The sequence below is a fragment of the Streptomyces sp. NPDC019890 genome, assembly GCF_044903445.1.
Lineage (GTDB): Bacteria > Actinomycetota > Actinomycetes > Streptomycetales > Streptomycetaceae > Streptomyces.
Genome location: NZ_JBJDQK010000008.1, coordinates 230,686 through 341,409, shown reverse-complemented (window position 1 = coordinate 341,409; position 110,724 = coordinate 230,686). Strand labels below are relative to the sequence as shown.

Sequence of the window (110,724 nt, the reverse complement as noted above, 5' to 3'; positions counted from 1 at the left end):
TGGGTGGCATAGGCCACCGAGGACAGCGGGTCGGAAGCGAAGATCGGCAGGGCGAGCCGCTTGGGCAGCAGCGTCTCGCCCAGCTCCTCGCTGCGTCTGGCACGGCCGATGACCAGCCGTTTGAGTATCCCGGTCACATTGAGCACGGCGCGAGCGTAAGCCGCCCCACCAGTCCGAAAGCACTGTGAGGGGAGCCTGAGGCCATCAAGAACTCGTTAGGATTCCCCGCAGGCTCGTATATATGGCGCAATGTGCGCCATACCTCCTACGCCGGGCGGCCCGAGTGCAGGCTCTCCAGCCGCCGTTGCAGCACCTGAAGGGCTCCGCGCTGTCGCCCCGGAACGCTGCGCCGCAGCCTGACGAGCACCGGAGCGAGCGCCCGCGCCCGCTCCGGATCCCGGATCTGCTCCCACTGGTGGTGGGCGCGGTCGACGGCGCCCTCGACGTCGGGATGGTCGGACGACTGCTGACGGGTCAGCCGGGCCTCGGCGGCGGCCATCCACAACTCGCAGCTGAATCCGGGATCGCGGGCCAGCCGGGCGAGATCGGCCCGCACTTCCAGCCAGTGAATGGCCTGCACGGAACCAGGCCCGTGGACCCGCAACTCCTGCTCCTCCCAGGCACCGGCCGCGGCGGCGGCCTCGGCATGCCGCCCGGCCTGCGCGGCGGCGAGAATCGCGGGGTGGGGGTCGTCGGCGGGGGGAGCGGCTTGCGCGGCGGTGGCGAACTGCGGCGGGGTGGCCGCGCTTTGCCGGGCCGCGGGCGCGGCTTGTGCCACGGGGGCCTGGGCATGGGTGGTGGCCTGAGCCTGCGCGGAAGCCTGAGTCTGTACGGGGGCGGGCGCCGCGTGCCCCGCCATGGGCGGCGAGACCCGCGCCGCGCCAGGCGCGTCGATCGCCAGTAGCAGCGATTCCTCCGCGCCCGCCCGAGCCGACGCCTGTTCGTGCAGCGTCGCCAGGGCCGGCCGTGCGCCGCTGCGCCAGATTGTCGCGTATGCCTTGAGATAGTCGGGACTCGCCGCGTCCCGCCGCTGCGGGACGGGGGCGACACGCCCGTAGACCCGGACGCCGGGCCCGAGCGCAAGTCCCTTCGATGCGACGTACTGCCATGCCTCGGCATCGGCCACCAGATCGACGACCACCGTCGTCGTGCCGGGATGCCGGATCGCCACTTCGGCGGCGACCCAGTGCCAGGGCAGCGCCGTATAGCGCATGGTCGCCGGCGTGGTCCGGGCGAGTGCGAGGTGCAACAGGCGCTGTTTGCGGTCCAGTTGGAGCTGACCCGCGATGTACAGGAACAGCGGTCCCTCCGCCGCCGCGGCCGCCCGGATGCGGGTAAGGACGGTCTGCGGATCGAGGGGATCGGCAAGCTCGACCACCGTCGCCGCCGGTGTGCCGGTCAGTGCGCTGGGCGGGACCGCGGCGAGCGCGGGCAGCACGGAACTCGCGTCGACGAGACGCCCCTTGCCGACCGGCGCGGCCGCAATCAGCAGCGCGGTCCCCGGCGCCGCTGAGTTCCCTCCCGTGATCACCACACCCAGCACCGTAGCCGACTCCACCGACTGCCCCTGCCCGAAGGCCTCTTCACGCGTGCGTGGCCGTGTCGAACTCCATGCGGTCGCCGCCGACGAACGCTCCGGCGCCGTCTTCAAGGGCGGCACCTGCGACAGGAACGACCCCTGGACCGGCACCGGGCCGCTCAAGCCCGCCGGTGTCCGGGTCCGCGACCGGACCAGGACCCCGGACGACTTCCCGACCGGCTGCCCCCGACCGGCTGGCCATGCCCGGCTGCTCGCCCGGATTCGTTCGTTGCCGGGCTCCGTACGCCCTCCCCGTCCGCCCATGTGATCCCATGGGCGGACGGGGACGCACAGAACAGGAGCAGCAGTGACCAGCTACCGCCAGCCGGGAATCGTTCTCACCGACCGGCGCTTCACCGTCCCGCTCGACCACGCCGACCCGGCGGGGGAGCAGATCGAGCTGTACGGCCGCGAGATCGTCGCGAGCGAACGGGCCGGCGCCGAGCTGCCCTGGCTGGTCTATCTGGAGGGCGGACCCGGCTTCGGCGCCCGCCGTTTCCACGGCAAGCAGGCCTGGCTGGGACGCGCCGTGCAGGAGTACCGCGTACTCCTCCTCGACCAGCGCGGCACCGGTCGCTCGACCCCGCAGAACCGCCAGACCCTGCCCCAGCGGGGCGGACCGCAGGCACAGTCCGAGCACCTCGCCCACTTCCGGGCCGACAGCATCGTGCGCGACTGCGAGACCATCAGGCCGCAGCTCACCGGGGGCGCGCCCTGGACCGTACTGGGTCAGAGCTTCGGCGGATTCTGCGCCACCCACTATCTCTCCACCGCCCCCGAAGGCCTGCGCACGGTGATCATCACCGGCGGTCTGCCCGCCCTCGACGGCCACGCGGACGACGTCTACCGGGCCGCGTATCCCCGCATGCAGCGCAAGGTCGAGGCGCACTACGACCGCTATCCGCAGGATGTGCGACGGGCGCGCCGCATCGCCGCGCACCTCGCCGAGCACAAGACCGTGCTGCCCGGCGACTACACCCTCACCCCCGAAGCCTTCCAGTCCCTCGGCATCCTGCTCGGCGGCGGGGACGGCAGCCACCAGCTGCACTATCTCCTCGAGAACGCCTTCGTACGCACGGGGGGAGGGCATGAACTCTCCGACGCCTTCCAGGAGTCCGTGCGCGCCACGCTCTCGTACGCGGCACATCCGCTCTATGCCGTCCTGCACGAGGCGATCTACGCCCAGGGCGCCGAGCCGACCGCATGGGCGGCCGAGCGGGTCCGGGCCGAGTTCCCGCAGTTCGACGCCGCCACGACGCTGAACGGTGCCGAGCCGCTGCTGTTCACCGGCGAGACCGTCCACCCCTGGCACTTCGACGTGGACCCCGCCCTGCGCCCGCTGCAGGAGGCCGCCGACATCCTCGCCTCCCGCACCGACTGGACCCCGCTGTACGACCCCGCGCGGCTCGCCGCCAACGGGGTGCCCGTCGCCGCCGCCGTCTACCACGACGACATGTACGTCGACACGCAGCACTCGCTCGACACCGCGCGGGCCATCCGCGGACTGCGCACCTGGATCACCGACGAGTACGAGCACGACGGGGTGCGCACGGGCGGTCCGCGGGTGCTCGACCGGCTGTTCTCCCTCGCTCGCGGGGAGGCCTGACGCTCAGTCACCGCTCTATCCTGACCGGATGACCGAGCAGCTTCAGCCCATGCCCGACGACTGGGAGCGCGCGCTTGCCGTCGTCGCCCACCCCGACGACCTCGAGTACGGCTGCGCCGCGGCCGTCGCAGGATGGACCGACGGCGGCCGGGAGGTCTCGTACCTCCTCGCCACCCGCGGTGAGGCAGGCATCGACACCATCGAACCGGCCACCTGCGCCGCGCTGCGCGAGCGGGAGCAGCGGGCGAGTGCGGCGGTCGTCGGCGTGTCGACGGTGGAGTTCCTCGACCACAAGGACGGCGTGGTCGAGTACGGCACCGGGCTGCGCCGGGACATCGCCGCGGCGATCCGCCGGTACCGCCCCGAGCTGGTGATCACGCTCAACCACCGTGACACCTGGGGCGGTACCGCCTGGAACACCCCGGACCACCGGGCCGTCGGCCGCGCGACGCTGGACGCGGCCGCGGACGCCGGAAACCGCTGGATCTTTCCCGAGCTCATCTCCGAGCAGGGTCTTCAGCCGTGGAACGGGGTGCGCTGGGTGGCGGTCGCGGGCTCCACCACGCCCACCCACGCGGTCGACGCGACGGCAGGCCTCGAGCGTTCCATCAGCTCGCTGCTGGAGCACCGCAGCTATATCGAGGCGCTGACGGACCAGGACCCGGAGAGGTACTGCCGGAGCTTCCTCACCGGATACGCCCAGGCCGCCGCCGAGCGCTTCGGTGGCCGGCCCGCCGTCACCTTCGAGCTGTTCGGCCGCTGACGTCGACGGGACGCGCCCCGCCCGGGATCCGATGGGCCGTCATCATCCGCTGAGCGCGGCGGCCGCCCTGTCCAGATCGGTCATGACGAGCTCGTTGTTGATGGTCGCCCCGGCCCGGTAGCCGGCGCTTGCGGCATTGACCACCTGCTCGGCCGGGCCGACCGCGTTGCCCGCCGCCCACACCCCGGGCACGCTGGTCCGCCCGGTCGCGTCGACCGAGACATACGGGCCGAAGGGCGTCTCGTACGTCTCGGCGCCGAGCACGGTCAGCAACCCGTCCCTGGGAGTGAAGCGCGGCGCAACGAAGAGCACGGACCGCTCGATGATCCGTCCGTCGGCCATCCGGACACCCGTGAGGCGGTCCGCCTCGACCGCCAACCCGGCCACCTCCCCCGTCACGACCGCGATGTTCGCCGCGGCCAGCCGCCGCGCGTCCTCGTCCGACAGGGTCTGAACTGTGTGCAGGAAGAGCGTGACGTCCTTGGACCAGTGCGACAAGAGCAGTGCCTGGTGCGCGCCCGCGACCGGCGAAGCGATCACCCCGAACGGGCGGTCCCGGACCTCCCAGCCGTCGCAGTACGGGCAGTGCAGCACATCCCGTCCCCAGCGCTCGGCGACGCCCGCGATGTCCGGCAGCTCGTCGACGAGCCCGGTCGTCACGACCAGCCGCCGCGCCTGGACGGTGCGCCCGCCCGCGAGCGGCACATGGAATCCGTCCGCGCCGTCCGGGACCGCGCCCGTCACCCGGTCCCCGGCCAACTCCACTCCGTACGAAGCGACTTCGCGCCGTCCGGCCTCCAGGAACGTGGCCGGGCTCATCCCGTCCCGGGACAGATAGCCGTGCATGTGCGCGGCCGGGGCGTTGCGGGGCTCGCCCGCGTCGACCACCAGGGTCCGCCGCCTGGAGCGGCCGAGGATCAGGGCGGCGCTGAGCCCGGCCGTACCGCCGCCGACCACGACTACGTCGTATGCGTTCTTGTCCATGCCCGGACTCTCGCCCCGGCCTCGCGTGATTGACAAACTTCCTTGCCGTTTCTGCAATGGATGTATGGATGAGCACGCACGGCTCGATGCCGTACTGAACGAGGTGGGACCGCGGCTGCGCAGGATCCGACGGGAGCGCGGGGCCACGCTCGGCCAGCTCTCGGAGGTGACCGGGATCTCCGTGAGCACCCTGTCCCGGCTGGAGTCGGGCGGCCGGAAGCCCAGTCTTGAGCTGCTGCTGCCCATCGCCCGGGCCCATCAGGTGCCGCTCGACGAGCTGGTTGGCGCGCCGCCCGTCGGCGATCCGCGGGTGCGGGCGAAGCCGATCGTCCGCCACGGCAGGACGATGCTGCCGCTCACCCGCCAGCCGGGCGGCCTCCAGGCGTACAAGGTGGTGGAGCAGCCGGGCGGCGGCGAGCTCGAGCAGCGGACGCACGAGGGGTACGAGTGGCTGTATGTGCTGTCCGGACGGCTGCGGCTGCTGCTCGGCGATCACGACGTGGTGCTGGGTGCCGGGGAGGCGGCGGAGTTCGACACCCGCGTCCCGCACGGGTTCGGCCCCGCCGGCGAAGAGCCGGTGGAGTTTCTGAGCCTGTTCGGCCCGCAGGGCGAGCGGATGCATGTGCGGGCCAGGCCCAAGCGTGGCTGAGAGGGGTCTTCCCGATAAGCAAGCGACCGCTTAGTATGCGTCGCAGCGTGGTACTGCCTACGGTTTGTGGAGGCCCTGAAATGCAGGCATGGCGAGTGCACCGGAACGGCGAGCCGGGCGAGGTGATGCGGCTCGAAGAGGTGGACCGGCCCACGCCCGGCGAGGGTCAGCTGCTGCTGAAGGTCCGAGCCGCGAACATCAACTTCCCCGACGCGCTGCTCTGCCGCGGCCAGTACCAGGTGCGACCCCCGCTGCCGTTCACGCCGGGCGTGGAGATCTGCGGCGAGACCGAGGACGGCCGCCGGGTGATCACCAACCCCGCGCTGCCGAACGGCGGACTCGCCGACTACGTCGTCGCCGACGCCGCAGCGGTGCTGCCCGCGCCGGACGCCCTTGACGACGCCGAGGCGGCCGCCCTGCACATCGGCTACCAGACGGGCTGGTTCGGGCTGCACCGTCGTGCGCACCTCCAGGCGGGCGAGACGCTGCTCGTGCACGCGGCGGCGGGCGGCGTCGGCAGCGCGGCCGTCCAGCTCGGCAAGGCGGCCGGCGCACGCGTCATCGGCGTCGTCGGCGGCGCGGACAAGGCGCGCACCGCACGGGAGCTCGGCTGCGACGTCGTCATCGACCGCCGCGAGGACGACATCGTCGCCGCGGTCAAGGAGGCCACCGGCGGCCGCGGCGCGGACGTCGTCTACGACCCGGTCGGCGGCGACGCCTACGCCAAGTCCGTGAAGTGCATCGCCTTCGAGGGCCGGATCGTGATCGTCGGCTTCGCCAGCGGCACCATCCCCAGCCCGGGCCTCAACCACGCCCTGGTGAAGAACTACTCGATCGTGGGGCTCCACTGGGGGCTCTACAACCAGATGGATCCGGCGGCGATCCTCGGCTGCCACGAAGAGCTGACCAGGCTCGCCACCGAAGGCTCCATCAAGCCGCTGATCAGCGGACGCGTCGCCATGAAGGACGCGGCCGACGCCGTCCAGCGGGTCGCCGACGGCACCACCACCGGCCGCCTGGTCGTCATTCCGGAAGGAGAGAGCCGATGACGGACGCCGCCGAACTGCGCCGCCGTACCAAGGAGTTGCTGGCCGCGCACCCCCCGGCCGACACGGACCGTACCGATTTCCTCAAGGCGCGCTTCGATGCCGGGCTCGCCTGGGTGCACTACCCGAAGGGCCTGGGCGGCCTCGACGTCCCGCGCACACTGCAGGCCGTCGTGGACGCGGAGCTGACGGCCGCGGGCGCGCCCGACAACGACCCGGGCCGTATCGGTATCGGCCTCGGCATGGCCGCCCCGACGATCCTCAAGTACGGCTCCGAAGAGGTGAAGCAGCGCTTCCTGCGGCCGCTGTGGGTCGGCGAGGAGGTGTGGTGCCAGCTGTTCAGCGAACCGGGCGCGGGCTCGGACCTCGCCGCGCTCGGCACCCGCGCCGTCAGGGACGGCGACGACTGGGTCATCAACGGGCAGAAGGTGTGGACGTCCAGCGCCCATGTGGCCCGCTGGGCGATCCTCATCGCCCGCACCGACCCTGATCTGCCCAAGCACCGCGGCATCACGTACTTCATCTGCGACATGACCGACCCCGGCGTCGAGGTGCGGCCGCTGCGCCAGATCACCGGCGAGGCGGAGTTCAACGAGGTCTTCCTCACCGATGTGCGCATCCCCGACACACACCGGCTCGGCGACATCGGCGAGGGCTGGAAGGTCGCCCAGACCACCTTGATGAACGAGCGTGTCTCCATCGGCGGCAGCCGGCTGCCGCGCGAGGGCGGCATGATCGGCCCGATCTCGGCGACCTGGCGCGAACGCCCCGAGGTGCGCACCCACGACCTGCACCAGCGGCTGCTGACGCTGTGGGTGGAGGCGGAGGTCTCGCGCCTCGCCGGGGAACGACTGCGCCAGCAGCTCGCCGCGGGCCAGCCCGGTCCCGAGGGCAGCGGCATGAAGCTTGCCTTCGCCCGCCTCAACCAGGAGATCAGCGGCCTGGAGGTGGAACTCCTGGGCGAGGAAGGCCTGTTGTACAGCGACTGGACCATGAGCCGCCCCGAATTCGTCGACTTCACCGGGCGTGACGCCGGCTACCGCTATCTGCGCTCCAAGGGCAATTCGATCGAGGGCGGTACGAGCGAAGTGCTGCTGAACATCGTCGCGGAACGCGTACTCGGACTGCCCTCCGAGCCGCGCAACGACAAGGACGTCGCCTGGAAGGATCTCGCGCGATGACTGACCTGCTGTACTCCGAGGCCGAGGACGACCTCCGCGCCGCCGTACGCTCCCTGCTCACCGACCGCAGCGACACGACGTCCGTGCTCGTGCGCGCCGAGGACGGCGCGCCGTACGACGCCGAGCTGTGGAAGGCGCTCGCCTCCGACATGGGCGCCGCCGGTCTGCTCGTACCCGAGAAGCTCGGCGGCCAGGGTGCGAGCCACCGCGAGGCGGCGGTGGTGCTGGAGGAACTCGGCCGCGCGGTCGCCCCCGCGCCGTACCTCACCAGCTCGGTGATCGCGACGGAGACGCTGCTGGCTCTCGACACCGCGCCGGAGGTCGCCGAGCTGCTGACCGCGCTCGCGACCGGCCGCAAGGCCGCCGTGCTCGCTGTGCCGCTGTCCGCATCGCCGAACGGCCCGCTTCCCGTCGACGCATCCACCATCACTGGGGTGGCGGACGCTGCCGTCGCCGATGTGCTGCTGGTGCTGAAGTCGGACGGGCTGTACGCGGTCGAGACGGCAAGTGTCACCGTCGAGGCCCAGACCCCGCTCGATCTGACCCGCCCGCTCTCCGCCGTCACCCTCGGTGACACGGCGGCCGCCACCCGCCTGGCGGATGCGGGGGCCGCCGAGCGGGCCGTACGCCGCGGACTGCTCGCCGGTGCGGGGCTCCTCGCCTCCGAGCAACTGGGACTCGCCGAGTGGTGCCTGGAGGAGACCGTCCGGCACACCCGCGGGCGCCACCAGTTCAACCGGCCGATCGGCTCCTTCCAGGCGCTGAAGCACCGTATGGCGCAGCTGTGGCTGGAGGTCGTCTCGGCCCGCGCCGCGGCCCGCAACGCGGCCGACGCCCTGGCCACGGACAGCCCGGAGGCCGCTCTCGCGGTGGCCGTCGCGCAGGCGTACACCTCCCGGGTCGCCGTGCACGCTGCCGAGGAGTGCGTCCAGCTGCACGCCGGCATCGGCATGACCTGGGAACACCCCGCGCATCTGTACCTCAAGCGCGCCAAGTCCGACGAGATCGCGCTCGGCACGCCCGGCCACCACAAGGATGCCCTGGCCGAACTGGTCGACCTGCAGGCTCCTTAGGCTTCACTGGCCGAGCACCCGGCCGCCGCGCCAGCACCGGCGCGGCGGCCGTTGCATGTCATGCACGCTGACGGTCCGTCACGACTGAGTGCCAGGTGACGGATGGCCGAACTCTTCGCGCTGCTCTGCCCATTGGGCTGACCGGGACGCATACTCACCGATGTCCCTCCCGACCCGCAGAGCCCGGAGGCACCATCGTGCTGACCACCCGTCGCAGAGCCGTCACCACCATCGCCGCCGCACTGGCCGGCAGTGTCGCCGTGCCCGCCTACGCGCGGGCCGCCGAGAAGAACGGCGGGCGCAGCGGCCCACGACCGTTGCGCCGGGCCCACGCCCACAACGACTATCTGCATGAACGGCCCCTGCACGACGCCCTGTCGCACGGCTTCACCAGCGTGGAGGCCGACATCTTCCTCGTCGACGGGGAACTGCTCGTCGCCCATGAACCGGCGGACCTCGACCCGGCCCGCACCCTGCGCTCGCTCTACCTCGACCCGCTGCTCACCCGGGTGAAGGCCAACCACGGCTCCGTCTACCGCGGTTACCACCGGCCGGTCCAGTTGCTGATCGACATCAAGACGGACGGCGTCGCCGCGTATCTCGAACTCGACCGCCGGCTGCGGCACTACCGGCGGATGCTGAGCAGCTACGCGTACGGCCGTGTCCACCTCGGCGCCGTCACCCCGGTCATCTCCGGCGACCGGGCCGCCCGCGTACCCATGGAGGCGCAGCGGGTGCGGTACGCGTTCTACGACGGCCGCCTCGAAGATCTCGGAACCGCCGCCCCCGCCTCGTTCATCCCGTTGATCTCCAGCAACTGGACGCAGAGCTTCAGCTGGCTCGGTACCGGCCAATTCCCGGCCGCCGAGCGGGAGAAGCTGCACGCGATCGTCGACGAGGCCCACGGCAACGGTCAGCGTGTCCGCTTCTGGGCCACGCCCGACGTGGCCGGTCCCGACCGCGACGCCATGTGGAGCGAGTTGCTCGCCGCCCGCGTCGACCACATCAACACCGATGATCTCGTCGGCCTCGAGCGCTTCCTCCGCTCCCGCGGCCACTAGCCAAACCCGGGCAGAGAGCACCCGTACGGCGGACACGCCAGTCGGCCGTACGGGGCCTCGGCTGCGCCAGACTGACCGCCGAATGCCGCAATCCCGGCGCGGCGGAGGAGGTTGGTGATGGCCATTTCGATCTCGGTGGTGCTCCTGCTCACGGTTCTCGCAGTGATCTTTCTGCGGAACGGTGGACTGAAGCTCTCCCACGCGGTGGTCTGCGCCCTGCTCGGGTTCTATCTCGCGAGCACGAGCATGGCGCCGACCATCCAGGAGGGAATCGCTGCCACCGCCAACGTGGTCGGCAGCCTCAGGCCGTGACGTCTGCGGGCAGCTCGAAATAGCTGCCGCAGTCGTCGTCCACGTGCACCACATGCCTGCCGACGCGGACGATCTGAGCCGTCCCCGCCCGCCACGATCCGCAGGCACCTTCGCTGTCCGGCAGCGGCGTCCACACTTCGCGGAACGTACTGCCGTCCGGGTTCACACCCGTCTCGATCATCCCGGCACCCGAGGGCTCGAGTCTTCCCACGTCCTCGCCGGGCTCCCCGACGTCATGGTGGAAGCGCACCTCGCTGCCTTCGTACGTCGTGACGCCGGCGAAGCCGCGGCTGTCCGCGTAATAGGCGTCGATCTGAAGCCAGACCACGTGCTCGTTCTCCAGCAGTGGTCCGCCGTTCCGGCTGATTCCGGCGCGCAGCCAAGCGCCGCGGGTGGGGGCGTTCACGCACACCAGGATGTCAGGCACGCTCGACACCCACGGACCGAGGTGATCAGCCGTCGGCCATATGGGACCGGATCAGGAATCGCACGCCCTCCGGCGCCTCCAGCGAGAAGCCGCTGCCCCGGCCCTCGACGACATCGACGACGAGCCGGGTGTGGCTCCACAACTCGTACTGGCTCCTGGACATCCAGAACGAGACCGCCTCGTCGACGCCCGCCACCCGCAGGCTCTCGAGCAGGACGTCGGACTGGCCCGTACGGAACTCCCCGTCCGGGTAGCACATGGGCGCGCTGCCGTCGCAGCAGCCGCCCGACTGGTGGAACATCAAAGGACCATGGGCGGCCCGCAGCCGCCGCAACAGTTCAGCGGCCGCCTCGGTCAGCTCCACGCGCGGGGACTGTGTCATCCGGTCAGCAGAGCACCGGCGAGGTTGCAATGCCGTTGCAGCCCCCGCGCGGAAGATTCTTCTACCGATGTGTCGATGGGGCCCGATCCCGTTCGACATACCTGTGAAGGCGCCCGCGGGGGCGCACCGCGCACCAGGAGGAACGGCCATGCGAAAGCTCATTCACTGGGTCCACACCTCGCTCGACGGACACATCGACGGTCCCGGCGGAGCCTTTGACTGGCCGGTGCTGGGACCCGAGCTCGCTGCGTACGGCGACGCCCTCCATGAGCGCGTCGACACCTTCCTCTACGGGCGCGTGGTCTGGGACATGATGTCCGGCTTCTGGCCCAACGCCGAAGCGATCTCGGACGATCCGCACGACCTCGCCTTCGCACCCGTCTGGCGGAGCACACCGAAGATCGTCTTCTCCAGGTCGCTGCCGCAGCCCGAAGGGGACGTCCGGGTGATCCGCGACAACCTCGCCGAAGAAGTCGCGGCCCTCAAGCAGAGCCCGGGCAAGGAGCTGCTGCTCAGCGGCGGCTCGATCCTGCCGGCCGCCCTCACGGAGCTCGGCCTGATCGACGAGTACCACATCGTCGTGCACCCGGTGGTCCTCGGCGGCGGCAGGCGGCTGTTCCAGGAGTCCATGGATCGACTGACCTTCGAGCTCGTCGAGTCCCGGACCTTCGACTCGCGGACGGTGCTTCTGCGCTATCAGCGCCCGGCGGGATGATTGCCCGGCCCCAGTGCGTTGCAGGGGGACAAGCGTCTTCGACGACGAGTGATCGACGAAGGGACGGCAGGAAACCATGCCTCTCGAGGGTGAGTACGAGCCGAGTCCGGCGAAGTGGGTACGTGACCAGGTCGAGCTGTACGAGAGCTCCGGCGGCACCAAGGGGACGACGCTGCGGGGCATGCCCGTCATCGTTCTGACCACCAAGGGCGCAAGGAGTGGCAAGATCCGCAAGTCGCCGCTGATGCGCGTGGAGCACGACGGCGCGTACGCGGCGGTCGCCTCGCTGGGCGGCGCGCCCAAGCACCCTGTCTGGTACCACAACGTGGTCGCCGACCCGCACGTCGAACTGCAGGACGGCCCGGTCCGCCAGGACATGACGGCCCGTGAGGTGACCGGGGACGAGAAGGCCGTGTGGTGGAAGCGCGCGGTCGAGGCGTACCCCGACTACGCCGCGTACCAGAAGAAGACGGAGCGCGAGATCCCCGTGTTCGTCCTGGAGCCGGCGGCACAGTAGCCCGGAGCGCGGACGGGCCTTGGACCGGCACGCCGGTCCAAGGCCTTTGGTCTGCCCACCGCGCGGGTCAGTGGCTGGCCGAGATCGCCGCCACTATGGCGTTGGTGAGCCGGCTGACGTACGCGTCGTCGGTCTGCCCACCCACGGCCAGCATGCGGAAGTACAAAGGAGCGCCGAACAGGTCGATGGCGAGGCTCTCGTCGATGTCGGGCGGCAGTTCGCCACGGTCCGCCGCCCGGCGCAGGAGCATCGAGACCGCGGCGCGGCGGGGTGCGAGGACCGTCAGATGGAGCGCCTCGTGCAGAGCTTCGTTGCGAGCCGATTCGGCCAGCAGATCAGGGATGATCCTGCTCGCAAGGGGATGCCGCAGAGAGCCCATGGTCTCTTTGACGAACCTCTCGACATCGCCGCTCAGTGAGCCTGTGTCCGTGGTCGTGGGGATGTGTTCGGCAGCCGCCTCGGACACCAGGCCCACCACCATCGCCTCCTTGGAGGGCCAGCGGCGGTAGAGCGCGGCCTTGCCGACGCCCGCGCGGCGCGTCACGGCCTCCATGGACATACGGGCGTACCCGGCCTCCGCCAGCTCGTCGAACATCGCCTGACGGATGGTCATGGTGACGGACTCCCGCAGGAGGGCGGCGCCGGTGCGGGGGCGACCGAGATCGCTGTCGCTGCTCGTGTCCATGATCAGAGATTAACACGGAACGGAACGGTTGCGTTCCGCCATGCCCAGGTGTACGTTCCGGCCAACGAGGCGGAACGGTTCCGTTCCGTTCTGGGGAGAGGGGGGTCCGTGGTGAAGTTCCTTTTCGACGACAAGGCTTTCTCCTTCCAGGCCCTGCGGACGGCGGGTCATGCCGCATACGGGGGCGCCGATCTCGGCGAGGTGCTGGTCACATGTCAGAACATCGCCGAGGGAGACGAGGCGGCCTGGTGCCGTGAGTGGGCGGCCACCGCGGAACGGCTGCACCGGATCGGCGTCGAAGCCCTCAACGCCGGCCACAGGGTGAGCGCGCGCGAAGCCCTGCTGCGTGCGTCGAACTACTACCGGACCGCCGACTTCTTCCGCGTGGCGGACCGGGACAACGATCCCGAGTCGGCTCGCCTCGCCCGGCAGTCACGCACGACCTTCGCCCGGGCCGCCGAACTGCTCGACATCCCGGCGCAGCGCCAGGAGATCCCGTACGAGGGCACCACCCTGCCCGGATATCTGTTCCTCTGCGGACCTTCGGGCGAGCCCCGGCCCACCCTGATCCACCACGGCGGGTACGACTCCACACTGGAGGAGCTCTACTTCATGGTCGGCGCGGGCGCACTGCGCCGGGGGTACAACGTGCTCGCCTTCGAAGGGCCCGGCCAGCAGTCGGTACGACGCGAACAGGGACTGATCTTCCGGCCCGACTGGGAGAAGGTGGTCACGCCGGTGGTGGACCACGCGCTGACCCTGCCCGAGGTGGATCCCGCGCAGCTGGTGCTCTTCGGCACGAGCCTGGGCGGACTTCTCGCCGCCCGGGCCGCCGCCTTCGAACAGCGCTTCGCCGCCTGCGTTCTGCACAACGGGATGTACGACTTCTACGAACTCCTCGTGAAGGCCTTGCCGCCGTTCCTCGGCGAATGGATCGCTGACGGCCGCGACGACGTGGCCGGGCCCTCTCTCCAGCTCACCATGGCCCAGAGCACTCAGACCCGGTGGTTTCTGCAGCACGGTATGTGGGTCTTCGGCGCCAAGTCGCCGGCCGAAGCCCTGCGCGCCTGCGCCCCGTACCAACTCGACGGTGTAGCCGAGCGCATCGCCTGCCCGACGCTCGTGCTCGACGCCGAGAACGACCTCGTCTGCCAGGGCGAAGCCGAACGGGTCCATGGCGCACTGCGCGCGCGGAAGGAGCTCATCCGCTTCTCCGCGGCCGAGGGCGCCGGGGAGCACTGCCAGGAAGGCGCGGCCCTGCGCTTCCATCAACAGGTCTTCGACTGGCTGGACGAGCGACTGGGCGCCGGATGACACTCGAAGCCGATACGCGCCCGGACGGCGCGGCCGTCGCCACCCGTCGGCGCGCCCGTACCGTCCTGGTCGTCCTGGCACTCTTCATCGTGATCAACGCGGCGGACAAGGCAGTCCTCGGCCTCACCGCGGACCCGGTCAGGGACGATCTCGGCCTCACCGCCACCGAGTTCGGGGCCGTCGCCAGTAGCTTCTACCTGCTGTTCAGCCTCTCGGCCGTCGCGGTCGGCTTCCTCGGCGACCGGATCCGCACCCGGCCGCTGCTTGCCGCGCTCGCGCTGGTCTGGGCCGCGGCGCAGCTGCCGATTCTGCTCCCCGCAGCGGGCTTCGGCGCCCTCGTCGCCACCCGTGTGGTGCTCGGCGCGGGCGAGGGACCGGGCTATCCCCTGGCCAACTACACGGCGTTCACCTGGTTTCCGGAGAAAGAGCGTTCGCTGCCCTCTGCCGTGGTGGTCGCCGGGGGCGCGGGCGGCACCGTGGTGGCAGCCCCGCTCGTCATCCTGGTCAGCAACACCCTGGGGTGGCGCGCCGCATTCGGTCTGCTCGGCGGAATCGGGATCGTGTGGGTGATCGTCTGGCTGCGGCTCGGCGGAAGCGGGCCCTACGCCGCTCGCCTCGACGGCGCCGCCCCCGTCGAGGCCGCCCCGGTCGACGATGCCCTGTTGGGGGCCGAACCGCGCGTGGCCGCCGGCGAGACGCCGTTCCGGCGCATCGTCACCAGCGGGACCTGGCTCGGAGCCACGTTCTCCGCCTTCACCGTGATGTGGACCCTGGCCCTCGGCTTCGCCTGGCTGCCGCTGTTCCTGGAGGAACAGGCGGGGTTCAGCGATGCGGAGATCAGCGGGATTGTCGGGTTGCCCGCCCTGTCGATGGCTGTTCTCGTCCTCGCGGCCGGGGCCTTCGCCCAGCGGCTGCTGCGCCGAGGCAGCACCGCACGCCTCGCACAGGGCCTGGTGGGCGCGGTGCTGCCGCTGCTCGCCGGGGCCTGTCTGCTGCTGACCACCCGGGTGGGACCTGCCGCGCTCCTGCTGCCGCTGCTGGTGGTGGCGTTCTCCGCCGGCAACGGGCAGACGCCGCTGACCAACTCGGCCATCGCGGACATCTGTCCGCCCGGACGACGCAGCGCCGCCCTCGGCCTGTCCTACGCACTCGCCGCCCTTTCCAGTCTGCTCGCGCCGTACGTCACCGGCCGGATCATCGACGCGGCGCCGACCGAGGCGCTCGGCTACGGGCGGGCGTTCGACCTCGCGGCCCTGCTGCTGATCGCCGGCGGTGTGGTCTCGATGCTGCTCATCCGGCCCGACCGGGATGCCCTCTTGATACGTGCCACAGCGAAGGAGTGAGATCTGATGCTGCCCGACATCGCCGTCGTCCAGGGAGCTCGTACGCCCGTGGGGCGGTACAAGGGCGCGCTGCGTTCCGTCCCCGCCCACCAGCTCGGCGCCCTGGTGATCCAGGAGGCGATCCTTCGCGCGCGCGTCGAGCTGGGCGCCGTCGACGAAGTGGTCCTGGGCTGCGTGGGACAAGTGGGGCCGGACGCGTTCAACGCCCGGCGCGCCGCGCTCGCGGCCGGGCTGCCGGTCCAGGTCCGTGCCTACAACGTCAACCGGCTGTGCGGGTCCGGCCTTCAGGCCGTCTGGTCGGCCGCGCAGACGCTCGCCCTCGGCGAGGCCGACACCATGGTGGCCGGCGGCAACGAGTCGATGACCCGCCAGCCAATGCTCGACTACAGCGAGCGGGCGGCCGACGAACTCCTCGGGCAGCCCCGGATCGACGGCACCTTCTCGCTCGTCACCGACCCGTTCAGCCACGGCCCGATGGGCCTGACCGGGGAATGCGTCGCCGGGCGGTTCGCCATCTCCCGGCACCGCCAGGACCGATGGGCCGCCGAGAGTCAGCGCCGGGCCGCCGTGGCTCTCGCCGAGGGGCGGTTCGCCGGCCAGATCGTGCCCATCATCACTCCGGACGGCGCGGTCGAGCAGGACGAACACCCGCGCCCCGGCACGACGGCCGTGACCCTCGCGGCGCTCGCTCCCGCGTTCGCCGAGGACGGCACGGTCACCGCGGGGAACTCGGCCGGGCTCAACGACGGTGCCGCCGCCGTGGTCCTGAGGCGCGGCGCCGATCTCGCCCCCGGCACAGTCCCGCTGTGCTGGCTGCGTGACACGGTCGTCACGGCCCTGGAACCGGAGATCATGGGATTCGCGCCTGCCGGAGCCATCGGGAAGTTGCTGCAGCGCGCCGGTCTCACCCTCGACGACATCTCGGTGATCGAGCTCAACGAGGCTTTCGCCGCCCAGGTCCTCGCCGTGATGGACGACCTCAAACTCGACCCCGACCGGGTGAACCCGAACGGCGGCGCGATCGCGCTCGGTCATCCGATCGGCGCCACGGGCACCATTCTGCTGCTCAAGGCCGCGCATGAACTGCGCCGAACCGGCGGGCAGTTCGGCGTGATCGCCCTGTGCATCGGCGGCGGTCAGGGCATCGCCGCCCTGATCGAGAACCCGGCAGGTGCCTGATGGCCGAGTATGTCTGGTCCCCGAGCCGCGAGTTGACCGAACACAGCAATGTCGCCGCGTTCTGCCGCGCCCACGGCATCGACGGCTACCGCGAACTGCACGCCCGTTCTGTCGCCGATCCGGAGTGGTACTGGTCCCGGGCCGCCCGTGACATCGGCATCGTCTGGCACACCCGCCCCCAGCGCACCTGCGACGACCGTGGCGGCATCGCCACCACACGCTGGTTCCCGGGCGGGCGCACCAACCTCGTCGACTCCTGCCTCGAACGCCATGTGCGGCAAGGGCGCGCCGACGCCGTCGCACTGCGCTGGGAGCGCGAGGACGGGACCGGGGGCCGACTCGGCTACGGCGAGACGGCGCAGCTCAGCGCCCGGATCGCCGCCGGACTGCGCGGCCTCGGCGTGGGGGAAGGGGACCGGGTGGCGGGCTTTCTGCCACCCGGTCCCGAAGCGTTTGTGCTGCTCTTCGCCTGCGCCCGGATCGGAGCCGTACTGGTGCCGATGTTCTCCGGCTTCGGCTCCGAGGCGCTTGCCGTACGGCTCGCCGACGCCGAGGCGCGGGTGCTGGTCACGGCTGCCGCCACGACACGGCGCGGCGCCCGGTACGACATGGAGGCCGTCGCCCGTACCGCGGCGGAGAAGGTACCGGCCGTACGCCACCTCGTCGTCACAGGAGAGTTGGCCGACGATTCGGTCGAAGGGATGTCTTCGGCCCGTCCGGCGACCACGACCTGGAACCGGCTGGCCGCCTCGGAGCCCGCCGCGATGCTCTCGCTCCCCGGCAGCGCTCCGTTCCTCCTCATGCACACGTCCGGCACCACGGGACGGCCCAAGGGCGCGGTCCACACCCACGGCGGCTTTCCGTTGCAGGTCGGCTCGGAGGTCCGCTACAACCTCGACGTCCGGCCGGACGATGTGGCCTTCTGGGTCACCGACCCCGGCTGGATCATGTTTCCGCTCGTCGCCATCGGCTGCACCCTGGCGGGCGCAACCGTCCTGACGTACGAAGGCGCGATCGACCATCCCGACCCCGCCCGGCTGTGGCGGCTGCTCGACGAGCAGCGGGTCACGGTCTTCGGCAGTTCGCCCAGTCTGTCGCGGACGATGATGGCGCGCGGCATGGTCCCGGCCGCCCTCTCCCGGCTGAGGATCCTGGGCTCCACGGGTGAGCCCTGGACCGAGGACGCGTGGCAGTGGTACTTCGCCGAACTCGGCGGCCGGCGCTGCCCCGTGATCAACATCAGCGGCGGCACGGAGGTCGGCGGCTCACTGCTCGGCTCCTCGCCCACGGTGCCGCAGTCGCCCTGCAGCTTCGCCGGCCCCTGCCTGGGCATCGATGCCGCCGTCGTGGACGCGGACGGAGAGGAGGTCGCCGAGGGAGAGCTGGGGGAGCTCGTGGTCCGGCACGCCTGGCCGGGGATGACCCGCGGGTTGTGGCGGGCACCGGAGCGTTTCGCCCGTACGTACTTCAGCCGCCGGCCGGGCAGCTGGTCCCACGGTGATCTCGCCTCCCGTGTCGGCGACGAGTGGTTCCTGCACGGCCGGTTGGACGACATCATCAAGGTGGCAGGCAAGCGGCTCGGACCCGCCGAGGTCGAAGAGGCCGTCCTCGGGGACCCGGCAGTGGCCGAGGCCGCGGCCGTCGGGGTCCCGCACCGCATCAAGGGGGAAGTCGTCTGGTGCTTCGTGGTGCCCGCGCACGGGGCGCTGGATGCGGCCGATGCCGAACGCATCCGCGAGCGCGTGGCCGACGCGCTCGGGCACGCCTTCCGGCCCGGTCGCGTGGTCGCGCTGCCCGAACTGCCCAGGACTCGCACCGGAAAGGTGATGCGGCGGCTGATCCGCGACTGTGTCACCGGCCTTCCGCCCGGAGATCTGTCCACCCTCGTGAATCCCGGGAGCCTCGAAGCGCTCCGCGCCGCCGTACCCGGCGCGGAGGACCACTGACCTCGCCAGCGACACAGCGGGCGCACACCCCGACACCAGCCAGCGACAAGGGAGTTCCATGCCGACGATCGACATTCTCCTGCCCGGCTTCGCCATCGACACCGACCAGGGCTATCCCGCCTTCTGCGGAGTGTTCCTGGTCCGGGGGACCGACGCCGCGGGACGGGTCCGCAACATCCTCGTCGACGCCGCGCACGTCGGGCGGCGTCCCCACCTCTGGGACGCGCTCGCCGCCCGGCAGCTCACGGCGGCGGACATCGACACCGTGGTGCTCACACACGCCCACTGGGACCACGTGCAGAACATCGATCTGTTCCCGCACGCGACCCTGCTGATCCACGCCGACGAACGCCGCTACGCCCACACGCCGCACACCAACGACTGGGCGACCCCCGCATGGACCGGACTGCTGCTCGAACAGCTCCCCGTCCGCGAGATCGCGGACGGGGAGGAGATCATCCCCGGCGTCACCGCCATCGGTCTGCCGGGGCATTCGCCCGGCAGCATCGGGGTGCTCGTGGACACCGACGCCGGGCGCAGTGCCATCACCGGCGACGCACTGCACTTCGCCTATGTCGCCCAGACCCGCCACAACCCCCTGGTCTTCTGGGACGCCGAGCTGGCAACCCGCAGCATCGAACGGGTCGTCGAGCTGGCCGATGTCATCTACCCCGGCCACGACCGCCCCTTCCGGCTCACCGCCGGAAACGAGATCGACTACCTCGAACCGTTCGCGCTGACGCTGACGGGGCTGCGGCCCGACACCGACGGCCTCGCCTTCGCGGACGGTTCGGCACGCCCGCTGTGGGTCATGCCCGGTATTCGGGACCAGCGCACGATGTACGAGAAGAACGCCGAGGAGATCGACCGACGGATCACTCGGGTCCCGCGCGTCGTCCGCCCGGCTCCGTGATCAGTTCCACCAGGGAGCGGTTGAGTACGTCGAAGAACGGCGCGGGCTGCTCGCGCGGAAAGAAATGTCCGCCCGGCACCGTGGACATCCGAAAGCGCCGGGCGTACCGCTCCCAGGACCGCACGGCCTCCGGGTCCACCAGCGGATCGTCCTGACCCGCGAAGGCATGGATGTCGAGCGGGAGCCGAGCCCCCTCGTCGTCCGGATCCGGCAGCCCCGCCCGCCGATGGCTGGCACAGATGCGCAAGTCGTCCCGGACGATGGGCAGCAGGGCCCTCAGCCAGTCGTCCCGGCCGAGGAACTGCGGGTTCAGACCTCCGACGTCCACCAGGAAACGGGCGAGGTCCGCGTCCGCGTACCGGTCGGCCGGCGGCAGCGGGGGAGTCAGATGCGGGGCGCCGTAGGCGCCGACGTACAGCGTCCGCGGTGCCCGGCCGCCGCCCCGCATCCGGGCCGCCACCAGCGCGAAGGCCACGAGGGCGCCCATGCTGTGTCCGTAGACGGCGTACGGCCGGTCCAGCCACGGGGCGAGTTCGCGCTCCAGAGACTCGGCCAGCCGCCCGGCGTCGCGGAAGCGGCGTTCCCGGAAGCGGGACTCGCGACCGGGCAACTGCACGGGTACGACGTCCACTTCGGGTGGCACCCGGTCGCGCCACGAGGCGAAGAACGAGGCGCCCCCGCCCGCGTGGTGGAAGCAGAACAGCCGCAGCGGGATGCCCTCACGGGGTGCCCGGACGAGGCAGCTCGGCATCGCGGTGACCGTTGTCATGTGCGGGCCACCACGTCGTACATCTGCCGGAAGGTGGCGGCCTCCAGCAGTTCGGCCACCGGGATGCGCCGGCGGGTGACACTCTCCAGGACAGTGACCAGGCGCAGCAGATGCACCGAGTCCCATTCGGGTACATCGTCCAACGGACGGTCGAGATCCTCGGGCGTGATGTGGAAGCCGAGTTCCTCCCCCAGGAGCGTGCAGAACTGAACGGGGTCGGCGATAGCGGTGGTCATGTGCACTCTCCTACGAGGGCGGTGTGCAGTCGCAGATGGGCGGGGGCGGGGGCGACGTCGCCCAGGTCGTGCCGGAAGAACGCGCCCTCGGGGTCGTACGGGTCAGGACCGGCGGGGACGAAGCCGTGATCGGCGTAGAAGGAGGCGAAGGCGGCGTTCCTGGGCGTGGGCAGATAGCGGCCGGCCGCGCTGCCGGCGCCGGTGGCACGGGCGTGTTCGAGCACCGCGCTCAGGCATGCGCTCTCGATGCCCCGCGAGAAAACCCGGCAGCTCAGTACGTAGTTGTCGATGCGCAGTTCCTCGCCCTCGCGGCGCAGAAACACCGCACCGACCAGGCCGTGGTCGCCGAACCGGTCGCGGGCGGAGACCACGAGCACGTCGGCGCCGGGCTGTTCGGCCCACGCCTGCACCTGCGGCACCTGCAGGCGCTCGGTGGCGAGGTGGAACTGGTTGGTGCGCAGGGTGAGTTGGGAGACGCGCGGGATTTCCGCCGGGGAAACCGGCCGTACGGTGACCTCGATGCCGAGGCCGTCCAGATAGTCCTGGTAGGAGCCGACGTCCTCGCGGAACTCCTGCCGCCGGGTTTCCGTACGGTAGCGGCCCGCCCGCTCGCGGTCCTCCTCGGTGAGCCGGTGCAGATTGAACCAGCCGTCGGCGAGCAGCGCGGTCGGGTGCAGGGCGGGCTCCTCGTCGACGCGGATCACCGCGACCTCGGGCAGCTGCTCCCTGACCAGGCCGCATTCGAAGAGGCTGTCGTCGACGAAGACGAAGCTGTCCAGGCCGAGGCCCAGCCGCTCGGCGATGTCGCGCAGATTGTCGTGCTTGGCCGACCAGTTGGCGTTCACGCAGACGAAGTCCTCCTCGCGCAGCCGCATGGCGGGGTGGTCGCGCAGCGCCTCGCGCACCGCGTCCGCGTTGTTCTTGCTACTGACCGCAAGCAGCACGCCCTGCGAGCCCAGCTGGGCGAGCACCCGCTGGAAGTCCAGGAACGCCTCCCCGCGGAATCCGGTGCCGAGCTCGATGCCGTCCGGGCCCTCCTCGCCGAGCACTCCGCCCCACAGCGTGCCGTCCAGATCCAGTACCAGGCATTTACGGGTTCTGCCCAGGCGCCCCAGGACGAGATGGCCGACCTCGCGGGCGTAGTCGGCGAGCAGCCCCTCGGACAGCCTGGCCCTGGCGTACAGGCCGGTGCGTGGTTCGTACGCGGCTGTGCCCAGGCTCACCAGGGGGTCGAGGTCGATGACGGCCAGCCCGGGATGCTCGTGGGCGAGGGCGAGCAACCCGCTGTTGAACTCGCGCCACACGGCGCCGAGCCGGGCCCGCGAGCGCAGGTCGACCAGCTGGTGCGCATGGCGGTGCAGCAGCGGCACGGTGTTGAGTACCAAGGGCCCCCGCCCGCTGTCCTGGTGGGTGCGCACGGCCTCGGCCAGGAGCGCCAGTCTGCGCCGGGCCGCTGCCTCGACGTCCTCGACCGTCCAGGGGACGGACACCTCCTCGAAGACCGTGTGCGGGTCGAGGATGCACAGCGTGAGCGCGGGCTGCCCGGCACTGTCGCCCGGCGCCGCGGGACTCAGCAGGTCGTGCAGATACGAGCCGTAGGGAGATACCACCGGGTCCAGCACCAGTCCGTGCCGGGCGAGTTCGGCGGTGAGCGGGGCGACGAGCGGGGCGACGGTGGACTGGCCGGTGACGGTGACGGTGACGACCGGCAGATCGGGGCCGTGCCGGCGGATCGCCTCGAGGTCGAGGCGGGCCAGCAGCTGGCCCGCCGCCGGCAGATCGCCCTGGGGCATACGGGCGAGCAGGGCGCGGACGGATCCGTACTCCGCCTCCAGCCGGCCCTCTGCGGACAGGCCGCGCAATGTGCGCAGCGCCGCGGGATCCTGCCAGGCACCGCTGTCGCCCGCGGCGGCGACAGCGGCGGTGGCGGCGGTGGCGGCGACAGCGGTCGTCGTGGCGAGAGCGGTGTGTTCCGTCGTGGTCATGTGCGCTCCAAGGCGATGCCGGACTTGATCCACTTGCTCGATTCGATGGCGACCGTGACGGCGCGCCCGGGCCCCTGCCACTGCTCGGTGAGCTCGGCGAGCTGGAGGAACGGGAGGGCATTGCCGTTGTTGCCGACGGTGCGTACGACATTGATGCGCCGGGCGCCGGGGGCGGGCATCCCCTCGGAGATCCGGTCGCTCATCCGGCCGGAGAGCTGGGGCGGGAGCAGGTAGTTCACCTGGTCGGGCGTCCAGCCCAGGTCGGCGAGGAGTTCCCAGAACATCTGCGACGCCAGGGCCGGCACCGCCGCTTCGATGGCCTTGTAGTCCTCGGAGACCACCGTCCGGTCCGTGTGCCGGTCGGCGAGGCCGAACCAGTCGATGACCTGTCCCGGCTTCTTGCCGAGGCCCACCAGCCGGTTGAGCACCTGGCGGATCTCGATGCGCTGGCCGAAGGACTCGGTACTGAGCACGGCGGCGCCGGCGCCGTCGCCGAAGAGGACATAGTTGACGAGTTCGGCGGAGCTGCGGGAGCCGGGGTCGAAGTCGGTCTCCAGATGTTTGGCACACACATCGCCGCCGATCACCAGCACGGTCGCACAGCGTCCGGCGAGCAGCAGAGTGCGGGCCACGTCGAGTGCCTGAATGGCCCCCGCGCAGCCGGACTGGAGCTGATAGGTGGGGACGTTGTCGATGCCGAGACGGTCCGCGACGAGGTTCACGGTGGCGGGCATCAGCTGGTCCGGGGTGGCGGTGCCCATGACGATGCAGTCGATGTCGCCGGGGTCCAGGCCCGCCTGCGCAAGGGCCCGGTCCGCGGCGGTCGTGGCGATGTCGGTGAGGCTGTGCCGCACGTGGCCGGTCGCCAGATCGACGGCGAAATACCTGCTGGTGTTGCCGATGAGCATCTCGGCCCACTGCTCGTCGACGCCGACGAGCTTGGCCAGTGTCGCGTTGTCGACGGGTTCTCCCGGCAGACAGGTACCGACCGAAGCCAGGTGCGCCGTGGGTACGGTCATGAGCGCGTTCCTTCCGGTGCGGACGGCGTCAGGAGGCGGTCGCGCAGATAGCCGGTGAGGTCGCCCACCGTCTCCAGGCTCGCGAGCAACTCCTCGATCGGGAGAGTGCCTACCTGCGGGAGTTCGTTCTCGATGCGGGTCTTGAGCTCCATCACCTGGATCGAGTCGAAGCCCAGGTCCTCGTGCAGGCGTGAACGGCTGTGTACGTCGGACGGTTCGTGCCCGCCGACCCGGCAGACCAGACGGTGCGTCACCTCAGCCACGAGGTGCGGGGGGTCACCGGGGCGGGCCGGCGGGCACGATTCTCCGCGATCCGCCGTGGGCGGTACCGCGGCTGCCGCGTCCAGTGAGAGGGGTGTGGACACGGGCAGTTCGGGGGCGTCGGCGGTGCGCCAGGCGCGGAAAGTGGTGTCGAAGACATACGGCGGCAGACGGCGCGGCACCCGGGCTGTCTCCTGGTACAGCGCGTCCCAGTCGGGGGTGAGTCCGGCGCACCACAGCTCGCCGATGAGCTGGTGCACCGGGTGCTGCGGCGCGCGGCGTCCCGGGTGAGCGGCGTGGCAGCTCACCGGGTGACCGGTGGCCGGCTTCAGCCGGGCGAGCAGCGGGGTGAGGGCGGCGCGCGGGCCGATTTCCACGATGTGGGTGGCTCCGGCGGCGAACAACCCGGCTGCCGCGTCGGCGAACCGCACCGGCGCGGTGATCTGCTGCGCCCAGTAGTCCGCGTCCATGACCTCGTCGTCGGCCAGCCGACGTCCGTGCACGGTTGAGAAGAAGGGCACGGTGGGCCGGTGCACCGGCATGTCGGCCTCGCGGCGGAAGTCCTCCACGACGGGCTGCATGAGCGGCGAGTGGAAGGCGTGCGAGACGGTCAGCGGGCGCGAGGCAATGCTCCGCTCGGTCAATGTGGCCCGCAGCGCCTCCAGTTCGGTGAGATCGCCGGCGACGACCGTGCTGTCGGGCCCGTTGACCGCGGCAATGCACAGCTGTGCACGCTCAGCCAGCAGCGTCTCCACTGCGGGTGGGCCGAGAGGCACGGTGAGCATGCCGCCGCCGTCGGGGAGCGCCTCCATCAGGGCACCTCGGCGCGCGACCAGCCTGGCGGCGTCCGCGGCATCGAGCGCACCGGCCGTGCATGCGGCCGCGAACTCGCCGATGCTGTGGCCGATGACGAACGAGGGCTTGATGCCGGCCTCGACGAGGGTGCCCGCCATCGCGTATTCCACGGCGAACAGAGCCGGCTGTGCCAGGCCCGTACGGTCGATGCCCGGGTCGCCGTCCAGCACCGCGTCGCGCACCGAGAGCCCGAGGTGGGCGGCGAGCATCTTGTCGATCTCGTCGAACAGCCGCGCGTAGACGGGGGACGAGGCATACCAGGAAGCGGCCATACGGGGATGCTGCGCGCCCTGGCCGGTGAAGGCGAACGCCACCGCGGGTGCCCCCCGCCGGGCGCTGCCGGCCGGCCCGTCGTCGGCGCGCTCCGCCGCCTTGCGCAGCCCGGCCACCAGCTCGGGCAGTCCCGCGGCGGCGACGGCCACGCGGTGCGGCAGCCGGGACTTGACCCGGTTGCTGGTCCAGCACAGCTGCGGCAGCCGGTCCTCGGGCACCCGGGCCAGCGCCTCGGCCTGAGCCAGCAGGTTGGGGCGCAGCTGTCGCGCGGAGCGGGCGGACACGGTGAACACCCCCGGCGCCCCGCCACCCGACGGGTGTGCCGAGCGAGGCGCGGAGGACAGGACCGCGTGCGCGTTGGTGCCGCCCATGCCGAAGCTGCTGACGGCGGCGTGCACAGTGCCGGACGGAAGCCGCAGCGGGGACTTGAGCAGCGACAGCCGTCGCTCGGCCAGTTGGAGCTTCGGGTTCTCGTTCTCGGCGAATCGGCTGGGCGGCACCGTCCGGTGCTGCAGGGCGAGCACCGACTTGACGATCCCGGCGATCCCGGCCGCTCCCTCCGCGTGGCCGAAGTTGCTCTTGACCGAGCCCAGAGCGATGCTCCCGCCGCTGCGGCCGGTGGTCAGGTGACCGAGCGCCTGCGCCTCCATCATGTCGCCGAGGAGGGTGCCGGTGCCGTGCGCCTCGATGAAGTGGATGTCGTCCGCGGTGACATCGGCCGACTGCCAGACTCTCTCGATGAGTTGCTGCTGGGCCCACCGGTTGGGGGCGGTGATCCCATTGCTGCGACCGTCCTGGTTGACCCCGCTGCCGCGCAGCACGGCGTACACGGGTTGGTGGTCGGCCAGGGCGTCACTGAGGCGGCGCAGTACGAGGACCGCGACGCCCTCGGCCCGTCCGATGCCGTCGGCCGCGGCGCTGAAGGGCTTGCACCGTCCGTCGGGCGCGGAGAGGCCCGCCTGGGAGTAGAAGATGTTGATGACGGGCGTCATGATCAGATTGGTGCCCGCAGCGAGCGCGTAGTCGCAGTCGCCCGCCCGCAGCGCGCCGGCCGCGAGATGGACGGCGACGAGTGAGGACGAGCAGGCCGTGTCCACCGCCAGGCTGGGGCCTTTGAGGTCGAGGTGGTACGAGACCCGGTTGGCGCCCATGAAGTAGCCGTTGCCGGAGCCGTAGCGGGCGGTGATCCTGTCGTAGTCCGACAGCTGCAGATACGCCCACTCGTTGGCCATCACTCCGACGAACACTCCGGTGTTGGTGCCGGCCAGGTCCTCGGGCGGGACCGTCGCGTCCTCGATGGCGCGCCAGGAGCACTGCAGCAGCAGCCGCTGCTGCGGGTCCATGGCGGCCGCCTCCCGCGGGGCGATGCCGAAGAACTGGGGGTCGAAGGAGTCGGGATCGTCGAGGAAGCCGCCGCGCACGGTATTGCTGCGGCCGGGCGGCCGGGCCTCGGACGTACCGGTGGGACCGGTCGGGGGCGCCGTGTAGTAACGGTCCGCGTCCCAGCGCTGTTCCGGGATGCGAAGGGTGCCGTCCCGGCCTTCCATGAGGAGTTCCCAGAACTCCTTGGCGTCGCGGGCACCGGGGAAGCGGCAGTCGAGGCCGACGACCGCGACCGGTTCGCGCTCGGTCATGACGCCGCTCCGGCTTCGCCGTTGAGGCGTTCGGCGAGGTGCGTACTGATGGCACGTACCGTCGGGAAGTCGTAGGCGATCGTCGCGGAGACCGAAAGCTGATGGCGTGCCTCGATCTCACCGCAGATGCCGATGGCCGCTACCGAGTCGATGCCGTAGTCGGCGAGCGGCGTGTCCGGATCGATCTCTTCGGCGGGCCGGTGCAGATGGAAGGCCACGCGATCGGTGAGCCACTGCTCGAGCTCCGAAGCGGTCAGGTCCGGCAGTACGAGGTCCAGCTTCTCGGCACGGGTTTCGGGGGCGATGGGCATGGCGTACCTCTCCCTTGAGGGGTTCGGGTCTCAGCGACCGGGGGCGGCGAGCGAGGCGGACTCGGGGCTGCCGTCGGCGCCGCCGTCGATCAGGGCCGCGACCGGTCGTTCCAGGCGTTGGTGCAGGGCGGGCAGAGCGCCGTCGAGGAAGAGCTGCCGCATCAGGGTGCGCTGTGTCTTGCCGCTGGTCGTCTTGCGGATCACGCCGGGGCGCACCAGGACCACGTTCGCGGCCGGCAGCTGGAACTGGCGGCTCACCAACTCCCGTACCGACACGGCGAGTCCCGGCAGGTCAGGCTCGTCGTAGGCGTGTGGGCGGATTTCCTGCACCACGACCACGTGGTCGCGTTCGGCCTCGCTGCCGGCGACGGTGAACACGGCGCCACCGCCCTTGCGGAAGGCGGGTCCCGAGTCCTGCACGGCATGCTCGATGTCCTGCGGATAGAGGTTGCGGCCGTGGTGGATGAGCATCTCCTTGATCCGCCCGGTGACATACAACTCCCCGCCGAGCAGGGCGCCGAGGTCGCCGGTGCGGAAGTACCCGGTGCGCCCGTCCGCTGTCGACGCCTGGAAGGACTCGGCGGTCTCCTCGGGTCGGTTCCAGTAGCCAGCGGCCACCGACGTGCCGCGCAGCCATATCTCGCCGACCCGGGCTTCCGGCAGGACCTCGAGGGTCATCGGGTCCACGAGGAGTACTTCGGTGCCCACGGGGCGGCCGCAGCCGATGAGCGTCCTGGTCGCCCGACCGTCTCGTGCGGGCTGCAGCTCGTCCTGCTCCAGGCAGTGGGCGTCTACCGTCAGTTCGACATGCTGCCTGGCGGTGTCGCCTCCGGAGACCAGCAGTGTGTTCTCGGCCAGGCCGTAGCAGGGCAGCATGGCCTCGGGACGCAGCCCGTTGGCCGCGAAACGGGCGGTGAAGGCCCGGAGCGTGTCGGCGCGAACCGGCTCCGCTCCGTTGAGGGCCACTCGCAGGCTGGACAGGTCGAGCCCGGCGGACTGTTCCTCGGTCGTCCGGCGCGTGCACAGCTCGTAGCCGAAGTTGGGGGACGCGGTGCCCTCGACCTGGTAGTCGTGAATCATGCGCAGCCAGCGGTGCGGCTGTTTGATGAAGGAGATGGGTGACATCTGGACACTCGTGCCGCCCATCCACAGAGGGTGCAGGGTCATCCCGATCAAGCCCATGTCGTGGTAGAGCGGCAGCCAGCTGCCTGCGACGACGCCCTGTTGGGTGTTCATCGCCCGCCGGATGGCTTCCTGATTGGCAACCAGATTGGCGTGCGTGACCATGACTCCCTTGGGCGTGCTCGTGGAGCCCGAGCTGTACTGAAGGAAGGCCACTTCCTGGTCGCGGACCTGCGGCGGGAACCAGACGTCGGGGTCCCCGGCGAAGTCACCACCGGCCTCGAGACATGCCACTTCCTGTTCTCCGGAGGCGGCCAGCCATGCGGAGAGAGCCTGACGGTGCTCGGGAAGCGTCAGCACCGCGCCCGCCGAGGCATCGCGCAGAATGCCGCTCACGCGGGCGAGCCGCTCGCCCGGTTCATCGGGCAGTGGCGCGGGGATCGCCGTGCGCCCAGCGTAGAAGCAGCCGAGGAACGCGGTGACGAAGTCCAGTGTGGGCGGGTAGAGCAGCAGTACCGGGCTTGTGTCGCCCTTCTTCGACGCCTCGCGCAGACGGGTGGCCACGAGGCGGGCGCGGCGGTCCAGTTCCGCATAGGTGAGCCGCTCGGGCCGCATGATCCGGTCGTCTTCGTGCAGATACACGAACGCGAGGCGCTCGGGGTACTGCTCCACGCCGGCGCGTACGGCGTCCGTCAAGGTCCTGCGCATCTCATCCCCTGTCGATCGCTGTCGGTTGCTCCGCGGTACGGGATACGGGCTCGCACGGCACCAAGTGCCATCCGTTGCGCCCATCTTTGGAGAGCGGTGAAAAGGAGGCGTAAAGCCGTGCTTGATGCGCACGTCGCAGGTCCGGCGTTTCCCGTACGGCGTCGCTCAAAGGCGCTAGAACAGTGGGTGCGCGCTTGAGTACGCCACGTGTTGGCACGCGGTGCCGCTCGGGTGTGACGCGGTGTAGGCACAACCCACGGAGAACGAAGGGAGGGTGGCGATGGTGGAACCAGGCTCGGTGCCCATCTCTGCCGGTCCACTCCTGCCCGATTCCGGGAACTGGGCTGCCGTCCGCGCGAGCGTGCGGCGCCATGGGTACGCGGTGTGTCACGGCCGACTGGCCGACTGGGCGTCCGTCCCGTGCACGCCCTCGCCTGAACTACTGGGCGCGGACTGGCCGAGGTATCGGGCGACGCGTGAACCCGTGTCGAGGGCGCGGCTGTTCGGCTCCCGGCTGCTGTTGCGCCATGCCGTCGCCGCCGCGGGTGGCACCGACCCGGCGAACGTGATGCTGGAGCGGGGCGCACGCGGGCGCCCCGGCGTACGCGAGCCGGCCGGCTTCGACGGAGGCATCAGCCACACAGCCGGTCTGCTGCTGGTGGGAGTCGCCCGAGGGCGCCGGATCGGCGTGGATGTGGAGGAGTGCGACCGGTCGCTGCTCACTCCTGGACTTGCGGAGAAGGTCTGCCACCCGCAGGAGCTCGCCGCGCTGCGCTTGCTTCCATACGCCGATCGCAATCGCATGCTCGTACGTCTGTGGACGCTCAAGGAGGCGTATGCGAAGGCTCTGGGCATCGGGCTGGGACTGGACTTCTCGGGTGTGTCCTTCCAGCCGCGGTCGGTGGGCCGGGGCACGTCCCTCTGGCGCTGTCCGGCCGCACCGGGCTGGCACTTCCAAAGCGGCACCGTCGGGGGCCACTTCGTTGTCGCGTGCGCCGTGGGGCCGCGGTCCGGGTCCTGATGGCGAGATGCGAGCCAAGGTTGTTTCGATTCAAGGATGTTTCGATACACCATTGACTCGGTTGTGAGTCGGGCCTAGCGTCGAAGTGCACGGCATCAGACGGCAGTTCACGCAGCACCCTCTTCTTCCGAGGAGCGGAATCCGTGACGACGCAACCCCAACTCCGTACCGTCGAGCCGCCCATCGCCTACGACACCCGCCGCTGGTGGGTACTGGGCGTGCTGCTCGTCAGCCTCCTGCTCGTGGTCCTCGACACCTCCATACTGAGCGTGGCGCTGAAGACGCTCGCTCAGTCCGAACCCGTCGGCCTGGGCGCCTCGCAGAGCGCGCTGCAGTGGTCGGTCGACTCCTACACGCTCGTCTTTGCCGCGCTGCTGTTCACCACCGGTGTGCTCGCCGACCGCTGGGGACGCAAGCGCACGCTGCTTGCCGGGCTCGTCGTCTTCGGCGGCTGCTCGCTGTGGTCCGCCTACGCGGGCAGTGCCGACGAGCTGATCGTCGCCCGCGCCGGTCTCGGGGTCGGCGGTGCGCTGGTGATGCCCGCGACTCTGGCGATCATCATGGACGTCTTCCCGCCCGCCGAGCACGCCAAGGCCATCGGCATCTGGGCCGGTGCGGCCGGCCTCGCCGTCGCCGTCGGACCCATCGCCGGCGGTGCGCTGCTCGAACACTTCTGGTGGGGCTCCGTCTTCCTGATCAACATCCCGATCGTGGTGGTGGGAACCGTCGCCGCCGTCGCCGTCGTACCGGAGTCCAAAGACCCACGGCGCGGCGGCTTCGACCCGGTCGGTGTCGCCCTGTCCGTCGTCGGTCTGACTCTGCTGGTGTTCGGAGTCATCAAGGGCGGTGAATCGGACGACTGGGCGGAAGCCCAGGTGTGGGGACCCGTGCTGGGCGGGCTCGCCGTGCTGGCCGCATTCGTCGCGTGGGAGCGGCGAAGCCGCCGTCCCGCCCTGGACATCGCCCTCTTCCGCATCCCCCGCTTCTCGGCGGCCGTGACCGTCATCGGCCTGGTGTTCTTCGCGCTGCTCGGTGGGACCTTCTTCCTCGTCTTCTATCTGCAGAGCGTGCGCGGATGGACACCGCTTGAGGCCGGGTACTGCCTGCTTCCCCTGGCCGTGGCCCAGTTGGCCTTCTCCCCGCCGGCCACTCTCGCGGCCAAACGGATCGGGGTCCGCCCCGTGTGCGTCACCGGCACGCTGCTGACCACGCTCGCGTTTCTCGCCGTGGGCACCGTCGATGAGCACACCGAGGTATGGGTCCTCGAAGCCATCCTGTTCGTCCTGGGCGTCGGCATCGCATGTGTGATGCCACCGGCCACGACCGCTGTCATGTCCGCCCTGCCGCGGGAGAGGGCGGGCACCGGCTCTGCCGTCAACACCACGTTCCGCCAGGTCGGCGGCGCTCTCGGCGTCGCCGTGCTGGGCTCGGTCCTGTCCACGGCCTATCGCTCCAGCGTGACGGACCGGCTGGCGGCCCTGCCCCGCGGAGTCCGGGACACGGCGGAGGACTCGGTCGAGAGCACGCTCGCCGTCGCCGCCTCGCTCGGCCCGCGCGGCTCCGGAATGGCGGCCGCGGCCGTCGACTCCTACGTGTCCGCCATGCATGTTGCCGCTCTTGTCGCTGCCGGGGTCACGTTTCTCGGCGCCCTCGTCAGCCTGCTGCTCCTGCCTGCCCGTACGAGCGAAGCCCGTCCGGACAGGGAGGCAGTGGGAAGAACCAGTCACACCACGGAGGTATGAATGCCACCACACGTTGAGCCGGAGGCCGAGGGCGGTTTGCCCGACGGCCTCCGGCCCATGTCCGTATCCGGGTCCGGGGACCGGTCCCGCTCCGGGGGCCGGTCCGGGACGACGGCCGCTCGGGGGCGCACCGCCCGGGGCGGCCGCCAGCGTGATCCCGCTGCCGACCGGGCGATCCTGGAGAGCACCCTCGGCCTGCTCGGCGACGGGTGCAGCTTCAGCGCCCTGTCCATGGACCTGGTGGCGCAACGGGCCGGGGTCGCCCGCGCCACCATCTACCGCCGCTGGCGCAACAAGGAGGAGCTGGTACTCGCTGCCCTGGGCAGCCTCGACCTTCCCGTTCCTCCGCTGGGCGAACTCCCGCTGCGGGACAGGCTGGTGACCCTTGTCGACCAGATCCGGCACCGTGGTCAGGACACCAACCTGCACCGCCTGCTCGCCGGACTGCTCGGCGAGGCAGCGCGCCGCCCGCAACTGGTGGAACGGTTCGAGGACTCGGTGGTCGCCGCCCGGCGGGACGCGCTGCGCCAGGCGCTGCGCGCAGGCATGGCCGACGGAGAGCTGCGCCCTGGCCTGGATGTGGACGAGGCCATCGAACTGCTCACCGGACCGATGCTCTCCAGGCTGATCCTGAGGCAGCGGCCACTGGAGTCGGCCGCGTTCGCCGAGTCGATCGTCGACACCTTCCTCAACGGCACGAGGACGCACCCCGAACCGCGGTAGGCGTCCCGTGCGGCACGAGCAGCCGCAGCCGCACCAGCCACCGCACCCGCACGTGCACCTGCACCCGCTCGACGTACGGCCCTGTACCACCCCCTCACTCTCAGGAGCCGCAACCATGAAATTCCTCTTCGACGATCCAGCCTTCGACTACGAGGCGCTGCGCGCCGCCGGATACGCCGACTTCGGCGGCGCACAGCTCGGCGAGGTCATCGCCGTCGCCTCGCGCATCCCGAACGGCGACACCGATGCCTGGCGGCGCGAGTGGACCGCCCTGGCCGAGCGCGTACACCGGCTGGGCACGGTGGCACTCGGCGAGAAGCGGACCGTCGACGCCCGTGCCGCGCTGCTGCGCGCGCACAACTACTACCGGACCGCCGAGTTCTTCCTGCGCGACGACCCGGCACACGACCCCGAGGCCGGCCGACTGATACGGCTCTCCCAGGACACTTTCGGGCAGGCCGCCGAACTGATGGAACGCCCGCCGCAGCCCGTCAGCATCCCGTACGAGAACGGATCGCTTCCGGGCTACTTCTACCAAGCGGACGACTCCGCAGGGCCACGACCCACCATCGTCCACCACGGCGGGATCGACTCCACACTCGAAGAGGGCTACTTCTTCGTCGCGGCCGCCGCGCTGGCGCGGGGGTACAACTGCCTCTGCTTCGAGGGCCCCGGTCAGGGCTCGGTGCTGCGCGAGCAAGGGCTCACCTTCAGGCCCGACTGGGAGAAAGTGGTCACGCCGGCGGTGGACTTCGCCCTGGCGCAGCCGGGGGTCGACCCTGAACGCCTCGTTCTGGTCGGCACCAGCCTCGGCGGCCTGCTGGCCGTACGAGCCGCGGCATTCGAGCACCGGCTGGCCGGATGCGTGGCCCACGACGCCGTGTGGCAGCTCGGTGATGTGGTGGCACTGCCGCCGTTCGTGCTGGAGTGGGTCGAGCAGGGATGCGACGAGTTCGCCAATCCCGTCATGTACGGGATCGCCATGCAGCAGACCTTCACCCGCTGGCTGCTGCGGCAGGCGCTCTGGACGTTCGGCGTACAGACCCCCGCCGAACTGCTGCGTCGCATGCCCGCTTTCAGCCTCTCCGAGGTCGTGGGGGACGTGCGCTGTCCCGTGCTCGTGCTCGACGCCGAGGAGGACATGTTCTTCGCCGGTCTTGAACACGCGAAGAAGGTGTACACGGGGCTGAACAGCGCCAAGTCACTGCACGTCTTCACCGCCGACGAAGGCGGGGGCGCGCACTGCCACTCCGGCGCCATGACCCTGTACCACGAGCGGTTGTTCTCGTGGCTGGCCGAGATCCTCGCACCTGAGCAGGTGTCCGTCGCCTGATGTGACGCACCGGCCCGACGAGAGGCGGCCCGCGCGGGGGGAATCCCCGAGCCGGCCGCCTCTTACCGCTCTGCCGCCAACATTTCAACAATTCAATTCCGGCTGATTCAATGGCCGGAATTAGACATTCGGGCCCCGCTGCGGCTGTTATCTTCCATTTAATGACCACGTAACTACCGCAGGGCTATGGTGTTTATAGAAAAGCGTGCTCCGTCAGGTATCCGAGGTTAAACGGGGGATTTCGAACTAGTTGAATGCGTCGCGCGCATTCAGGGGGTTTCTGTGTCCCTGCACTTCGCACAATCCGGCCAACCGCTGCGCTATCAGGTGCTCGGCCGGCTGAGGGTGACCCGCGGCGATGTCGACCTGACGCCTGCGCCACCGAAGATCGCCAAATTGCTTGCACTGCTGACCGTCCGAGCGGGGGAGGCCGTACCGGGAGACAAACTGGTCGCCGAGTTGTGGGAGCAGCGACCGCCGCGCTCCGCGACCGCGAGCCTGCGCGTATATGTTTCGCAATTGCGAAAACTTCTCGGTGAACCCGGAAGCGGGCCGCCGCCGATCATGACGGTATCGCCCGGCTACATTCTGGATGTGGGGAGGGCTCAACTCGACGTACGGCTGTTCGACGAGCTCTACGAGAACGGCAGAGTCCGGTACTTCGCCGCCGACTACCTCGGCGCCTCGGAGCATCTTGGACAGGCCCTCGCTCTCTGGCGGGGGCCTGTTCTCGACGGCATTGCGGGTTCTCTGGAGATCAACTCGTTCGCGGCCGTCGAGGAGGAAAAACGGCTCAACTGCATCGAGCTGAATATCGAGTCCGCCCTGGCGCTCGGCCGCCACTACGCCGCGATCGAGGAACTCAAGGGCCTGGTGGTCCAGCATCCGTTGCGGGAGCCCTTCTACCGGCAGTTGATGGCCGCCCTGTACCGGGTGGGCCGGCAGGGCGACGCACTGGGCGTGTACCGCAGGGCGCGCAAGATCATCAGGGATGAGCTGGGGATCGAACCGGGCCCGCCGCTACGGCTCGCGCAGGAAGCCATCCTCCGGGCCGATCCGGCCGGACTCGTGGCCGGAGGCATGACGCATTCCCTCCGCTGAGGGTGCGGGCAGGGGGAGAGACCGGTGCGGCGGTCAGTGGTCGGTGAGCATTCCGGTCCGGAGCTTTTTCAGGGTGCGGGCGAGGAGGCGGGAGACATGCATCTGGGAGATGCCGAGTTCCTCGCCGATCTGGGACTGGGTCTTTTCCTGGCCGAAGCGCAACTCGATGATGTGGCGTTCGCGGTCGTCGAGCCGGTCGAGGAGCGGGGCGAGGGCTTGGAGGTCTTCGACGAGTTCGATCGCGGGGTCGCTGTCGCCGAGGATCTCGGCGTAGGCGGGGGCGTTGCCGTCCCCGTCGTCGGTGGAGCCGCTCGGCGTGTCGAGGGAGCCGGCGGCGTAGCCGTTGGAGGCGATGAGGCCTTCGACGACTTCGTCCTCGCCGAGACCGAGATGCTCCGCCAATTCCGTCACGCTGGGCCGGCGGTCCAGGCGTGTGGTGAGGTCTTCCTTGGCCTTGGTCAGGTCGATATGCAGTTCCTGGAGGCGACGGGGTACGTGGACGGCCCAGCTGGTGTCGCGGAAGAACCGCTTGATCTCCCCGACGATGCAGGGGATGGCGAAGGAGGTGAACTCGACTTCGCGAGACACATCGAAGCGGTCGATGGCCTTGATCAGGCCGATGGTGCCGACCTGGATGATGTCCTCCATCTCACCGTTGCCCCGGTTGCGGAAGCGGCGGGCGGCGAACCGGACCAGGGACAGGTTCATCTCGATGAGGGTGTTGCGCGCGTACTGGTACTCGTGGGTGCCTTCCTCGAGGACCTGCAGTCGAGCGAAGAACAGCTTCGACAGCTCGCGCGCGTCCTGCGGGGCGATCTTCTCCGTGTCCTCGATCCACGGCAGTTCACCGACCCTGCCCTGGAAGCCGACCAGGGGCTGCGACTCCGTGTTGATGCGTCGTGTGGACGGTGTGGCTGTCCTCGACATGCGTCGTCCTTTCCAGAGTGAAGGTCCCGTGTGAACGCGCGTTCCCCGACCGCGCACGAGCATTCCCGCCGGCCGGCCGCAACATCGCAGCGCACCATCACTCCCGCACCATCACTCCACCCGGAGGCCGACGACGCATGTGTCGTCATCCGTGTCTGCCCGGCTGTGCGTCAGCAGCCGGTCCAGTTGTTGTTCCAGGGACTGGGTGGCCACGCTCGCGGTGGCGATCAGATGCTCAAGAGAGTCGTGGATGGAGGAGTCCCTCCGCTCGACCAGTCCGTCGGTGTACATCAGCAACGTGTCGCCCACCTCGAGCCGTACTTCACCTTCCTCGTAATCCGCCTGTGCGACGGCGCCGAGCAGTATGCCGCGGATGAGCGGCAGTTTCGTGGTCTGCTGCTCGGTCACCAGGACGGGCGGCAGATGACCGGCACGGGCCCAGCGCAGGGTGCGGCGGCCGGGATCGTAAAGACCGCAGACCGCAGTGGCGGTGACCGGGTCGGTCAGGTGATGAGTCACCAGGTTGAGCCAGGTCAGCAGCTGTGCCGGGCCCGCGCCGGTCACAGCGAGGCCACGCAGGGCGTTACGGAGGACGATCATGCTGGTCGCCGCCTCGATGCCGTGGCCCGCGATGTCACCGACGCATACGAGGACCTGCCCGGACGGCAGAACGAACGCGTCGTACCAGTCGCCGCCGACCAGGTGCTGGGTCTCCGCGGGCCGGTAGCGCACTCCGATGCTGAGCCCGGGCGCGTCGATCGGACCCCGGGTGGGCGGCATGATTGCCTGCTGGAGTTGCAGAGCAAGGCGGTTGCGCTCGGCCGACTCCTGCTCCGTGTGCGCGAGTTGGTCACGTGTCGCTGCCAGCGCCACCTCGGTCCAGTGCTGCGACGAGATGTCCTGGAAGGCACCTCGGACAGCGAGCAGCCGATCGTCCGCGTCGAGGACCGGCTCAGCGACGACGCGGACGTGCCGCGTGACGCCGTCGGGACGCTGCAGGCGAAAGGCAGTGGAAGCGGCCCGCTGGTGCTGCAACAAGGTACGCAGGAAGCGGCCGATGGCGACTGCGTCGTCGGGGTGGGCGTGCGCGGGCAGTTGCTCCAGGGGGATGGGTGCAGCGGTGGGCGGCAGACCGTGGAGGCTGTGCAGTTGTTGGTTCCAGGTGATCTTGCCGGTTGCGGTGTTCTCCTCGAATCCGCCAATGCGGCCCAGGCGCTGGGCGTGCTGCAACAGGCTGGCCAGTCGCCCGGCTTCGTCTTCTATCCGCCAGATGAGCAGTACAGCAGCGCCATGCCTGCTGATGCTGATGTCGGCGACGGCTTCGAGCGGCACCTGATCGACCAGCGCGGTGAGAGTCATCCGCTCGGCGTAGAAGGGTTCACCGGTGGCATGCACCCGCTCCACCTTCTCGAACAGTTCACTGTCGACGGCGGCCATGGGGTAGGCCTCCAGAAGCATCGCTCCGCTGACGGCGCTGCGCGGTCGCCCGGCGGGATCGACGAAGTGCCGGTTTGTGTGATGGATGCGGAAGTCGCTCAGGTGCCCGTCGGCCTCGAGGTGAGGCAGCAGCACCAGCGCGGGGTCATAGAGGCCGTCAACGAGGTCGACCAGTTCGGCGAGGTCCTGTTTCAGCGCGTTGGGTGCGTCCGGGAATCCGACGACTGCGGCTGTGTGTGTTTCCAGCGTGTGGGCACACAGTTCAGCGAGGGCTTCCACTTGACGCTGGATCTGAGGTGGTTGCGGCGCAAGACGGTGCGGCCAGCAGATTTCCAGGACTCCGATGATCCGGCCGCCGGCGCCGGCCGGCACGGCCACCCGGCCGCCACCGGTTGCCTGATGATCGCTGATCGATGGAAGGCCCGCTTCCGCGAGTGCCTGGAACCACACGGTCCGGCGCTCGGTCAGCGCCCGGCGGGCCACGGTCTCCACACCGGGCGGCACATAACGCCATCGCCCGGCTTCCTCCGCAGCGAACCCGGCGTTGCCGGCAAGGGTGAGAGACGCGTCATGTCCTGCCGCCCAGATGGCGACCGCAGTGGCACCCAGCGGGGCGAGCGCATGGTGCAGCACGGACTCGGCCACGGCCTGCGTGTCGTCTGCGGCCAGTGCGCCGCTCTCGGCTGCGCGCAGCCGCACCGCCACGGATCCGCCCGTCCCGTCGGACGTCTCGCCGGCACCGTTGGTCCGGGAAATGAAGTCGCGAGCCGCCTCGGTGAAACTGTCACGTGCGGACTGGTTGATGATGTCGGCGGCCAGCTCAAGCTGTGACATGCCCGCTTGCTCCGCCAGCCCGGCGAGGTGCCCGGCTGCCTCGGTGGGGCCGCAGTGGAACCGCTCGATCAGGACGCCTTTGGCCAGCTCGATCAGGGCACGGCCATCGGCGGCGGCATGGGCTGCCTGGACTTCACGGCGAAGTCGTTCCACCGTCGCGGCCAGCCGGCCGACCGCCGACGCGCCGCCGGCCGGGTCGGTGCCGACCTCGGCCTGGGCGTCCTTCACGACGGCGGAGAGCCCGGAGCCCTCGTCGTTGCTGCCCTCTTCCGACCGGGGCGGGGGCACGTTGTTGACGCGCGCGTACTGGCGATCGGAAGCAGCTCCCAGCGGCCCGTCATCCCGGACGGGCTCTTCGGGTGGCTGGGGGGTATTCACCGTAGTGCTGCTCCTGACGGGATGGTCGACGCGCGAGAGTGGCTGGCAGGGGGCCCCGGCTACGTGTTCACCCAGCGGCGGACGCACGCGATGAGTTCATCGGCGTCCAGCGGTTTGGTGACGTAGTCGCTGGCTCCTGCGGCCAGGCACTTCTCGCGGTCACCGGGCATGGCCTTGGCCGTCACGGCGATGATGGGCAGAGCGCTGTGGGCCGGCCTCCGCCGGATCTCGGCGGTGGCGGTATAGCCGTCCATCTCAGGCATCATCACGTCCATCAGAATCAGGTCGATGGCGGGGTTCTCGGAGAGAGTGTCGATGCCCCTACGGCCGTTCTCGGCATGCAGAACGTTGACGCCGTGGAGTTCCAGGATGCCGCTGAGGGCGTACAGGTTACGGGCATCGTCATCGACGACGAGGACGGTACGCCCGGCCAGGGTCTCGTCGGTGTCCTGGGGCGATGCGTGTGCGGCTTCCTCGGGGCGCATGAGTGGCAGTACGTCGCCCGGCTGCTCGGCGGAGAGGTGCAGAGTGATGCGTTCCCGCAGCTCGTCCAGGCTGGAGAGCAGCTCCAGTGGTTGGGTCTCGACACGCGACTGCAGTTTCCGTTCCTGTGCCCGATCCAGCCGACGGTTGTTGTGGGCCAGGACGGGCACGCTGCGGATACCCGCGTCGCCGTCCATGGCGTCAAGGAACCGGAGGGCCTCGCCGTCGGACATGTCAAGGTCCAGTACGACGCAGTGGCAGGATTCCGCGGCGAGCGCGGCGGCCGCTTCCTGGGCTCCCAGGGCACTGACGACCTCCACTGCGGCACGCGGGTCGGTCAGGTCGCGGCGGTCGGTGAACTCGGCGACGGTGCTTTCGGCGACCAGCGTCATGAGGCCACGCGGCCGTTCCTCGATCACCAGAAGGCGTCGTTGCCGCGGGGACGCCTGAAGGGCGGGGGGCGCGGCGGGACGAAGGGTGTCGTCGGGTGCCGTTTCACCGCCGCCGATTTGAGCGCTCTGCGCCGGTGCGGCGCGGTGTTCGAAGTCCGGGCGGCACGCGGGCAGATAGAGGGTGAAGGTGCTTCCCTGGCCCAGTGTGCTCTCAGCGTCGACCGCGCCTCCGAGCAGATGGGCGATCTCCCTGCTGATGGACAGACCCAGCCCGGTTCCGCCGTAATTCCGGCTCGTGGTGCCGTCTGCCTGCTGGAAGGCGCCGAAGATGGAGTCCAGCTGCCGCTCGGCGATGCCGATGCCGGAATCCTTGACGCGGAATGCCACGGTGGGCCCGAACCGGCGCATGGTCGGCGGCAGTTCGCTTTCCGCGGCCGGCTCAATCCGGAGTTCGACACTGCCGCGTTCGGTGAACTTGACCGCGTTGGACAGCAGATTGCGCAGTACCTGACGCAGCCGCGCATCGTCGGTGAGCAGGTCGGCCGGCACTCCAGGGGCTGTGGTGATCGTGAAGCCCAGGCTTTTCTGAACGGTGAGCGGCTGGAAGGTGGCTTCGACGTACTCCAGGAGCCGGCGCAGCGGGACTCGCTCGGGATGGATGTCCATCTTGCCGGCCTCGACCTTCGACAGGTCCAGGATGTCGTTGATCAGTTGCAGCAGATCGGAACCGGCCGAGTGGATGATGCCCGCGTACTCGACCTGCTTGGGCGTGAGGTTTCGCGTGGGGTTCTGCGACAGCAGCTGCGCGAGGATGAGGAGACTGTTCAACGGAGTCCTCAGCTCGTGGCTCATATTGGCCAAGAACTCCGACTTGTACTTCGAAGCGAGGGACAGCTGCTGAGCGCGGGCTTCCAACTCGCCGCGGGCCTGTTCGATCTCCAGGTTCTTGGCCTCGATGTCGCTGTTCTGCGCGGCCAGCAGCGCTGCCTTCTCCTCCAGCTCGGCGTTGGACCTCTGCAACTCCTCCTGCTGCACCTGCATTTCCTCCGAGCGCGCCCGGAGCTCGCTCGCCAGGCGCTGCGACTCGCCGAGGAGTTCATCGGTACGGGCGTTGGCCACGATGGTGCTGACGTTGACGCCCACGGTGCCCATGAGCCGCTCGAGGAAGTCGCGGTGGACGGGCGCGAAGGAAGTGAAGGACGCGAGCTCAATGACACCGAGGACCTGGTCCTCGACGAGAATCGGCAGCACGATCAAGCTGCCCGGGGTGGTGCGGCCAAGGCCGGACGACAGGGTGACGTAGTCGCCCGGAACCTTGTCCGTGGCGATGACGCGGCGGCTGCGCGCAGCTTGGCCGACCAGGGATTCGCCCAGCCTGAACCGTGTGTCCGGGTCGGATCCCGCGGGGCGGCCGTAGGAGCCGACAAGCGTCAGTTCCACGCCCTGCTCGCCCTCCACGGCGAGATAGAAGGCACCGTACTGAGCCTCCACCAGAGGGGTCAGCTCATCCATGATGTTCTCAGCCACCACAGCCAGGTCACGATGGCCCTGCATCAACGCGGAGAGGCGCGCCAGATTTGTCTTCAGCCAGTCCTGCTCCTGATTGGCCCGGGTCGTCTCGCGCAGCGACCCCACCATCGAGTTGATGTTGTCCTTGAGTTCGGCGACCTCGCCGGAAGCGTCCACGGTGATGGAGCGGGTCAGATCGCCCTCGGCAACAGCGCTGGTCACCTCGGCGATGGCCCGTACCTGCCGGGTCAGATTGCCTGCCAACTCGTTGACGTTCTCGGTGAGACGCTTCCACATACCCGAAACGCCCTCGACCTCCGCCTGGCCGCCGAGTCTCCCCTCGCTGCCGACCTCCCGGGCGACCCGCGTGACCTCGGCCGCGAAGGACGACAGCTGGTCGACCATCGTGTTGATGGTGGTCTTGAGCTCCAGGATCTCGCCGCGGGCGTCGACGTCGATCTTCTTCGACAGATCGCCCTTGGCGACGGCGGTGGTCACGAGGGCGATGTTGCGTACCTGACCGGTCAGGTTGTTCGCCATCGAGTTGACGTTGTCCGTCAGGTCCTTCCAGGTCCCGGCCACGTTGGGGACGTGCGCCTGGCCACCGAGGATGCCTTCGGTACCGACCTCACGCGCCACGCGCGTGACCTCGTCCGCGAACGCCGACAACGTGTCGACCATGGTGTTGATCACCCCGGCGAGCGCGGCCACCTCGCCCTTGGCCTCAACGGTGATCTTCTGCGACAGGTCGCCACGCGCCACGGCGGTCGCCACCTGGGCGATGGACCGCACCTGGCCCGTCAGGTTGGAGGCCATGACGTTGACGTTGTCGGTGAGATCCTTCCAGGTGCCCGACACACCGCGCACGGTCGCCTGGCCGCCCAGATTGCCCTCCGTGCCGACCTCGCGTGCGACGCGGGTCACCTCGTCGGCGAATGCGGAGAGTTGGTCGACCATCGTGTTGATGGTGTCCTTCAGTTCGAGGATCTCGCCCCGCGCGGTGACGGTGATCTTCTGGGACAGGTCGCCCTTGGCTACCGCGGTGGCCACTTGCGCGATCGACCGCACCTGAGCGGTGAGGTTGTCGGCCATGAAGTTCACCGAGTCGGTCAGGTCCCGCCAGGTGCCGGAGACTCCCTTGACGTCCGCCTGCCCGCCGAGCCGACCCTCGGTGCCGACCTCGCGTGCCATGCGCGTGACTTCGTCGGCGAATGCGGAGAGTTGGTCGACCATGGTGTTGATCGTGTTCTTGAGTTCGAGGATCTCGCCCCGGGCGTCGACGTCGATCTTCTGGGACAGGTCGCCCTTGGCCACCGCCGTGGCCACCTGCGCAATGTCACGTACCTGCGTGGTGAGGTTGCCGGCCATGGCGTTCACCGAGTCGGTGAGATCTGCCCAGGTGCCGGACACGCCGGGTACCTCGGCCTGGCCGCCCAGGGTTCCTTCGGTGCCCACCTCGCGGGCCACGCGGGTCACCTCGGAGGTGAACAAGGAGAGTTGGTCGACCATGCCGTTGAAGACGGTGGCGATCTCACCGAGCAGGCCGTCGGCCTCACTGGGCAGGCGGGTGCCGAAATCACCGTCGCGGACGGCGGTCAGCCCGGCAAGCAACTGCCGCAATTCCAGCTCACCGACCTTGGCGCCGCCGTGTGCAGCCGTGCTGCCCACCGCAGGCCGTGATCCGGTCGTGTCAGCCATGTCTACCTCACTCGAATTCGGCCGCTACGAGAGCAGTACACGGAGTTGCGAAGTGCCCACCAAATTCGCCAAAGACTAGCCCACGAGCTGCGATGCCGACAAAGATCGGCGGAAGCGCACATTCCGTCGGTGATGGGGTGTATGTCCCCTGCGGGGGAGCGAGGCGCCAGATCTGGTTGGAGGGTGCGCGTTCTGCCCAACCGGATGGGCGCCGAAACGTCGTCGGAGTCTCTCATCAACCATGCCGGGGCGGCGGCCGGTAGACCAACTCGATCTCGTGGCTGCTGTTCGAAGAGACGCGTGCCGGGTATTTGTAAAACTTGCCGGAAATGGAGAAGTGCCCGGGGAATGCAACCTTCGCCGGAATGAACGCCGCGCAGGGCGGCCCCGGACATGGATGTCCGGGGCCGCCCTGCGAATTCGGGTCGGGCCGCTACCAGCGGTACCAGCGGCCGCGACTGCCTCCTGTTCCGGCGGATCGCATGACGAAGCCGAGCAGCCACACCGCGAGCACGATCACCGCTACGATCCACAGTGCCTTCAATGCGAATCCGGCACCAAAGAGGATCAGGGCGAGCAAGAGAACGAGGAGTAGGGGAACCATAGTTATCAACCTCCAGGAACTCGTGTGCCCAGGGATTGGCCCTCCATGCGCGCGTTTTCCGATGGTTCGCCTTTCGCCCGTCACGTATTCCTTACTGCGTCAGAACTTCGTGCGCCGTCCCTGATACCGACTTATCGGCAGTACGGGACTGATGCGCTGCGTCCGGGCCGTCCGGGCTGGGCCGGGGCGCGCCTTTGACGGGAGGATCAGGGCAGGCAGCAGCCGGTGCTCCATCGCGAACACCGCCGCACCGGCCCGGCTGCGTCCGGTGGCGAGCACCGCGGCGGCGGCTCGGGACGCTCTCGGCCTCGCGGCGCCGTCGTGGTCACCCGAGCGCGGATGCCCTGATCACCTAGACTCGGCGGATGGCGAAGTATTTCGACGTGCACCCGGAGAATCCTCAGCGGCGCACCATCAGCAATGTGGCTGACAGTATCCGGTCCGGTGCGCTCGTCGCGTACCCGACGGACTCCTGTTACGCACTGGGATGCCGGCTGGGCAGTCGTGACGGCATCGGCCGGATCCGGTCCATCCGGAACCTCGACGATCGTCACCACTTCACCCTTGTGTGCCAGAACTTCGCGCAGCTGGGTCAGTTCGTGCACGTCGACAATGACGTGTTCCGCGCGATCAAGGCAGCGACGCCCGGCAGTTACACCTTCATCCTCCCCGCGACGAAGGAGGTGCCGCGCCAGCTGCTGCACCCGAAGAAGAAGACCGTCGGAGTCAGGATTCCCGACCACGCCGTCGCGCAGGCCCTGCTCGCGGAACTCGGTGAGCCGCTGGTTTCCAGCACCCTGCTCCTGCCCGACGAGGAAGAGCCGATGACACAGGGCTGGGAGATCAAGGAACGGCTCGACCACGTGGTGGACGCCGTGCTCGACTCGGGCGACTGTGGCACCGAGCCGACCACGGTCATCGACTTCTCCGGCGGCGAACTCGAGATCGTACGCAGAGGGGCGGGCGACACCGCGCGGTTCGAGTAGCCGCCTCGATGGCGTCACCACCAGCCCGGCCCGCCTGAGCTCACGCGGTTACGGGCACGGGTGCTCCTTGCCCTTCGGCCCCCACGTCGTGCGTTCATCACCGCGCGCCACCGTGCCGCACAGCAGCTCGGTCGCCGGCTCGTCGCTGCTGCCCCGCAGTACCGCAAGCAGTTTGTCCTCCGTCAGCCGTCCTCCGCCCGCCGCGCCGTGCGCGTCGATACGGCCGGTGGCGCCGTCGAAGCCCCCGCCGCCCAGGCCCTGGTAGAGCACGCCTTGCAGCAGCCCGCGGTCGAGGCGGTCGTCATGTCCGCCGGTGGTGCGCCAGGCCTGGTCGATGCCCTCGGCGAGATAGCGCAACGCGTCCCAGGCGAGCGCGACATGGCCGTCCTCGCGCATGGCCTTCGTCCTGGCGCTGTGGTCGCCGCCGTACGCACGGTCGTACGCGGCGAGGAAGGCCGCGGCCTCCGGGCTCCGTGCCGCCAGCGTGGGGGCGTAGCCGTGCGAGACGTAGAAAAGGGTGAGGCCCTTGAAGTCGTCCCAGGGGCGCCGCTCTTCCGTCAGCGTGTTGGTGACGTCGTCGCCGCCGAGCACGCTGATCTTAGGGCAGTCGCCTGAGATACGGGCGATCTCGGCCAGGAACAGCTGGAACTGGCTGGCCCGCGCCGACCACACCACCGCCGTCCGCGGCTCCTCACTCACCGCACGGCAGACCTCGCGGGCCAGGTCCTCCACGGTGGGCACGGGCCGCCCGCCGAGCGCACCCGGCACCGGTCCCGGTTCCGGTGCGTCGGTGGGGGTGTAGAGGAGTACGTCGGTGCGCCCCGGCCCGTACGAGGCACGGAAGGACGCGGCAAGGCTGTTGCTGTAGGCGTCGGTGGCGTCGGCAACGAGACTCACCCGGCGAGCCTTCTGCCCGCCCGCGGTCATCCCGGCGCTCGAAGCGAACGCCGCCATCAGCTCGGCGGCCCGCGCATCGGTGGGGGCTGTCTGGTAGTAGTGCTCGCCCTGGCGCAGGAGTTCATCGGCGGTGCCCGAGGTGCCGACCATCGGGATGCCGGCCTTGTCGAGGGTGCGCATCGCGTTGTACGTATTGCGGCGGCTCTGCCCGAAACCGACGACGCCCGCGATGGACGGATCGCTCGCGGCGAGCTCCACGATCCGGTCGGCGACCGCGGGTGCGTCCTTGAAGCGGTCACCCGCGTTGGCGGCGAGCACCCGCAGCGGGACGCGCTCGCCGGAACGCAGCGCCTGGGCGTTGATGTGCTGCTGCGCCAGCGCGATGCCGCGCAGCTCCGCCAAGGTGCCGCCGCGCACCGGGTCTTCGGCGTCCTTGCCGCCGGTGAGCGGGCCGAAGTAGACGACGGTGCGGCGACCGGGGCGCGGGTCGTTGCCGGGCCGGCCCGCGAGCTCCTTGTCGACCTCCTCGTTCTGCCGCTCGATCTGCTGGAGCACGGCCCGTACGGCCTGCTCGCTGGGCTCCTTGCCGAAGCCGGCCGCGCCTTCGGCAACGCCGACGCAATGCCCGTCCGTACCGAGGAAGGTGGAGCCCTGGCAGGGGTCGTCCTTCTCGCGGCCCCCGATGTCCGGTACGAGGACGAGGCCGGCGGCGAGCGCGAGCGCAAGCCCTCCGACGCCGAGCACTCCGGCCACCTCGGCGCCGGGACCCCAGCGCGGCGACGGCGTCACCAGCGTGGGCCAGCGGCCGAGCCAGTACACCGCGGCCTGGTCGTCCTCGGGTCCCTCGGCAACCGGCACTACGATGCCGGTCGGCTGACCCGGCGTCATCCCGCGCCGCTCGATGTTGATCAGCTCGGCGCCGGCGTGGGCGAGGCCCGACGCGTCGATGTCGGGGATGCGCGAGGCCAGCGAGCGTACACCGCCCGCCACCGCGCACACCGAGGTGCAGCGCAAGTCCTCCATGGCGGAGCGGAGTTCACGAAGGAAGCGCTGTACGCGCGAGTCGGCGGGCCCCGCCTCGTCGAAGAGAAGCACGAAGCGGGAGGCGCGGCGTCGCCGCCAGGGGTTGAAGAGACGCGTCCGGCACGCCTGGTCGAGGTCGGCGAGCAGGGCGTGCATGAGCACCCGGTCCATACGCTCCGGCTCATTGGCAGCGTCGCCGTGTACGAGGTCGAGCGCGGAGCGGAAGAAGTCGGTGGGCGGGCTGCCGTGCTGACGGCGCACCCACTCCGCGTACCAGCTGCGGCTGCGGGCACGCCCGAGCATGCGGCGGTTGGCGCGCCAGCCGTACCAGGCACGCGGCAGCCGCTGGAAGAGCGGGCCCGCGACGAAGTTCCACAGCAGCTCGAGCAGCGTGCCGCCGCTGGCCTGGTCGCGGCCGCCGAGCCACCACAGGGTCTGGGCGGTACGGGACCAGTTGCGGTACTCCGCGTAGCAGTGGTTGCGCAGCTCGGCGTGGCGGCGCTCCATGAGCCCCTCGACGGCGGGCGCGGTAACGACGGAGCGCAACAACCGGTAGCTGTGCAGGCGTAGTTCACCCGTGCCGGGCGGCATGGTCTCGGCGAGCTGAAGGGTCAGATGCTCGAAGAGTTCGAGCGGCGGCGGCTCGGCCCCGTCCGGGATCTGCGGGATGTACGCGTGCGGGGCGAGGACCTCGCTGCGGCCGCGCATCCGCGAGCGGAGCCCCGTGACGATCCGGCGTCCCGCATTGCCGCCGTCCGGCTCACTGAGCAGGACGACGGGCACCCTGCTGCGGCTGCGCCGGGGCTGTACCACCAGTTTGTCGAAGGCGTCGATGAAGCGCTCGACGCCCGGATAGGCCGGAATACGGCTCTGTGGATCCCCCGCGGTCATGAGCAGGCCCCCCTTGTTTCCCCCTGAGAAGTAGGAGCTATTCCCCCTACCGGCCCTAACCAAGCGCGGAGTTGGATCACAGGGCAAGCACAGTTCTGCCGCGGGCGGTGATGGTCGGCACAGGGCCTGCCACTCACTCATGTCCGGACGCCGTCCTCGGCCACGGCCTTGACGAACCGACACCGACACTTAACCAGTCTTTGGTCGCACTCCTGAAAGCTCCCGCGGGGGATTGCTGGCCCACAACTCCTCGATGAGCATCGATATGGTGACCGTGTGGTTGGCGTGAAGCAGCAACATCGCGAGCGTGCGATGGAGCATCGGGGCAGACGGCGTGATGTCCGCTTCTACGTCACGGACTGTCAACGACCCCAAGATGGCGAAGCGCATCATTGTCCTCATGTCTGTGATCGGGGGCGCGGAACTGCTGAAGCCGTTCGACCTGGAGGGGGTTCCGCGCAGCCCTGGCCGGGAAGCAGCCGTGCCGTATCCCCTCGAGGGGCACGGAACCTCCCGACCGCATCCTCGACAGCCGCCCGCAACGCCCGCACGTCGGTGATCAGTCGATCGCCGGTGGGACAGATCCGCCAGTGCGGGCCCGGCCCCCGAACGCGGTGCAGGGGCGGCACAACCAGATGCTGTGTCATGCCGAGGGGACGGGTCTCCGGGACGTCCCACCCGGCTGTCGAACCCTTGCGAACGAACCAGTAGACGGCGGGCTCGCGGGGGTCCTCGATCACGGCGCCGCTGCGGTGCCCCAGGATTTCCAGCACATGTATGCCGATGCTGCGCGGCACGCGGACGGCGTCCCAGTCGAAGCCGGCGGCCTGCAACTGGCAGTCCGCCGTGGTTGGCAGGGCGGACGGCCGGGACGGCTCAGAGCTCATGGGTCATCGGCTCCTCGCCGTCCCCCGACCGGTGCCGCAGCAGGGCCGGGACCGACGGGCCACAACGGCGCGCGCCGCCCGCCGCGGGAAGGAGCACCGCGACGACTACTGACGCGATGGCGCGCGGTCCGCTCCTCAACTGGGGTCGTCGTCGCACGGTCACCTCTCCCTTCACGGCCGTCCGGCTACAGCTACCGGGCGTCCCGTCAGATGGTCAGCCTTCGGGCCGTCCCTCCGCAGCCCCAATCAGGGCGGTTCTTGGGGCAGTCGGGCCGCACGAAAGTGCTCCCGCTTGCCGGCCGCCGGGGCGCCCGCACTGACCTGCGACCGATCCGAGCCGCCCGGGGCCGCTCACGCAACCCCGCCCAGATAGGCCTGGACGACGCGGGGGTCGGCGGACAGGTCGGCCGCTGTGCCCTCCAACACCGTCTCCCCGTTCTCGATCACATATCCCCGGTGCGCGATCTTCAGCGCAGCCGTGGCGTTCTGTTCGACGAGAAGCACCGCCGTGCCGCCGAGGTTGACGTCCTTGATCACCTCCATCACCGCGGCGACCATGAGCGGGGCCAGGCCCATTGACGGTTCGTCCAGCATCAGCAGGCCGGGGCGGGCGACGAGGGCCCGGCCGATGGCGAGCATCTGCTGCTCCCCACCGGACAGCGTCCCGCCGTGCTGAGACCGCCGTTCGGCCAGCCGGGGCAGCAGCTCGTAGACCTCCTCGACCCGCCGCGCGAGTTCGGCGCCGTCGCGCAGCAAATAGCCGCCCAGCAGCAGGTTTTCATGCACGGTCAGTGTGCTGAAGATCCGCCGTCCCTCGGGGACGTGCACCACTCCTCGCGCGACGATCCTCGACGGAGCGGTCCTCGTGATGTCTTCACCCGCGTGCACGATCCGGCCCGCGGCGGGTCGGACCAGCCCGGACACCGCCGACAGAGTGGTGGTCTTGCCCGCGCCGTTGTTGCCGAGCAGGGCGACGGTCTCCCCTTCGGCAACGCTGAGGTCGAGCCCCCGCAGTGCCTGTACTCCTCCGTAACGGACGTCGAGGCCGTAGATCTCAAGCATGGTGTGCCCCCTCCCCGTCGAATCCGGCGCGAGCGGCATGGACTTCGTCGTCGTCGGCCGCCCGGCCGAGGTAAGCCTCGATGACGGCCGGGTCCTGCCGTACCTCCTCCGGCGAACCGTCGGCGATCTCCTTTCCGAAGTTCAGCACCACCACTCGCCCGGACACCTCCATGACCAGGCCCATGTCGTGCTCGATGAGCGCGATCGCCATGCCCAGCTCTTGGATCCGCCGGATGAGGGCGAGCAACTCGGCCTTCTCGCCGTGGTTGAGCCCGGCTGCCGGCTCGTCGAGCAGCAGCAGCTTCGGCCGTCTGGCGAGGGCGCGGGCGATCTCCACCCGGCGCTGCTCGCCGTACGGGAGGTGACGCACAAGACCGGCCCGGTCCCCGCGGAGTCCGACGAAGTCCAGCCATGTGTGGGCCTCGTCGGTGCTCTCGCGCTCGCTGCGCCGGTAACGGGGGGTGTGCAGCACCGCGTCGAGGGTGCTCTGCCGCAGCCACAGATGGGTGCCCGCCCGTACGTTGTCCAGCACCGACAGCTCACCGAACAGCCGCAGGTTCTGGAAGGTGCGGGCGAGGCCGCGGGCGGCGACCGCCGACGGACGCAGGCCCGTCACATCCTCTCCCGCCAGCCGGACAACGCCCCCGGTCGGCTGGTAGAACCCGCTCACGCAATTGAACGCGGAGGTTTTTCCCGCGCCGTTGGGGCCGATGATCGAGACGATCTCGCCCTCACCGACCGAGAAGGTGAGGCCGTCGACGGCACGGACTCCGCCGAAAGCCAGCCGCAGATCCCTTACTTCGAGAATCACTCTTCCTCCTTTGCCGGTGCGCCGGGTGCGCCGGGCGTGCTCCGCGCCGCCGTGTGGCCGGGCTCGCGCGAACGGTGCGGCCAAAGGCCCTGCGGGCGGAGCAGCATCACGACGATGAGCAGCACGCCGAACACGAAATAGCGGTAGTCGGCCAGGCCCCGCAGCAGCTCGGGCAGCAGACTGATCACCACGGCGCCGACCACGACGCCGGGGGTGGAGCCCATACCGCCGAGCACGACCGCCATCAGGACAAGGGCGGACTGCAGGAAGGTGAAGCTGGCCGGGGAGATCGCCGAGAGCTGGCCGGCGAACAGCACGCCCGCGAGTCCGCCCCAGACTGCACCCGCGACATAGGCCGCCAACTTGACCCGGTAGGTATGGATTCCGCTGGCCTCGGCAGCGTCCTCGTCCTCCCTGACGAATCGCCAGGCGCGGCCTATACGGGAGCGACCGAGCCGCGCGGCGAACAGCACCGCGACCGAGACGATCAGTACGGCGGTGTAGTAGAAGACGACCGGGTCGGAGAGCGTGTCACCGAACAGCCCGGGGATGCCGTAGATCCCTGAGGGACCTCCGGTGATGTCCAGGTTGCTCGCGACGATCCGGATGATCTCCCCGAAGCCGAGGGTCACGATGGCCAGATAGTCGCTGCGCAGCCGCAGCGTGGGACCTCCGATCACCACTCCGGCCACCACGGTCACCACGACGACGACCGGTACGGTGGCCAGGAGCGGGACCTTCAACTCCGTGGCGAGTACCCCGCCGGTGTATGCGCCGACCGCGAGGAAGGCGGCGAAGCCGAGGTCGAGCAGACCGCAGTAGCCGACGACGATGTTCAGACCGACGGCGAGCATCACGAAGATGACCGCGCTGGTCATCACGTTCATCGCGTACGGAGTGGCGATGACGAACGGGGCGAGCAGGGCGGTCGACAGCCCGGCCCAGCCCAGCCTTCGGCTTTCCAGCAGCCTTGTGACGGGCGAGGGCCCGCGGCCCTTGACGGGCTTCACCGGTGGGTTCTGGACGGCCGTCATCACACTCGCTCCGTTACACGCTCGCCGAGCAGGCCGGTCGGCCGCACGGTCAGGAAGAGGATGAGGAAGCCGAAGGCGAACACATCGCGCCACTCGCCGCCGAGCCAGTCGGTGCCGAAGGACTCCAGCAGCCCCAGGACGAGGCCGCCCAGCATGGTGCCCTTCATATTGCCGATGCCGCCGATGACGGCCGCGGTGAACGCCTTGAGCCCGATGATGAAGCCCATCAGGAAGTCGATCTTTCCGTAGTAGGCGCCGGACATGACTCCGGCGGCGCCCGCCAAGGCCGAACCGATGAAGAAGGTACGGGAGATGACCGCGTCGACGTTGATGCCCATCAACAGGCACGCCTTCGGGTCGAGCGCGATGGCGCGCATCGCCCGGCCCTGGCGGCTGCGCATGACCAGGGTGTTCAGCGCCACCATCAGCCCGGCGGCGATCGCCATGAGTACGAGCTGCTGAACGGTGATCTTGGCACCGAACACCGCCACGGCGGTGCCGTCGAGACGTACCGGATAGACCCGCGGGTTGGGGCCGGCGACGATGCGGACGCCGTACTCCAGCGCGAACGATGCGCCCACCGCGGTGATGAGCAGCGAGAGGCGCGGCGCTCCGCGCAGCGGCCGGTAGGCCACCCGCTCCAGTGCGACGCCGCCCAGGCCGGTCGCCAGCATCGTCAGCACGAGCACGACGAACAGTGCGAGCAGCGAACTTGAGGGGACGAAGCCGCCCAGCGCGCCGAGCATCGCGAACCCGGAGAACGCTCCGAGCATATAGAGGTCACCATGGGCGAAGTTGAGCAGCTTGATGATCCCGTAGACCATGCTGTAGCCCAGGGCGACCAGGGCGTAGAACGAGCCGACGAACAGCCCGTTCCAGATCAGCTGTGCCATGCGATCTCCTCCGGGCTACTTGAGGGAGTCCCGCAGGACGAACTGCCCGTCCTTGACGGCGAGGATCACGAAGCCACCGTTGCTCAGCGTGTGGTCGGCGGTGAACTTCAGCGGGCCGGAGAAGATCTTGAAGCCGTCCATCGCCTCGAGCGACGCGGTGACCTTGTCGCCGTCAGTACTGCCGGCCTTCCTGATGGCCTCGGCGGCGACCCGAACGGCGTCGTAGGACTGGGTGGAGTACGGGCCGGGTTCGGCGCCGAACTTCGCCTTGTAGGAGGCGATCCAGCTCTCGGCGCCCGGAGTGGTCTGGGGGGTCTGGGTCATGGTGGCGAAGGCGCCCTCGCCGTGTTCGGCGCCCGCGATCTTGACGAGCTTCGGGTCGACCGAGCCGTCGCCTACGAGGAACTTGCCCTTGTACCCGGCCTGGCGGAACTGCCGGATCAGCAGACCGCCCTCCTGGTAGTAGCCGGTCCAGTAGACGTAGTCGGGGGCCGACTTCAGCACGCTGGTCACATTGGGGCTGTAGTCGCTCTCACCCGGGTTGACCGCTTCCTCGACGGCCTTGGCCGGAGCGCCCGCGGTGCCCAGCTTGGCCCAGGTGAGGTCGGCGATGTCCTTGGAGTAGCTGGTGTTGTCGTCCATGACGGCGACCTTCTTGGCCCCGTCCTTGCTCAGCCAGGCGACCGCGGCGGCAGCCTGCTGGCTGCCCGTGCCGTTGATGAGGAAGACATGCTTGAGGTGTTGGCTGACGAGCTGGTTGGAGTTGGCCGCCGGAATGACCATGGGGATGTTCCGCTTGTCGAAGATCGGCAGCGTGGGCAGGGTGGCGCCCGAACAGTAGCCGCCGACCGAGACGGCCGCGTGCGCCGCGACCAGCTTGTTGGCCGCCGCGACCGCGGTCTTCGGGTCGCAGGCGTCGTCCTCCACCTGCAGCCGCAGCTTCCGGCCGAGGACGCCGCCCTTGGCGTTGATCTCGTCGACCGCGAGCTGCGCACCGTTCTTCATGTACGGGCCGGTGTCCGCACTGCTGCCGGACATCGGTATGGCCATGCCGAGCACGATGGGGCCCTTGTCGTCACCCTCGGCGCCTCCGCCGACCAGTCCGTTGCAGCCCGTGGTGGACAGCGCGGCCACCGTAAGGAGCGAGGTCAGCGCCACGACGCGGGACGTGGTGCGAGCGGTGGAGGGCAGAGCGGGGATGGTGGGTCTCTTCACGGGGGGACGCTCCTCTGCGAGGTATTGCGGACGGTCGGTGTGAGGGCCTGGGGGATCGGTCACGGGTCTGAGGACCAGCGGGGATCGGTCGGCGGGCGACACGGTGGGTGGCAGTCGGCTCAGAACGTGGCTCTTCTCTCTGCCGGGTCAGAAGCCGCATGGCGTGCTATGTGGCGTGTGACATTTCACATCGCGCCAGAGTGATCGGTCAATGGCTGGAACCCGACCGTTATCCCGGACGTTGTCCCGGCCGGTCTCTCACAAGCCTCTGCCGACCCGCCGGTCAGGGTGTTGGGGAGGGCGCCGTCATCGCTCGGCGCCGGGCGCCGAGGGCAGCGCCATCGAACCGGGCGGCTCCGGTCCGGAGTGCCTCGGGGCGTGAAGGGGCGGGAGTTCCAGCACCCTGCAGCCGAAGCCAGTGATCCGTCCGACGATTGCGGAGGCCTCGAGATCGTGTACGGACAGGACGAACGGTCCGGGTATCAACAGCACGTCGTAGCTGCCGCAAGCCACCAGGTCCATAAGCCTTTCCAGGCCCGGCAGCGGCCCTCGGGAGCGCAAGCCGTTGTCCAGATGGATCGAGGGCTCAGGTAGTCCGAGTTGTCGGGCATACCTGCCAAGTGCGATCCGATGCGTTTCCATTCCCCAGACATCGAAGGGAAAGCACCGAAGGTATCCTGCGATCCTGACTGTGCCGGGTTCAATAATGTCAAGGCCCATGATTTTCTTTTCCGCCATCGGATTCTCCGGTCATAAGGGGATTTCCCCGGATGTATGTGGCTGGTGATTCCAGGAGACCGAGGGCGTGCGGCCGAGTCCATGGCCGGACGAACACAGTCCGGTCACCGATGGCAGCCCGTACCGGGGATGGCTGGGTAGGGACATCGCCCGTGCAATGGAACGCTAGGTAGTCACTAGGTAGTTGCTAGGCAGTACAGAGCCCACATGTACCTATCGCGTCGGCCGCACCGGCCCGAAGCCAGGGGTAGGGGCCCGGCGGCGCGCATGAGGTACCTCGCGGCTCACGGGTTGTTGGTGGCCAGGGCATCTCGGACCGCGTGGCGACTGGTGACGCCGAGTTTCTTGAGGACGCTGGCCACATGGTGTTCCGCGGTGCGGGGGGAGAGGAAGAGGGCCTGGGCGATGTCGCGGTTGGTGGCGCCGGTGGCGAGGAGGCCGGCAACTTCCTGCTCGCGGGGGGAGAGCTGCTCGCCGTAGCCGCGGCGTCCGACCGGAGGGCGAGCTTCGCCGAGGTCGCGCAGAGTGCGCTGGCAGCGGGCGGCGTCGAAGGTGGCCCCCAGGTGCCGGTAGATCTCGTCGATCTCCGTCAGGTCCTGCGCGGCACGGTGCGGCGTGGTGGGGATCAGGGTGCGGGCGGCGCGTTCGGCGGCCTGGGCCGTGAGGTAGGGGCGGCCGATGCCCTGGAAGGTGGCGCGAGCACGGTCGAAGTGATCGCGAGCCCGGGCCGGGTCGTCGTCGCGCAGCAACAGTCCGAGGCAGAGGTGAAGATGGGCGATGGCGGCGGGCCCGTCCTGGCCTTCGATTGCGCGCTCGAACTCCCTGGTCAGCTGCGTGGCCGACTCGGGCCGCGCGGTGGCGAGGGCGGCCTCAACGGCGACCGGGACCACGGCTGAGGCCCTGAGCCAGGGCCCGTTGTGTCGCAGGCTGTTTGTTGCCGGGGCGCTGATCGCCCACGCTGTCTCGGGCTCACCCTGGGCAAGCCTGACCCGGCCGATACCGGCGGCGGCATCAGCGGTCCAGACCACGTAGTCACTCGCGTCTCTCGCGGTGGTGTACCTCTTCAGTGCCTGGCTCCACTGTCCGCGGGCTTCGGCGAGCGCCCCCAGAACCAGCGATCCCTCAACCTCCAGCATCAGGATGTCCTGGACTTGGGCGAACAAGGATGCGTAGGCGGCCTCCAGGTCGCCCCAGGCGCCCTCGTACCAGGCGAGTTCCTGGCGCAGAATGCGGCAGATGGCGTCAAGATGCGGGGCACCGGTGCGGTGGGCGAGTTCCTGGCTCTGTTCGAGCAGGGCGCCGACCCGATCGTCGTGGCCGAGATCCAGCGCGGCGTCGGCCGCGTTGTACAGCGCCCTGGCGGTCTGCCTCAGAACGGCGAGGTCTCTGCCTTCCCGGGGCAGGCGATCGACCAGCTCCCAGACCGACGGATGCCCGATCTGGGCCAGCACCGCGATCTTGTTGGCGTGCACTGTGGCCCGCGCCGCCTCATCGGGACTGGCCTGCACAGCGCGCTCGGCGCGCTCGATCCAGGCCAGTGCTTCCGCAGCGGGCCGCCCTCTGAACGTCGCCCACAGGGCGAGATGACTCATCGCGTGCGCGGCGGTCTCGGGCCGCTGGTCGCTCAGCTCCTCGATGGCGCTCTCCAGCTCCCGGATGCCTTCCGGGTCGCCGGCCTGACTGGTGAGGATGAGGCCGAGTCCGACGCGGATCTCACCGCGGGTGGTGGCCGGCAGCTGAGGGTCGGACAGGATTCGTTGCAGGACCGCCACCGACGCCGTGTACTCGACGCTGAAGGTGGCGGTGCGGCTGAGGGCCAGCGCTATGCGAGTACGTACATCCTCATCCAGCCCGGGTTCGGCCAGGATGGTGTGCAGAAGAGCGGCGGCGGTGCCCTGGTCACCCAGCGCGAGCGCCTGAGCGGCGGCCGCCTCGGCCTGTGTGAGCCAGCCCTCCCGGTCGCCCAGGGCACGGAAGTGATGGGCGATCTGCACCAGCGGGGGGCTGTCCAATGTGCGCAGGGCCGCGATCGCCCGCTCATGCAGGCGGCGACGCTGCGGACCCGGGATGCTCTGGTAGACGGCCTGCTGGGCAAGAGCGTGGCGGAACCCGTACTGCATCGGCTGGTTCTCGCGCAGCACCGCAGCGCCCAGCACCTCCATCAGGGCTGCCATGCCCTGTTCAGGGTCGAGATCGGCGACCCGGGTCAGTACGGGTTCCGCGGTGGGCACCGCCAGCACCGCGGCGGCCTCCACCACCGCTACCGCCTGCGCCGACAGGCCCTGCACCCGTGTGGTGACCGCCTCCCGCAGTCCTCGAGGCACCACCGCTTGGCCGAGCCTGGTCACCGGATCGACCACCTCAACGCTCAGGTGTCCCCGATGCCCCTGTTCACTCAAGGTGATCAGGTCCTCCTCGACCACCAAGGGCAGGCCCGCACTGCGCTCGAACAGGATGCGGCCCAGTGCGTGAGTGGCGCGCGGGCCCAGGGCGGCAGCGGTCAGGTCATGGATGTCGGATTTGGTCAGCGGAGCCAGGTGGATCTCCGCGCCGCTGGTGCCCGGCGGGCGGCGATAGGCCGCACCCAGGACGGGCGCGCGCGGCGGCAGCTCTTCCTGCCGGTAGGTGAGCACCAGGCCCAGGTGCGGTGGCAGGTCGCGGGCCAGGAGCAGCAGCAGCTCGCGGGTGGCTTCGTCCACCCAGTGCAGATCCTCGATGACCAGGATCGCAGTGCCGCAGGCCTCCAGGACCGCGCGCACCGCCCGTACCAGCTGGTAGCGCTCGGCCCCGGTCTCCTGCACGTCGGCGGGGGCGGTAGGCAAGTGGTCGGTCAGTTCCGGCAGCAGCGGCGCCAGGACGCCGGCCAGCGGGGACATCTCGGAGGCCTGCGGAAGGAAGGGCCCGGCCTGGCGCAGGGCGTCGATGACCGGCCCATAGGGAAAGGGTTCGCGCAGCGGGTGGCAGGACCCGTACAGGACTCGCCCGCCCTGGCCGGCCAAGTCCCCGGTCACCTCGCTGACCAGGCGGGACTTGCCGACCCCGGCCTCTCCCTCGATCAGCACCACTGCGGGTGGATGCTGCAGGGCGCCCCGCAGCAGACCGGACTCCTGTCGACGGCCCACAAAGGCGAAACCTCCGCCGCCCGCGGCGCGCGGGCCGGGATCGAGATTCACCATCATGACGCACCCAGCCGTTCTGGGCGGCCACGGGCCGGGCGGCTGCCCGTACATCCCGCGTCACACCCGCAACCTCGTACACACCACGCTAATCCCGCTCCTCGCGAAGCGAGACTGGGACGGCCGTCAGATGACCGCGGCCTGGTTGATCAAGAAGACTTTCGGTCTCGGCCCGGGCGCAGTGTCCTCGCGCTTGCATCGGGCGTCTGCGTGAATTACATGTGACATTTCACATAAGACTGGGGGTGTCACTCCCCTGTTCGGGAGCTCCCGCGGGTTCATAACATCCGCGCCATGGATCTCGAGGTACGGCATTTGCGAGTGATCTGCTCGATAGCGGAGGCAGGGAGTCTCACCCGCGCCGCCGCGTCGCTGCGCATGACCCAGCCGGGGCTCAGCGCCCAGCTGCGGCGCATCGAGATCATGCTGGGCGGGGCGATCTTCGACCGTGGAAAAGCCGGTGTCGTCCCCACAACGTTCGGCGAGCTGGTGCTCACACGAGCACGTGCCATCCTGCCGGGCATCGACGACCTGCTGGCCGACACCGCCCGCGTCGCACGCTGCCGAACGACAACCGACCGCGTCCGCCTCGGATCGGTGGGCGCCCCGTTGCTTGCCGATCTCATCGTGGCGGTAAGGGATTTGACGCCCCGATCGGAGGTGACGGTCCGATGCCAGTACTCCCCGTCGCCACTGCTCGACGACCTTGCCGCGGGACGACTGGAGGCGGCGGTCCTCGGTGACAACCCTGGCCAGGAGCTCTCGCCACGCGATGGAGTCGTACTGCGCCCACTGGCCGCCGAGCCCGTCTTCGCCCTGCTCCCCTCCGCCCACCCGCTGGCAGAGCAGGAAGAGGTGAGCTTGAACCAGCTCATCGAAGAGGACTGGGCCGTGCCCCACCCGGACACCGACCGCACCCGGGAATACTGGGCGTCTGTCTTCGCCCTGGCGGACCGCCAACCGAAAACGCCCTACGAGGCGGAGGGCCGGCAACTGATCGAGCTCGTACGGGCGGGCCTGGCCGTCAGCCTCTGCCAGGCCACGTTCATCGCGGTGCCCGGCGTCGCCGTCCGCCCTCTCGCCGGGAATCCGATCTGGTACCGCCATGTGCTTGCCTGGCGTCGCGACGGCCCGCTCGCCGCACACGGCGACGAGATCTTCCGCAGGGTCGGCAAAGGCTATCTGGCCACCTGCGCCGCCACTGAGGCGTACGCACGGTGGCGCGAACGCCATCCGCACTCGGTGCGGCTGCTGGACTGAACCGGGTGCTGCTGCGGCGGATGGTGACCGAAGACAGCATGGTCGCCCTCCACCGCAGCAGCACGCCCTACTGCTTGGTGATCGATATGTCGTCGTGGAGAGCGCTGCTGCTCTCGACGTCGATGCGGACTCCGGTGGCGGGATCGGTGAAGGACTGTCCGGGTTGGAACGCGGCCATGTCCAGCGGCGCGCAGCCCGACGGCGGTGTGGCCTCGGGGTTGCCGTTGACGACCTGGATCGGGCCGTCGCCCGTCTGGGTGGACGAGTCGACCTTGTAGATGAGCACGCCGGTGGAACAGGCCTTGGCATCGCCGCCGACAGCCTTGCGGGACTCGGCGACGTACGCGGTGGTCTCGCCCGTGCGGATCACCGCGATCTTGGTTCCGCCGGGCTTCTCGACGGCCTTCAGATGGACGGCGTGGCTGCCGGGCGCGGACAGGCAGTCGACCTGTTCGTCGCGGATCCAGCCGAACTTCCAGCGCTCCCAGCCGACATGCTCCGGGGCGGGCCCGGCGATGTTGCCCATGAGGTCCCAGCCGCGCACGTAGCGGTGGAAGTCGGTTCCGGTGAAGGCATACAGGTCGGGCAGCCCGAAGATGTGGCTGGTCTCGTGGTTGGCGACCTTGTAGCCCCAGCGCCACATGTCCTGTCCGAACGTCACCCCCCACTTGAGGCGCTTGCCGTCGGCGACGATGCCGGAGGTGGCGGGGTCGTACAGGTAGGTCGGGGAGAACTTGACCGCCTTCGCGGCCTTGGTCGGGACGATGTAGACCATGTCGTACTGGGAGAAGTCGGCATGCGGATCCGCGGCCTGGACGGCCTGACGCACGTACAACTCGTGCTGTTCGAAGGTGATCCCGCGGTCGAAGCCGTAGGTGGTGGATTCCTGCGGCATCCGCAGCCAGCGGTTCACCGGGGTGATGTCGAGCTTGACCCGCCCGTAGGAGGCCTTCTGCATCCAGTCGGCAGCCGGGGCGAGTTCGTCGTAGTAGTCGGTGGTGGAATCGGTGGCCGGGGCGTCGGGGAAGTCGACGAACAGCATCAGGACGTGCTTGGTGCCGATGGGCTGCTGGAACTGGTTGTAGTCGGTGTTGTGGCCCTCGTCGGTCCAGCCGGTCCTGCCGGGGAGGGCGCAGTCGGCGGCGGGGGTGGTGGTCGGGACCTCGGAGACCGCACTCGCCACTGGCGTGGCTGCCGCCAGAGGGATGAGCACGGTCAGGGCGACGGCGAGCCGCCGGACCTTGGGTGTGGGTCTGTGCATTTCCTCAGTTCCTTCCTTGCGGTGGCGTCCGGACGTCAGGCGCGCCCGGTGCCCTTGCCATGTGACATTTCACAGAGTGGGGACAAGGTTGAACGCGACCAGTCCTTAACGACAGCTCCCGTATCCCCATAACTTCGCGTTATGCGGATACGGGAGCCAGAGGCATCCCGTGCTATGCGGTCACCACTTGTAGGTCCAGACGGTGTCGTTGTACGCGTCGGAGCTGTTCACGTAGATCCGGATGCGGGCGGTGTCGTCCTGGAACGACTCGCCGGGTTTCCAGGTCTGCATGTCCAGCGTGGAGCAGTTCCCGGTGGGTGCGGCGGCGTTGGGGTTCGTCACGATGCGGATCGGCCCGTTGCCGGTGGTGGTGGAGGTGTTGACCTTGTAAATGACCACGCCGGTGGCGCAGGCGTTGGAGTCGTTGTTGGCGGCCTTGCGGGACTCGGCGACGTAGGCGGTGGTGGCGCTGGTCTTGATCACTGCCAGCTTGTAGCCGGTGCCCCCGTACTCCACTCCGTTGAGGGTGGTGGAGTACGTGTCATTCGTGGACAGACAGGAGACCTGGCTGTCGGTGATCCAGCCGAACTTCCAGGCGTGCCAGCCGAAGAACTGCGGGGCCGGGCCGCTGACCTTGCCCATGATGTCCCAGCCGCCTACGTACTGGTGCAGATCGCCGCTGAAGGCGTAGAGGTCGGGCAGGCCGAAGGTGTGGCCGGTCTCATGGACGGCGACCTTGGAGCCCCAGGTCCACAGGTCCTGACCGAAGGTCACCGCCCAGTGGATGGCCACCCAGCTGTTCGTCGGCCCATTCCAGACCCAGGTCACGTTGTTGGGGTCCTGGATGAAGGTGGGGGAGTGACTGATCGCGGCAGCCGTGCTGGTCGGCACGATGTAGAACGTGTCGTAATTGGCGAGGTTGACGCCCGCACTGGCGGCGCCGGTGAGTGCGTCCTTGACATAGGTCTGGTGCGTGGCCCAGGAGAAATCGCGCTGCCAGTTGTAGGCGGTGGAGTTCTTCGGCATGCGCACCCAGTTGCCGTACGGGGCCTGCAGGTCCAGCCAGGTCTTGCCGTTGGAGGCGTTCCACAGCCAGTTGGCGGCGCCGGAAATCTGGTTGTAGTAAGGGGTGAGAGGCGTGCTGGTCCCGACGGCGTCGGGGAAGTCCACGTAGATCACGCCTACGCGCTTGGTGCCGTTCGGGTTCTGGAACCGGGTGTAGTCGGTTTGCTGGCCCTCATCGGTGTAGCCGGTCGTCCCCTGGAGCGCACACGTGGAGGTGCTCCCGTTGAATGCATGGGCGGGGCCGGCGGGGACGGTGACCAGGGCAAGCAGAGCGAGCAGGGCGGACAGGACGATCAGGGGCGCCGCGGGGAGTAGGCGTCGCGTCCAGGTCGAAGAGCGCAAGGTATGCCTCCGGGGGAGTGGTCCGGGCTCGGGCCCGGCAGCTGCGACCCTCCGGCAGGCGACGTGGCGGCTACCGATGACAGGTGGGCGGGTCGCGGACTCGGCTCGCCGTCTCTTCGCAGCTGTTGCAATGTGGCGGAGGGCAGGTCGGCAGCTCGTTCAGGGGAGCTCTCACCTGCCCGGGGATCGCGCCGGCATCGGAGGTTCGCCCTCCGGATCATCTGGGCGATCGTGGAGCGTACCTGCCCGTCCAGGCCGGGTGCCGCCTGGAATTGCGGCTGAGCAGGATCCGCTTGACTGTCGGTTCGGGGACATGGTGCGGCCCGGTCAGCGCGTCAGGCAGCTCTCGCCTGTTCATCACATAGCGTTATGAACCCGGAAGGCCGCCGCCTCCGGGCCCTTGCCATCGCGGGGACGTGGCCTCGCCGATGCGGTCAGGTATCACCGTGAGTGCATGCCGACAGTGATCACCGTACGTGCATGCCCGGCCACTGCTCGAGAGCCCCACATGACCACCGGAACGCGCTACCCATCGTTCCCTCCACTTAATGGGTGCGCTTACGCGTTGATCTCTTTGTGGGCGCCGGCGTTCTGTGGAGACAGATGTCCAGGACATCCGGGACGCGAAAGGGCGGCAGCATCATGACGATCAATGAAGTGGACGGGCCGCTGACCGGCCGCCTGGCCTACGTCCTGGCCCACCTCACCCGCCTGGTTCCCAGGCCGTACCGAGGTGACAGTAGATCTCGGTGGTTCGATCGCCACCCGGCCTCCGTGGCCGCCGCTCGGAGCTTCACTCGCGACATCCTCGTCGCACAGCCCCTTGAGGAATCGGAAACCGCCGAGCTGCTCGTCAGCGAACTGGTTACCAACGCGGTGCGCTACGGAGCCGGCCCCATCCTGCTCAGTGTGACTGTCCGCGGCACGTCACTGCGGTGCGAAGTCACTGATGCGCATCCGGCTGCCCCCTGTCTCAAGGCGGCCGGCGCCGACGATGAATCCGGTCGAGGCATGCAGTTGATCCATGAACTGTCCCACCGCTGTGGCGTCCGTCCGGCTCGCTGGGGAAAGACGGTCTGGTTCGAACTGCAGGCTCCGGGCCTGACCGAAGCCGCGGTTCCGGCTTCCGTCCCCGCCCTCGGCCGCTTCGCCCACGCGTAGGCCCCGCCGCCGCAGTGCCAGTCGGCCGTCGGACAACTCCGCGTTATGGGCTTTCGAGATCTCCCCGACGGCACACCAGAGGCCAGATGCTGAGCGGGCCACGCCGCTCGGACACCGTGCCTCCTTGCCGGCACCCCGGACGCTCGTACCTCGTGATGGGAGTAACCGATGAGGAGGCCCTTGACAGACGTTCAGAACACTGCCGAGGCATCCCGATCCTCGGACCCGCACGACTCCGCATGCCATTGCGGGCAGTCGTTGGTCTGCTGCGACGGTTGCGGGGCCATGCGTTGCCTTGACTGCGACCCCTACCGTTCCGATGACTGCAACTTCGGCCTCTGAGCGTTCCCGCGACGGCGCCGCTACGCGTGCTGGTCACTGAGAGTCCCACAGGCTGCTTCCGGTCCCTCATCGCGTGCGTGCTCGCTGGAGAGCAAGATGGAGGGCATGGCGAAGCCGACGATCCTGACCGTCGATGACGATCCGGGCGTGTCCCGGGCCATCGCCCGCGACCTGCGGCGCCGGTACGGCGACCGGTACCGGGTGCTCCGCGCACCCTCCGGTGCAGAGGCTCTGGAGGCGCTGCGGGAGGTCAAGCTGCGGGGCGAGCCGCTTGCCGTGATGATCGCCGACTACCGCATGCCGACGATGAACGGAGTGCAGTTCCTCGAGGAGGCCATGGACCTCTTCCCTCTGGCCCGGCGTGTGCTGCTGACCGCCTACGCCGACACGGGCGCGGCCATCGACGCCATCAACGTCGTCGACCTCGATCACTATCTGCTCAAGCCCTGGAGTCCGCCCGAGGAGAACCTCTACCCGGTCCTGGACGGGCTGCTGGAGCTGTGGGCGGCAGCGCCCCATGACGAAGCCGGCGAGACGCGGATCGTGGGCCACCGTTGGTCGGCACCGTCCTTCGCCGTAAGGGAGTTCCTCGCCCGCAACCTCGTCCCCTATCGCTGGCTCGCCGCGGACGAGCCCGAGGGCATGAGGCTGCTGGACGCGGCCGGGCTGACGGCGGGCGACGTGCCGCTGGTGATCACTGCCGACGGCGAGACACTGCAGGCGCCGAGCGAACCCGAACTCGCCGCGCACGTGGGACTGACCACCACCCCCGCCGCCGCCTTCTACGACGTCGTCGTGATCGGTGCGGGCCCCGCCGGGCTCGGTGCCGCCGTCTATGCGGCTTCCGAGGGACTGCGCACTGTACTGGTGGAACGCAGCGCGACGGGTGGGCAGGCCGGCCAGAGCAGCCGGATCGAGAACTATCTCGGGTTTCCCGATGGAGTGTCGGGCGCCCAGCTGGCGGACCGCGCCCGCCGCCAGGCCATGCGCTTCGGCGCCGAGATCCTCACCGCGCGTGAGGTGGTGTCCCTGGAGGCCGCGGGAGCGGGGCGCGTGCTGCGGTTCAGCGACGGGACATCGATCGGTGCCCACACCGTCGTGCTGGCCACCGGCGTTTCCTACCGGCGGCTGGACGGACCGGGACTGGAGGAGTTCACCGGGGCGGGCGTCTACTACGGCGCCGCTTCGTTCGAGGCGGCCAGTTGCCAGGACCAGGACGTCTACATCGTGGGCGGAGCGAACTCCGCGGGCCAGGCCGCGGTGTACTTCTCCCGCTACGCGAAGCAGGTCCATCTCCTGATCCGAGGATCCGGCCTGACCCAGTCCATGTCCCACTACCTGGTGCAGCAGCTGGAGGCCCTCGCCAACATCGAGATCCACTCGCACACCGAAGTAGCGGGCAGCGAGGGCGAAAAGCACCTGCAGCGCCTGATCCTGCGGGACAACAGGTCGGACGCCCTCACCACCGTCCACGCGTCGTACCTGTTCGTCTTCATCGGAGCCGAACCGCCCACACAATGGCTGGACGGCGTCATCTGCCGCGACGCGCGGGGATTTGTCCTGACCGGCCCCGACCTGCTGTCCGAGGGGACCCGTCCCGCCGGGTGGCCGCTGTCCCGGGATCCGTACCACCTCGAAACCAGCGTGCCCGGCGTCTTCGCCGCCGGAGACGTACGCGCCGAGTCGGTCAAACGTGTGGCCTCCGCCGTGGGGGAGGGTGCCATGGCCGTCTCCTTGGTACACCGCTACCTGGAGGCGCAATGAACGCTCAGAGCGAGCGCACCAGGCTCACCCCCGCCGAGCTGCGCGAGTTGTTTCTCTTCGAATCGCTCGACAGCACGAAGCTGGACTGGCTCGCCGAGCGGGGGCGGGTCGAGACCCGGCAGGGCGGAACTCCTGTGTACTCCGAAGGCGAGCCCGCGACCTGCTTCTTCGTACTGCTCGGCGGCACTGTGGCGGTCCAGCGCCGCCTTCACGGCGACGACATCGAAGTCAGCCGCACGGACCAGGCCGGCGTCTATGCCGGCGCCACGCAGGCCTATCTCGGAGACCGGGTGGACCAGGCCTACCCCAACACGCTGCGAGCCATCACCGATGTCGAGCTGTTCGTCCTGCCCGCGGACGAGTTCGCCCAGGCCATCCGCACGTGGTTCCCGATGGCCCTCCATCTGCTCGAGGGCCTCTTCTTCGGCACCCGCGCCACCAACACCATCCTCGCCGAACGCGAGCGACTGGTTGCGCTCGGCTCCCTGGCCGCGGGCCTCACCCACGAACTCAACAACCCCGCGGCAGCGGCCGTGCGCGCCACCGACTCCCTGCGCAGCCGGGTGACAGGAATGCGCCACAAGCTCGCCCTCCTCGCCGACGGCCGCCTCGACGGCAGCCAGCTGCACCAACTGGTCGCCATGCAGGACGCGGCCATCACCCGCGCCACCGCCGACCGTACGCTCTCGGCCATCGAGGCATCCGACGCCGAGGACGAACTCGCCGACTGGCTCGAGGACCACGGCATCCGCCAGGGCTGGGACATCGCGCCCACGCTCGTCGCCGGCGGCATCGACGCCACATGGCTGTCCGACGCCATTGCTGCGTTGGAGGAGGAGCATCAGGAAGCGGCAGTGCGCTGGCTCGCCTACACCATCGACACCGAACTGCTGATGGGCGAGATCGAGGACGCGGTCACCCGAATCTCGGGCCTTGTCGATGCGGCACGCCAGTACTCGCAGCTCGACCGCGCCGCACAGCAGCCGGTCGACGTCCACGAACTCCTCGACGCCACGCTGGTGATGCTGCAGGCCAAGATCCCGTCCGGCGTGAAGGTGGTGAAGCACTACGACCGCGGCCTGCCGCCGATTCCGGCATACGGCGCGGAGCTCAATCAGGTGTGGACAAACCTCATCGACAACGCGCTCGGAGCGATGGACGGAACCGGAACCCTTACCCTCGCATCCCGGCGCGAGGGTGACCGCATCGTTGTCGAGGTGCGCGACACCGGACGCGGTATCCCGCCCGAAATCCGCCCGCGGATCTTCGAACCGTTCTTCACGACCAAACCGGTCGGCGAGGGAACCGGCCTGGGGCTCGACATCTCCTACCGGATCGTGGTCAACAAGCACCACGGCGACATCAGAGCGCACTCACAGCCCGGTGACACGAGGTTCGAGGTCGGCCTGCCCATCACACCGCCGCTCGAAGACCAGGACGCGCCCGCCGGCTCCGCCCGAGACTCCGGCCAAGCGGGGAACTGAGAGACGGAGCGCCGGGTGAGCCGTGTCTCACCCGGCTGCCACGGCTTGTCTATGCAACGAGTTGCATAGAAGGATCGGGATATGGCGCTCGAACACGCGATCCTTGTCTCTCTGCTGGAGAAGCCGGGCTCCGGCTATGAGTTGGCCCGGCGGTTCGAGCGGTCCATCGGCCACTTCTGGACCGCCACCCATCAGCAGATCTACCGCGTCCTCAAGCGCATGGAGAGCGAAGGGTGGGTCGACGTCCGCGAGGTGCCGCAGCAGACCCGGCCGGACAAGAAGGAGTACTCCGTCGCCGCCCTCGGCCGGGCCGTCCTCTCCACGTGGCTGCATGAGCCGATCGAACCCGAAAGCGTCCGGCACGACCTCGCGGTGAAGATCCGAGGCGCGGCCTTCGACGACCCTGCCGCGCTGATCCGCGAGGTCGAGCGGCACCGCACGGCGCACGGCGACCGGCTCGCGCACTATCTCGCGGGGGAGCTGCGTGACTTCACAGGACCAGAGGCCGCCCAGGCCGCCGCAGCGCCCGACCCCGGGCGGGAGCTCCAGCATGTCGTGCTGCGTGGCGGCATCGCGTACGAACGGATGACGCTCGCCTGGCTCGACGACGTCCTCGCCACCCTCCGCCGGCTCGCTGCCGAGCGCTGAACCGTCCCCGCCGCCTCCACCACGCTCACGTACGAACCTCGATCAACCCGCCATCCCTCCCTACCAAGCCGGAAAGGCAAACACCCATGGCCGACCCGCTGCTGTTCAATCCGCGCACCTACGACCCGGCACACTTCGACCCCGAGACCCGCAGGCTGCTGCGTGCCACCGTCGACTGGTTCGAGGACCGCGGCAAGCGCAGGCTGATCGAGGACTACCGCTCGCGTGCGTGGCTGGCGGACTTCCTCGCGTTCTCGGCCAAGGAAGGGCTGTTCGCGACGTTCCTCACCCCGACCGCCGCCGCCGAGGGGCAGCAGGACAGGCGGTGGGACACCGCCCGGATCGCCGCCCTCAACGAGATCTTCGGCTTCTACGGGCTCGACTACTGGTACGCGTGGCAGGTCACCATCCTCGGCCTCGGCCCGGTCTGGCAGAGCGACAACGCCGCCGCTCGCACCCGCGCGGCGGAACTCCTGTCCCAGGGCGAGGTGTTCGCCTTCGGCCTGTCCGAGAATGCCCACGGCGCCGACATCTACTCCACCGACATGCTGCTTGAGCCCGACGGTGAGGGTGGCTTCCGGGCCACCGGCTCCAAGTACTACATCGGCAACGGCAACGCCGCCCGCCTCGTCTCCGTCTTCGGCCGCCGCACCGATGTCGAGGGCCCGGACGGTTACGTCTTCTTCGCCGCCGACAGCCGCCACCCGGCGTACCACCTCGTGAAGAACGTCGTCGACTCCTCGAAGTACGTCAGCGAGTTCCGCCTCGACACCTATCCGGTCGGCCCCGAGGACGTACTGCACACCGGTCGCGCCGCCTTCGACGCCGCCCTCAACACCGTCAATGTCGGAAAGTTCAATCTCTGCACCGCCTCGATCGGCATCTGCGAGCACGCGATGTACGAGGCCGTCACGCACGCGCACAACCGCATCCTCTACGGCCGCCCCGTCACCGCCTTCCCGCACGTGCGCCGCGAGCTGACCGACGCGTACGTCCGTCTCGTCGGGATGAAGCTGTTCAGCGACCGCGCCGTCGACTACTTCCGCTCCGCCGGCCCCGACGACCGCCGCTACCTGCTGTTCAACCCGATGACGAAGATGAAGGTGACCACGGAGGGCGAGAAGGTCATCGACCTCATGTGGGACGTCATCGCCGCCAAGGGCTTCGAGAAGGACACCTACTTCGCCCAGGCCGCCGCCGAGATCCGGGGGTTGCCCAAGCTGGAGGGCACGGTCCACGTCAACCTCGCGCTGATCCTCAAGTTCATGCGCAACCATCTGCTGAACCCCGCCGGGTACGCGCCCGTCCGGAGCCGGCTCGACGCGGCCGACGACGCGTTCCTCTTCCGGCAGGGACCGGCCCGAGGACTGGGCTCCGTACGCTTCCACGACTGGCGCACCGCCTACGAAGCGTTTGCCCGTGTGCCCAACGTCGGCCGCTTCCGGGAACAGGCGGACGCCCTGTGCGAGTTCGTCACCACGGCCGCCCCCGACGAGGAGCAGAGCCGCGACCTCGACCTGCTTCTCGCCGTCGGCCAGTTGTTCGCACTCGTCGTCCACGGCCAGCTGATCCTCGAGCAGGCGCGCCTCACCGGCTTGGACGAGGACGTGCTCGACGAGCTGTTCGCCGTCCTCGTGCGCGACTTCTCCGCGCACGCCGTCGAACTGCACGGCAAGGACTCCGCCACCGAGGAACAGCAGCACTGGGCGCTGGCCGCGGTGCGGCGACCGATAGTCGACGATGCCCGCTCGGCGCGAGTGTGGGAGCGCGTCGAGGCGCTGTCCGGGGCGTACGAGATGACGCCGTAGCAAGGCGGCAACCTGAGCGAAGGGGCGTCTGACGGGCTCAAGGCCGGTTCAGACGCCCCTGGCGTACGCCTACCCTCCCCGGCAGGCCTTGCGCCACACATTGGTGATCCGCGCAGTGCATTTCCAAGGAGCTCCACCCGATCGAGTGACAAACTGACAAACCCGCACTCTCCACCGAACACAGCGCATAGCTTCGAAACAGGATCACCGAGTGGCCGTCGATACACCACTCCAGCGGACGTGAGCCCGCACGCTGCCGAACCCCAACAACCCCAATTACCCCAGAAGCACCGTTCTCTTACGGGCCCGGGGTGTGGCTGACGTCGCCTGTTGTTCATCGACATTGAGGGGAGGCCGTGTTTGGTCCGGTCCGAGAACGTACTCCAGTATGTGAATTCCGCCGGGTATGCGAATGATTTTCACGCCGTCCGCAATGTCTGGGCGACGCCGCAGATACTGGGTGGCGCGGGCATGTTCATCTTCACCACCTATGCCACTCTTCCGTTGCTCACCAGCGTGGGATCGGTCGACGGAAGCGGGGAAGCGCTGATGTTGCGCAAGGCCGTCAGCGAGGGGCAGGAGAAGACCACCCTCATACGTCTCCTCGGCATCGGCGACGACGCCGAAATGGCTGGTGGTCTCGCGAATCCCATGGTGCGCCGAATGCTGGCCGGGCTGGGCGACCGCCACCGTAACCTGCGTGGCATGACCGAAGAGTATCTCGACCTCTTCGCCGGCGTGATCGCGATCTCGGGCATACGTATGAGAGCCGCTCTGGAACTTGTCCTGGAAGCCGACGATTACCACCGCTACTGGCGATACATGCGTTACTCCCTGGCGCTGTTCGGTGCCGAGTTGGGCGATCGAGAGACGGTTTCCGATTCGTGCGCGCGTTTCGTCGCCCGTCATGCCGGAGCCGGTCAACGAACCAGGACCTACCTCGCCCATCTGTTCGCTGCCTATCCGGAACACACGTTGGCCTGCGCAGACGCGTTGTTTCCGGAGACCAGGCGGGTTGTCGCCAGCACCCTGGCCGGAGAACTCCCGGCGGGATGGTCCACTCGATGACGCTTCTGCCGCGGACGGGCGGCCGGGCTTGTACCGTGCTCCGCCTGCTTCCCGGATACGGGCGGCACTTGGTGTTCCGGCCATACCGGACTGGGCTGCCCCACATTCCCGGCGGGCGAGTGTGGGAGATCGCCGCGTACGACCTCTTCCTGAACCTCCTGCTGTCGGGCTTCGCGGAGATCACCGGAAGACCCGTCCGGAAAGGAACGGCGCAGCTGCTCATCCTGCTCAACAGGATTGCGTTCCTCGTGGACGACGAGTTCGAGCGTCGGGTCCGGAAGGAATCCGTGGCGTTCGACGATCTCGCCGCGACGAAGGATATCGGCCGTGCGGTGTCGGACCTGCGAATGTACTTGGACAGGACATGTGATCCGGCGCGATGTGACGTGATTCGGCAGCTGCTTCGCCGGACCGTCGAGACCGACTACCGGCGTTACGCGACGGCGATCGAACACCGGGGGACCGTGTCATCGGTCGACGACCTTCTCGAGGACGCCGCCGTGGACTGTGGCGCGGTGATGCGGCAACTCGCCCAGGTTGCCGGTTTGTTCCATGGGTTTACCGCGCCACAGGCCGCTCTGGACGACTTCTATGCACTCGGCCTCGCCTGCAAGTTCGCGGACGACCTGAGGGACTGGCGCCGCGACAGCGATACGGGAAACGGGAACATTCTCCTCACGATCCTCGCCCGGTACCCGAAGGAGAGCCGGCGGCTCGGGCGTGCGCGGGAGTCGGGACTTCAGATGAACGAGAAGCGATGGAATCGACTGTGTCCGGAGGCATTCGACGAGTTCGCCAATCTGTATGGGGGGTATTACTCGCGGATACGCTCCGACACCTTGCGTTTCGCCGCCGATTTGATGATGGAGACGGGCCGCATCGGCCATCTCCCGCAGAGCGGCGGGCAATCTGCCGCACGGGTATAGAAAGGAGGTAGGTGTGGACAAGCCCGCGGCCGCATTGCCCATGACCGTGGCGCTCACCGACGAGCGGGCGACCGACCCGCTGGTCAGCGGGCGGAAGGCGGCTACTTTGGCAAGCTTGCTGAAGGCGGGATTTCCGTGTGCCGACGGCGTGGTCATACCGGCCCAGATCCACCAGCAGTTTCAGGCGCAGGCCCCAAACCGGTCCGACCTGGGCGACATGCCGCCGCACCTCGCGCACGCCCTGGACGAGATCATGGACGTCTACGGTTCGGATCGGCTCGCCGTTCGGTCGTCGGGCGTGGCCGAGGACACGTCCGAAGCATCCTATGCCGGTCTCTATACGAGCGTATTGGACGTGTACGGGACCGACTCACTGAGAACCTCCGTGCTGCGGTGTTGGGAATCCGCCGCGAACGTGGCCTTCTACCGCGGCGAGGGCGCCGCTGACGTCCCACCAGTGGCCGTCCTCGTGCAGCGCCTGCTCGAACCCGACTCCGCGGGCGCGGCGTTCGCCACCGACCCGATGGGCGGCGGTGTCGCCGGTGTCGTGTCCATCTCCGCGGTTCGCGGGCGGGCGGACAAGCTGATGCAGGGTCAGACCGGCGCCGACGACTGGACGGTGACGTCCTCAGCCGCCACCCGCATCCGGAACTCCCACGACGCGATCACGCACGACCAGGCCGTCGCGATAGCCGAGCTGACCCGGCGGGTCTCCACCCATCTGTCCTGTCCCGCGGAGGTCGAGTGGGCCCTGCTGGACGGCGAGATCACGTTGCTGCAGGCCCGGCCGATGACCGCCGTCGCCGACCGACAGGTCACCTGGCCGGCGCCGCCGCGTGGTGAGTGGCGGCGGGACATCCGCCTCGGCGAGTGGTTACCGGAACCGGTGACGCCGCTGTTCGCCACCTGGTTCCTGCCGGCGATCGACCGCCGGTTCCGGCGGGCGCAGTGGCAACGCAGCGGAGTCCTGGTGCCAGGGCCGTCGTACCGACTCGTCAATGGCTGGTACTACCACTCACCACTGGGGGATCGGCGCTCCTCCGTGCTCCTGCGCGGGATGCTCGCGCGTCCCGGCTTCGCCTGCGCCATGCTGGTCGGCCGACGCTGGCCCTCGGTCACGAACAGACTGGTGGTCGAGAAAGAGATCGCCGCCCTCGAGAGCCACTCGCCGCGGAGCCCCGGCGCGCTGCTCACCGTCGCCGACAAAGGCTTGGACACGATGCCCGAGCGCGAGGTAATCGAGTTCATCGACCGCGTGATCGACCTGGTCGGCGCCCACATCTGGCCGATGTTCCTGGTCGGCGGCGCCGCGTGGCGGGCAGAACACGCGTTGGCCCGCTACTACCGAAGGAAGATTCTCCCCGACCTGAACCTGCCGTATCACGGCTTGTTGGTGGATCGGTATCAGGCCGACGACATGGCGCCGCATGCGGTCTCCACCCTCGACTGGTACCGCCCGACCCTCGGTGAGGTCTTCGACGGCTCTCGCCAAGGTCCACGGCCCGAGCCGCGCACCGACGAGGCCGGTCGGCTCGAGCAACTGTGCCTCTCGGTTCTCTCCCGACGGAAAGTGCGCTCGGCGCGGTTCAACGGCCTGCTGAGGCTGGCCCGGGACAGTGCTCGCCGGCGGCGGGTGTATACGCGGAACCTGACCTGGCCGTGGCCGATCCTCCGGCAGGCGCTGGGCCGGCTGGGCGCCGCGCTCGAGGACAAGGGTGTGATCGACCGCCCGGAGCACGTGTATTTCCTCTCCTACGAGGAGTTGCGGGAAGCGCTGTCGGAACGTCCTCCCACCCGGAGGCAAGGCGTCGTCTCGGCAAGGGTGCGGGAATGGAAACACCAGTGCGCACTCCGCCCGCCGCAGGCGCTCGGCAGCGCTGCGTGCCTGTTGCCGCTCCTGCTCACCCGCCCCGCGGGGGAGGCCGACGGGCGAAGCTCTGACGGAGTGCTGCGTGGGATCGGGGTGAGCCCTGGGAGGGTGACCGGCCAGGCGCGCCTCGTCGATCATCTGACGCGGGCAGAGGTGACGGGCCGTGACGTTCTTGTCGTCCGGTCCTTCGTGCCGGCACTGGCCCCGCTGATCAGAAATGCCGGGGCGGTCGCGTCCGACCTGGGCAGTGTGGCCGCGCACATGTCGGTCATCGCACGCGAGTACGGCGTACCGGCCGTTGTCGGCCTGCATTCGGTGACCGAAACCGTCCGGGATGGCGACCTCATCACGGTGGACGGCACAACAGGTTGTGTCTATCCGCCCGGAGCGGCGCTGTAGCGCGGCAGACCAGGAAACGGGACTTCATTGATGTTGGACAGCGTGGTGCGGTATGGCACGGTTTCGCGGATCGTGGCCACCTGCGCGGTCGTGAGGCCGATAACGTGTTTGCTCGCCGCACTGTCGGCGGCGTGCGGCGGCTATTTCACGTCGGACCCGTCCGGCCTGGCGTGGGACCGGGGTGTGCTGTCGATGGTCTGCATGGCTGGGTTGATGGGTGTCGCGAACGCGGTGAATGACATCGTCGACTTTCCCTCCGACCGGGTCAGCAAGCCGCAGCGGCCGATCCCGTCGGGTCGGGTGGCCATCCCAACCGCATGGTCCGTTGTCACCGCACTGGCGATTCTGACGGTGACAACCGCCGCCGCGCTGGGCCTTGCTGAGATGCTCTTCGCCGCGGTGCTCCTGGTCCTGGCCTTCGCCTATTCCTACCGATTCAAGGGCACCGTGCTGGTCGGCAACCTCATTGTCGGAGTGGTCAGTTGCGGCACACTGCTCTTCGGTTCGACGGCGTCCGGCCGAATGACGCTGAGCTCATGCCTTGCCGCGGGGTTCATCCTGCTGTTCGTGGTCGCCTACGAGATCGTGAAGACCTTGCAGGACCGCGATGCGGACAGCGCGGTCGGGCTGCGCACACTCGCCACGAAGTATGAACCCGGGGTGAGTGTTGCTGCCTACACCGCCGTGGCCACGATTCTCTGTTCCGCCGCACTCGGGGTGGGGGCGCGGGTCAGCTCGGAGCCGTCGTCGTATGTCGTATTTCTGGTTCCATGCCTGATCGCGCCCGTGTGTTCGTGCGCCTACATCCTCCGGTCATGGCCGGACCGGGACAGATCGACGGCGCGATCACTGCTCATCCTGCGGTTGGCCTGGTTTCCGGGCCTGGTGTCTCTCACGTTGCTGAAATGAGGTTTGCGGTGGATTTCGGATGAACATGAATCAACTTGCACTTTCTGCGGGCCTTGTCGTCGTCGGCTACTTCGTAGGTTGTATCTCGCCCAGCTACTACGTGACCAAGGTGCGCATCGGACGGGACATTCGCGACCTGGGCAGCGGGAACGCCGGTGCGCAGAATGTCGGCAAGGTTCTCGGCCGCCACTGGTTCGTGATCATTCTGCTGGCGGACATGCTGAAGGGTTATGTCGTCGTCTCCGGGGGCGTCGCCCTGAAGGTGGGGGATGTCGCGCTGACCCTCGCGGTCGTGTCCGTCGTGTCCGGGCATATCTGGCCGGTGCAGCTGGCGTTCCGGGGCGGGATGGGCATCGCGACGTCGCTGGGCGCCGTGCTGGCATTCAACTGGCTCGTCATGGCCGCAATCGTGGCGGTGTTCGCCGCTACCTACTTCCCTCAGCTGTGGACCGGGCAGACAGTGGCGCGCAAGGCGGCGGCGCGCAGCGCGGTTGCCTCCATCAACCTGGTCGCCCTTTCCCTGGTGCTGCTGAAGGAGCCGCTGATGAGCTGGCTTTCGTTGATCATTCTTGGTTTCGTCCACTACGCGGGTTACCGGTCGCGGTTGGCCAGAGGTTGGCCACGACCAGCTCGAGACGAGGCGGCGGCATGAGTGTCGGTCTGGCTGACCATTTCGCTGCTGAGTTACGCGGCATTGGTGACCGGATGTGCGCCGGCTTCGAGTTCTGGCCGTGGGAGCAGCGCGACCGGATGCGGCTTCTGGTCGAACGGCAACTGGCCAGGAAGGGCAAACGACTCCGATCGACGTTCGCCCTGTTGTGCGGCGAGCTGTTGGGCGGCGACACCGAACGGGTGGAGCCGGTGGCCGCGGCGGTCGAGTTGTATCACTCCGCGTCGCTGGTGCTGGATGACGTCCAGGACAACTCGACTTTCCGTGGCCGCGACCAGGCCGTCCACGTCAGTGAGAACGTGAGCAACGCGATCAATCTGGGATGTATCGTGCGGTCGTTCTCGCACTACCCGATCCATTGTTCCGACCTCACCCTGGCCGAGAAGGACGGCGTGCGGCGCCAATTGGATGTGATGGCGACGCTGGTGCCGATCGGACAGAGCATGGACATCGGCTGGCATCAGGGCTGGTACGACTTCAGATCGGTCCCCTACCAAGAGACGATTCGCTTGAAGACCGGCGCGCCTTTCGCCTGCGTCGCTTCCGGCGCCGCGGTGACCAGCCACGCGGACAGCGGGACTCGCGTCGAAATGGAGCGCCTCGGCTACGCGGTCGGCATGCTCTATCAGCTGGTCGACGACTACAACGACATGTTCGATCAGGACACCGTGCCAGGTGACCTCAGTGCGGGAAAGTTCACCCGGCCTGTCGCCATCCTGATCCAACTGCTGTGCGGGGGCGGCGAAGAGGAACTCGCCGGCCGCGTGGCGTCTCGGCTGAGGGTGCCGGACGACGACGGCGGTGTGGAGTGGATCCTGGATCTCATGCTGGCCAACTCCGTCGCTGCGATCCTCGAGGAGGAGATCCGCCGGCGCGTAGCCGACATCGAACGGGACGTCGCAAACCTGGCGCTCGGCGGTAGCGCGGCGACCGCCCGCATGGTGGAGTTCATCTCTGTTGTCGGAATGATTGGCAAACGGCTCTAGCCCGGAGTCGACCTGTCCCTGTCATAGAGCAGGCGTTCCACATAACGACCCATCGGCAGGCTCCGACGGACCTCAAGATCGTTACCCAGAATTCTTTTGGTCCACATGGGTATGAGGACGGCGACCAGGGGTAGTACGCCGCTTCGCTCGCGCGAGTGAAGCGCGACGGGCAGCAGCAGAAGTTGTGAGACAAAGGATCCCAGCCCGGTTTCCCGGCAGACATATCCGATGGCTGGACCACTCAGGATCACCGTGGCGCCCTGCCGGTTGATGCCGAGCAACGCGCCGGTCGCAGGCGTGATTCCGCGGCCGCCCACTCCCCCCATGAAGGGCGACCAGTTGTGTCCGGCGACAACGAGCCCGGCGTGCAAAGCAATCGCGGGCCGGTCTTGGCCGGCAAGCTTGATGGCGACGTACCCCTTCGCCACGTCCAGTGCCGATGCGATCAGGAACGGCGCCAACCCGGACGCGCGGTACACCCCGGTCGCGGACACGGATTCCGGATTGGTTGTGCGCAGATCGACGCCTCCGGCGCACTTCGCGACGATGTGCGCGAAGGGGATCGCTCCGATGAGAAACGAACCTCCCGCCCGGCACAGTTCTTTGCCGGCAGCCGCGCACCGCATCGGTTCACGTGGAACTTTGAAAGGTCTGCGCCACATTTGCGCATGGTAGTCGATTTCGAGCACACGCTTCGAGTTCGAAGTACGACTCCGGCAAGGGACAGAAGATCGGCGTCGTCAGCGCCGAGATGGTCAGCAGTGAGATTCTGGTGGGTTGGGACAAACGGCGTGTTGGCCCCCTGTGGTTCGGGTTGGGAAGGGCCGCAGCAAGAGGGCCTCTGGCCAGCACAGTATCTGCGAGTAGTTGGGTCGATCCGTGTGCCACGCCGGGGTGATGCATAGCGGCGAGGTCCGACAGTCGGCAGGCCTTTCCGACCCGACGCGGTGTCAGGTGGACCAGACAACTGCGCCGTTGTGAAGAATGACGACCTTGCCGTCCGTCCGCAGGACCAGCTGGGCGTTCTCGTGGCCGTGGCTCTTGGAGGCCCAGATGGGGCGGTCGTCGGCGTTGTGGATGACGAGGTTGCCGTCCTGCTGGAAGATTGCCCGGTGGTTGGCGCCGAACGTCATGGCCGCCCAGATGGGCTTGCCCTTCTCGTTGTAGACGACGAGGTTGCCGTCGCTCTGCATGACCATACGGATGCGGTTGGTGGACCATGCCTGTCCGACCTGCAGGACACTGGTCGCGTAGACGGTCTTGGTGCCCCAGTTCGGCTTCGGGGTCGCCTTGGGCCTGGGCTTCGCCTTGGCCTTCTTCTCGGGCGAACTGCTCGGCGAGGGCGTGGCAGGCTGGACGACGGCGACCTTCGGAGCCTCGCTCTTCTTCGGCTTCGCCCTGCTCGGCGACGAACTGGGCTTCTCGGCCACGTAGTCGTCGAGCACGGCGGGGGCGGAGCTCGCGTTCAGGACGGTGTCGGAGTCCGCGGCCAGCCCCTTGGCGGAGTCGGGTCGCTCGTCGTTCGCGCTCCCCGCCAGGAGCAGGGGTATGGCGACCAGGACGGCGCCGGCGATCGCGGCCCCCGCCAGGATCGGCTTGCGGGGGCGTCCTGTGTCGGTACCGGTGGCGGCCTTGACGTCCGGCGGCGCCGTTCCGACGGCCGCCGCCACGGCGACGCCCTCCTCGGGCTCCTCGGCGGGCTTGGCGGCGGCCGGGGGCGGGGCGGCGGCGGTGGCGGTCGCGGCAGCGGTCTCCCCGCTCGGGGCAGTGCCTGACTCCGCCTTGGGGGCCGCGGCGGGGCTCGGGGCCTGCTCGTCCGGTGCCGAGGACGGGGGTGGCGACCCGGCCTCCTCTGCGCGGGCTGCGAACCTTTCCGAGCCGCGAAGTCCTCCCGTACAGCCCTGGCTTGGACGTCCGGGCGGAAGGCATGTGTACGTCGACGGGTCCGATGGCACACCCAACTTAGCCCGTCACAGGGGCGACAGCAGCACCCCCCAGCCCCAACCGCCCCACCGCTTTGTCCACCCACGCCTCACTGGTCCCCAAAAGTTCACCACCGGGCAGCAAACGGGCACGCGGGGCCCCTGATACGGACATGACCCGGTCGCCCACGGGCGGGGCGCGTGTGGCATCCTGTTGGCTCCCCGATCTGATTCAACGTCGAGGTGCGCGCAGGGCGCGCGGCACCCAAGAATTCGTACGGCCCGAAGAGTTCAGGTGAAAATGCGGCCCGGAGAACGGCAAGAGGGCAGGCATGACGGGGGCGTGGGGGACTACCGCGCCAACCCGGCGTACCGGCCCTCGGCCCGGGTGCTCGGCTGGCCGGAGCCCAGCGACGCGGTGGACGCGGCGGCGCAGCGTGCCGCCACCGGTTACGGCTCGGTGGACGAGGCGCTCGAGGCGCTCGCGGAGGCGGAGATCACAGTAGTGCGCGGGCCGGACGGCGGGCCGCTCACGGCCACCGGCCTGGACGGGGCACCGGTGGTGCTGTTGTTCACCTCGCCGGTACACGAGTTCATGTCCGCGGTACTTCGACATGACACGCTTCCCGCACGCGAGTTGGCCCGTTCGCTGAGTGATTCCGGCACCCGGTTGCTGGCGAACGCCGGAGCCGCGGCCCCCTTGCTCGTCCCGGCGGACAGTCTTCTCGATCCCGTACGCGTGCCGGGTGCCGAGGGGGCGCCCGTAGCAGAGCCGGCCTGAACGACCCGGACCACCGCCTGCCCAACGGCGACCGGCTGCACGTGACCGTCGAGCACGTCGATCCCACCGATGCGCCGCACCTGACCGTGAACCTGGCGGGCCGGGACCAGGCGATGAACCAGACCACCTGGTGGTCCGACGCCGCCCCGGTGCAGATGGTGCACGAGCTCACCCACCAGCTCGGCCTGCGCGACGAGTACCGGGACGCCGACTCCCCGCACCGCCCGCACATCCTCGGCAGCCTGCTGGGCGACCTCGACGGAGCTACCGAAGACGCCTCCCTCGCCCCCGCCGGCCTGCGCGACCGGCACATGGCCCTGCTCGGAGCGCTCATCGGCGACGTGACCCCAGCGCCTCAGCAGAACGGCGACCAGGCCGACCAGAGCTGGGCGGCGGCCCGGAGCGCCGCCGCTGCGGAAACCCGCGAGTCCATCTGGGTCGACCCGGTCTCCCTGCCCCGACCCGCCGACGGCCCGGCAGTCACCGAGGTTCCGGCTCACATGCAGCAGGACTCGGACACGGCCCCCGCCGCACCGGAGCCGGTCCTCCGTCCCTTCAAGTTGGGGAACTTCGAGTTCACCAACCTGAACCAGACGGAGAGGTACGTCGACAAGGCGGTCCGGATCGTCGAGCTGCTCGACGAGCACAGCACCATCAAGAACTACGTCGGTGGCCGCCCTGTCCGGATCACCCTGCACCTGCGCACGACCGAGACCCCGGCCGACGTGCGCGACCTGGGCGACGACGGCGGCCAGATCAACCTCGCCAGTTACTACTTCGAGAAGTACGACATCGGTTACATCATGGGGATGCTGGCCCATGAGATCGGCCTGCACCCCTTGGCCTCGCGGGACACGAACATCCCCGACGAGGAGGGGATGTTCGCGGGGGTTCCGCTGACGGTTCCGGGGCTGACGGACCTGAAGATCCCGCGGATGATGAACACCGAGGGTGCGGGTCAGGCCGACCACATCATGGCTGCCTTCCCGAGCAGTACAAGGCACCGCATCTACCGGGACATCGTGCTGAAAATGGCCGATGTCCTGGCGGAGGATGCGCGAACGGGGGAGGAGGGCGCCAAGCCCGCGGACGTCACCGACCTGATCGACTGCTATCTGATGGACCTGGCCTCAATCGCCCTCACCAACGACCACCGGACGAACGCGGCGAAGGAGCCCAACTACACGGCGCGGGTCTACAACGCCTACAAAGACTTGTTCCAGGCCCAGTTGGCGGGAGCCACTGCGCTCCAGGCCCTTCAGGCCCTCCTGCCGTCCAACAAGAGCATGTTCGGCGTGATGAACGACTTCCGGCGCATCGCCACCCACGTCGCCATCGGCAACAGCGGCGACAGCATCCAGCAGGCCGGTACGACCTGAGGCGCGTGTGTCTCTGACGCACGCGCCTCCTGGCGCACGTTCGGGGCGGGGCGCACCGACACACAGTCCGCCCCGCACCACCACGCCTCACGAAACGGTCCGCACTCCCGCCAGCTCATCCGGCCCGACGGTGTGGCCCAGCAGGTGCAGCGGGCCCGCCGTCACCCCGGCACGTTCCACGGCCTCCCAGAAGGCGAGGGCCGCTGACCCGTAAGGAAATGCTGCGTGCCCACGTGGAACGTACCTTTTTTCGTGCGTCTAGAAGAAGCCCAGCTTCTTCGGCGAATACGACACCAGCAGGTTCTTCGTCTGCTGGTAGTGCTCCAGCATCATCTTGTGGTTCTCCCGGCCGATCCCGGACTGCTTGTAGCCGCCGAACGCCGCATGCGCCGGATACGCGTGGTAGCAGTTCGTCCAGACCCGGCCCGCCTGGATGGCGCGCCCTGCCCGGTAGGCGGTGTTGATGTCCCGGGTCCACACGCCCGCACCGAGCCCGTACAGCGTGTCGTTCGCCGTCCTGATCGCGTCGTCGAAGTCCGAGAAGGACGTGACGGCGACGACCGGGCCGAAGATCTCCTCCTGGAAGACCCGCATCCTGTTGTCGCCCTCGAAGACCGTGGGCTGGACGTAGTAGCCGCCCGCCAGTTCACCGTCGTACTCGATGCGCTGACCACCCGTCAGGATCTTGGCGCCCTCCTGCTGGCCGATGTCCAGATACGAAAGGATCTTCTGGAGCTGGTCGTTGGAGGCCTGGGCGCCGATCATCGTGTCGGTGTCGAGGGGGTGGCCCGGGAGGATCCTCTCGGTGCGGGCGATGCCCGCCTCCAGGAACTCGCTGTAGTGCCCCCGCTGGATCAGCGCCCGTGACGGACAGGTGCACACCTCGCCCTGGTTGAGGGCGAACATGGTGAAGCCTTCGAGGGCCTTGTCACGCAGTTCGTCGTCGGAAGCCCAGACGTCGTCGAAGAAGATGTTCGGCGACTTGCCGCCGAGCTCCAGGGTGACGGGTTTGATGTTCTCTGAGGCGTACTGCATGATCAGCCGCCCCGTGGTGGTCTCACCGGTGAACGCGATCTTCGCTACGCGCGGGCTGGAGGCGAGCGGCTTGCCCGCCTCCACGCCGAAGCCGTTGACGATGTTGACGACTCCCGGCGGCAGCAGGTCGGCGACCAGACTCAGCCAGAAGTGGATCGAGGCCGGGGTCTGCTCGGCGGGCTTGAGGACCACTGCATTGCCCGCGGCCAGCGCGGGCGCCAGCTTCCATGTGGCCATCAGGATCGGGAAGTTCCACGGGATGATCTGGCCGACCACGCCCAGCGGCTCATGGAAGTGGTACGCGATCGTGTCGTCGTCGACCTCGCTCAGCGAACCCTCCTGGGCGCGGAGGGCACCGGCGAAGTAGCGGAAGTGGTCGATGGCGAGCGGGATGTCCGCGGCCAGTGTCTCGCGGACCGGCTTGCCGTTCTCCCAGCTCTCGGCCACCGCCAGCTCTTCCAGATGGGCTTCCATCCGGTCAGCGATACGCAGCAGGACCGTGGCACGGTCGCCGGCCGAGGTGCGGCCCCAGCCGGGCGCGGCCGCGTGCGCCGCGTCCAGGGCGCGCTCGACGTCCTCGGCGGTGCCGCGGGCGATCTCGGTGAAGGGGCGGCCGTTGACCGGGCTCGGGTTCTCGAAGTACTGGCCGCGGGCCGGCGGCACGTACTCGCCGCCGATCCAGTGGTCGTAGCGGGACTGGTACGAGACGATCGCGCCGTCGCTGCCCGGCGCTGCGTATCGGGTCATCTCCATGGCCTCCCGGAGAGGGTGCCGCCCGCCTTTGGACGGCGCTCGCCGCGAGGCTAGGAGCCCGGACGTTGCAAGGAGGTTGCGGTGAGCCCGGCGCTCAGGTCCCCTTGATCATGTCGGCGCACTTCTCGCCGATCATCATCGTGGTGATGCATGGATTGACCGTGGGCAGGAACGGCATGATCGAGGCGTCGGCCACCCGCAGCCCGCTGACTCCTTTGACCCTCAGCTGCGGATCGAGCGGCGAGTCCGCGTCGTCCACCGCACCCATCCGCACGGTGCCCGCCGGGTGGTAGACGGTGTTGTGGGTCTCGCGGATGTAGGAGAACAACTCGTCGTCGGACGTGAGCGAGGGGCCGGGAGCCAGCTCCTTGCCTGCCCAGTCGGCCATCGGTGCCTGCCCGACGATCTCGCGGGCGAGCCGCAGGCCGTAGGTCATCACCCTGATGTCGTGCTCGTGCGTGAAGTAGCGCGGGTCGACCTTCGGCTTGTCCCGGAAGTCGCGGGTGCGCAGGCGCACCGTGCCCATGGACCGGGCGCGGGTGACGTTCGGCGTGAGACAGAAGGCGTTGTCGGAGGTGGGGAATCCGCGCCGGTAGGTGTTCATGTCGAACGGCACCGAACCGTAGTGGAACATCAGGTCGGGCCGGTCCAGGCCCGGCTGCGTGTCGGCGAAGATGCCGATCTCCCACCACTGGGTGGACGAGGTGACCATGGGCTGCTTGGCCTCCCACATGATCACGCCCTCCGGATGGTCCTGGAGATGCGAGCCGACGCCGGGGGAGTCGACGCGCACCTCGACCCCGGTCTCCTTCAGATGCGCAGCAGGCCCGATGCCCGAGAGCATCAGCAGCTTGGGCGAGTCGATGGCGCCGCAGGAGACGATCACCTCGCGGCGCGCGGCGACCGACCCGCTGTGGATGGCGTCCGGCTCCAGGTACTCGACGCCCGTGCAGCGTCCCCCGTCGCCGAACAGCAGCCGCTTGGCCTGGAGCCCGGTGCGTACCTCAAGATTCGCCCGCTTGCCGAGAATCGGATGCAGATAGGACACGGAGGCGGACGAACGGGTGCCGTCCTCACGGGCGTTGATCTGGAACCGGTTTGCGCCGCGCACCACCGTGCTGCCGGCGTTGAACGGCGTGGTGGGGATGTCCGCCGCCGCGCAGGCCGCGAGCAGCGCGGCCCCGCACGGGTCGTGCGGCGGCACGGTGCGGATGGTGACCGGACCCGAACGGCCGTGGTGCTCGCCCGGCGCGTCATTGCTCTCCAGGCGCTTGTAGAGCGGGAAACAGTCCCTGGCACTCCAGCCCGTACAGCCCATCGCGCCCCACTCGTCGAGGTCCTCGGCGGGCGCCCAGAAGGCGATGCAGGAGTTGTGCGACGAGCAGCCGCCGAGCACCTTGCCACGGGCGTGCCGCATAAAGCTGTTGCCGTTCTCCTGCGGCTCCACCGGGTAGTCCCAGTCGTAACAGGACTCCAGCAGGGCCATCCACCGGTCGAGTCGGAGGACGTTGTCGTCGCCGACATCGGACGGCCCCGCCTCCAGCACGCAGACGCTGATGTACGGGTCCTCGGTCAGCCGGGCCGCGATGACGGCGCCGGCCGTACCGCCGCCCACCACCACATAGTCGAACTCGTGGACGGGGCTCTGTGCGGACATCGTGTCTCCAGGATCGAAAGGGAGTCAGGAGGCGCCCGACGGCGACTCGTCCGCGACGACGGCGCGGTGTTCGGCGAGCACTCCCGTACGGTGCCGCTGCACGAACCAGTAGTAGGCGAAGCCGCCGAGAGCGACCACACCGATGAACAGGAACGCGCCCCAGCGCAGATACCAGTGCTGCGGACCGGTGGCGTTGTAGACCTCGGCGCGCGGCCAGGCGAGGTTGATGGACATGGCCACGCCCCACAGCACGGCCAGGATGTTGACGGGCAGTCCGAACCTGCCGAGCGAGAACTTGCCCTCGGCGGGCTGCCATCTGCCGCGCAGCCGCTGGATCAGCATGGGGAAGGTGACCATCAGATAGGCCAGATAGATCATGATGACCGCGATGCTGGTGATCACCGAGAAGATCTGCGGCTGGTTGATGTTGATGACCAGGATGACGACGCCGACCAGCCCGATCACGACCGCCGGTACCACAGGCGTCTTGAAGCGCGGGCTGACGCGCGCCAGCAGCGAGCCGGCGGGCAGGTTGTTGTCCCGGGCCATCGCGAACATCAGCCGGATGCCCGCGGCCTGCACGGCCAGTACGCAGACGGTGATGGCGACGACGACGCACCACAGCACGATCTCGCCGATGGTCGAGCCAAGGGTTGCCAGCACCACGTACTGCAGACCTTCGGTGCCGAGCTGCTTCGCGAACAGGTTGGGCACGGCCATCAGTGCGAAGAGCAGGATCAGACCGCCGATGATGAACGATGCGACGAGGGCTCGCAGGATCGCGCGGGGCGCGTTGCGGCTCGGATCGTGCGACTCCTCGCCGAGCGACGACGCCGTGTCGAAGCCGTACATCACATACGCGGAGGCCAGCGAGGCGGCGAGGAACGCGCCGAGGTAGCCGAGACTCTCGCCGCTGCCGAGGCCGTACGTCTCGGTCAGGACGCTGCTGGGGCCGCGGGTGATATGGGCGGCGAGGAGGACGACGAGGGTCACGGCGGCGATCAGTTCGATGAACACGCCCGTGGAGTTGATGGTGGCCATGAGTTTGACGCCGAAGGCGTTCACCAGGGTGGAGAACAGGATGAGGACCGTGCCCAGCAGAACGGCATTGGCAGCCGCGTCGGTCTTGCCGGTGCCGTCGCCCACGAACTGGAACCAGTCGTCGATCTGCGGCAGCGTGATCTGATAGGCGAGGGCCACGGCGGAGAGCGTCACCATGGTGGCCGTCATCATCATCCAGCCGCCGAGCCAGCCGATGTGCGGACCGCCCATGGTCTTGGCCCAGTTGTAGACGGATCCGGCGACCGGGTAGCGGGCGGCGAGCTCGCAGAAGCACAAGGCCACCATCAGCTGGCCGACGAAGACCATCGGCCAGGACCACCAGTACGCGGGTCCGCCGAAGGCGACGCCGAGGTAGAAGAGCTGGAAGGTGCCGGTCAGGATGGAGATGTAGCTGATCCCGGCGGCGAAGGTGTGGAAATTGCCCAGGGTGCGCTTGAGTTCGGGCTTGTAGCCGAGCACGCCGAGCGCGTCGTCGTCATGCTTGCCCTGTGCGAGGAGCACATCGGCGCGGCTGCCCTGCACCGCGGGCCCGTCGGCGGGCCCTGCCTGGTCCGGCTGCCTGCCGGTGCCGGCGGGACCTGCGCCGTCCGGGTCTCTGCCGGTGTCGCCGCTCATGCGAACCACCTCTGCGGGCGTGGGTCGAGGTTGCGCCACATGTGTTTGGCCTCCTGGTACTCCGCGAGTCCCGTGGGGCCCAGTTCGCGGCCGAAGCCGGACTGCTTCATGCCGCCCCATTCCGCCTGCGGTACGTATGGATGGAAGTCGTTGATCCACACGGTCCCGGCACGCAGCCGGGACGCCACCCGGTGCGACCGGCCGACATCCTGCGACCAGACCGCCCCGGCCAGCCCGTAGACGGTGTCATTGGCGAGCGCGACCGCTTCCTCCTCGTCGCGGAACGTCTCGACGGTGAGGACCGGGCCGAACGACTCGTCCCGTACCACGGACATGCCGGGAGCGCAGTCGTCCAGCACCGTCGGCAGGTAGTAGAAGCCGTCCCGCAGCGCCGGGTCGTCGGGCCGCTTGCCGCCGCAGCGCAGCACCGCGCCCTCGGTGAGTCCCGCGGCCACATAGGCCTCGACCTTGGCGCGGTGCGCGGCGGAGATCAGCGGCCCGGCGCGGGCGTTCGGGTCGAAGGGTCCGCCGAGCCGGATCTGCTTCGCCTGCGCCACCACGGCGTCGACGAACCTGTCGTGCAGCTCGTCCTGGACCAGCAGCCGTGCACCGGCCGAGCAGACCTGACCGGAATGCAGGAACACCGCCAGCAGCGCATAGTCGACCGCGATGTCGAAGTCGGCGTCCGCGAAGACGATGTTGGGATTCTTGCCGCCCAGTTCCAGCGCGACCTTCTTCACGGTGGGTGCCGCGGCCGCCATGATGCGGCGTCCGGTGACGAGGCCGCCGGTGAACGACACCAGATCGACCCGCGGGTCCGCGCTCAGCGGCGCGCCCGCGACGGGACCCGCGCCGAGAATCAGATTGGCGACTCCGTCCGGCAGCCCCGCCTCGGCCAGCAGACGCATCAGGATGATGGCCGTGTGCGGGGTCAGTTCGCTGGGCTTGAGGACAAAGGTATTGCCCGCGCCGAGCGCGGGCGCGACCTTCCAGGCGGTCTGCAGCAGGGGATAGTTCCACGGGGTGATCAGCGCACACACGCCGACCGGCTCGTGCACCACCCGGCTGTCCGCTTCGGGGTTGCCCGTGTCGACGATCCGGTCGTGGCCGCCGGCGGCTGTCAGATTGCCGAAGTAGCGGAAGCAGTTCGCGATGTCGGCCATGTCGTACTCGCTCTCCACCAGCCGCTTCCCGGTGTCCAGGGATTCGGCGCGGGCGAGCGTGTCCTTGTCGCGCTCCAGCAGCCCGGCGACGCGCAGCAGCAGCCGGCCGCGCTCGGCGGTCGGCGTGCCGGGCCATGGCCCGCTGTCGAAGGCGTCACGGGCCGCGGCGATCGCCGCGGCGGCGTCCTTCGGCCCGGCCTCGTCGACGGTCGCGACGAGGGTGCCGTCCGCGGGACAGCGGATGTCGCGCACCTGCCCGTCGACCGCTGCGGTCCACTGACCGCCGATGAACAGCTCCGGCATGAGGGCTCCTCCGGGTTCGGACGGCCGGGGCACGGACACGGGGCCGGCCGGGTCATGCCCTGTGGTGCTCCACCCATTGACAGTAAGGAGATCGGGCCGTGTCCGCAGCGTGGGAGGGGGTCAGCCGGCGGGAAAAATCAATTGCACGGCTGTTCGAATGGCTGTCACGGCCCCTGCCAGCTGTCCAGTTCGCGTACGCGCGCGAGCGCGGACGGACGCTGCTGTACGGGGAGCGCGGCGGCGAGCGCCCGCCACGCCGGAAGATCGTCCTCGCCCCACGGGCTGTACGCCCAGTCGGCCAGCAGTCCCGGATCGCCGCGTGTGATCAGCGCCGCCCGCAGCTGATCCTCCAGACGGCGGCGCAGCCTCGCCACCGCGGGCGCCTGTGACGCGGGCAGCAGCGGACCGGCGTAGGCGCTCAGCGCCCCGGTCACCGCCCCCGAGGCCAGCCGCCGTGTCACCGTGTCGAAGTCCGCGTCCACAGCAACCGCGAGCCGGTACGGGCGTGAGCGCAGCAGTTCCGGTCCCAGCAGCCCGCGCAGTCGCGAAAGCTCGGCCCGCAGGGTGACCGGGGTGACCGACTCGTCCTCGTACAGCTCGACCAGCAGCTCGTCGCCGCCGACGCCCTCGGGGCGGTGGGCCAGCAGCACCAGGATCTCGCTGTGGCGGCGGCTCAGGCGCACCTTGCGCCCGCCGGCCACCAGCAGCGCCTCGTCCCTGCCCAGCGCCGACAGACGCACACTCTCCGCGGCCGGCGGCGGGGCGAGGAGCGCCAGCTGCGACTCGGCCGCCCGCGCCACCGCCCCCACGAACGCGAGGCTGTGCGGATGCGCCAGCCGGTCCCCGCCGGTGATGTCCACCGCGCCGAGCAGCCGCCCGGTGGCCGGGTCGTGGACCGGGGCCGCGGCGCATGTCCAGGCCTGCACGGGCCGCCGGAAGTGCTCGGCGGCGAACACCTGCACCGGCCGGTCCACGGTGATCGCCGTGCCCGGGGCGTTCGTCCCGGCGACCGTCTCGGCCCAGCGTGCGCCCGGCACGAAGTTCATCCCGCCCGCCCTGCTGCGCGTGGCAGCGGGCCCTTCGACCCACAGCAGCCGACCGTGCGCATCGCAGACCGCGACCAGATGCTCGCCGTCCCTGGCGTACGCCCCCATCAACTCCCTGACCAGCGGCATCACCCGCGCCAGCGGATGATTCTCGCGGTACGCCGCCAGCGCCTCGGCGTCCAGCTCGACACCGGGTGTGCCCTCCGGGCTGACCTGGGCACGGGCCGAGCGCCGCCAGGATTCGGCGACCACGGAACGTACCGGCCGCTCGACCCGCCCCGCGGTCAGATACGCGTCGTACGCCCTGCGCAGCTCGGCGATCCGCTCGGTCGGATCCGCGCCGGACTCAAGAGCCACCCATGCGTCGCTCAACTCGGCCTCCTGCGCCCATCGTGGCCCAGGCGGCGAAGCCCGACAAGCGTGCCCGCGTCAGGCGAAGTTCACGAGGCGGATATAGAGCACCCAGTCCCACAGGGGTCCCGGGTCGGTGTGGGTGGCGCCCGGCACCTCGTTGTGCCCGATGATGTGCGCCCGGTCCTTGGGGATGCCGTACCGGTCGCAGACCGAGGCGGTGAGCGCCGCGGACTGTTCGTACAGCGCATGCGTGAAGTACGAGGGCCTGTCGATCCAGCCCTCGTGCTCGATGCCGACGCTGCGGGTGTTGTAGTCCCAATTGCCCGCGTGCCAGGCGATGTTGCGCTCCCGTACGCACTGCGCGACATGGCCGTCCGCCGAGCGCACCACATAGTGCGCGGACACCTGCTTGGCCGGGTTCTGGAAGATCCCGATCGTGCTGTCGAAGGTCTCCTGCGTGACATGGATGACCACATACTGGACGGGAAATGTCGAAGGGCGGCTGGACGCCGTGTAGTTGGCGGTGGAGGCGGGTGTCCAGTGGGCGGATGGATGGTCGGTGTCCGCGAAGGCGGCCTGCGCGCGGGCCGCGGGCAGCAGCACACCGGCGGTGGTCGCGGCGGCGGCGCCCTGGAGCAGTCGTCTACGGTCCATGGGAAGCCTCTCCTGGTGGGGGAGTCAGGGGGTGGCGGTACGGCGGAGACCTCACGCAGGTGATGGCGGAGGCCGCCGAAGTGAGCATCCCCTGCCGGAATCCATTCCTGGCGGATCTCGGCGACGCAGGTGCAGTTGGTGTCGCGGGCATGGGCCGGCGCCTCGCCCGCCCGGGTGACCAATGGGCTGGAAAGAGCCTCGCCGACTCTACGATTGCGGTACGAGCGGCGGCGGGAGCGCCGGAAGACGCCGATCCGCCTCAACGTCCTGTGCGGAGAGGGAAGTTGTGCCGGGCGGAACCGTTCCGCCCGGATGTCGCGGGCCCTTATGCGGTGGGGCTTTCCTGAGGGCGCTTTGACTCCGCCCGCAATCCCTGGATGAGCAGGCGCAGCCCGTACTCGAAGTGGGCTGCGAAGTCGGTGCTGGTGAGCACGTGAGCGGCCGCGGTCAGATGGGGGAAGTGGCCTTGTGCCAGTGCCTGCCGCAGGGACTGGACGTCTGCCGCCGCGTCGTTCGCCCCGTGAGGCAGTGCGGCTTGTTCTTCGAGGGTGTGGCCGATCGTGAAGTGGACGATGGCATAGGCCGCCCGCGCCGCATCGTCGGCAGTGAAGCCCGCCGCGCGCAGAGTGCCGACGAGGGTGTCGGCGAAGCCCAGGGTGTTCTCGCCGGTCGAGTGGGTTCCGGCGTAGACGCGCGCGCCGTCGCGGTGGCCGAGCAGCGCCGTGCGCATCCGGCGGGCCAGATCGGCCAGCCGCTCGGTCCAGTCCTCCATTGACGGCGGCGGGTCGGCACAGGCGGCGAGCATCCGCTCGGCCATTGCTGTCAGCAAGTCCTGCTTGGTCGCGAAATAGCGGTAGAGCGCGCCGGCCTGGACTCCCATGGCGTCGGCCAGCCGCCGCATGGTGAGCGCGTCGAGCCCGGCCTCGTCCAGCAGTTGCAGCGCGGTCTCGACGGTGCGCGCCTGGTCCAGTCGCGCGGGGCGGCCTCGCGGTGCCCGGGCGGTGGCTTCGGTGTGGCGGGGAGTTGACGGGGAGCTCATGGACCTCACTATAGTGAACAACGTTCACGTGAACGCTGTTCACTAAATCTGGGAGGAAGCAACGATGGACATCGATGTGATCGTCGTGGGAGCCGGCCCGACCGGGCTGCTGCTCGCCGGTGAGCTGGCGCTGGCCGGCATACGCGTACGGGTCGTCGAGCGGCGTACCGAGCCCCAGCGGGACTCCAGGGCACTGACCCTGCACCCGCGCAGTGTCGAACTGATGGATCTGCGAGGGCTGGCCGACCGCTTCCTCGCCCTGGGCAGGCACATGCCCGGCTGGCACTTCGCCGGCCTGAACACACGGCTGGACTTCACCGCCCTGGAATCCCGGCACGGATACACCCTCTTCCTGGCCCAGGCGCGCACCGAGGCGCTGCTGGAAGAGCGCGCACGGGAGCTCGGCGTGGAGATCCTTCGCGGTCACCAGGTGGTCGGGCTGCGTCAGGACGCCGAAGGTGTCGAGGCCGAGGTGCGCGGCCCCGGCGGCGTCGAGACCGTACGTTCGAAGTACGCGGTCGGGTGTGACGGCGGGCGGAGCTTCGTCAGGCAGGCCGCCGGCATCGGCTTCCCGGGGACTGACGAGTCCCTGACCGGGATGCTCGGCGACTTTGCGGTTGCTGACACCGACAACCTCGACCGGGCCCGGGGGAGTGGCGTGATCATCGCCCCGCTGGAGGGTGGGCTGACCCGGTTCGTCCTCCTGGATCCGGAGCGGATCCGCACGCCCGCCGCCGAGCCGGTGACGCTGGAGGAGTTCCGTGCCTCGCTGATACGGATCTGCGGCACCGACTGCGCTGTCGCAGAGCCCCGGTGGCTCTCCAGGTTCGGCAATGCCACCCGGCTCGCCGGGAGTTACCGCTCCGATCGCGTTCTGCTGGCCGGCGACGCCGCCCATATCCACTTCCCCGCGGCCGGACAGGGACTCAACACCGGACTCCAGGATGCGATGAACCTGGGCTGGAAACTGGCCGCCGAGATTCAGGGATGGGCGCCGCCCGGACTGCTGGACAGCTACCACGAGGAGCGCCACCCGATCGGGCAGGCGGTCACCGCGAACACCGAAGTGCAGACGCTGCTTGCAGAGTTGACCCTCGTGCCCCAGTACCAGCGTCCCGCGACGGCCCTGCGCGCGCTGCTGGACGAGCTGTTGGGCATCAAGGAGGTCAACCGTCGCCTGGCCGGGCAGGTGTCCGCGCTCGACACCACCTACCCGCCCGCGATCGCCGGCGCCGATCCCCTGGTGGGACGGCGCATGCCCGACATCGCACTGAGCTCGGCCGGTTGCCAGGCGGCAAGGGTCTACGAACTCCTTCACACCGGCCGCTTCGTCCTGCTCCTCCTCGGGGCCGCGGACGGCTACGCCCAACAGACCGCCGGACCGGGGTGGGGTGCCCGAGTCGCCGTCGTTGCCGCCACGAAGCACGACGACCACCCCGACCTCGACGGGGTGGCCGAAGTCCTCGTACGCCCCGACGGCCATGTCGCATGGGCCACCCGCACCACCGATGCGCACGCACGCCACACCGAGCGAGTCCGTGCGCTGACCGCCTGGGCGGGCGCACCCGAAATGAAGCGCCGCCCCTGTTGAGGCGGGCCACCGGATGCCCCCGCCGCTCGGTCAGCCGTGCAGCGGCCGCGGCAGGCGCACGTACGTCACCGTCGTCTCGATGCCGCTGTCCACCAGGCGGCCCTGCGCGTCGAAGGCATCAGGGCCGTCCGTCATGCCGAAGTCGTTGTCGTTGATGAGCGCGAGAGCGTCCCGGCCCACCAGCGCGACGCCTTCGATCTTGCCTGGCACGCCCGCGACCTTGCCGAAGTCGGCCACCAGGCTCTTGCGGAGCACCGGCACGCCCGCCGCCGAAGGGTCATCGAGCTGCTCGTACGAGGGCGAGGTCGCCGGGTCGTCCCATGCACCGCCCAGGATGCCCGAGCCGTGCGGCAACGTGACGCGGTGCAGCCGGAAGGTCCTGTCGGTGCGCTCCTGGACCAGCAGGCAGTGGCGGCCGACGGCCACGAGCGAGGAGATCTTGAGTTCCGAGGTGTCGTCCTCGCCCGGGTCGACGACGTCCACCGCGTCGAAGCGATAGGCGTACTCCGCCGTCACGGCGCGCTTCTTCGGCGAGAAACGCAGCAGCCGCGCGTTGCGGGACTTGTCGCCCGCGGCCGTGTCCGGCACGGACAGCGGGCTCTGCACCGCAAGCACCAGGTCACCACCGGGGAGCTGGGCCAGTCCCTCGAAGCCCCGGTTGGTCTTGCGCTGGAGCAGAATGCCGGGCAGCGACTCGACCACCGGATAGTCGGCGCCCTGGAGGTTCAGGCCCTTGGGTACATGGCGCGCGAGCACCTTGCCGTGGGCGGAGACATGCACGAGGGACGGGCCGTACTCGTCGGCGAGCCAGAAGGTGCCGTCCGCGGCGCGCACGATGCCCTCGGTGTCGAGGCCGTTCGGGTTGTACGTGAGCGGGGTCTTCGCGTCGTACGTGTACGGAGCCTCGTCCCGTGAGGCCTGGTTGGACAGGCCGGTGACGGCCTTGCCGGACTGTGTGGTGATCGCGATCGCCTTGAGCACCTGAACCCGGCCGCCGGCGACGCGGACCTTGACGATCGCGGGATCGAAGCCGGGGACGGGGAAGGTGCGGCGCTTTTTGCCGTCCACCTTGATCTGGCCGTTGGGACCGCGGTCGGTCACCGTCCAGAACTCGCCCTTGCGGCCGGCGGGGTAGATGTCGCTGCCGATGCCGCCGAGGTCGACCCCTCGGTCGTCGGCGACCGAACCGGGCAGCAGCGCATTGCTGAACCGGCCCAGCGCCATGTCCCCGAGCAGCGCGCTGCCCACCACGCGTGGAGCCCGCTCCTGTCCGCCGTCCTCGCTGCCCTCGTGACCCGGCACGCCCGTGGCGGTCCCGGCCACGGCGATCGCCGCGAGCAGGGCGATCGGCAGCCCGACGGCGAAGGAACGGCGTAGGGTGCGCTGCTTGTGCGCATGCGGGGACATGGGGCCTCCTGGCCGACGGATCATGTGACAGGGGCCAGGCTGAGCGCTCCTTCCGAACGCCGTGGGACTTCGGGATGAACGCCGCCTGACGCACTGCCATCACGTACGCGTGGCCGGGCCGTTCAGCCTGTCTCGGCCAGGGCACCCGCCAGTGCCGCCGCAGGATCGTGGTCGGCGGGACCGGCCGGTGCCCAGCGGCCCCGCTCCTTGCGGTAGGGCCACCAGCGGCCGTCCCGCCCGAGGCGCAGCTGCGCATCGGTGCCCACGACCGTCCAGCGGCCGGAGCCGAGTGGACGCAACTGTGGCCGTTCGGTCTCCTCCCATGCCTCGGCGAGCGCCGTCCTCGCCCGGGCGAGGAGCTCCGGCTCGGGCACCCACTCGTCCTCATGTGCCGCGAGCGCGGTGGCGCCGCCCAAGTGCCAGGCGCGTACGGCCAGGTCCAGCTCGGCGCGCCCGCGGCCGGTGCCCGTCGCCAGACGCCCGGCGATCGCCGGTCCCGGCGCCGCGGCCGCAAGGCGCACCGCGTCCGCGACCTCCGTCAACTCCACCTCGGGCGAATGCTGATGATGTGCCGGCGAGAGCGCGTCGGTGAGCATGCGGTGCGCCCGTGCCGCCGCATCCGCGGCAAGGAACTCCAGCGCCGCGGCGTCGAGTCCGGGCGCGGGAGGGGCCTCGGTGTCCAGCGCGGGCGGCAGCCCCGGTTCGTCCGGCAGCGGCGGGGGAGCGGGCAGCGGCGGCAGGATGTCCCGCGCCGCGAACGCCTCGTCGGCCCGCACGCCTTCGGGCGTCCGAGCCGGCTCGGACTTCGGCGCCGTCGCGGTCGCCCGCGCCACGCTCCGTATCTGCAACTCATCGAGGAGATGGTGCTCCGAACGCCCTCGCATCAGCAGCAGCACGAACGGATCCTGATCGAGAAGGCGCGCCATCTGGTAGCAGAGCGCCGCCGTGTGGGGGCAGTGGTCCCATGCCCCGCAGGTGCACTCGGGCTCCAAGTCGCCGATCCCCGGCAGGAGTTCGACCCCGGTCGCCGCCGCGTCCTCCACCAGATGCGGCGGCATCTCCCGGTCCAGCAGGGCCGCGATGTGCCCCGCCCGGTCGACCGCCATGTCCAGGAAGCCGTCCCACTCGGCCTCGCTCAGCTCCTGCAGCAGCACATCGCTGCGCTGCGCGGTGCCGTCCCGGTCCCGTACGACGGCGGTGATCCGCCCGGGGCGCACCGAAACCGCCCCGACCGCGCCCTCGCGCGCCTGCCGCCGGCCCCGCTTCAGCTGCTCGCCGTCGAGCGCCGTGTCCTCGAGAGCCTTGAGCCAGGCCTGGCCCCACCAGGTCTGGGCGAAGCCGCGGCCGCGCGCGGGCGGCAGCGCGGCGAAGGTCCGCTCGTTGTCGTCCCGGCCATGATCCCGCTCGTCTGCGCCGCTCATCGTCCGCTCCCTCGCAGCTCCACCAGATCCGCCAGCTCGGCGTCGGTCAGTTCGGTCAGTTCGGTCAACGCGGCTTCACCGGAGCCGAGGACCGCGTCCGCCAGCTCCCGTTTGCGCGCCAGCATGTCCGCGATCCGGTCCTCGATGGTTCCCTCGGCGATCAGCCGGTGGACCTGGACGGGGCGGTGCTGGCCGATGCGGTACGCACGGTCGGTGGCCTGCGCCTCGACGGCGGGGTTCCACCAGCGGTCGTAATGCACGACATGCTCGGCGCGGGTCAGATTCAGTCCGGTGCCCGCGGCCTTCAACGAGAGCAGGAAGACCGGCACTTCACCGTCCTGGAAGCGCTGCACCATCGCCTCTCGCTCGGCGATCGGCGTGCCGCCGTGCAGAAGCTGCGTCCCCACCCCGCGTGCCGCCAGATGCTGTTCGAGCAGGCGCGCCATCTGTACGTACTGGGTGAAGACCAGCACGCTCGCGTCCTGGAGAAGGATCGTGTCGAGCAGCTCGTCGAGCAGCTCCAGCTTCCCGGAGCGGCCCGCGACCCGCGGCCGCTCCTCCTTCAGGCTGTGTTCCTTCAAATACTGCGCCGGGTGGTTGCAGATCTGCTTGAGGGCGGTCAGCAGCTTCACGACCAGACCGCGCCGCTCCATGCCGCCCGCCTCGGAGATCGCGGCGAGGGTTTCCCGCACGACTGCCTCGTAGAGCCCGGCCTGTTCCGTGGTCAGCGAAACGGCCCGGTCCGTCTCGGTCTTGGGCGGCAGCTCGGGTGCGATGCCCGGGTCGGACTTGCGCCGGCGCAGCAGGAACGGCCGTATCAGCGCGGCGAGTCGCTGGGCCGCGGCGGGATCGTTGCCGCCTTCCACCGCTTGCGCATAGCGGGTACGGAAGGTGCCGAGCCTGCCGAGCAGTCCGGGCGTGGTCCAGTCGAGGATCGCCCACAGCTCGGAGAGGTTGTTCTCCACGGGCGTGCCGCTGAGCGCGACGCGCGCCTTCGCGCCGATGGTGCGCAGCTGCCTGGCGGTGGTGGAGTACGGGTTCTTGACGTGCTGCGCCTCGTCGGCGACGACCATGCCCCACGCCACCTGGCTCAGTTTCTCGGCGTCGAGTCGCATCGTGCCGTAGGTCGTGAGCACGAACTCCCCGTCGGCGAGGGAGGCGAGGCTGCGCGATGCGCCGTGGAAGCGGCGTACGGGGGTGCCGGGCGCGAACCGCTCGATCTCGCGCTGCCAGTTGCCCATCAGGGACGCCGGAGCGACGACGAGGGTGGGGCCCGCGGCCGAGGCGTCCGTCTGGCGGTGCAGATGCAGCGAGATGAGCGTGATGGTCTTGCCCAGGCCCATGTCGTCGGCGAGCACGCCGCCGAGCCCGAGCGAGGTCATCCTGTTCAGCCAGTTGAGACCGCGCAGCTGGTAGTCACGCAGGGTCGCGGCGAGCGCCGCCGGCTGGCCGATCTCCGGCCGGCCGCCCTCGGGATCGGCGAGTTGGTCGCGCAGCCGCGCCAGTCGGCCGGAGGCGTCGACGTCGACGCGGCGGCCGTCGACCTCGATGGAGCCGGTGAGCACCGCGCCGAGCGCGTCGACCGGGGTCAGTTTGCCGTCCTGGCTCTCGCGGGCGCGCCGGGCCTCCTCCGGGTCGATGAGCACCCACTGGTCGCGCAGCCGCACAATGGGCCGACTGGCCTCGGCGAGGCGGTCCAGCTCCTCGCGGGTCAGCCGCTGATCGCCCAGCGCGAACCACCAGTTGTAGGCGAGCAGGGCGTCGGCGGACAGGAAGGACGGCAGCCCCGAGTCGTCCTTCTGCGGGCCGTCGGACTCCTGCGGAGGGCCGATCACGGCGCGCGCAGTGAGCTTGCGTGCCATCTCCTTCGGCCAGTGCACCTGCACACCAGTCGCCGCAAGTGCTCTGGCGGCCTCGCCAAGGAGCTCGGTCACCTCCTCGTCGGCGAGTTCGATCGCGTCCGGCACTGCGGCGTGGAGCAGCGGAGTGAGCGGCGTCCAGGCACGGGCGGCGCGGCGCAGCGCGAGCAGGGCGTCCATCCGCGCACGCGGCCCGAAGGCCGCATCAGCTCCTTCTGCCCAGAGATCGGCGGCGTCGGCGACCAGGGTCGGATCGCTGACGCTGTGCAGCTGCAGGACGGCGCGGAGAGCCGGACCGTCGCCCTCGGCCTGTTCGAGCACGGGCACTTCGATGCGCAGGGACAGACGTACGCCCGCGTCATGGCCCGCGGCGACGTCCGCCGCCCAGGCGCGCTGTTCCGGCAGCCGCCGCGGCTCATGGCCGGCGAAGGCGGTGCCGCCCGCGGCGATCGGTGCGGCAGGTGTGCGTGGCAGACCGTCGGCGACAGCGTCGAGGAACGCCCGCAGCAGCCGCTCCGGTTCGGGCAGCAGGAGCGGCTCTGCCCTCGCGTCGAGCGGCACGCAGTGCGCGGTGGGCGGCATCGAGGCCGCGAGCGTACGCACCCGCTCCATATCCCCCGGGGTCAGCGGCCCGACCCGCCACGCGTCGTGATCGGTGGCGGTCAGTCCCGGCAACAGCAGTCCCCGCGCGGCGAGTTGAAGGGCGAGCAGCGCCGCCGCGCCCCAGAAGGCGGCCGCGGGCGAGGCGTCGGCACGGGCCCGCGCCCTGGTGAGCACCGGCAGTGCGTCTCGTACGGGCAGCAGCAGGGCCCGTACGGCGTGCGTGCGGGCGTCGTCGCCGACCACGGTCAGCGGCTCTACGGTGCCGGGCGAGGTGGTGCCGGGTGCGGTGGTGCCGGGTGCGGTGGAGAGTTTGCCGCCGTCGGCACGCCAGAAGGCGATGCGTCCCGTACGCGGCGGGTCTCCGGGCACGAAGGCGGCCGAGCAGTGGGCGAGTTCGGTGAGGACGTCGGTGGTCGGGGAGGGCGTTGCCGCGGGGGGTCTCTGCACAGCGATGACGCATTCCTCAAATTTGACTACTGGGACCGGAGTCGCCGAGGGTACTCCCCGCCGACTCCGGACGGAGGTGACGCGGCTGTGACGTGGCTCACTCGGGCCGGCCGGGGTGGACCAGGTCGGCGAACCGCAGCGGACCGGCGCATAGTGGAACCGTGGAACGTGCGCGCACGTTCTCGCAGCAGGAGCGGCCGCGGCCGCGGAGGAGGCGTCGAAATGTCGACACGTACGAAACTCGTCATAGGGGGAGTGGCCGTAGGCCTGCTCCTGATGCCGTTGATCGGATTCTGGCTGTCGCTGCTGGTGGTCGTCGGAGTACCGGCGGTGGCGTATTTCATGCTGGACCCCAGCCAGCGCCGCAGGCTGCGCCGTGTCTCCCGTAAGGAGATCGGCCGCTGACCTGCACCTCGTGGGCCGTGCCGGGGTAGCGCCGAAGTCGATCACCGGCACGGCACGGCACAGCGCCCGCGGACATCCGCGGGCGGCGCGCCGTCTGTTCCACACCAAATCCGTTGCACGCGTGATCCTTCTGCTGTGCGCACCTGCTCACCGCATGCTCGCACTGCTGCTGACGGGACCGGCGCCGAAACCCTGAGGGGCCCCGGCCGACGGCTCAGGCCGGGCGCACAGCAATCTTGTCGAGCGCTTCGAGCAGCGCGGGCAGCTGCGGCCCGCGGCCCACCGGCAGCACTTCGCGCGGCTCCTCGTCCAGCAGCACAAAGGCGATGTCGTCGGTCCTGGCGACCATGGACCAGCCGGGACCGTCGGCGCGCAGGGTGCGGGCGCCGCCGGGCGCGAAGCTGGAACGGACCCGCCCAACCGGCGGGGGCGACTCCACATAGCCGTGCGCTTCCTTCAGCGCCCGCTGTACGCCTTCGTGCGGTGCTTTGCGTTCGCCTTCGGGGGTGTCCGGCGAGGCCGATGCCTCGTCGTCGCCGATCTGCTGGCGCCACTCCGCCCACTGGAGCGCGATCTCGTCCGCCCCGAGACGGCGCTGTGCGGGCCCCCACTCCTCGGTGCCGGGCGGCGCCAGTGGCGGCCGGTCGCCCTCCTCGGGCGCCGGATCGTGCGGCGCGGGCACACCGGGCGCGGAGACCGCGACGGGCAGCGGCCAGCCGGGGAGTGCGGCGACCACCGTGCGTTCGCTGGGGGACAGCTCGTACTCCATCCCGCAGTCCCAGGACGCGATGGCGACGGCAACGAGCGACACATCGTCGATCGCCACCGTCCAGCGGGCGCCGTCGGAGTCCTGCCCGAGCACCAGGCCGTAGCCCCGGGCGTACGGCTCCAGACCCAGCGCCGCGCAGGCGGCCGGGAAGTCGTCGCCAAGCACGCTCGGGAACTGCGCGGGCGTCAGCAGCACCGCGGTCAGCACATACAGCGCATCGTCGACGGCGTCGTCCGTCCCGGCCACGTCACCCTCCCCATCCGATCGTTCGTCGGCGCACCATAACCAGTGGGTAACCCGGTCGTCGAGGGCTGGCGGTGGCGAAAATTATTCGGCCCTTGGCGCGCCGGGGTCCTGGCATCTCGCCAAGCCCACGGCGTCACCACTTCGGCTGCCTGCCCTGCCGCGCCTCCCTGCCGGGCTGCGCTTCCGCCGGGACTGCTTCGGCTGCGGTCCCGGCTACCGGCCGGGCACCTTGCGCGAGGTCAAGGAGCGGCTCGCCCACGCCGAGCGCATGGGACTGAGCCCCGCCCGGGCGCTCGCCCGGCACGACCTGTCCCTGACCGACGTCAAGCGGCGGGCAGGCCGAGGAGACTACGCGCCACCGACTGCGGCGACTCGTCCCGCTCGCGGGCGAGGGCTATGACCGCGCGGCAGGCCAGTTCGCTGATCCCGAAGGACAGCGCCTCCGGGGACACCCAGGTCGCGGCCTCGTCGATCTGTTCCTGATCGTCCTCCGCGCACCCCGACACATAGACCGCCGCGGCCTCGAAGATGTTGTGCTGCCGTGCGGGTGGCCGGACGGGCGGCGCGTCCGCGGGGCGGTGTGCGAGGAACGTGCGGAGCCTGCGGAGTCTGCTGAACACCCGGACCACCTTTCCCCAGGCGGCGGTCGCCGCCGATCTTCCAAGTCTTGCATCCTCGAGCGGAGTTGGACCTGCGGCGACGGAAGGGGAAACGGCTCGTCACGTCAGCGGTCGCTGCCGAGCGAGCGGATCGTGGCCCGCAGCCAGGTCAGCTCTGCCTCGCTGGTGGCGCGGGCGATGGTGAGGATGCCGCGACGGAAGGGGTCGTCAAGATCCTCGGCCCGCAGCGGCCGTTCGCCGTCGTAGAAGAAGCTGGCGGGCTCCTCCAGGAAGGCCAGCCGTCGCCGCAGTACGGCGGTCTGAGCGTCGCCGTCCCGCAGATGGCGCAGGAACGCGAGCAGCGTGAACCACCGGTTCTCATCGGTGATCTCACCCTGTACAGGCTCGGCGAGCCGACGCAACAGCTCCGTCCGTCCCCCCTCGGTGAGGCTGAGGACATGGCGGGGCGCGGCGACTGCACCGGGCATGGTCTCGCGCGCCAGTAGGCCCGCCTTCTCCAGTCGCTTGATCGCGGGGTACAGCGTGCTCTCGGCGACCGGGCGTACGTGCCCGGTCAGGGCGGTGATGCGTTTGCGCAGTTCGTAGCCGTGAAGCGGGGTGTCGTAGAGGAAACCGAGGATCGCGAGCTCGAGCATGCCTGCATTCTGCCTCATCGGCGGTGTACATCGTGCCCGTAATACCTCGGTGACGATGTATGCTGCGGCGGGCAGGGATCGAAACGAAGAGAGCATCGACAAGCAGGGGGAGCGACAGTGCAACACGCACGGTTCGACGCGCAGGGCAGCCTCATTCGCTGGACGGAGGCTGCGGGTGACGGCCCGCCAAGGGTGTACGTGCACGGGCTCGGGGCGGCCTCGGCGGCGTACCACGCGCATATCGCCGCGCGCCCCGAACTGGCCGGCCGCCGCACGCTCTTCGTCGATCTGCCCGGGCACGGCCTCAGCGACCGCCCGGCGGACTTCGGCTACTCGCTGGAGGACCACGCGGCTGCGCTTGCCGCCGCACTCGACGAAGCAGGGGTGCGCGGTGGCGAGATCGTCGGGCACAGCATGGGCGGCGCGGTCGCCATCGTGCTGGCCCACCGCCGCCCGGATCTGGTGTCCCGGCTGGTCGTCACGGAGGCCAACCTCGATCCGAACCCGCCGGTGAAGGCGGGCAGCAGCGGGATCGCCTCGTACAGCGAGAAGGAGTTCGTCGACGGCGGCGGCTTCGCGCGTGTGCTGGAGCGGGTCGGGCCCGGCTGGTCGGCGACCATGCGGCTGGCCGACCCGCTCGCTCTCCATCGCAGCGCGAGGGGTCTTGTCCTCGGTACGCGGCCCACGATGCGGCGGATGCTGATGGAGCTGCCTGTCCAGCGCACCTATCTCCAGGGCGCACTCAGCGGTGAACTCCCGGGCCACGACGAGCTGGTGGCCTCCGGCGTGCGGGTGGTGACGGTCCCGGACGCCGGTCACAACGTCATGTTCGACAACTCCGCCGACTTCGTACGGGCCGTGGCCGGCCGGCCCTGAGGTGGCTCAGTCCCGGCGGACGGCCAGTGCGAGGAAGCGGGCGTCCTCGTCCACGTACGAGACCATCCGCCAGCCCGAACCGGCCAGCAGGGAGCGGAGGTTGGGCTCGGCACGCAGATCGTCCTCGGTGATCCGACGGCCCTGGCGGGCGGCGAGGGCCGCCCTGCCGATGGGATGGAAGAGCGCCAGCTGTCCGCCCGGCCGGACCACCCGCGCCAACTCCCGCAGATTCTCGCCCGGTTGGGGCAGATGGGCGATCAGGCCTGCCGCGAACACGGCGTCCAGCGACTCGGCCCCAAGCGGCAGCCGGGCCACATCCGCGAGCACCAGCTGCCCGCTCTCCCCGCGCCCCGCACGCAGCGCCGCGGCCAGCATCTCGGGGGTGAGATCCACCCCGATGACAGCTCCCCGCGGTCCCACGGCGGAGCGCAGGGGCGGCAGTGCGCGGCCGGTGCCGCAGCCCGCATCGAGCACGGCGTCACCGGGGCGCAGCTTCAGCTCGGCGACGGCCGCGGCGTAGGCCGGATCGTCGTCGGGGAAGCGCCTGTCCCAGCCGGCCGCCCGGGCGCCGAAGAATTCCTGCACATGCGTGTGGTCGTCGGCGCTGTCGTTGTCGGCGCTGTGGTTGTCGGGCATGGGGACATGATCCCCCAACACCTCGGCCGACCGCACGGTGCGCACGTTCGAGCGCGGCACGATCGTTCAGAAACATCTCTCTGTCATATTCCATCACCTTTCGAAAGGCGCCCCGATCGTGCGCCCCCCACGGGTCTACCGTCCCGGAGCCATGGGACATCTGGACCACGCCGCCTTCGGTTTGCTGACACCCGTGCTGTCGTACGCGATGGCCGTCATCGGCGCCGCCCTCGGACTGCGCTGCACCGTGCGCGCGCTGGCCGCGAGCGGCCGATCCCGCCGCAACTGGCTGATCACCGCCGCATCGGCGATCGGCACCGGCATCTGGACGATGCACTTCGTCGCGATGCTCGGCTTCGCCGTACGCGGCACCGACATCCGCTACGACGTGCCGCTGACCATCCTCAGCCTGCTCGTCGCCATGCTGGTCGTCGGCGCAGGAGTGTTCTGCGTCGGCTTCGGCCGTGACCGCGTCAGATCACTCCTGGTCGGCGGGCTCACCACCGGGCTCGGCGTCGCCAGCATGCACTATCTCGGCATGGCCGCCCTGCGGCTGCACGGCTCGGTGCGCTACGACCCGCTGCTCGTCGTGCTCTCCGTGGTCATCGCCGTGGTCGCGGCAACCGCGGCCCTGTGGGCGGCGCTCAACATCAAGTCGCCGATCGCGGTAGCCGTCGCCTCGCTTGTCATGGGCGCGGCGGTCAGCAGCATGCACTACACCGGAATGCTCGCGGTCAGCGTGCGGATCGACCCCGCCGGAGGCGAGCTGCCCGGGGCCGCGGCGATGCAGTTCATCTTCCCCCTCGCCGTCGGCCTCGGGTCGTACCTCTTCGTCACCTCGGCGTTCGTCGCGCTCTCCCCGACGGCACACGAGCGCGCCGCGTACACCTCGGCCGAGCGGCCGTCCGGTGCAGCCCCGGCCCAGGCCACTGCGACAGGACCCGCGAAGTCCACCACCACTGCCACTGCCTAGCCGGACCGTTCCTGCCGTAAGCCAGCCCAGAAACCGGAACGAGGAGGCCATGCGCACACCTCGCAGGACCCGGGGCGCCGACCCCGCACCGCCGCCCCCACCGCCGCCCGCTTCCGCCTCCGCTTCCGCGCCGGCAGCCCGCGGACGACGCGCGCACGCCGGGCCGCCCGCACTTGAACACACGGGACAGCAGCCGCCGGAGTACGAGATGCCGCACCCCGCCGTTGTACGTGGACGATGGCTGCCGCGCCCCAGAACCGTACGAGCGAAGATCATCTCGCTGCTGATGGTGCCCGTTGTCTCGCTGCTCGCGCTGTGGGGGTACGCCACGGTCAGCACCGCCCAGGAGGTGTCAAGGCTGCGCCAGCTCCAGCACGTCGACACCCAGATCCGCGAACCCGTCGCCGCCGCGGTCACGGCCCTGCAGGCCGAACGGCGCGCGGCCGTACGCCAGGTGGCAGCACCCTCCGACGAGCGCGCTGCTGCACTCCAGCAGGAGGCCCGAAGAACGCAAGAGGCCATCAAGAAGCTCCGTATCGACGAGGGGACGACCGTCGCCGCGGACGGCGGCATCCCGGCGGGCTTGGCGGGGCGTCTCGACCAGTTCGTCACCCGCGCGGAGAAACTGCCCACCCTGCGCACCGCCGTACTCGGCCACAACGCCACCTGGGACGCCACGTACGAGCAGTACAACGCAGTTGTCACCGAGGCCTTCGGCGTCTTCGGGGCGCTCAGCGGCATCCAGGACGCCGGACCCGGCTCCGAAGCCCGCGTCCTGCTGGAGTTCGCCCGGGCCCGCGAAATGCTCGCCCGTGAGGACGCCCTCCTCGGCTCGGCGCAGCTCAGCAACTCCCTTGCCGCCGAGCGTCTGCGGCTGTTCACCGGAGCCGTTTCGACCCGCAGGAGCCTCACCGAATCGGCCGTCGCCGATCTTCGCAGCCCCGAGCGCGCCGCCTGGCGCGAACTCGCCAAGCAGAGCGCCTACCGGCAACTGCGAACGGCCGAGGGCAACGTGCTCACCGCCCCCGCCGGTCGCAAGGCAGCCCAGATCGTCCCGGCCGCCGTCTGGGACAAGGCACACACGGCCGTCGACGACGGGATGCACGCCATCGAGACGAACGCCCGCCGCAGCGCCGCCGAGCGAGCCGACCCCGTCGCGGACGGCCTCCTCACCACGGCCGGGGCCGCCGTACTCCTCGGACTCGCCGCGGTCGCCGCCTCGTTGGTGATCTCCGTACGCATCGGCCGCGGCCTCGTCGTCGAACTGATCAGCCTGCGCAACAGCGCACTCAGGATCGCCAGGCAGCAACTGCCGCAGGCCATGCGCAGGCTGCGCACCGGCGAGGAGATCGACATCCAGGCCGAGGCCCCACCCGGACCTCCCGCGGAGGACGAGATCGGCCAGGTCGGCGAGGCCCTCGGAACAGTTCACCGGGCAGCGCTGAGCGCCGCGGTCGAACGCGCCGAACTCGCTGGCAGCATCTCGGGCGTCTTCGTCAACCTCGCCCGCCGCAGCCAGATCCTGGTCCACCGCCAGCTCACCCTGCTCGACACCATGGAGCGCCGCGCCGACGACCCGAACGAGCTCGGCGACCTCTTCCGGCTCGACCACCTCACCACCCGTATGCGGCGGCACGCCGAGAGCCTGATCATCCTGTCGGGCGCCGCGCCCGGGCGCGCGTGGCGCATGCCCGTACCACTGACCAGCGTGGTACGGGCCGCCGTCTCGGAGATCGAGGACTACGCGCGCGTGGAGGTGCGGCAACTGCCGGAGACGGCCGTCGTGGGCGCCGCCGTCGCCGACGTCACCCATCTGCTGGCCGAACTGGTAGAGAACGCCGCCCAGTTCTCCCCGCCGCACACCAAGGTGCGCGTCAGCGGCGAGCCCGTCGGGAACGGCTACGCCCTGGAGATCGAGGACCGCGGACTCGGCATGGGCAGGGACGCCCTCGACGAGGCCAACCGCAAGCTGGCGGAGTCCGAGGCCCTGGATCTCTTCGACAGCGACCGGCTCGGCCTCTTCGTCGTCAGCCGACTCGCCTTCCGCCGCGAGATCAAGGTCAATCTGCGTACGTCACCGTACGGCGGCACGACCGCGGTGGTGCTGCTGCCGACCGCACTGCTGCAGAGCGCCCTCACGGTCCCGGAGGGCTCCGCCGCCGGCCACGGCCCGGGCGCCCATGACCCGGGCGCTCACCACCCCGGGCAGGAGGCGTCGGCCGCGCCGCCCCGGTCGGCTCCGCGCACCCACACCGCATCCGTCCCGGAACCGGCCCACCGCCCGGTGCTCGCAGTGCAGCCTCAGCTCCCCACCACACCGCCGGGGGTCACCGCCCTGCGCCTGCGCGGCGCCCCGCCGCAGGCCGAGAACGGCGAACTCCCGCGCAGGGTCAGGCAGACACACCTCGTCCCGCAGCTGCGCGCGGAGCCCCCGGCCGAGGAGCCGGAGGACCACGGGGCAGCCGCCGAGGACACCCCGGAACGCACCCCCGAACAGGTGCGGGACCGTATGACGGCGTACCGCAAGGGCTGGACCAGGGGCGGCGGCGCCGCGCCGGGCAAGGCCATCCCCGGCAGCGAAGGAGACAGAGCATGACCGAGTACGAGTCAGCCGTAGCCCGCCACACCTTCGGCGACCTCGACTGGCTGCTGGACGACCTCGTCCTGCGCGTCGGCGAGGTACGGCACGTGGTCGTGCTGTCCGGCGACGGCCTGCCGGTGGGTGCATCGAAGGCGCTGACCCGCGAGGACGCCGAGCATCTGGCGGCCGTCGCCTCGGGATTCCACAGCCTTGCCAAGGGGGCGGGCCGCCACTTCCACGCCGGCGGGGTGCGCCAGACCATGGTCGAGATGGACGACGGCTTCCTCTTTGTGGCGGCCGCCGGCGATGGCTCCTGCCTTGCCGTACTCACGTCCGTCATCGCCGACATAGGCCTGATCGCCTATGAGATGGCCCGCCTCGTCAAGCGTGTCGGCGAGCATCTGCGGACTCCGCCGCGCCTCACCGCGACGTGACGACATGACCGACGGTTCAGACAGAGCCGACGCATTGGACGCGGCCGACGGGACAGGCGGCATGGGCAGCGGCGACAGCCCGGGCAGTCAGTGGTACGACGCCGACGCCGGCCCCCTCGTGCGCCCGTACGCGATGACCGGCGGTCGGACCAAACCGGGACCCGGCAACGTACGGTTCGATCTCATTGCGCTCGTCGACATCGCCGCCGACGCACCCGGCGTCGCCGAGGAGTCCCTGCTGGGCCCTGAACACCGCGCACTGCTCAGCCTGTGCCGCTGCGAGACCCAGTCCGTCGCCGAACTCGCCGCCGACGCCGATCTGCCGGTCGGTGTCGTACGGGTGCTGCTCGGCGATCTGCTGGAAGCGGGCCATGTCAGGGTCCGCCGTCCGGCGCCGCCCGCCCAGTTGCCCGACGAGAGGATCCTCAGGGAGGTGATCGATGGGCTGAGAGCGCTGTAGCCGGGCGGCGCGTCGGCTTTTCGGCGGCGTCCGCGCGGCGAGGTCTCAGCCGGTCTGCCGACGGGCCCGCGTCACCTGCTTCGCCTCCCAGGCGGACCTGGTGAGGGCGTACTCGACATCGCCGAGCTCGGAACCTTCGATCCTCTCCGGCCACTCGTCGAAGAAGGTCCGCATGTAGCGCAGACCCACCTTTTCCATCACACGGCGCGAACGGGCGTTGACGGTCATGGTGTTCGCGGTGACGCGCTGTACGCCGAGTTCCGTGAACCCTTTGCGGAGCAGGGCGTGTGCTCCCTCCGTCGCATAGCCACGGCCCCAGGCGGCCCGGCCGAGCCGGTAGCCGAGTTCGACCAGAGCCGCACTGTGGTCCTCGAGCGGCCGGAACACGAACCAACCCAGGAAACTACCGGTCGTCCGCTCCTCGGCCGCCCAGAAGCCGCGGTTGTCGATGCACGGATAGTGATGAAGGAACCGTGGCAGGGAGTCGGCGCGGATCGCCTCAGGCGTGGTGGGCCGGCCTCCGTTGATGAAGCGCATGACCTCGGGGTCGTTGTCGAGGGCGAGCAGTTGGTCCACGTCCGCCTCGGTGACGGGCCGCAGCGCCAGCCGCTCGGTCTCCAGGAAGTAGGGCATGAACCGATCCTCGGACACCGTCGGCTGCGCCCGCCAGCCAATATGCGCCCTGTCGGCGAGGTGCGGCGAGGTGGCCGTCCCGGTCGGCGAGATGACTGTCCGCGCCCGCGAGGTGGATCGATTTGGCTACAGAAATGGTCTTCGAATGGGCAACGGAACAGTCAGAAGGCTCTAAATACGATCCCTTCCCGCGGGGAAGGGCCGCCCTTGCCATGCTGACTTGTGTACTGGCATGGACCAACACTGAGAATTTGCTGACACCGAGACCTCAAAGACGGTTCTGACCTGCGGTTTCAATAGTCGGACGGATATCTTGAGGCTCACTCCCGAGAGAAGTGACCGATGGCTTCCGAGAGCTCTCAAAGCACTGGTGGGGAGACCACCGACCTCGCGCTGAAAATACTCGTCGCCGGCGGCTTCGGCGTCGGCAAGACCACCCTGGTCGGTGCGGTCAGTGAAATACGGCCGCTGCGCACGGAGGAACAGCTCAGCCAGGTGGGCCGCAGGGTCGACGACACCGGGGGAGTCGACGAGAAGACCACGACGACCGTCGCCATGGACTTCGGTCGCATCACCATCCGCTCGGGGCTGTCCCTCTATCTCTTCGGCACACCTGGACAGGACCGCTTCTGGTTTCTGTGGGACGAGCTTTCACAGGGGGCTCTCGGGGCCGTCGTCCTCGCCGACACCCGGCGTCTTGTGGACTGTTTTCCCGCTGTCGACTACTTCGAGCACCGCCGGATTCCGTTCGTCGTCGCGGTCAACTGCTTCTCCGGCGCGCGCACTTACGGCGCGCACGAAGTATCACGTGCCCTCGATCTGGAACGTGGGACACCTGTTGTGCTGTGCGACGCACGGGACCGCGACTCGGGAAAAGAGGTGCTCGTACGTCTGGTCGAATATGCCGGACGGATGCACACGGCTCGGCTGCTGGATTCGGTGGGCTAGCGGCACCTTGCCCTGTCGTCCCGCGTACGAAAGGCTTACGGAAAACGGGGCCACGGGGAACGTACGAGCGGGGAGGACCGACCATGCCGTTGGACAAGGGACTTGACTGGCTGCTGGACGACCTGACGAAGCGGATCGAGCACATACGGCACGCCTTGGTGCTGTCCAACGACGGGCTGGTGACGGGGGCGAGCACGGGGCTCGCGCGGGAGGACGCGGAACACCTCGCCGCGGTCTCCTCCGGGCTGCACTCCCTCGCCCGCGGGTCCGGCCGGCATTTCCGTGCGGGCAAGGCGCGCCAGACCATGGTCGAGTTCGACGATGCGCTGCTCTTCGTCACGGCGGCCGGCGAGGGAAGCTGCCTGTGTGTACTGAGCGCGGCCGAGGCCGATGTGGGCCAGGTCGCGTACGAGATGACGCTGATGGTCAACCGGGTCGGCGAGCATCTGGGCGTCGCGGCCAGGCAGCCGGGCGGAACTGACAGCTGAACTGCGGGATTTCGGCCAGGGGCGGCGTCTGGTCCTGAGCCCGGTCCGGGGTTATCCACAGGCCGGGCGAGAAGTCCCTGGGTCGGGCTACGGTCGTCACCGAGAGTATTCGCAACTCACGGGGGATCTGACCGACATGAAGGTGACGGAAGCAATGACGCCCGGCCTGGTGCTCAGCCCGGCAAAGACGGGCGAGCCGACCCACAGTCCGGAAGTCCGTAGTCTCGCGCCGGGCCGGGCGGCTCAGGCGCTGGAGCTCAAGCGGGGAGAGCTGGATCTCGCTGTCCAGTTGGGGCATGTCCGGACCACGCCCGGCGCGAGCGGCGGCCCGCCGCGAGTCGACCAGCGTGAGGTGGACCGGCTGCGCGGGGCGGAAGGATTCCCGGACGCTCTGAGGGAGCGAGTGCGCACCGTGGGCACGGTGGAGGGCGCGCGGCTCATCTCGATCACTTCGGCGCGCTTCACCCGGCTCGCGCGCACCGGCCATTTCACGCCGATCCGGTTCTATCTGAACCGCTACCGCGCGGTCGTCTGGCTCTATCTGGCAGTAGAGCTCAGCGATTTCGCGCTCGCTCATCCCGCCCTCCTCACCGGCCGGACCCCACCCGCACTGCGGACGATGCTGGATGCGGGCGAGGACAGGCGCGGACGCAACTGGCGGGGCAGACGGCTGGGACTGCTGCTGCGCGCCACCGAGGACCCTTGGGAGCGGGCCGCGGTGATCGCCTCCGTCCTCGACCCGGTCACGGTGGCCGAGGTGACGACCGATCCCTATGAGCGCTCGTATCTGCGAGTGCTCCGGCCCGGACTGGCCCCCGGCCGCCCTCAGACGCCGGCCGCCGCAGAGGTGGTGGAGCGGCTGCTCCTGGCGGATCATCCGGACGAGATCCTCTGGCACCGGGTCAACCTGGCGGACGCGCTGCGCCGGGCGCGCGAGCTGCGACCCGCACCACGTCCGGGCGCAAAGGCGCCGGGGCTCAGATCCGAAGTCGTACGTGAGCCGGTGGCGCGGTCTCGCCGTCCGCGCGGACGAGGCCTGCTCAGGCGGCTGCGCGCATCGGCGGAGCGTTGTCAGACCCGGCGGCTGCGGTTCCGGTCTGACGGGAATTCAACGGAGTTCACCCCTTCGCTGCGGGGCTTGTGAGGCTGATGGTCCGACAGAAGCGGCTATCGAGCGCCCGGTTCAGTTCCCGGACAACAGGGGCGCATTCGCGCCTGGTGCTTGAGGCGCCCCGAGGCTTCATACTGCCCCTACGACCCGAAGCCTCGCGGGAGCCGGAGACACGGACGGGGTCGCCCTTGCCGCAGCGTGCGGCGTTCGCTGATGTGGCCGACTGTCGAGGGAGGCACAAATGGGGGTTGTGCCTTGAAGATCCTGGTGGTGGACGACCGCGAGGACAATCTCTTCGCGATCGAGAGTCTGTTACGGCCCGTGGGGCGCCCGGTGGTACGGGCGCGCAGCGGGGACGAGGCGCTGAAGACCGTCCTGCGTGGCGGTATCGCGGTGGTGATCCTCGATGTCGTGATGCCGCAGATGGACGGCCTGGAGGTGCTCGCCTATCTCAAGCGCCTTGACCACACCCGGAATCTGCCGGTCGTGCTGATGACGGGCCTCGGCAGGGACGACGACCTGGCCGCCCGTGCGTACGGACTGGGGGTCTCCGACTTTCTGGTCAAGCCGGTCGACCCATGGGTCGTGCGTACGAAAGTCAGGGCGCTCGCCGAGCTGTACATCGAGAACCAGGGCCTGCGTGCACAGCTCAGCGCCCTGACCGACCGCAGAGCCGACGCATCCGCGGCCGACCTTCCGAACCTTGTCGACGCACGGGTACCGCGCCGGCCGGGAGGCAAGGGAGGCCGTGCCCGGAGCATCCGGGGCATCGACTGACACCGGCGGCACGGGCGTGCCGGCTGACCGGCGGAGGCCGCCCGGGCCGGCCCCACGCTCGTGCCGATCGGGCCGGCCTCACCGCTCGTGCCGATCGGGCCGGCCTCACCGCTCGTGCCGATCGGGCCGGCCTCACCGCTCGTTCCGAGCAGCGGGCCGTCAGGGCCCCGCCGGGTCAGACGCAATCCGCCGTGCGGTGTTCCGGGGTCAGCACTCGGCAGAGGCCGGCAGGCCGCCGCGCTCGTCGCCCTTGAGGTACACGGCGCTGATGTAGCCTTCGGCCAGCCGCACCCAGATGTCGTTGGAGTAGCCGTTGTCCTTGATCAGCTGGCCGTGCTTCCAGCACGAGGCTCCACGAGGCTCGCCGGCCTTCACATGGCCGACGATGGCGCTCGCGGTCGTCGCTTCGGCGCGGACGTTGACGTTCTCGTACGGAGTGACGCCATAGGGCAGCCCCAGGGCGGACGCCTGGGCCGTGGCCGCACCGGTCATCAGCAGTCCGACGGAGAGTGCGCCGACAGCGATCGAAGCCATCGCCTTGGTCCTCTTCACCATGGTGTTCCTGTCCTTCCGTTGGTGAACGAGTTCGAGCATCGCGAAGCGGCAGATCGCCTCGCAATCATTTCGATGAGCGTTGAAGGGTGAGCGGAGCTCCGGGCAACGCGAGCGGCGGCCACCCCGTTCGCCGTACAACGTGTTGGTGCTTCCGGGTGTCACTCCCGCCCGAAAATCCCGGCCGGCGTGCCTGCCCTGCCCGCCCCGCATGAAGCTGGGCTGTTGGCCCGCTTAAGAAATCCTCGATGGACTCTGCAGTCACGGCTGGGCAGATTGGTCCAGGTCCGATGACCGGAGCTGTCGAGCCGTCTGGCCTCGGCCCCCACCACGACGCCTGGAGCCGCCCCGATGAAGGCACTTGTCAAGCAGCATGCCGAGCCCGGCCTGTGGCTCATGGACGTGCCCGAGCCGCAGACCGGCCCCGGCGATGTGCTGATCAAGGTGCTGCGCACCGGGATCTGCGGCACGGATCTGCACATCAGGTCCTGGGACGGCTGGGCCCAGCAGGCCGTCAGCACGCCCCGGGTGCTCGGCCACGAGTTCGTCGGAGAGGTCGCCGCCGTCGGCGCTGACGTCCAGGACATCCAGGTCGGCGATGTGGTGAGCGGCGAGGGCCACCTCGTCTGCGGCAAGTGCCGCAACTGTCTGGCCGGCCGCCGTCATCTCTGCCGCAGCACCATCGGCCTCGGCGTCGGCCGGGACGGAGCGTTCGCCGAGTATGTGGCGCTGCCCGCGTCCAATGTGTGGGTGCACCGTACTCAGGTGGACCTCGACATCGCCGCGATCTTCGACCCGTTCGGCAACGCGGTGCACACCGCGCTCTCGTTCCCGCTGGTCGGCGAGGACGTACTGATCACCGGCGCGGGCCCGATCGGCATCATGGCCGCGGCCGTCGCCCGGCACGCGGGCGCGCGCAATGTCGTGATCACCGATGTCAGCGAGTCCCGCCTGGAGATCGCCCGCAAAGCCGGCGCCACGCTCGCGCTGAACGTCGCCGAGAGCGACATCGCCGATGCGCAGCGGCAGCTCGGCCTCAAGGAGGGCTTCGACATCGGCCTGGAGATGTCCGGCCGCCCCGAGGCCATGCGCGACATGGTCGACAACATGACGCACGGCGGTCGTATCGCCATGCTGGGCCTGCCCGCCGAGGAGTTCGCCGTCGACTGGTCGAAGATCGTCACATCGATGATCACGATCAAGGGCATCTACGGCCGCGAGATGTTCGAGACCTGGTACGCGATGACCGTCCTGCTCGAAGGCGGCCTCGACCTCAGCCCGGTGATCACCGGCAGCTATGGCTACCAGGACTTCGACGCCGCCTTCGACGAGGCCGCCACCGCACGCAGCGGCAAGATCATCCTCGACTGGACCGTCTGAGCCTCTCGTCCGAGCTTTTCGTAAGGAGCCCCACCATGTACGCGTCCGTCCGCGACGACCTGCGCAACACCCTCGACGAGATCCGCGCCGCCGGTCTCTACAAGCCCGAGCGGGTCATCGGCACCCCGCAGAGCGCTTCCGTCTCCGTCGCCACCGGCGATGTGCTCAACTTCTGCGCCAACAACTACCTCGGTCTCGCCGACCACCCCGAGGTTGTCGCCGCCGCCAAGGAAGCACTGGACCGCTGGGGCTACGGCATGGCCTCCGTCCGCTTCATCTGCGGCACCCAGGACGTCCACAAGGAGCTCGAGGCGCGCCTTTCCGCGTTCCTCGGCCAGGAGGACACGATCCTCTACTCCTCCTGCTTCGACGCCAACGGCGGCGTCTTCGAGACCCTCCTCGGCCCCGAGGACGCGGTCATCTCCGACGCGCTCAACCACGCCAGCATCATCGACGGCATCCGCCTGTCCAAGGCCCGCCGTCACCGCTACGCCAACCGCGAC

The 110,724-nt window shown here is 69.5% G+C and carries 92 protein-coding genes and 2 pseudogenes (1 of these 94 only partly in view); 49 read left to right on the top strand and 45 right to left on the bottom strand.

The window, feature by feature from the left end:
- Positions 1-265: 265 nt before the first annotated feature.
- The gene (locus tag ACI2LP_RS23570; RefSeq protein WP_404726492.1) at positions 266-1,543 is read right to left on the bottom strand and encodes a hypothetical protein; all 1,278 of its coding nucleotides are present in this window, start codon (positions 1,541-1,543) and stop codon (positions 266-268) included.
- 82 nt (positions 1,544-1,625) lie between these two features.
- Here ACI2LP_RS23570 and ACI2LP_RS23565 point away from each other — a divergent pair.
- From ACI2LP_RS23565 to ACI2LP_RS23555, 3 genes and pseudogenes are all read left to right on the top strand, one after another.
- A pseudogene (locus ACI2LP_RS23565) lies at positions 1,626-1,757 on the top strand (glycoside hydrolase family 5 protein); the annotation flags it as partial.
- A 129-nt stretch (positions 1,758-1,886) separates the two neighbouring features.
- Positions 1,887-3,185 (top strand): alpha/beta fold hydrolase, encoded by a 1,299-nt coding sequence (locus ACI2LP_RS23560; protein ID WP_404726481.1) that lies wholly within the window; start codon positions 1,887-1,889, stop codon positions 3,183-3,185.
- 28 nt (positions 3,186-3,213) lie between these two features.
- Positions 3,214-3,948, top strand: coding sequence for a PIG-L deacetylase family protein (locus ACI2LP_RS23555; protein WP_404726480.1), 735 nt, complete (start codon positions 3,214-3,216; stop codon positions 3,946-3,948).
- A gap of 42 nt (positions 3,949-3,990) precedes the next feature.
- On the opposite strand, the gene ACI2LP_RS23550 is transcribed toward ACI2LP_RS23555, so the two are convergent.
- The gene (locus tag ACI2LP_RS23550) at positions 3,991-4,932 is read right to left on the bottom strand and encodes an NAD(P)/FAD-dependent oxidoreductase (RefSeq protein WP_404726479.1); all 942 of its coding nucleotides are present in this window, start codon (positions 4,930-4,932) and stop codon (positions 3,991-3,993) included.
- A gap of 64 nt (positions 4,933-4,996) precedes the next feature.
- Between ACI2LP_RS23550 and ACI2LP_RS23545 the strand changes: the two genes are divergently transcribed.
- The 6 genes from ACI2LP_RS23545 (at position 4,997) to ACI2LP_RS23520 (ending at position 10,254) form a co-directional block, all read left to right on the top strand.
- Positions 4,997-5,581 (top strand): helix-turn-helix domain-containing protein, encoded by a 585-nt coding sequence (locus ACI2LP_RS23545; protein ID WP_404726478.1) that lies wholly within the window; start codon positions 4,997-4,999, stop codon positions 5,579-5,581.
- Between the two features lie 80 nt (positions 5,582-5,661).
- Positions 5,662-6,630 (top strand): NADPH:quinone oxidoreductase family protein, encoded by a 969-nt coding sequence (locus ACI2LP_RS23540; protein WP_404726477.1) that lies wholly within the window; start codon positions 5,662-5,664, stop codon positions 6,628-6,630.
- Positions 6,627-7,808: an acyl-CoA dehydrogenase family protein gene (locus ACI2LP_RS23535; RefSeq protein WP_404726476.1), complete on the top strand. Its 1,182-nt coding sequence runs from the start codon at positions 6,627-6,629 to the stop codon at positions 7,806-7,808. The genes ACI2LP_RS23540 and ACI2LP_RS23535 overlap by 4 nt, the downstream gene beginning before the upstream one ends.
- Positions 7,805-8,881 carry an acyl-CoA dehydrogenase family protein gene (locus ACI2LP_RS23530; RefSeq protein ID WP_404726475.1) on the top strand — a complete coding sequence of 359 codons (1,077 nt, stop codon included), beginning with the start codon at positions 7,805-7,807 and terminating at the stop codon, positions 8,879-8,881. The genes ACI2LP_RS23535 and ACI2LP_RS23530 overlap by 4 nt, the downstream gene beginning before the upstream one ends.
- A gap of 194 nt (positions 8,882-9,075) precedes the next feature.
- Positions 9,076-9,942: a phosphatidylinositol-specific phospholipase C/glycerophosphodiester phosphodiesterase family protein gene (locus tag ACI2LP_RS23525; protein WP_404726491.1), complete on the top strand. Its 867-nt coding sequence runs from the start codon at positions 9,076-9,078 to the stop codon at positions 9,940-9,942.
- 117 nt (positions 9,943-10,059) lie between these two features.
- The gene (locus ACI2LP_RS23520) at positions 10,060-10,254 is read left to right on the top strand and encodes a hypothetical protein (RefSeq protein WP_360865410.1); all 195 of its coding nucleotides are present in this window, start codon (positions 10,060-10,062) and stop codon (positions 10,252-10,254) included.
- On the opposite strand, the gene ACI2LP_RS23515 is transcribed toward ACI2LP_RS23520, so the two are convergent.
- Both ACI2LP_RS23515 and ACI2LP_RS23510 read right to left on the bottom strand, forming a co-directional pair.
- On the bottom strand, positions 10,244-10,660 hold the full coding sequence (locus ACI2LP_RS23515) for a hypothetical protein (protein WP_404726474.1): 417 nt from the start codon (positions 10,658-10,660) through the stop codon (positions 10,244-10,246). The genes ACI2LP_RS23520 and ACI2LP_RS23515 overlap by 11 nt on opposite strands.
- A 46-nt stretch (positions 10,661-10,706) precedes the next feature.
- Entirely contained in the window at positions 10,707-11,063 is a 357-nt protein-coding gene (locus ACI2LP_RS23510) for a DUF779 domain-containing protein (RefSeq protein ID WP_404726473.1), read from the bottom strand.
- Positions 11,064-11,211: 148 nt separating this feature from the next.
- Between ACI2LP_RS23510 and ACI2LP_RS23505 the strand changes: the two genes are divergently transcribed.
- Together ACI2LP_RS23505 and ACI2LP_RS23500 are read left to right on the top strand one after the other, a co-directional pair.
- Positions 11,212-11,778, top strand: coding sequence for a dihydrofolate reductase family protein (locus ACI2LP_RS23505; protein WP_404726472.1), 567 nt, complete (start codon positions 11,212-11,214; stop codon positions 11,776-11,778).
- 76 nt (positions 11,779-11,854) lie between these two features.
- Positions 11,855-12,295, top strand: a complete 441-nt coding sequence (locus ACI2LP_RS23500; RefSeq protein WP_404726471.1) for a nitroreductase family deazaflavin-dependent oxidoreductase — start codon at positions 11,855-11,857, stop codon at positions 12,293-12,295.
- Positions 12,296-12,362: 67 nt separating this feature from the next.
- On the opposite strand, the gene ACI2LP_RS23495 is transcribed toward ACI2LP_RS23500, so the two are convergent.
- Positions 12,363-12,980 carry a TetR/AcrR family transcriptional regulator gene (locus ACI2LP_RS23495; RefSeq protein ID WP_404726470.1) on the bottom strand — a complete coding sequence of 206 codons (618 nt, stop codon included), beginning with the start codon at positions 12,978-12,980 and terminating at the stop codon, positions 12,363-12,365.
- A gap of 108 nt (positions 12,981-13,088) precedes the next feature.
- Here ACI2LP_RS23495 and ACI2LP_RS23490 point away from each other — a divergent pair, with 108 nt between their 5' ends.
- From ACI2LP_RS23490 to ACI2LP_RS23470, 5 genes are read left to right on the top strand one after another with little or no spacing between them, the layout of a single operon-like run.
- Complete coding sequence (locus ACI2LP_RS23490) at positions 13,089-14,294, top strand: alpha/beta fold hydrolase (protein ID WP_404726469.1); 1,206 nt, start codon at positions 13,089-13,091, stop codon at positions 14,292-14,294.
- On the top strand, positions 14,291-15,637 hold the full coding sequence (locus ACI2LP_RS23485) for an MFS transporter (protein WP_404726468.1): 1,347 nt from the start codon (positions 14,291-14,293) through the stop codon (positions 15,635-15,637). Before ACI2LP_RS23490 ends, ACI2LP_RS23485 begins: the two co-directional genes overlap by 4 nt.
- A 6-nt stretch (positions 15,638-15,643) precedes the next feature.
- Positions 15,644-16,816 (top strand): thiolase family protein, encoded by a 1,173-nt coding sequence (locus ACI2LP_RS23480; protein WP_404726467.1) that lies wholly within the window; start codon positions 15,644-15,646, stop codon positions 16,814-16,816.
- Complete coding sequence (locus ACI2LP_RS23475) at positions 16,816-18,762, top strand: AMP-binding protein (protein ID WP_404726466.1); 1,947 nt, start codon at positions 16,816-16,818, stop codon at positions 18,760-18,762. The genes ACI2LP_RS23480 and ACI2LP_RS23475 overlap by 1 nt, the downstream gene beginning before the upstream one ends.
- Positions 18,763-18,820: 58 nt before the next feature.
- The gene (locus ACI2LP_RS23470) at positions 18,821-19,675 is read left to right on the top strand and encodes an MBL fold metallo-hydrolase (RefSeq protein WP_404726465.1); all 855 of its coding nucleotides are present in this window, start codon (positions 18,821-18,823) and stop codon (positions 19,673-19,675) included.
- Here the strand turns inward: ACI2LP_RS23470 and ACI2LP_RS23465 are convergent.
- Genes ACI2LP_RS23465 through ACI2LP_RS23435 form a run of 7 tightly spaced genes read right to left on the bottom strand, consistent with a single transcriptional unit; the run spans position 19,638 to position 28,848 of the window.
- Positions 19,638-20,444: a thioesterase II family protein gene (locus tag ACI2LP_RS23465; protein WP_404726464.1), complete on the bottom strand. Its 807-nt coding sequence runs from the start codon at positions 20,442-20,444 to the stop codon at positions 19,638-19,640. The two genes, ACI2LP_RS23470 and ACI2LP_RS23465, sit on opposite strands and share 38 nt — an antisense overlap.
- Positions 20,441-20,680 (bottom strand): acyl carrier protein, encoded by a 240-nt coding sequence (locus ACI2LP_RS23460; RefSeq protein ID WP_404726463.1) that lies wholly within the window; start codon positions 20,678-20,680, stop codon positions 20,441-20,443. The genes ACI2LP_RS23465 and ACI2LP_RS23460 overlap by 4 nt, the downstream gene beginning before the upstream one ends.
- Positions 20,677-22,665 (bottom strand): HAD-IIIC family phosphatase, encoded by a 1,989-nt coding sequence (locus ACI2LP_RS23455; RefSeq protein WP_404726462.1) that lies wholly within the window; start codon positions 22,663-22,665, stop codon positions 20,677-20,679. The genes ACI2LP_RS23460 and ACI2LP_RS23455 overlap by 4 nt, the downstream gene beginning before the upstream one ends.
- Positions 22,662-23,684, bottom strand: a complete 1,023-nt coding sequence (locus tag ACI2LP_RS23450) for a 3-oxoacyl-ACP synthase III family protein (protein WP_404726461.1) — start codon at positions 23,682-23,684, stop codon at positions 22,662-22,664. Before ACI2LP_RS23450 ends, ACI2LP_RS23455 begins: the two co-directional genes overlap by 4 nt.
- A complete protein-coding gene (locus ACI2LP_RS23445; RefSeq protein WP_404726460.1) occupies positions 23,681-26,707 on the bottom strand; it encodes a type I polyketide synthase in 3,027 nt (1,008 codons plus the stop codon). The genes ACI2LP_RS23450 and ACI2LP_RS23445 overlap by 4 nt, the downstream gene beginning before the upstream one ends.
- Complete coding sequence (locus tag ACI2LP_RS23440) at positions 26,704-27,018, bottom strand: acyl carrier protein (RefSeq protein ID WP_404726459.1); 315 nt, start codon at positions 27,016-27,018, stop codon at positions 26,704-26,706. The genes ACI2LP_RS23445 and ACI2LP_RS23440 overlap by 4 nt, the downstream gene beginning before the upstream one ends.
- 30 nt (positions 27,019-27,048) lie before the next feature.
- On the bottom strand, positions 27,049-28,848 hold the full coding sequence (locus ACI2LP_RS23435; RefSeq protein WP_404726458.1) for a fatty acyl-AMP ligase: 1,800 nt from the start codon (positions 28,846-28,848) through the stop codon (positions 27,049-27,051).
- A 484-nt stretch (positions 28,849-29,332) separates the two neighbouring features.
- Here ACI2LP_RS23435 and ACI2LP_RS23430 point away from each other — a divergent pair, with 484 nt between their 5' ends.
- From ACI2LP_RS23430 to ACI2LP_RS23410, 5 genes are all read left to right on the top strand, one after another.
- Entirely contained in the window at positions 29,333-29,869 is a 537-nt protein-coding gene (locus ACI2LP_RS23430; RefSeq protein ID WP_404726457.1) for a 4'-phosphopantetheinyl transferase family protein, read from the top strand.
- 143 nt (positions 29,870-30,012) lie between these two features.
- Complete coding sequence (locus ACI2LP_RS23425; protein WP_404726456.1) at positions 30,013-31,611, top strand: MFS transporter; 1,599 nt, start codon at positions 30,013-30,015, stop codon at positions 31,609-31,611.
- Positions 31,612-32,334 carry a TetR/AcrR family transcriptional regulator gene (locus ACI2LP_RS23420; protein WP_404726455.1) on the top strand — a complete coding sequence of 241 codons (723 nt, stop codon included), beginning with the start codon at positions 31,612-31,614 and terminating at the stop codon, positions 32,332-32,334.
- A 115-nt stretch (positions 32,335-32,449) separates the two neighbouring features.
- Positions 32,450-33,667, top strand: coding sequence for an alpha/beta hydrolase family protein (locus tag ACI2LP_RS23415; protein WP_404726454.1), 1,218 nt, complete (start codon positions 32,450-32,452; stop codon positions 33,665-33,667).
- A gap of 282 nt (positions 33,668-33,949) precedes the next feature.
- Positions 33,950-34,768, top strand: coding sequence for a BTAD domain-containing putative transcriptional regulator (locus ACI2LP_RS23410; protein ID WP_404726453.1), 819 nt, complete (start codon positions 33,950-33,952; stop codon positions 34,766-34,768).
- Between the two features lie 33 nt (positions 34,769-34,801).
- Here ACI2LP_RS23410 and ACI2LP_RS23405 read toward each other — a convergent pair whose 3' ends face one another.
- The 4 genes from ACI2LP_RS23405 to ACI2LP_RS23390 form a co-directional block, all read right to left on the bottom strand.
- A complete protein-coding gene (locus ACI2LP_RS23405) occupies positions 34,802-35,695 on the bottom strand; it encodes a SigB/SigF/SigG family RNA polymerase sigma factor (RefSeq protein ID WP_404726452.1) in 894 nt (297 codons plus the stop codon).
- Between the two features lie 111 nt (positions 35,696-35,806).
- The gene (locus tag ACI2LP_RS23400; RefSeq protein WP_404726451.1) at positions 35,807-38,344 is read right to left on the bottom strand and encodes a SpoIIE family protein phosphatase; all 2,538 of its coding nucleotides are present in this window, start codon (positions 38,342-38,344) and stop codon (positions 35,807-35,809) included.
- Between the two features lie 59 nt (positions 38,345-38,403).
- Positions 38,404-42,426, bottom strand: coding sequence for a HAMP domain-containing protein (locus tag ACI2LP_RS23395; RefSeq protein ID WP_404726450.1), 4,023 nt, complete (start codon positions 42,424-42,426; stop codon positions 38,404-38,406).
- 433 nt (positions 42,427-42,859) lie between these two features.
- Positions 42,860-43,030, bottom strand: a complete 171-nt coding sequence (locus tag ACI2LP_RS23390; protein ID WP_326654632.1) for a hydrophobic protein — start codon at positions 43,028-43,030, stop codon at positions 42,860-42,862.
- A 365-nt stretch (positions 43,031-43,395) separates the two neighbouring features.
- Between ACI2LP_RS23390 and ACI2LP_RS23385 the strand changes: the two genes are divergently transcribed.
- Positions 43,396-44,016 (top strand): L-threonylcarbamoyladenylate synthase, encoded by a 621-nt coding sequence (locus ACI2LP_RS23385; protein ID WP_404726449.1) that lies wholly within the window; start codon positions 43,396-43,398, stop codon positions 44,014-44,016.
- A gap of 48 nt (positions 44,017-44,064) precedes the next feature.
- On the opposite strand, the gene ACI2LP_RS23380 is transcribed toward ACI2LP_RS23385, so the two are convergent.
- The 9 genes from ACI2LP_RS23380 to ACI2LP_RS23340 form a co-directional block, all read right to left on the bottom strand.
- Positions 44,065-46,827: an ABC transporter substrate-binding protein gene (locus ACI2LP_RS23380; RefSeq protein ID WP_404726448.1), complete on the bottom strand. Its 2,763-nt coding sequence runs from the start codon at positions 46,825-46,827 to the stop codon at positions 44,065-44,067.
- An 876-nt stretch (positions 46,828-47,703) separates the two neighbouring features.
- Entirely contained in the window at positions 47,704-47,871 is a 168-nt protein-coding gene (locus tag ACI2LP_RS23375) for a hypothetical protein (protein ID WP_404726447.1), read from the bottom strand.
- Between the two features lie 194 nt (positions 47,872-48,065).
- Entirely contained in the window at positions 48,066-48,776 is a 711-nt protein-coding gene (locus ACI2LP_RS23370) for an ABC transporter ATP-binding protein (RefSeq protein WP_404726446.1), read from the bottom strand.
- Positions 48,769-49,587, bottom strand: a complete 819-nt coding sequence (locus tag ACI2LP_RS23365) for an ABC transporter ATP-binding protein (protein ID WP_404726445.1) — start codon at positions 49,585-49,587, stop codon at positions 48,769-48,771. The genes ACI2LP_RS23370 and ACI2LP_RS23365 overlap by 8 nt, the downstream gene beginning before the upstream one ends.
- Positions 49,584-50,621, bottom strand: a complete 1,038-nt coding sequence (locus tag ACI2LP_RS23360; protein ID WP_404726444.1) for a branched-chain amino acid ABC transporter permease — start codon at positions 50,619-50,621, stop codon at positions 49,584-49,586. Before ACI2LP_RS23360 ends, ACI2LP_RS23365 begins: the two co-directional genes overlap by 4 nt.
- On the bottom strand, positions 50,621-51,514 hold the full coding sequence (locus ACI2LP_RS23355; protein WP_404726443.1) for a branched-chain amino acid ABC transporter permease: 894 nt from the start codon (positions 51,512-51,514) through the stop codon (positions 50,621-50,623). Before ACI2LP_RS23355 ends, ACI2LP_RS23360 begins: the two co-directional genes overlap by 1 nt.
- Before the next feature lie 15 nt (positions 51,515-51,529).
- A complete protein-coding gene (locus tag ACI2LP_RS23350; RefSeq protein WP_404726442.1) occupies positions 51,530-52,729 on the bottom strand; it encodes a branched-chain amino acid ABC transporter substrate-binding protein in 1,200 nt (399 codons plus the stop codon).
- Positions 52,730-53,035: 306 nt separating this feature from the next.
- A complete protein-coding gene (locus tag ACI2LP_RS23345) occupies positions 53,036-53,467 on the bottom strand; it encodes a hypothetical protein (protein WP_404726441.1) in 432 nt (143 codons plus the stop codon).
- Between the two features lie 284 nt (positions 53,468-53,751).
- Positions 53,752-56,646, bottom strand: coding sequence for an ATP-binding protein (locus ACI2LP_RS23340; protein ID WP_404726440.1), 2,895 nt, complete (start codon positions 56,644-56,646; stop codon positions 53,752-53,754).
- Between the two features lie 291 nt (positions 56,647-56,937).
- Here ACI2LP_RS23340 and ACI2LP_RS23335 point away from each other — a divergent pair, with 291 nt between their 5' ends.
- Positions 56,938-57,903: a LysR family transcriptional regulator gene (locus ACI2LP_RS23335; protein WP_404726439.1), complete on the top strand. Its 966-nt coding sequence runs from the start codon at positions 56,938-56,940 to the stop codon at positions 57,901-57,903.
- A 67-nt stretch (positions 57,904-57,970) separates the two neighbouring features.
- On the opposite strand, the gene ACI2LP_RS23330 is transcribed toward ACI2LP_RS23335, so the two are convergent.
- The gene (locus tag ACI2LP_RS23330) at positions 57,971-59,164 is read right to left on the bottom strand and encodes a M6 family metalloprotease domain-containing protein (RefSeq protein WP_404726438.1); all 1,194 of its coding nucleotides are present in this window, start codon (positions 59,162-59,164) and stop codon (positions 57,971-57,973) included.
- A gap of 180 nt (positions 59,165-59,344) precedes the next feature.
- A complete protein-coding gene (locus tag ACI2LP_RS23325; RefSeq protein WP_404726437.1) occupies positions 59,345-60,571 on the bottom strand; it encodes a M6 family metalloprotease domain-containing protein in 1,227 nt (408 codons plus the stop codon).
- 657 nt (positions 60,572-61,228) lie between these two features.
- On the opposite strand from ACI2LP_RS23325, the gene ACI2LP_RS23320 reads away from it, so the two are divergent.
- The 11 genes from ACI2LP_RS23320 (at position 61,229) to ACI2LP_RS23270 (ending at position 74,606) form a co-directional block, all read left to right on the top strand.
- A complete protein-coding gene (locus ACI2LP_RS23320) occupies positions 61,229-61,732 on the top strand; it encodes an ATP-binding protein (protein WP_404726436.1) in 504 nt (167 codons plus the stop codon).
- Between the two features lie 447 nt (positions 61,733-62,179).
- The gene (locus ACI2LP_RS23315; protein WP_404726435.1) at positions 62,180-63,838 is read left to right on the top strand and encodes an FAD-dependent oxidoreductase; all 1,659 of its coding nucleotides are present in this window, start codon (positions 62,180-62,182) and stop codon (positions 63,836-63,838) included.
- Positions 63,835-65,322, top strand: a complete 1,488-nt coding sequence (locus tag ACI2LP_RS23310) for an ATP-binding protein (protein ID WP_404726434.1) — start codon at positions 63,835-63,837, stop codon at positions 65,320-65,322. Before ACI2LP_RS23315 ends, ACI2LP_RS23310 begins: the two co-directional genes overlap by 4 nt.
- Before the next feature lie 81 nt (positions 65,323-65,403).
- Entirely contained in the window at positions 65,404-65,970 is a 567-nt protein-coding gene (locus ACI2LP_RS23305) for a PadR family transcriptional regulator (protein WP_404726433.1), read from the top strand.
- A gap of 86 nt (positions 65,971-66,056) precedes the next feature.
- Complete coding sequence (locus ACI2LP_RS23300; RefSeq protein WP_404726432.1) at positions 66,057-67,778, top strand: acyl-CoA dehydrogenase family protein; 1,722 nt, start codon at positions 66,057-66,059, stop codon at positions 67,776-67,778.
- 330 nt (positions 67,779-68,108) lie between these two features.
- On the top strand, positions 68,109-68,846 hold the full coding sequence (locus ACI2LP_RS23295; RefSeq protein WP_404726431.1) for a hypothetical protein: 738 nt from the start codon (positions 68,109-68,111) through the stop codon (positions 68,844-68,846).
- Positions 68,843-69,772 (top strand): class 1 isoprenoid biosynthesis enzyme, encoded by a 930-nt coding sequence (locus ACI2LP_RS23290; protein WP_404726430.1) that lies wholly within the window; start codon positions 68,843-68,845, stop codon positions 69,770-69,772. The genes ACI2LP_RS23295 and ACI2LP_RS23290 overlap by 4 nt, the downstream gene beginning before the upstream one ends.
- Before the next feature lie 13 nt (positions 69,773-69,785).
- The gene (locus ACI2LP_RS23285) at positions 69,786-72,041 is read left to right on the top strand and encodes a PEP/pyruvate-binding domain-containing protein (RefSeq protein ID WP_404726429.1); all 2,256 of its coding nucleotides are present in this window, start codon (positions 69,786-69,788) and stop codon (positions 72,039-72,041) included.
- Between the two features lie 30 nt (positions 72,042-72,071).
- Positions 72,072-72,950, top strand: coding sequence for a UbiA family prenyltransferase (locus ACI2LP_RS23280; RefSeq protein ID WP_404726428.1), 879 nt, complete (start codon positions 72,072-72,074; stop codon positions 72,948-72,950).
- Positions 72,951-72,969: 19 nt separating this feature from the next.
- Positions 72,970-73,602: a glycerol-3-phosphate acyltransferase gene (locus ACI2LP_RS23275; protein WP_404726427.1), complete on the top strand. Its 633-nt coding sequence runs from the start codon at positions 72,970-72,972 to the stop codon at positions 73,600-73,602.
- On the top strand, positions 73,599-74,606 hold the full coding sequence (locus ACI2LP_RS23270; protein ID WP_404726426.1) for a polyprenyl synthetase family protein: 1,008 nt from the start codon (positions 73,599-73,601) through the stop codon (positions 74,604-74,606). Before ACI2LP_RS23275 ends, ACI2LP_RS23270 begins: the two co-directional genes overlap by 4 nt.
- Here ACI2LP_RS23270 and ACI2LP_RS23265 read toward each other — a convergent pair.
- On the bottom strand, positions 74,603-75,295 hold the full coding sequence (locus ACI2LP_RS23265) for a glycerol-3-phosphate acyltransferase (protein WP_404726425.1): 693 nt from the start codon (positions 75,293-75,295) through the stop codon (positions 74,603-74,605). The two genes, ACI2LP_RS23270 and ACI2LP_RS23265, sit on opposite strands and share 4 nt — an antisense overlap.
- A 261-nt stretch (positions 75,296-75,556) precedes the next feature.
- A complete protein-coding gene (locus tag ACI2LP_RS23260) occupies positions 75,557-76,276 on the bottom strand; it encodes a mannose-binding protein (RefSeq protein ID WP_404726424.1) in 720 nt (239 codons plus the stop codon).
- A gap of 589 nt (positions 76,277-76,865) precedes the next feature.
- Between ACI2LP_RS23260 and ACI2LP_RS23255 the strand changes: the two are divergent.
- Positions 76,866-77,309, top strand: a pseudogene (locus tag ACI2LP_RS23255) (type VII secretion system-associated protein); the annotation flags it as partial.
- 41 nt (positions 77,310-77,350) lie between these two features.
- The gene (locus ACI2LP_RS23250) at positions 77,351-78,688 is read left to right on the top strand and encodes a hypothetical protein (RefSeq protein WP_404726423.1); all 1,338 of its coding nucleotides are present in this window, start codon (positions 77,351-77,353) and stop codon (positions 78,686-78,688) included.
- Between the two features lie 258 nt (positions 78,689-78,946).
- Here the strand turns inward: ACI2LP_RS23250 and ACI2LP_RS23245 are convergent, their stop codons facing one another.
- The 7 genes from ACI2LP_RS23245 to ACI2LP_RS23215 all read right to left on the bottom strand — a co-directional run bounded on the left by ACI2LP_RS23245 (position 78,947) and on the right by ACI2LP_RS23215 (position 88,369).
- Positions 78,947-80,470: an aldehyde dehydrogenase family protein gene (locus ACI2LP_RS23245; RefSeq protein WP_404726422.1), complete on the bottom strand. Its 1,524-nt coding sequence runs from the start codon at positions 80,468-80,470 to the stop codon at positions 78,947-78,949.
- A 100-nt stretch (positions 80,471-80,570) separates the two neighbouring features.
- Positions 80,571-82,133 carry a GMC family oxidoreductase gene (locus ACI2LP_RS23240; RefSeq protein ID WP_404726421.1) on the bottom strand — a complete coding sequence of 521 codons (1,563 nt, stop codon included), beginning with the start codon at positions 82,131-82,133 and terminating at the stop codon, positions 80,571-80,573.
- A 24-nt stretch (positions 82,134-82,157) separates the two neighbouring features.
- A complete protein-coding gene (locus ACI2LP_RS23235; RefSeq protein WP_404726420.1) occupies positions 82,158-83,810 on the bottom strand; it encodes an APC family permease in 1,653 nt (550 codons plus the stop codon).
- Positions 83,807-85,276 carry an aldehyde dehydrogenase family protein gene (locus tag ACI2LP_RS23230; RefSeq protein ID WP_404726419.1) on the bottom strand — a complete coding sequence of 490 codons (1,470 nt, stop codon included), beginning with the start codon at positions 85,274-85,276 and terminating at the stop codon, positions 83,807-83,809. Before ACI2LP_RS23230 ends, ACI2LP_RS23235 begins: the two co-directional genes overlap by 4 nt.
- A 164-nt stretch (positions 85,277-85,440) precedes the next feature.
- The gene (locus ACI2LP_RS23225; protein WP_404726418.1) at positions 85,441-86,694 is read right to left on the bottom strand and encodes a GAF domain-containing protein; all 1,254 of its coding nucleotides are present in this window, start codon (positions 86,692-86,694) and stop codon (positions 85,441-85,443) included.
- 57 nt (positions 86,695-86,751) lie between these two features.
- On the bottom strand, positions 86,752-87,330 hold the full coding sequence (locus tag ACI2LP_RS23220; RefSeq protein ID WP_404726417.1) for an N-acetylmuramoyl-L-alanine amidase: 579 nt from the start codon (positions 87,328-87,330) through the stop codon (positions 86,752-86,754).
- Positions 87,331-87,655: 325 nt separating this feature from the next.
- On the bottom strand, positions 87,656-88,369 hold the full coding sequence (locus ACI2LP_RS23215) for a TetR/AcrR family transcriptional regulator (RefSeq protein ID WP_404726416.1): 714 nt from the start codon (positions 88,367-88,369) through the stop codon (positions 87,656-87,658).
- 64 nt (positions 88,370-88,433) lie between these two features.
- On the opposite strand from ACI2LP_RS23215, the gene ACI2LP_RS23210 reads away from it, so the two are divergent.
- Positions 88,434-89,960, top strand: a complete 1,527-nt coding sequence (locus ACI2LP_RS23210) for a monooxygenase (protein WP_404726415.1) — start codon at positions 88,434-88,436, stop codon at positions 89,958-89,960.
- Between the two features lie 30 nt (positions 89,961-89,990).
- Here the strand turns inward: ACI2LP_RS23210 and ACI2LP_RS23205 are convergent, their stop codons facing one another.
- From ACI2LP_RS23205 to ACI2LP_RS23195, 3 genes are all read right to left on the bottom strand, one after another.
- A complete protein-coding gene (locus tag ACI2LP_RS23205) occupies positions 89,991-91,367 on the bottom strand; it encodes an esterase-like activity of phytase family protein (protein WP_404726414.1) in 1,377 nt (458 codons plus the stop codon).
- A 122-nt stretch (positions 91,368-91,489) separates the two neighbouring features.
- A complete protein-coding gene (locus tag ACI2LP_RS23200) occupies positions 91,490-92,788 on the bottom strand; it encodes an SWF or SNF family helicase (protein WP_404726413.1) in 1,299 nt (432 codons plus the stop codon).
- The gene (locus tag ACI2LP_RS23195) at positions 92,785-95,697 is read right to left on the bottom strand and encodes a DEAD/DEAH box helicase (protein WP_404726412.1); all 2,913 of its coding nucleotides are present in this window, start codon (positions 95,695-95,697) and stop codon (positions 92,785-92,787) included. The genes ACI2LP_RS23200 and ACI2LP_RS23195 overlap by 4 nt, the downstream gene beginning before the upstream one ends.
- Positions 95,698-95,919: 222 nt before the next feature.
- Here ACI2LP_RS23195 and ACI2LP_RS23190 point away from each other — a divergent pair, with 222 nt between their 5' ends.
- Complete coding sequence (locus ACI2LP_RS23190) at positions 95,920-96,102, top strand: hypothetical protein (RefSeq protein WP_360865215.1); 183 nt, start codon at positions 95,920-95,922, stop codon at positions 96,100-96,102.
- A gap of 214 nt (positions 96,103-96,316) precedes the next feature.
- Here the strand turns inward: ACI2LP_RS23190 and ACI2LP_RS23185 are convergent, their stop codons facing one another.
- The 3 genes from ACI2LP_RS23185 to ACI2LP_RS23175 all read right to left on the bottom strand — a co-directional run bounded on the left by ACI2LP_RS23185 (position 96,317) and on the right by ACI2LP_RS23175 (position 98,372).
- Positions 96,317-97,117 (bottom strand): hypothetical protein, encoded by an 801-nt coding sequence (locus tag ACI2LP_RS23185; RefSeq protein WP_404726411.1) that lies wholly within the window; start codon positions 97,115-97,117, stop codon positions 96,317-96,319.
- A gap of 323 nt (positions 97,118-97,440) precedes the next feature.
- Positions 97,441-97,737 (bottom strand): hypothetical protein, encoded by a 297-nt coding sequence (locus ACI2LP_RS23180; protein ID WP_404726410.1) that lies wholly within the window; start codon positions 97,735-97,737, stop codon positions 97,441-97,443.
- Between the two features lie 104 nt (positions 97,738-97,841).
- Positions 97,842-98,372 carry a PadR family transcriptional regulator gene (locus ACI2LP_RS23175; protein WP_404726409.1) on the bottom strand — a complete coding sequence of 177 codons (531 nt, stop codon included), beginning with the start codon at positions 98,370-98,372 and terminating at the stop codon, positions 97,842-97,844.
- Positions 98,373-98,489: 117 nt separating this feature from the next.
- On the opposite strand from ACI2LP_RS23175, the gene ACI2LP_RS23170 reads away from it, so the two are divergent.
- Positions 98,490-99,248, top strand: coding sequence for an alpha/beta fold hydrolase (locus ACI2LP_RS23170; protein ID WP_404726408.1), 759 nt, complete (start codon positions 98,490-98,492; stop codon positions 99,246-99,248).
- Between the two features lie 6 nt (positions 99,249-99,254).
- Here ACI2LP_RS23170 and ACI2LP_RS23165 read toward each other — a convergent pair whose 3' ends face one another.
- Positions 99,255-99,884, bottom strand: a complete 630-nt coding sequence (locus ACI2LP_RS23165; RefSeq protein ID WP_404726407.1) for a class I SAM-dependent methyltransferase — start codon at positions 99,882-99,884, stop codon at positions 99,255-99,257.
- 151 nt (positions 99,885-100,035) lie between these two features.
- Here ACI2LP_RS23165 and ACI2LP_RS23160 point away from each other — a divergent pair, with 151 nt between their 5' ends.
- From ACI2LP_RS23160 to ACI2LP_RS23145, 4 genes are all read left to right on the top strand, one after another.
- The gene (locus tag ACI2LP_RS23160) at positions 100,036-100,857 is read left to right on the top strand and encodes an MHYT domain-containing protein (protein WP_404726406.1); all 822 of its coding nucleotides are present in this window, start codon (positions 100,036-100,038) and stop codon (positions 100,855-100,857) included.
- 49 nt (positions 100,858-100,906) lie between these two features.
- Positions 100,907-103,453, top strand: coding sequence for a nitrate- and nitrite sensing domain-containing protein (locus tag ACI2LP_RS23155; RefSeq protein WP_404726405.1), 2,547 nt, complete (start codon positions 100,907-100,909; stop codon positions 103,451-103,453).
- Complete coding sequence (locus tag ACI2LP_RS23150; protein WP_404726404.1) at positions 103,450-103,872, top strand: roadblock/LC7 domain-containing protein; 423 nt, start codon at positions 103,450-103,452, stop codon at positions 103,870-103,872. The genes ACI2LP_RS23155 and ACI2LP_RS23150 overlap by 4 nt, the downstream gene beginning before the upstream one ends.
- 61 nt (positions 103,873-103,933) lie before the next feature.
- A complete protein-coding gene (locus ACI2LP_RS23145) occupies positions 103,934-104,332 on the top strand; it encodes a DUF742 domain-containing protein (protein WP_404726490.1) in 399 nt (132 codons plus the stop codon).
- A 45-nt stretch (positions 104,333-104,377) separates the two neighbouring features.
- Here the strand turns inward: ACI2LP_RS23145 and ACI2LP_RS23140 are convergent, their stop codons facing one another.
- On the bottom strand, positions 104,378-104,965 hold the full coding sequence (locus tag ACI2LP_RS23140; RefSeq protein WP_404726403.1) for a GNAT family N-acetyltransferase: 588 nt from the start codon (positions 104,963-104,965) through the stop codon (positions 104,378-104,380).
- Between the two features lie 342 nt (positions 104,966-105,307).
- On the opposite strand from ACI2LP_RS23140, the gene ACI2LP_RS23135 reads away from it, so the two are divergent.
- From ACI2LP_RS23135 to ACI2LP_RS23120, 4 genes are all read left to right on the top strand, one after another.
- Complete coding sequence (locus ACI2LP_RS23135; protein ID WP_404726402.1) at positions 105,308-105,913, top strand: GTP-binding protein; 606 nt, start codon at positions 105,308-105,310, stop codon at positions 105,911-105,913.
- Positions 105,914-105,996: 83 nt separating this feature from the next.
- The gene (locus ACI2LP_RS23130) at positions 105,997-106,401 is read left to right on the top strand and encodes a roadblock/LC7 domain-containing protein (RefSeq protein WP_404726401.1); all 405 of its coding nucleotides are present in this window, start codon (positions 105,997-105,999) and stop codon (positions 106,399-106,401) included.
- Positions 106,402-106,537: 136 nt separating this feature from the next.
- Positions 106,538-107,545 (top strand): DUF6397 family protein, encoded by a 1,008-nt coding sequence (locus tag ACI2LP_RS23125; protein WP_404726400.1) that lies wholly within the window; start codon positions 106,538-106,540, stop codon positions 107,543-107,545.
- Positions 107,546-107,767: 222 nt separating this feature from the next.
- The gene (locus ACI2LP_RS23120; protein WP_404726399.1) at positions 107,768-108,289 is read left to right on the top strand and encodes a two-component system response regulator; all 522 of its coding nucleotides are present in this window, start codon (positions 107,768-107,770) and stop codon (positions 108,287-108,289) included.
- 207 nt (positions 108,290-108,496) lie between these two features.
- On the opposite strand, the gene ACI2LP_RS23115 is transcribed toward ACI2LP_RS23120, so the two are convergent.
- On the bottom strand, positions 108,497-108,844 hold the full coding sequence (locus ACI2LP_RS23115) for an SH3 domain-containing protein (RefSeq protein ID WP_404726398.1): 348 nt from the start codon (positions 108,842-108,844) through the stop codon (positions 108,497-108,499).
- 348 nt (positions 108,845-109,192) lie between these two features.
- On the opposite strand from ACI2LP_RS23115, the gene tdh reads away from it, so the two are divergent.
- Positions 109,193-110,221, top strand: coding sequence for an L-threonine 3-dehydrogenase (gene tdh, locus ACI2LP_RS23110; RefSeq protein WP_404726397.1), 1,029 nt, complete (start codon positions 109,193-109,195; stop codon positions 110,219-110,221).
- A 35-nt stretch (positions 110,222-110,256) separates the two neighbouring features.
- A protein-coding gene (locus tag ACI2LP_RS23105; protein WP_404726396.1) for a glycine C-acetyltransferase crosses the window boundary here: on the top strand, positions 110,257-110,724 show its beginning. The gene runs 714 nt beyond the window's last position; only the first 468 of its 1,182 coding nucleotides appear in the window; it begins with the start codon at positions 110,257-110,259; the stop codon falls past the right edge of the window.

Coding starts and splice junctions, on each gene's coding strand:
- ACI2LP_RS23555 (WP_404726480.1), top strand. CDS start 3,214: ATGACCGAGCAGCTTCAGCCCATGCCCGACGACTGGGAGCGCGCGCTT.
- ACI2LP_RS23550 (WP_404726479.1), bottom strand. CDS start 4,932: ATGGACAAGAACGCATACGACGTAGTCGTGGTCGGCGGCGGTACGGCC.
- ACI2LP_RS23545 (WP_404726478.1), top strand. CDS start 4,997: ATGGATGAGCACGCACGGCTCGATGCCGTACTGAACGAGGTGGGACCG.
- ACI2LP_RS23540 (WP_404726477.1), top strand. CDS start 5,662: ATGCAGGCATGGCGAGTGCACCGGAACGGCGAGCCGGGCGAGGTGATG.
- ACI2LP_RS23535 (WP_404726476.1), top strand. CDS start 6,627: ATGACGGACGCCGCCGAACTGCGCCGCCGTACCAAGGAGTTGCTGGCC.
- ACI2LP_RS23530 (WP_404726475.1), top strand. CDS start 7,805: ATGACTGACCTGCTGTACTCCGAGGCCGAGGACGACCTCCGCGCCGCC.
- ACI2LP_RS23520 (WP_360865410.1), top strand. CDS start 10,060: ATGGCCATTTCGATCTCGGTGGTGCTCCTGCTCACGGTTCTCGCAGTG.
- ACI2LP_RS23510 (WP_404726473.1), bottom strand. CDS start 11,063: ATGACACAGTCCCCGCGCGTGGAGCTGACCGAGGCGGCCGCTGAACTG.
- ACI2LP_RS23505 (WP_404726472.1), top strand. CDS start 11,212: ATGCGAAAGCTCATTCACTGGGTCCACACCTCGCTCGACGGACACATC.
- ACI2LP_RS23500 (WP_404726471.1), top strand. CDS start 11,855: ATGCCTCTCGAGGGTGAGTACGAGCCGAGTCCGGCGAAGTGGGTACGT.
- ACI2LP_RS23495 (WP_404726470.1), bottom strand. CDS start 12,980: ATGGACACGAGCAGCGACAGCGATCTCGGTCGCCCCCGCACCGGCGCC.
- ACI2LP_RS23485 (WP_404726468.1), top strand. CDS start 14,291: ATGACACTCGAAGCCGATACGCGCCCGGACGGCGCGGCCGTCGCCACC.
- ACI2LP_RS23480 (WP_404726467.1), top strand. CDS start 15,644: ATGCTGCCCGACATCGCCGTCGTCCAGGGAGCTCGTACGCCCGTGGGG.
- ACI2LP_RS23475 (WP_404726466.1), top strand. CDS start 16,816: ATGGCCGAGTATGTCTGGTCCCCGAGCCGCGAGTTGACCGAACACAGC.
- ACI2LP_RS23470 (WP_404726465.1), top strand. CDS start 18,821: ATGCCGACGATCGACATTCTCCTGCCCGGCTTCGCCATCGACACCGAC.
- ACI2LP_RS23465 (WP_404726464.1), bottom strand. CDS start 20,444: ATGACAACGGTCACCGCGATGCCGAGCTGCCTCGTCCGGGCACCCCGT.
- ACI2LP_RS23460 (WP_404726463.1), bottom strand. CDS start 20,680: ATGACCACCGCTATCGCCGACCCCGTTCAGTTCTGCACGCTCCTGGGG.
- ACI2LP_RS23455 (WP_404726462.1), bottom strand. CDS start 22,665: ATGACCACGACGGAACACACCGCTCTCGCCACGACGACCGCTGTCGCC.
- ACI2LP_RS23450 (WP_404726461.1), bottom strand. CDS start 23,684: ATGACCGTACCCACGGCGCACCTGGCTTCGGTCGGTACCTGTCTGCCG.
- ACI2LP_RS23445 (WP_404726460.1), bottom strand. CDS start 26,707: ATGACCGAGCGCGAACCGGTCGCGGTCGTCGGCCTCGACTGCCGCTTC.
- ACI2LP_RS23440 (WP_404726459.1), bottom strand. CDS start 27,018: ATGCCCATCGCCCCCGAAACCCGTGCCGAGAAGCTGGACCTCGTACTG.
- ACI2LP_RS23435 (WP_404726458.1), bottom strand. CDS start 28,848: ATGCGCAGGACCTTGACGGACGCCGTACGCGCCGGCGTGGAGCAGTAC.
- ACI2LP_RS23420 (WP_404726455.1), top strand. CDS start 31,612: ATGCCACCACACGTTGAGCCGGAGGCCGAGGGCGGTTTGCCCGACGGC.
- ACI2LP_RS23415 (WP_404726454.1), top strand. CDS start 32,450: ATGAAATTCCTCTTCGACGATCCAGCCTTCGACTACGAGGCGCTGCGC.
- ACI2LP_RS23405 (WP_404726452.1), bottom strand. CDS start 35,695: ATGTCGAGGACAGCCACACCGTCCACACGACGCATCAACACGGAGTCG.
- ACI2LP_RS23395 (WP_404726450.1), bottom strand. CDS start 42,426: ATGGCTGACACGACCGGATCACGGCCTGCGGTGGGCAGCACGGCTGCA.
- ACI2LP_RS23390 (WP_326654632.1), bottom strand. CDS start 43,030: ATGGTTCCCCTACTCCTCGTTCTCTTGCTCGCCCTGATCCTCTTTGGT.
- ACI2LP_RS23385 (WP_404726449.1), top strand. CDS start 43,396: ATGGCGAAGTATTTCGACGTGCACCCGGAGAATCCTCAGCGGCGCACC.
- ACI2LP_RS23380 (WP_404726448.1), bottom strand. CDS start 46,827: ATGACCGCGGGGGATCCACAGAGCCGTATTCCGGCCTATCCGGGCGTC.
- ACI2LP_RS23370 (WP_404726446.1), bottom strand. CDS start 48,776: ATGCTTGAGATCTACGGCCTCGACGTCCGTTACGGAGGAGTACAGGCA.
- ACI2LP_RS23360 (WP_404726444.1), bottom strand. CDS start 50,621: ATGACGGCCGTCCAGAACCCACCGGTGAAGCCCGTCAAGGGCCGCGGG.
- ACI2LP_RS23355 (WP_404726443.1), bottom strand. CDS start 51,514: ATGGCACAGCTGATCTGGAACGGGCTGTTCGTCGGCTCGTTCTACGCC.
- ACI2LP_RS23345 (WP_404726441.1), bottom strand. CDS start 53,467: ATGGCGGAAAAGAAAATCATGGGCCTTGACATTATTGAACCCGGCACA.
- ACI2LP_RS23340 (WP_404726440.1), bottom strand. CDS start 56,646: ATGATGGTGAATCTCGATCCCGGCCCGCGCGCCGCGGGCGGCGGAGGT.
- ACI2LP_RS23335 (WP_404726439.1), top strand. CDS start 56,938: ATGGATCTCGAGGTACGGCATTTGCGAGTGATCTGCTCGATAGCGGAG.
- ACI2LP_RS23330 (WP_404726438.1), bottom strand. CDS start 59,164: ATGCACAGACCCACACCCAAGGTCCGGCGGCTCGCCGTCGCCCTGACC.
- ACI2LP_RS23315 (WP_404726435.1), top strand. CDS start 62,180: ATGGCGAAGCCGACGATCCTGACCGTCGATGACGATCCGGGCGTGTCC.
- ACI2LP_RS23310 (WP_404726434.1), top strand. CDS start 63,835: ATGAACGCTCAGAGCGAGCGCACCAGGCTCACCCCCGCCGAGCTGCGC.
- ACI2LP_RS23305 (WP_404726433.1), top strand. CDS start 65,404: ATGGCGCTCGAACACGCGATCCTTGTCTCTCTGCTGGAGAAGCCGGGC.
- ACI2LP_RS23300 (WP_404726432.1), top strand. CDS start 66,057: ATGGCCGACCCGCTGCTGTTCAATCCGCGCACCTACGACCCGGCACAC.
- ACI2LP_RS23290 (WP_404726430.1), top strand. CDS start 68,843: ATGACGCTTCTGCCGCGGACGGGCGGCCGGGCTTGTACCGTGCTCCGC.
- ACI2LP_RS23280 (WP_404726428.1), top strand. CDS start 72,072: ATGTTGGACAGCGTGGTGCGGTATGGCACGGTTTCGCGGATCGTGGCC.
- ACI2LP_RS23275 (WP_404726427.1), top strand. CDS start 72,970: ATGAACATGAATCAACTTGCACTTTCTGCGGGCCTTGTCGTCGTCGGC.
- ACI2LP_RS23270 (WP_404726426.1), top strand. CDS start 73,599: ATGAGTGTCGGTCTGGCTGACCATTTCGCTGCTGAGTTACGCGGCATT.
- ACI2LP_RS23245 (WP_404726422.1), bottom strand. CDS start 80,470: ATGACCCGATACGCAGCGCCGGGCAGCGACGGCGCGATCGTCTCGTAC.
- ACI2LP_RS23240 (WP_404726421.1), bottom strand. CDS start 82,133: ATGTCCGCACAGAGCCCCGTCCACGAGTTCGACTATGTGGTGGTGGGC.
- ACI2LP_RS23235 (WP_404726420.1), bottom strand. CDS start 83,810: ATGAGCGGCGACACCGGCAGAGACCCGGACGGCGCAGGTCCCGCCGGC.
- ACI2LP_RS23230 (WP_404726419.1), bottom strand. CDS start 85,276: ATGCCGGAGCTGTTCATCGGCGGTCAGTGGACCGCAGCGGTCGACGGG.
- ACI2LP_RS23220 (WP_404726417.1), bottom strand. CDS start 87,330: ATGGACCGTAGACGACTGCTCCAGGGCGCCGCCGCCGCGACCACCGCC.
- ACI2LP_RS23215 (WP_404726416.1), bottom strand. CDS start 88,369: ATGAGCTCCCCGTCAACTCCCCGCCACACCGAAGCCACCGCCCGGGCA.
- ACI2LP_RS23210 (WP_404726415.1), top strand. CDS start 88,434: ATGGACATCGATGTGATCGTCGTGGGAGCCGGCCCGACCGGGCTGCTG.
- ACI2LP_RS23205 (WP_404726414.1), bottom strand. CDS start 91,367: ATGTCCCCGCATGCGCACAAGCAGCGCACCCTACGCCGTTCCTTCGCC.
- ACI2LP_RS23200 (WP_404726413.1), bottom strand. CDS start 92,788: ATGAGCGGCGCAGACGAGCGGGATCATGGCCGGGACGACAACGAGCGG.
- ACI2LP_RS23190 (WP_360865215.1), top strand. CDS start 95,920: ATGTCGACACGTACGAAACTCGTCATAGGGGGAGTGGCCGTAGGCCTG.
- ACI2LP_RS23175 (WP_404726409.1), bottom strand. CDS start 98,372: ATGCTCGAGCTCGCGATCCTCGGTTTCCTCTACGACACCCCGCTTCAC.
- ACI2LP_RS23165 (WP_404726407.1), bottom strand. CDS start 99,884: ATGCCCGACAACCACAGCGCCGACAACGACAGCGCCGACGACCACACG.
- ACI2LP_RS23160 (WP_404726406.1), top strand. CDS start 100,036: ATGGGACATCTGGACCACGCCGCCTTCGGTTTGCTGACACCCGTGCTG.
- ACI2LP_RS23155 (WP_404726405.1), top strand. CDS start 100,907: ATGCGCACACCTCGCAGGACCCGGGGCGCCGACCCCGCACCGCCGCCC.
- ACI2LP_RS23150 (WP_404726404.1), top strand. CDS start 103,450: ATGACCGAGTACGAGTCAGCCGTAGCCCGCCACACCTTCGGCGACCTC.
- ACI2LP_RS23145 (WP_404726490.1), top strand. CDS start 103,934: ATGGGCAGCGGCGACAGCCCGGGCAGTCAGTGGTACGACGCCGACGCC.
- ACI2LP_RS23140 (WP_404726403.1), bottom strand. CDS start 104,965: ATGCCCTACTTCCTGGAGACCGAGCGGCTGGCGCTGCGGCCCGTCACC.
- ACI2LP_RS23135 (WP_404726402.1), top strand. CDS start 105,308: ATGGCTTCCGAGAGCTCTCAAAGCACTGGTGGGGAGACCACCGACCTC.
- ACI2LP_RS23130 (WP_404726401.1), top strand. CDS start 105,997: ATGCCGTTGGACAAGGGACTTGACTGGCTGCTGGACGACCTGACGAAG.
- ACI2LP_RS23125 (WP_404726400.1), top strand. CDS start 106,538: ATGAAGGTGACGGAAGCAATGACGCCCGGCCTGGTGCTCAGCCCGGCA.
- ACI2LP_RS23115 (WP_404726398.1), bottom strand. CDS start 108,844: ATGGTGAAGAGGACCAAGGCGATGGCTTCGATCGCTGTCGGCGCACTC.
- tdh (WP_404726397.1), top strand. CDS start 109,193: ATGAAGGCACTTGTCAAGCAGCATGCCGAGCCCGGCCTGTGGCTCATG.